Source organism: Acidisoma sp. (genome assembly GCF_965199065.1).
Lineage (GTDB): Bacteria > Pseudomonadota > Alphaproteobacteria > Acetobacterales > Acetobacteraceae > Acidisoma.
Genome location: NZ_CBDAQN010000003.1, coordinates 112,359 through 224,610, shown reverse-complemented (window position 1 = coordinate 224,610; position 112,252 = coordinate 112,359). Strand labels below are relative to the sequence as shown.

100 protein-coding genes, 1 tRNA gene and 2 pseudogenes (2 of these 103 only partly in view) are annotated in these 112,252 nt (G+C 66.3%); 51 read left to right on the top strand and 52 right to left on the bottom strand.

Features of this window, described 5'->3' with window-relative positions; all coding sequences use genetic code 11:
- The 7 genes and pseudogenes from ACOEQ1_RS09250 to ACOEQ1_RS09220 all read right to left on the bottom strand — a co-directional run.
- Positions 1–1,529, bottom strand: the 5' portion of a protein-coding gene (locus ACOEQ1_RS09250; RefSeq protein ID WP_419758961.1) for a HAMP domain-containing methyl-accepting chemotaxis protein. It extends 328 nt beyond the left edge of the window; the window shows 1,529 of its 1,857 coding nt (coding positions 1–1,529); its start codon is at positions 1,527–1,529; its stop codon lies beyond the left edge, outside the window.
- 143 nt (positions 1,530–1,672) lie between these two features.
- Positions 1,673–2,369: pseudogene (gene urtE, locus ACOEQ1_RS09245) on the bottom strand (urea ABC transporter ATP-binding subunit UrtE).
- Between the two features lie 12 nt (positions 2,370–2,381).
- A complete protein-coding gene (urtD, locus tag ACOEQ1_RS09240; RefSeq protein ID WP_419758960.1) occupies positions 2,382–3,143 on the bottom strand; it encodes an urea ABC transporter ATP-binding protein UrtD in 762 nt (253 codons plus the stop codon).
- On the bottom strand, positions 3,140–4,303 hold the full coding sequence (urtC, locus tag ACOEQ1_RS09235) for an urea ABC transporter permease subunit UrtC (protein ID WP_419758959.1): 1,164 nt from the start codon (positions 4,301–4,303) through the stop codon (positions 3,140–3,142). The genes urtD and urtC overlap by 4 nt, the downstream gene beginning before the upstream one ends.
- Complete coding sequence (gene urtB / locus ACOEQ1_RS09230) at positions 4,300–5,952, bottom strand: urea ABC transporter permease subunit UrtB (protein WP_419758958.1); 1,653 nt, start codon at positions 5,950–5,952, stop codon at positions 4,300–4,302. The genes urtC and urtB overlap by 4 nt, the downstream gene beginning before the upstream one ends.
- 72 nt (positions 5,953–6,024) lie before the next feature.
- Positions 6,025–7,350: an urea ABC transporter substrate-binding protein gene (gene urtA / locus ACOEQ1_RS09225; RefSeq protein ID WP_419760670.1), complete on the bottom strand. Its 1,326-nt coding sequence runs from the start codon at positions 7,348–7,350 to the stop codon at positions 6,025–6,027.
- 291 nt (positions 7,351–7,641) lie between these two features.
- On the bottom strand, positions 7,642–7,992 hold the full coding sequence (locus ACOEQ1_RS09220) for a hypothetical protein (protein WP_419758957.1): 351 nt from the start codon (positions 7,990–7,992) through the stop codon (positions 7,642–7,644).
- A gap of 149 nt (positions 7,993–8,141) precedes the next feature.
- Here ACOEQ1_RS09220 and ACOEQ1_RS09215 point away from each other — a divergent pair, with 149 nt between their 5' ends.
- Positions 8,142–11,531 (top strand): ATP-binding protein, encoded by a 3,390-nt coding sequence (locus ACOEQ1_RS09215; protein WP_419758956.1) that lies wholly within the window; start codon positions 8,142–8,144, stop codon positions 11,529–11,531.
- The gene (locus ACOEQ1_RS09210; protein WP_419758955.1) at positions 11,528–12,406 is read left to right on the top strand and encodes a response regulator; all 879 of its coding nucleotides are present in this window, start codon (positions 11,528–11,530) and stop codon (positions 12,404–12,406) included. The genes ACOEQ1_RS09215 and ACOEQ1_RS09210 overlap by 4 nt, the downstream gene beginning before the upstream one ends.
- A 74-nt stretch (positions 12,407–12,480) precedes the next feature.
- On the opposite strand, the gene ACOEQ1_RS09205 is transcribed toward ACOEQ1_RS09210, so the two are convergent.
- On the bottom strand, positions 12,481–12,915 hold the full coding sequence (locus ACOEQ1_RS09205) for an MGMT family protein (RefSeq protein ID WP_419758954.1): 435 nt from the start codon (positions 12,913–12,915) through the stop codon (positions 12,481–12,483).
- 57 nt (positions 12,916–12,972) lie between these two features.
- On the opposite strand from ACOEQ1_RS09205, the gene ACOEQ1_RS09200 reads away from it, so the two are divergent.
- Positions 12,973–14,004, top strand: a complete 1,032-nt coding sequence (locus ACOEQ1_RS09200) for a phosphotransferase (protein WP_419758953.1) — start codon at positions 12,973–12,975, stop codon at positions 14,002–14,004.
- Between the two features lie 5 nt (positions 14,005–14,009).
- Here the strand turns inward: ACOEQ1_RS09200 and ACOEQ1_RS09195 are convergent, their stop codons facing one another.
- The 3 genes from ACOEQ1_RS09195 to ACOEQ1_RS09185 form a co-directional block, all read right to left on the bottom strand.
- Positions 14,010–14,171, bottom strand: coding sequence for a hypothetical protein (locus ACOEQ1_RS09195; RefSeq protein WP_419758952.1), 162 nt, complete (start codon positions 14,169–14,171; stop codon positions 14,010–14,012).
- A gap of 121 nt (positions 14,172–14,292) precedes the next feature.
- The gene (locus tag ACOEQ1_RS09190; RefSeq protein WP_419758951.1) at positions 14,293–14,619 is read right to left on the bottom strand and encodes a hypothetical protein; all 327 of its coding nucleotides are present in this window, start codon (positions 14,617–14,619) and stop codon (positions 14,293–14,295) included.
- Between the two features lie 102 nt (positions 14,620–14,721).
- Positions 14,722–14,928 (bottom strand): cold-shock protein, encoded by a 207-nt coding sequence (locus ACOEQ1_RS09185; protein ID WP_419758950.1) that lies wholly within the window; start codon positions 14,926–14,928, stop codon positions 14,722–14,724.
- Positions 14,929–15,167: 239 nt separating this feature from the next.
- Here ACOEQ1_RS09185 and ACOEQ1_RS09180 point away from each other — a divergent pair, with 239 nt between their 5' ends.
- From ACOEQ1_RS09180 to ACOEQ1_RS09160, 5 genes are all read left to right on the top strand, one after another.
- Positions 15,168–15,536 (top strand): DUF6481 family protein, encoded by a 369-nt coding sequence (locus tag ACOEQ1_RS09180; RefSeq protein ID WP_419758949.1) that lies wholly within the window; start codon positions 15,168–15,170, stop codon positions 15,534–15,536.
- A gap of 92 nt (positions 15,537–15,628) precedes the next feature.
- Positions 15,629–16,960, top strand: a complete 1,332-nt coding sequence (locus ACOEQ1_RS09175) for an O-antigen ligase family protein (RefSeq protein WP_419758948.1) — start codon at positions 15,629–15,631, stop codon at positions 16,958–16,960.
- Between the two features lie 138 nt (positions 16,961–17,098).
- The gene (locus tag ACOEQ1_RS09170) at positions 17,099–18,706 is read left to right on the top strand and encodes a PAS domain-containing methyl-accepting chemotaxis protein (protein ID WP_419758947.1); all 1,608 of its coding nucleotides are present in this window, start codon (positions 17,099–17,101) and stop codon (positions 18,704–18,706) included.
- 120 nt (positions 18,707–18,826) lie between these two features.
- Positions 18,827–19,585, top strand: a complete 759-nt coding sequence (locus tag ACOEQ1_RS09165; protein WP_419758946.1) for a hypothetical protein — start codon at positions 18,827–18,829, stop codon at positions 19,583–19,585.
- Positions 19,582–19,797, top strand: coding sequence for a hypothetical protein (locus ACOEQ1_RS09160; RefSeq protein ID WP_419758945.1), 216 nt, complete (start codon positions 19,582–19,584; stop codon positions 19,795–19,797). Before ACOEQ1_RS09165 ends, ACOEQ1_RS09160 begins: the two co-directional genes overlap by 4 nt.
- Before the next feature lie 11 nt (positions 19,798–19,808).
- Here the strand turns inward: ACOEQ1_RS09160 and gltX are convergent, their stop codons facing one another.
- On the bottom strand, positions 19,809–21,146 hold the full coding sequence (gene gltX / locus ACOEQ1_RS09155) for a glutamate--tRNA ligase (protein ID WP_419758944.1): 1,338 nt from the start codon (positions 21,144–21,146) through the stop codon (positions 19,809–19,811).
- A 286-nt stretch (positions 21,147–21,432) separates the two neighbouring features.
- Between gltX and ACOEQ1_RS09150 the strand changes: the two genes are divergently transcribed.
- Positions 21,433–23,145, top strand: a complete 1,713-nt coding sequence (locus tag ACOEQ1_RS09150; protein ID WP_419758943.1) for a beta strand repeat-containing protein — start codon at positions 21,433–21,435, stop codon at positions 23,143–23,145.
- A gap of 22 nt (positions 23,146–23,167) precedes the next feature.
- On the opposite strand, the gene ACOEQ1_RS09145 is transcribed toward ACOEQ1_RS09150, so the two are convergent.
- The 5 genes from ACOEQ1_RS09145 to ACOEQ1_RS09125 all read right to left on the bottom strand — a co-directional run bounded on the left by ACOEQ1_RS09145 (position 23,168) and on the right by ACOEQ1_RS09125 (position 29,128).
- Positions 23,168–24,343 (bottom strand): nicotinate phosphoribosyltransferase, encoded by a 1,176-nt coding sequence (locus ACOEQ1_RS09145; RefSeq protein WP_419758942.1) that lies wholly within the window; start codon positions 24,341–24,343, stop codon positions 23,168–23,170.
- 13 nt (positions 24,344–24,356) lie between these two features.
- Entirely contained in the window at positions 24,357–25,808 is a 1,452-nt protein-coding gene (locus tag ACOEQ1_RS09140) for a class II 3-deoxy-7-phosphoheptulonate synthase (RefSeq protein WP_419758941.1), read from the bottom strand.
- An 85-nt stretch (positions 25,809–25,893) separates the two neighbouring features.
- Positions 25,894–27,279: a glutathione-disulfide reductase gene (gorA, locus tag ACOEQ1_RS09135; protein ID WP_419758940.1), complete on the bottom strand. Its 1,386-nt coding sequence runs from the start codon at positions 27,277–27,279 to the stop codon at positions 25,894–25,896.
- A gap of 131 nt (positions 27,280–27,410) precedes the next feature.
- Positions 27,411–28,415 carry a glycosyltransferase family 2 protein gene (locus tag ACOEQ1_RS09130; RefSeq protein WP_419758939.1) on the bottom strand — a complete coding sequence of 335 codons (1,005 nt, stop codon included), beginning with the start codon at positions 28,413–28,415 and terminating at the stop codon, positions 27,411–27,413.
- A 2-nt stretch (positions 28,416–28,417) separates the two neighbouring features.
- Positions 28,418–29,128 carry a class I SAM-dependent methyltransferase gene (locus tag ACOEQ1_RS09125; RefSeq protein ID WP_419758938.1) on the bottom strand — a complete coding sequence of 237 codons (711 nt, stop codon included), beginning with the start codon at positions 29,126–29,128 and terminating at the stop codon, positions 28,418–28,420.
- A 248-nt stretch (positions 29,129–29,376) separates the two neighbouring features.
- On the opposite strand from ACOEQ1_RS09125, the gene ACOEQ1_RS09120 reads away from it, so the two are divergent.
- The 7 genes from ACOEQ1_RS09120 to hutI all read left to right on the top strand — a co-directional run bounded on the left by ACOEQ1_RS09120 (position 29,377) and on the right by hutI (position 35,951).
- Positions 29,377–30,078, top strand: a complete 702-nt coding sequence (locus ACOEQ1_RS09120; protein WP_419758937.1) for an ABC transporter permease — start codon at positions 29,377–29,379, stop codon at positions 30,076–30,078.
- Positions 30,075–30,851 (top strand): ABC transporter permease, encoded by a 777-nt coding sequence (locus ACOEQ1_RS09115; RefSeq protein ID WP_419758936.1) that lies wholly within the window; start codon positions 30,075–30,077, stop codon positions 30,849–30,851. Before ACOEQ1_RS09120 ends, ACOEQ1_RS09115 begins: the two co-directional genes overlap by 4 nt.
- Before the next feature lie 26 nt (positions 30,852–30,877).
- Positions 30,878–31,912: an ABC transporter substrate-binding protein gene (locus tag ACOEQ1_RS09110; protein ID WP_419758935.1), complete on the top strand. Its 1,035-nt coding sequence runs from the start codon at positions 30,878–30,880 to the stop codon at positions 31,910–31,912.
- The gene (locus tag ACOEQ1_RS09105; RefSeq protein ID WP_419758934.1) at positions 31,905–32,720 is read left to right on the top strand and encodes an ABC transporter ATP-binding protein; all 816 of its coding nucleotides are present in this window, start codon (positions 31,905–31,907) and stop codon (positions 32,718–32,720) included. Before ACOEQ1_RS09110 ends, ACOEQ1_RS09105 begins: the two co-directional genes overlap by 8 nt.
- A gap of 77 nt (positions 32,721–32,797) precedes the next feature.
- Positions 32,798–34,123 (top strand): aminotransferase class III-fold pyridoxal phosphate-dependent enzyme, encoded by a 1,326-nt coding sequence (locus ACOEQ1_RS09100; protein ID WP_419758933.1) that lies wholly within the window; start codon positions 32,798–32,800, stop codon positions 34,121–34,123.
- Between the two features lie 270 nt (positions 34,124–34,393).
- Positions 34,394–34,663 carry an HU family DNA-binding protein gene (locus tag ACOEQ1_RS09095; protein WP_419758932.1) on the top strand — a complete coding sequence of 90 codons (270 nt, stop codon included), beginning with the start codon at positions 34,394–34,396 and terminating at the stop codon, positions 34,661–34,663.
- A gap of 82 nt (positions 34,664–34,745) precedes the next feature.
- Positions 34,746–35,951 carry an imidazolonepropionase gene (hutI, locus tag ACOEQ1_RS09090; RefSeq protein WP_419758931.1) on the top strand — a complete coding sequence of 402 codons (1,206 nt, stop codon included), beginning with the start codon at positions 34,746–34,748 and terminating at the stop codon, positions 35,949–35,951.
- Here hutI and ACOEQ1_RS09085 read toward each other — a convergent pair.
- Positions 35,941–36,129: a hypothetical protein gene (locus tag ACOEQ1_RS09085; RefSeq protein WP_419758930.1), complete on the bottom strand. Its 189-nt coding sequence runs from the start codon at positions 36,127–36,129 to the stop codon at positions 35,941–35,943. The genes hutI and ACOEQ1_RS09085 overlap by 11 nt on opposite strands.
- Positions 36,130–36,211: 82 nt before the next feature.
- On the opposite strand from ACOEQ1_RS09085, the gene ACOEQ1_RS09080 reads away from it, so the two are divergent.
- From ACOEQ1_RS09080 to ACOEQ1_RS09070, 3 genes are read left to right on the top strand one after another with little or no spacing between them, the layout of a single operon-like run.
- Complete coding sequence (locus ACOEQ1_RS09080) at positions 36,212–37,222, top strand: phospholipase D-like domain-containing protein (protein ID WP_419758929.1); 1,011 nt, start codon at positions 36,212–36,214, stop codon at positions 37,220–37,222.
- Positions 37,223–37,241: 19 nt separating this feature from the next.
- Positions 37,242–37,865: a chromate transporter gene (locus ACOEQ1_RS09075; RefSeq protein WP_419758928.1), complete on the top strand. Its 624-nt coding sequence runs from the start codon at positions 37,242–37,244 to the stop codon at positions 37,863–37,865.
- Complete coding sequence (locus ACOEQ1_RS09070) at positions 37,862–38,392, top strand: chromate transporter (protein WP_419758927.1); 531 nt, start codon at positions 37,862–37,864, stop codon at positions 38,390–38,392. The genes ACOEQ1_RS09075 and ACOEQ1_RS09070 overlap by 4 nt, the downstream gene beginning before the upstream one ends.
- A gap of 45 nt (positions 38,393–38,437) precedes the next feature.
- On the opposite strand, the gene ACOEQ1_RS09065 is transcribed toward ACOEQ1_RS09070, so the two are convergent.
- The 5 genes from ACOEQ1_RS09065 to mgrA all read right to left on the bottom strand — a co-directional run bounded on the left by ACOEQ1_RS09065 (position 38,438) and on the right by mgrA (position 45,008).
- Positions 38,438–38,938 carry a Spy/CpxP family protein refolding chaperone gene (locus tag ACOEQ1_RS09065; RefSeq protein ID WP_419758926.1) on the bottom strand — a complete coding sequence of 167 codons (501 nt, stop codon included), beginning with the start codon at positions 38,936–38,938 and terminating at the stop codon, positions 38,438–38,440.
- A gap of 43 nt (positions 38,939–38,981) precedes the next feature.
- Entirely contained in the window at positions 38,982–39,299 is a 318-nt protein-coding gene (locus ACOEQ1_RS09060; protein WP_419758925.1) for a hypothetical protein, read from the bottom strand.
- 208 nt (positions 39,300–39,507) lie between these two features.
- Positions 39,508–41,289 carry a tetratricopeptide repeat protein gene (locus tag ACOEQ1_RS09055; protein ID WP_419758924.1) on the bottom strand — a complete coding sequence of 594 codons (1,782 nt, stop codon included), beginning with the start codon at positions 41,287–41,289 and terminating at the stop codon, positions 39,508–39,510.
- Positions 41,290–41,701: 412 nt separating this feature from the next.
- Complete coding sequence (locus tag ACOEQ1_RS09050; RefSeq protein WP_419758923.1) at positions 41,702–43,912, bottom strand: glycogen debranching N-terminal domain-containing protein; 2,211 nt, start codon at positions 43,910–43,912, stop codon at positions 41,702–41,704.
- A 64-nt stretch (positions 43,913–43,976) separates the two neighbouring features.
- Positions 43,977–45,008: an L-glyceraldehyde 3-phosphate reductase gene (gene mgrA / locus ACOEQ1_RS09045; protein WP_419758922.1), complete on the bottom strand. Its 1,032-nt coding sequence runs from the start codon at positions 45,006–45,008 to the stop codon at positions 43,977–43,979.
- A 169-nt stretch (positions 45,009–45,177) separates the two neighbouring features.
- Here mgrA and ACOEQ1_RS09040 point away from each other — a divergent pair, with 169 nt between their 5' ends.
- Complete coding sequence (locus ACOEQ1_RS09040; protein WP_419758921.1) at positions 45,178–45,426, top strand: AbrB/MazE/SpoVT family DNA-binding domain-containing protein; 249 nt, start codon at positions 45,178–45,180, stop codon at positions 45,424–45,426.
- A complete protein-coding gene (locus tag ACOEQ1_RS09035) occupies positions 45,423–45,824 on the top strand; it encodes a putative toxin-antitoxin system toxin component, PIN family (RefSeq protein ID WP_419758920.1) in 402 nt (133 codons plus the stop codon). The genes ACOEQ1_RS09040 and ACOEQ1_RS09035 overlap by 4 nt, the downstream gene beginning before the upstream one ends.
- Here ACOEQ1_RS09035 and ACOEQ1_RS09030 read toward each other — a convergent pair.
- The 5 genes from ACOEQ1_RS09030 to ACOEQ1_RS09010 form a co-directional block, all read right to left on the bottom strand.
- Entirely contained in the window at positions 45,787–46,338 is a 552-nt protein-coding gene (locus ACOEQ1_RS09030; protein ID WP_419758919.1) for a GNAT family N-acetyltransferase, read from the bottom strand. The genes ACOEQ1_RS09035 and ACOEQ1_RS09030 overlap by 38 nt on opposite strands.
- Complete coding sequence (locus tag ACOEQ1_RS09025; protein WP_419758918.1) at positions 46,335–48,095, bottom strand: MFS transporter; 1,761 nt, start codon at positions 48,093–48,095, stop codon at positions 46,335–46,337. The genes ACOEQ1_RS09030 and ACOEQ1_RS09025 overlap by 4 nt, the downstream gene beginning before the upstream one ends.
- A gap of 158 nt (positions 48,096–48,253) precedes the next feature.
- Complete coding sequence (locus ACOEQ1_RS09020; RefSeq protein WP_419758917.1) at positions 48,254–50,251, bottom strand: putative bifunctional diguanylate cyclase/phosphodiesterase; 1,998 nt, start codon at positions 50,249–50,251, stop codon at positions 48,254–48,256.
- Positions 50,252–50,401: 150 nt separating this feature from the next.
- Positions 50,402–51,931 carry an MFS transporter gene (locus tag ACOEQ1_RS09015; protein ID WP_419758916.1) on the bottom strand — a complete coding sequence of 510 codons (1,530 nt, stop codon included), beginning with the start codon at positions 51,929–51,931 and terminating at the stop codon, positions 50,402–50,404.
- Positions 51,906–54,767 (bottom strand): ATP-dependent DNA helicase, encoded by a 2,862-nt coding sequence (locus tag ACOEQ1_RS09010; RefSeq protein ID WP_419758915.1) that lies wholly within the window; start codon positions 54,765–54,767, stop codon positions 51,906–51,908. Before ACOEQ1_RS09010 ends, ACOEQ1_RS09015 begins: the two co-directional genes overlap by 26 nt.
- Positions 54,768–54,817: 50 nt before the next feature.
- Here ACOEQ1_RS09010 and ACOEQ1_RS09005 point away from each other — a divergent pair, with 50 nt between their 5' ends.
- The 5 genes from ACOEQ1_RS09005 (at position 54,818) to ydiK (ending at position 64,376) form a co-directional block, all read left to right on the top strand.
- The gene (locus tag ACOEQ1_RS09005; RefSeq protein WP_419758914.1) at positions 54,818–56,380 is read left to right on the top strand and encodes a lysine--tRNA ligase; all 1,563 of its coding nucleotides are present in this window, start codon (positions 54,818–54,820) and stop codon (positions 56,378–56,380) included.
- 211 nt (positions 56,381–56,591) lie between these two features.
- Positions 56,592–58,040 (top strand): NAD(P)-dependent oxidoreductase, encoded by a 1,449-nt coding sequence (locus tag ACOEQ1_RS09000; RefSeq protein ID WP_419758913.1) that lies wholly within the window; start codon positions 56,592–56,594, stop codon positions 58,038–58,040.
- On the top strand, positions 58,037–58,582 hold the full coding sequence (locus ACOEQ1_RS08995) for a DUF2059 domain-containing protein (protein ID WP_419758912.1): 546 nt from the start codon (positions 58,037–58,039) through the stop codon (positions 58,580–58,582). Before ACOEQ1_RS09000 ends, ACOEQ1_RS08995 begins: the two co-directional genes overlap by 4 nt.
- Before the next feature lie 57 nt (positions 58,583–58,639).
- Positions 58,640–63,199 carry a glutamate synthase large subunit gene (gltB, locus tag ACOEQ1_RS08990; protein ID WP_419758911.1) on the top strand — a complete coding sequence of 1,520 codons (4,560 nt, stop codon included), beginning with the start codon at positions 58,640–58,642 and terminating at the stop codon, positions 63,197–63,199.
- Between the two features lie 22 nt (positions 63,200–63,221).
- A complete protein-coding gene (gene ydiK / locus ACOEQ1_RS08985) occupies positions 63,222–64,376 on the top strand; it encodes an AI-2E family transporter YdiK (protein WP_419760669.1) in 1,155 nt (384 codons plus the stop codon).
- Here ydiK and ACOEQ1_RS08980 read toward each other — a convergent pair.
- The 4 genes from ACOEQ1_RS08980 to ACOEQ1_RS08965 form a co-directional block, all read right to left on the bottom strand.
- Positions 64,373–66,238 (bottom strand): monovalent cation:proton antiporter-2 (CPA2) family protein, encoded by a 1,866-nt coding sequence (locus ACOEQ1_RS08980; protein ID WP_419758910.1) that lies wholly within the window; start codon positions 66,236–66,238, stop codon positions 64,373–64,375. The two genes, ydiK and ACOEQ1_RS08980, sit on opposite strands and share 4 nt — an antisense overlap.
- Entirely contained in the window at positions 66,235–66,873 is a 639-nt protein-coding gene (locus tag ACOEQ1_RS08975; protein ID WP_419758909.1) for an NAD(P)H-dependent oxidoreductase, read from the bottom strand. The genes ACOEQ1_RS08980 and ACOEQ1_RS08975 overlap by 4 nt, the downstream gene beginning before the upstream one ends.
- 130 nt (positions 66,874–67,003) lie before the next feature.
- Complete coding sequence (gene blh / locus ACOEQ1_RS08970; protein WP_419758908.1) at positions 67,004–68,329, bottom strand: bifunctional sulfur transferase/dioxygenase Blh; 1,326 nt, start codon at positions 68,327–68,329, stop codon at positions 67,004–67,006.
- Between the two features lie 121 nt (positions 68,330–68,450).
- Positions 68,451–69,197 (bottom strand): SDR family oxidoreductase, encoded by a 747-nt coding sequence (locus ACOEQ1_RS08965; protein ID WP_419758907.1) that lies wholly within the window; start codon positions 69,195–69,197, stop codon positions 68,451–68,453.
- Between the two features lie 266 nt (positions 69,198–69,463).
- Between ACOEQ1_RS08965 and ACOEQ1_RS08960 the strand changes: the two genes are divergently transcribed.
- Both ACOEQ1_RS08960 and ACOEQ1_RS08955 read left to right on the top strand, forming a co-directional pair.
- Positions 69,464–70,096, top strand: a complete 633-nt coding sequence (locus tag ACOEQ1_RS08960) for a TetR/AcrR family transcriptional regulator (RefSeq protein WP_419758906.1) — start codon at positions 69,464–69,466, stop codon at positions 70,094–70,096.
- A gap of 82 nt (positions 70,097–70,178) precedes the next feature.
- Positions 70,179–70,319: pseudogene (locus ACOEQ1_RS08955) on the top strand (SDR family NAD(P)-dependent oxidoreductase); the annotation flags it as partial.
- Between the two features lie 59 nt (positions 70,320–70,378).
- On the opposite strand, the gene ACOEQ1_RS08950 reads toward ACOEQ1_RS08955, so the two are convergent.
- Positions 70,379–70,957, bottom strand: a complete 579-nt coding sequence (locus tag ACOEQ1_RS08950; protein WP_419760668.1) for a YqaA family protein — start codon at positions 70,955–70,957, stop codon at positions 70,379–70,381.
- A gap of 137 nt (positions 70,958–71,094) precedes the next feature.
- Here ACOEQ1_RS08950 and ACOEQ1_RS08945 point away from each other — a divergent pair, with 137 nt between their 5' ends.
- Both ACOEQ1_RS08945 and ACOEQ1_RS08940 read left to right on the top strand, forming a co-directional pair.
- On the top strand, positions 71,095–71,595 hold the full coding sequence (locus ACOEQ1_RS08945; RefSeq protein ID WP_419758905.1) for a hypothetical protein: 501 nt from the start codon (positions 71,095–71,097) through the stop codon (positions 71,593–71,595).
- A gap of 10 nt (positions 71,596–71,605) precedes the next feature.
- A complete protein-coding gene (locus ACOEQ1_RS08940; RefSeq protein ID WP_419758904.1) occupies positions 71,606–72,559 on the top strand; it encodes an SDR family oxidoreductase in 954 nt (317 codons plus the stop codon).
- Here the strand turns inward: ACOEQ1_RS08940 and ACOEQ1_RS08935 are convergent.
- The 3 genes from ACOEQ1_RS08935 to ACOEQ1_RS08925 are packed head-to-tail and all read right to left on the bottom strand — an operon-like array spanning position 72,552 to position 75,565.
- Positions 72,552–73,382, bottom strand: a complete 831-nt coding sequence (locus ACOEQ1_RS08935; protein ID WP_419758903.1) for an SDR family NAD(P)-dependent oxidoreductase — start codon at positions 73,380–73,382, stop codon at positions 72,552–72,554. The genes ACOEQ1_RS08940 and ACOEQ1_RS08935 overlap by 8 nt on opposite strands.
- A 24-nt stretch (positions 73,383–73,406) precedes the next feature.
- Positions 73,407–74,378, bottom strand: a complete 972-nt coding sequence (gene argF, locus ACOEQ1_RS08930; protein WP_419758902.1) for an ornithine carbamoyltransferase — start codon at positions 74,376–74,378, stop codon at positions 73,407–73,409.
- Entirely contained in the window at positions 74,375–75,565 is a 1,191-nt protein-coding gene (locus tag ACOEQ1_RS08925; protein WP_419758901.1) for an aspartate aminotransferase family protein, read from the bottom strand. Before ACOEQ1_RS08925 ends, argF begins: the two co-directional genes overlap by 4 nt.
- Before the next feature lie 83 nt (positions 75,566–75,648).
- Between ACOEQ1_RS08925 and ACOEQ1_RS08920 the strand changes: the two genes are divergently transcribed.
- Positions 75,649–76,242, top strand: a complete 594-nt coding sequence (locus ACOEQ1_RS08920; RefSeq protein ID WP_419758900.1) for a RecX family transcriptional regulator — start codon at positions 75,649–75,651, stop codon at positions 76,240–76,242.
- Positions 76,243–76,305: 63 nt separating this feature from the next.
- The gene (locus ACOEQ1_RS08915; protein WP_419758899.1) at positions 76,306–77,112 is read left to right on the top strand and encodes an FkbM family methyltransferase; all 807 of its coding nucleotides are present in this window, start codon (positions 76,306–76,308) and stop codon (positions 77,110–77,112) included.
- 91 nt (positions 77,113–77,203) lie between these two features.
- On the opposite strand, the gene ACOEQ1_RS08910 is transcribed toward ACOEQ1_RS08915, so the two are convergent.
- From ACOEQ1_RS08910 to ACOEQ1_RS08900, 3 genes are all read right to left on the bottom strand, one after another.
- Positions 77,204–78,019 carry an SDR family NAD(P)-dependent oxidoreductase gene (locus ACOEQ1_RS08910; RefSeq protein WP_419758898.1) on the bottom strand — a complete coding sequence of 272 codons (816 nt, stop codon included), beginning with the start codon at positions 78,017–78,019 and terminating at the stop codon, positions 77,204–77,206.
- 10 nt (positions 78,020–78,029) lie between these two features.
- Positions 78,030–79,109 (bottom strand): sensor histidine kinase, encoded by a 1,080-nt coding sequence (locus tag ACOEQ1_RS08905; protein ID WP_419758897.1) that lies wholly within the window; start codon positions 79,107–79,109, stop codon positions 78,030–78,032.
- A gap of 84 nt (positions 79,110–79,193) precedes the next feature.
- Positions 79,194–79,421: a hypothetical protein gene (locus ACOEQ1_RS08900; protein ID WP_419758896.1), complete on the bottom strand. Its 228-nt coding sequence runs from the start codon at positions 79,419–79,421 to the stop codon at positions 79,194–79,196.
- Positions 79,422–79,539: 118 nt separating this feature from the next.
- Between ACOEQ1_RS08900 and ACOEQ1_RS08895 the strand changes: the two genes are divergently transcribed.
- Genes ACOEQ1_RS08895 through mobA form a run of 3 tightly spaced genes read left to right on the top strand, consistent with a single transcriptional unit; the run spans position 79,540 to position 83,001 of the window.
- Positions 79,540–81,831: an FdhF/YdeP family oxidoreductase gene (locus ACOEQ1_RS08895; protein WP_419758895.1), complete on the top strand. Its 2,292-nt coding sequence runs from the start codon at positions 79,540–79,542 to the stop codon at positions 81,829–81,831.
- An 8-nt stretch (positions 81,832–81,839) separates the two neighbouring features.
- The gene (mobB, locus tag ACOEQ1_RS08890) at positions 81,840–82,334 is read left to right on the top strand and encodes a molybdopterin-guanine dinucleotide biosynthesis protein B (protein ID WP_419760667.1); all 495 of its coding nucleotides are present in this window, start codon (positions 81,840–81,842) and stop codon (positions 82,332–82,334) included.
- Positions 82,318–83,001: a molybdenum cofactor guanylyltransferase MobA gene (gene mobA / locus ACOEQ1_RS08885; RefSeq protein ID WP_419758894.1), complete on the top strand. Its 684-nt coding sequence runs from the start codon at positions 82,318–82,320 to the stop codon at positions 82,999–83,001. The genes mobB and mobA overlap by 17 nt, the downstream gene beginning before the upstream one ends.
- Here the strand turns inward: mobA and fdhD are convergent.
- Complete coding sequence (gene fdhD, locus ACOEQ1_RS08880; protein WP_419758893.1) at positions 82,891–83,760, bottom strand: formate dehydrogenase accessory sulfurtransferase FdhD; 870 nt, start codon at positions 83,758–83,760, stop codon at positions 82,891–82,893. The genes mobA and fdhD overlap by 111 nt on opposite strands.
- Here fdhD and ACOEQ1_RS08875 point away from each other — a divergent pair.
- The 4 genes from ACOEQ1_RS08875 (at position 83,759) to ACOEQ1_RS08860 (ending at position 86,507) form a co-directional block, all read left to right on the top strand.
- Entirely contained in the window at positions 83,759–84,427 is a 669-nt protein-coding gene (locus ACOEQ1_RS08875; RefSeq protein ID WP_419758892.1) for a glutathione S-transferase family protein, read from the top strand. The two genes, fdhD and ACOEQ1_RS08875, sit on opposite strands and share 2 nt — an antisense overlap.
- Positions 84,427–85,296 (top strand): NAD-dependent epimerase/dehydratase family protein, encoded by an 870-nt coding sequence (locus ACOEQ1_RS08870; RefSeq protein WP_419758891.1) that lies wholly within the window; start codon positions 84,427–84,429, stop codon positions 85,294–85,296. The genes ACOEQ1_RS08875 and ACOEQ1_RS08870 overlap by 1 nt, the downstream gene beginning before the upstream one ends.
- 207 nt (positions 85,297–85,503) lie before the next feature.
- Positions 85,504–85,737, top strand: coding sequence for a hypothetical protein (locus ACOEQ1_RS08865; protein ID WP_419758890.1), 234 nt, complete (start codon positions 85,504–85,506; stop codon positions 85,735–85,737).
- Between the two features lie 188 nt (positions 85,738–85,925).
- Positions 85,926–86,507: a fasciclin domain-containing protein gene (locus tag ACOEQ1_RS08860; RefSeq protein WP_419758889.1), complete on the top strand. Its 582-nt coding sequence runs from the start codon at positions 85,926–85,928 to the stop codon at positions 86,505–86,507.
- Positions 86,508–86,636: 129 nt separating this feature from the next.
- On the opposite strand, the gene ACOEQ1_RS08855 is transcribed toward ACOEQ1_RS08860, so the two are convergent.
- The 4 genes from ACOEQ1_RS08855 to htpG form a co-directional block, all read right to left on the bottom strand.
- Positions 86,637–86,712: transfer RNA gene (locus ACOEQ1_RS08855), tRNA-Lys, on the bottom strand.
- 122 nt (positions 86,713–86,834) lie between these two features.
- On the bottom strand, positions 86,835–87,218 hold the full coding sequence (locus ACOEQ1_RS08850; protein ID WP_419758888.1) for a MarR family transcriptional regulator: 384 nt from the start codon (positions 87,216–87,218) through the stop codon (positions 86,835–86,837).
- A 242-nt stretch (positions 87,219–87,460) separates the two neighbouring features.
- The gene (locus tag ACOEQ1_RS08845) at positions 87,461–88,909 is read right to left on the bottom strand and encodes a leucyl aminopeptidase family protein (protein WP_419758887.1); all 1,449 of its coding nucleotides are present in this window, start codon (positions 88,907–88,909) and stop codon (positions 87,461–87,463) included.
- Entirely contained in the window at positions 88,909–90,873 is a 1,965-nt protein-coding gene (gene htpG, locus ACOEQ1_RS08840; RefSeq protein ID WP_419758886.1) for a molecular chaperone HtpG, read from the bottom strand. Before htpG ends, ACOEQ1_RS08845 begins: the two co-directional genes overlap by 1 nt.
- A gap of 164 nt (positions 90,874–91,037) precedes the next feature.
- Here htpG and ACOEQ1_RS08835 point away from each other — a divergent pair, with 164 nt between their 5' ends.
- The 5 genes from ACOEQ1_RS08835 (at position 91,038) to ACOEQ1_RS08815 (ending at position 96,098) form a co-directional block, all read left to right on the top strand.
- Complete coding sequence (locus ACOEQ1_RS08835) at positions 91,038–93,566, top strand: helicase-related protein (protein WP_419758885.1); 2,529 nt, start codon at positions 91,038–91,040, stop codon at positions 93,564–93,566.
- Entirely contained in the window at positions 93,563–94,015 is a 453-nt protein-coding gene (locus ACOEQ1_RS08830) for an RNA-binding S4 domain-containing protein (protein WP_419758884.1), read from the top strand. The genes ACOEQ1_RS08835 and ACOEQ1_RS08830 overlap by 4 nt, the downstream gene beginning before the upstream one ends.
- Complete coding sequence (gene fdxA / locus ACOEQ1_RS08825; protein WP_419758883.1) at positions 94,012–94,347, top strand: ferredoxin FdxA; 336 nt, start codon at positions 94,012–94,014, stop codon at positions 94,345–94,347. The genes ACOEQ1_RS08830 and fdxA overlap by 4 nt, the downstream gene beginning before the upstream one ends.
- Positions 94,344–94,826 carry a RidA family protein gene (locus ACOEQ1_RS08820; RefSeq protein ID WP_419758882.1) on the top strand — a complete coding sequence of 161 codons (483 nt, stop codon included), beginning with the start codon at positions 94,344–94,346 and terminating at the stop codon, positions 94,824–94,826. The genes fdxA and ACOEQ1_RS08820 overlap by 4 nt, the downstream gene beginning before the upstream one ends.
- Positions 94,827–94,934: 108 nt before the next feature.
- Positions 94,935–96,098: a GNAT family N-acetyltransferase gene (locus ACOEQ1_RS08815; RefSeq protein ID WP_419758881.1), complete on the top strand. Its 1,164-nt coding sequence runs from the start codon at positions 94,935–94,937 to the stop codon at positions 96,096–96,098.
- A 55-nt stretch (positions 96,099–96,153) separates the two neighbouring features.
- Here ACOEQ1_RS08815 and ACOEQ1_RS08810 read toward each other — a convergent pair whose 3' ends face one another.
- The 7 genes from ACOEQ1_RS08810 to ACOEQ1_RS08780 all read right to left on the bottom strand — a co-directional run bounded on the left by ACOEQ1_RS08810 (position 96,154) and on the right by ACOEQ1_RS08780 (position 103,611).
- Positions 96,154–96,885: a hypothetical protein gene (locus ACOEQ1_RS08810; protein ID WP_419758880.1), complete on the bottom strand. Its 732-nt coding sequence runs from the start codon at positions 96,883–96,885 to the stop codon at positions 96,154–96,156.
- A gap of 702 nt (positions 96,886–97,587) precedes the next feature.
- A complete protein-coding gene (locus ACOEQ1_RS08805; RefSeq protein WP_419758879.1) occupies positions 97,588–98,019 on the bottom strand; it encodes a VOC family protein in 432 nt (143 codons plus the stop codon).
- Between the two features lie 233 nt (positions 98,020–98,252).
- Positions 98,253–99,479 (bottom strand): pyridoxal phosphate-dependent aminotransferase, encoded by a 1,227-nt coding sequence (locus ACOEQ1_RS08800; protein WP_419758878.1) that lies wholly within the window; start codon positions 99,477–99,479, stop codon positions 98,253–98,255.
- Positions 99,480–99,488: 9 nt separating this feature from the next.
- Positions 99,489–99,719, bottom strand: coding sequence for a hypothetical protein (locus tag ACOEQ1_RS08795; RefSeq protein ID WP_419758877.1), 231 nt, complete (start codon positions 99,717–99,719; stop codon positions 99,489–99,491).
- A gap of 37 nt (positions 99,720–99,756) precedes the next feature.
- On the bottom strand, positions 99,757–100,959 hold the full coding sequence (locus tag ACOEQ1_RS08790; RefSeq protein WP_419758876.1) for a pyridoxal phosphate-dependent aminotransferase: 1,203 nt from the start codon (positions 100,957–100,959) through the stop codon (positions 99,757–99,759).
- Positions 100,960–101,091: 132 nt separating this feature from the next.
- A complete protein-coding gene (locus ACOEQ1_RS08785) occupies positions 101,092–102,264 on the bottom strand; it encodes an acetyl-CoA C-acetyltransferase (protein WP_419758875.1) in 1,173 nt (390 codons plus the stop codon).
- 84 nt (positions 102,265–102,348) lie between these two features.
- Complete coding sequence (locus ACOEQ1_RS08780) at positions 102,349–103,611, bottom strand: alpha/beta fold hydrolase (RefSeq protein ID WP_419758874.1); 1,263 nt, start codon at positions 103,609–103,611, stop codon at positions 102,349–102,351.
- A 468-nt stretch (positions 103,612–104,079) separates the two neighbouring features.
- Here ACOEQ1_RS08780 and phaR point away from each other — a divergent pair, with 468 nt between their 5' ends.
- On the top strand, positions 104,080–104,793 hold the full coding sequence (gene phaR, locus ACOEQ1_RS08775; protein ID WP_419760666.1) for a polyhydroxyalkanoate synthesis repressor PhaR: 714 nt from the start codon (positions 104,080–104,082) through the stop codon (positions 104,791–104,793).
- The gene (locus ACOEQ1_RS08770) at positions 104,790–105,491 is read left to right on the top strand and encodes an SDR family oxidoreductase (protein WP_419758873.1); all 702 of its coding nucleotides are present in this window, start codon (positions 104,790–104,792) and stop codon (positions 105,489–105,491) included. The genes phaR and ACOEQ1_RS08770 overlap by 4 nt, the downstream gene beginning before the upstream one ends.
- A gap of 20 nt (positions 105,492–105,511) precedes the next feature.
- Here ACOEQ1_RS08770 and ACOEQ1_RS08765 read toward each other — a convergent pair whose 3' ends face one another.
- Positions 105,512–106,108: a TlpA disulfide reductase family protein gene (locus tag ACOEQ1_RS08765; RefSeq protein ID WP_419758872.1), complete on the bottom strand. Its 597-nt coding sequence runs from the start codon at positions 106,106–106,108 to the stop codon at positions 105,512–105,514.
- Between the two features lie 67 nt (positions 106,109–106,175).
- On the opposite strand from ACOEQ1_RS08765, the gene argH reads away from it, so the two are divergent.
- The 5 genes in view from argH to ACOEQ1_RS08740 are tightly spaced (at most 38 nt apart) and all read left to right on the top strand, a layout consistent with a single transcriptional unit that may run on beyond the window.
- Positions 106,176–107,615, top strand: coding sequence for an argininosuccinate lyase (gene argH, locus ACOEQ1_RS08760; RefSeq protein ID WP_419758871.1), 1,440 nt, complete (start codon positions 106,176–106,178; stop codon positions 107,613–107,615).
- Positions 107,612–107,752, top strand: a complete 141-nt coding sequence (locus ACOEQ1_RS08755; RefSeq protein WP_419758870.1) for a hypothetical protein — start codon at positions 107,612–107,614, stop codon at positions 107,750–107,752. Before argH ends, ACOEQ1_RS08755 begins: the two co-directional genes overlap by 4 nt.
- Positions 107,753–107,755: 3 nt before the next feature.
- Positions 107,756–109,114 carry a diaminopimelate decarboxylase gene (lysA, locus tag ACOEQ1_RS08750; protein WP_419758869.1) on the top strand — a complete coding sequence of 453 codons (1,359 nt, stop codon included), beginning with the start codon at positions 107,756–107,758 and terminating at the stop codon, positions 109,112–109,114.
- Positions 109,081–111,561, top strand: coding sequence for a DUF4175 domain-containing protein (locus tag ACOEQ1_RS08745; protein ID WP_419758868.1), 2,481 nt, complete (start codon positions 109,081–109,083; stop codon positions 111,559–111,561). Before lysA ends, ACOEQ1_RS08745 begins: the two co-directional genes overlap by 34 nt.
- Before the next feature lie 38 nt (positions 111,562–111,599).
- On the top strand, positions 111,600–112,252 hold the 5' portion of the coding sequence (locus ACOEQ1_RS08740; RefSeq protein ID WP_419758867.1) for an NAD(P)/FAD-dependent oxidoreductase. The gene runs 961 nt beyond the window's last position; only the first 653 of its 1,614 coding nucleotides appear in the window; the start codon lies at positions 111,600–111,602; its stop codon lies off the right edge, out of view.

The following is a 112,252-nucleotide window of genomic DNA, read 5'->3' as shown; positions in this document are numbered from 1 at the left end:
TGGACCCCGGTCTCCACCTGCTGGCCAGACTCCGAGATGAGCGACTTGATTTCCTTCGCGGCGCTGGCGGACCGCTGGGCCAGCGCCCGCACCTCGGTCGCGACAACGGCGAAGCCTCGCCCGGCGTCACCGGCGCGTGCTGCCTCCACGCCCGCATTCAGCGCCAGAAGATTGGTCTGAAAGGCTATTTCGTCGATCACGCCGATGATGTTGCCGATCTTCTTGGACGATGCCTCGATACCGGTCATCGCGGCCACCGTCTTATGCACGATCTTGCCGGATTGGTCCGCATCTTCCCGCGCGGCAGCGACAAGCGCGCGGGCATCCTGTGCGCCTGCCGCCGATTTCCGCACCGTCGCCGTGAGCTCGTCGAGCGCCGCCGCAGTCTGCTCCAGGCTCGCCGCCTGCTGCTCGGTCCGGCGCGCCAGATCGTCGGACGCGCCGGTGATCTCGGCCGCGCTCGCGTGGACGCCCTGCGTGGTCGATGCGACCGACCGCATCGTGCTCGCCAACGTCTCCATCGCCATGTTGAAGTCGCGCTTCAGCGCCTGGTAGCTGGCAGCGACCTCCGCCGTGAATCGCACGGTCAGATCGCCCGCCGCAAGCTTCGCAAGCGAAGCGGTGATGCCCTGAACGGCGGCCTGCTGGTCGTGGCCGGACGCCTCGAAAGCCTGCTCCGTCTCGCGCAGCCGGCGGTCGAGCGTGGATCGGGACGCCGCGGCGTCGGCTTCCAATTGGAGGCGCTCGATGGCGTTCTCCTTGAACACCTGAACGGCGGCCGCCATCGCGCCGATTTCGTCCCGGCGGCCAACGCCCACCACCGCGACATCCGTCTCCTGCCGGGCGAGCCGGCGCATGACCCCGGTCATGTCGGCGACGGGTCTGGCGACCGCCGAAACCATGATCAGGACGATCCCGAGGATCAACAGAACCATGACGCCGAGTGCCGAGATGATCGCGATGAAGCTCATCCGCTCGATCTGCGCCGCCCCGGCCCGGAGACCCTCCGCCTCCGTGTTCTGGTAGTTGATGTCGTCCGTCATCGCTCTGACGAAATCCACGCTGACGGCGGGCAGGTTGTGGATGACCAACTCGTTCGCGGCGAAGGTATGGCCGTTGACGACGTCGCGCGTCACCAGGCCGGTCAGGCGACTGATCTGGTCGAAGGCGGCTTTCAGGCGTGTGCCGTCCAGGGTTTCCGCCCCCGGGTCCATCTGCGGACCGTACTCCGCCCAGCGCGCCAGGAACTGCCGCCGGTCGGCGTCTTCCGTCGCCACAAACCCATTCTGCTGTGCCTGATCGTCGCTCAGAACATCGGCGCCCGCCAAAGCGCGCATGTCGGCCGCGTCATGCCGCATGTCGCTGAGCTGCGACGTGGCGCTGACCGCGTCGAGAACGTTCTCGGTCGAGGCCGCGAGGCGCTGCACGCGCGTCAACGAAAACGCCGCGAGCGCGATGGAACCCAGAAGCACGACGGCAAAAGCCAGGATCAGCTTGTTACGGATGACCATGTTGTCAAATAGCCGCATCAGCCTCACTGCCCCTCGACCCGTCAAAGCCTGACGGCGGAGACTACGAGAGATGCGCTTAATCGCGCCTTAACGAAATCATCATCCCGGGGCACGCGAGGCTTTCGCCAGGACTTGGTGGACCATGCTGAACAGCGCCGGTCTCACACCGAGAGGTGACGCCGCACCTCGGTCTCGTCCAGCGTGTCGCGCTCACCGGACACCACGATCGATCCGCGATCCATCACCGCCAGCGTCTGTGCCAGCTCATGCGCGAAATCGTAGTACTGCTCGACCAACAGGATGGCCATCGTGCCCCGGCTACGCAGCAGCGCGATGACCCGGCCGATGTCCTTGATGATGGAGGGCTGGATGCCTTCGGTCGGCTCGTCCAGCACCAGCAGGCGCGGACGCATCACCAATGCGCGCCCGATCGACAACTGCTGCTGCTGCCCGCCCGAGAGATCGCCGCCGCGCCGCCCCAGCATGGTCTTGAGGATCGGAAACAGATCGAAGATTTCCTCGGGGACGCGCCGCTCCTTCCGTGGCAGCACGGCAAAACCGGTTTCCAGATTCTCCCGCACCGTCAGCAGCGGGAAGATGTCACGCCCCTGCGGCACCCAGGCGATGCCGCGCTTCGCCCGCTCGTAGGACGGCATCTTGATGATGCTCTGCCCCTCCCAGCGGATGTCGCCACGGCTCACCGGATGCGCGCCCGGTGATCGCCCGCAGCAGGCTTGTCTTGCCAACGCCGTTGCGGCCCAGGATCGAGGTCACGGTGCCGAGTTCCGCCTTGATCGACACGCCGCGCAGCGCGATCGCCGCGCCGTAATGCAGGCTGATGTCATTGACCTCGAGCATCGCGCGTTCCTCTCAGCGTCCCAGATAAACGTCGATGACCTTCGGATCGGCGCTGACCTGATCGAGCGATCCTTCCGACAACACCGACCCCTCGTGCAGCACCGTCACCTTCACGCCGAGCGCGCGGACGAAGGTCATGTCGTGCTCGACCACCACCACGGAGCGCGTGCGGTTGATGTCGCGCAGCAGATGCGCCGTCTGCTCGGTCTCGGCATCCGTCATGCCGGCCACGGGCTCATCGACCAGCAGCAGCTGCGGGTCTTGCGCGAGCAACATGCCGATCTCCAGCCACTGCTTCTGCCCGTGCGAGAGGTTGGCGGCCAGCCGGTCCCGGTGTTCCGTCAACCGGATGGTGGCGAGCAACGCCTCGATCTTGTCGGCCTCGGCGCGCGTCTTCCGGGCTCCAAGCGTAAACCACGGACTGCGGTTTCCGGCGAGCGCCAGCAGCAGGTTGTTCCAGACCGTATGACTCTCGAAGGTCGTCGGCTTCTGGAATTTCCGCCCGATCCCGAGTTGCGCGATGGAGGGCTCGTCCATGCGGGTGAGGTCGGTGTCGGTGCCGAACAGCACGCGGCCAGTATCCGGCTTGGTCTTGCCGGTGATGATGTCCATCATCGTGCTCTTGCCGGCGCCGTTGGGACCGATCACCGCGCGCATCTCGCCCTTCGCGAGCGAAATGGAGAGGTTGTTGATCGCCTTGAAGCCGTCGAAGGTCTTGTTGACGCCTGAGAGGAACAGCAGATCGCTGTCGGCGCCGCGAACTGCTTCGCTCATGCCGTCGTCTCCACATCGACGCCCGCCTCGTGCAGATCAGCCGCCTCCGTGTCGATGGCGTCCAGGCCTTGGGGTTCGCGGGCGGTCGGCAGCGCGGGGCCGATGGTGCGGCGAACAAAGGTGCCCATGATGCCGCGCGGCAGGAACAGCGTGACGAGGATGAACAGTCCTCCGAGCGCATAGAGCCAGGCGCCGGGCATCGCGCCCGTGAGGATGGTCTTGCCGAGGTTCACGAGCACGGCTCCGAGGATAGCGCCGGTCAGCGTGCCGCGCCCACCGACGGCGACCCAGATCACCGCCTCGATGGAGTTGGCGGGGGCGAATTCGCTCGGGTTGATGATGCCGACCTGCGGCACATAGAGCGCGCCGCCGATGCCGGCGATCATGGCCGAGAGTGTCCACACCACGAGCTTGTAGTATTCGGGCCGGTAGCCGAGGAAGCGTGTGCGGCTCTCGGCGTCGCGCACGGCCACGAGCACCTGCCCGTAGCGGCTGCCGACCAGCCAGCGCGCGAACAGGAATGCGGCGGCGGTGAACAGCGCCGAGAGCACCATGAGCGCCGTGGTTGTCGTGCTGCGGTCGAGCGGAAAGCCGGCGATGTCCTTGAAGTCGGTCATGCCGTTATTGCCGCCGAAGCCCATGTCGTTGCGGAAGAAAGCCAGCAGCAACGCGTAGGTCAGCGCCTGGGTGATGATGGAGAGATAGACGCCGCCGACCCGGCTGCGGAAGGCGAGGAAGCCGAAAACCGCCGCCAGCACCGCCGGCACGATGAGCGCCATGACAACGGCGAAGGGGAACCACTCGAAGCCGTGCCAGTACCAGGGCAGCTGCTTCCAGCCGATGAAGATCATGAAGTCGGGCAGGTTTGCGTTGGCATAGACACCGCGCGCGCCGATCTCGCGCGTCAGATACATGCCCATGCAGTAGCCGCCGAGGGCGAAGAAGGCGGCGTGTCCCAATGTGAGGATGCCGGCGAAACCCCAGACCAGATCGACGGCGAGCGCCAGCATTGCGTAGCAGAGGTATTTGCCCGCGAGACCCACGACGAAGTCCGAGACGTGCAGCGCGCTCGCGGGCGGGGTCGCGAGGTTGAGGAATGCGAGGACAAACGCGACGCCGATGATGATGATTGGCGTGAGGGTGAGGGAGAGCCGGGTCATGCTTCTGCCGCCCGTCCCTTGACCGGGAACAAACCGCGCGGGCGCCTCTGGATGAACAGGATGATGAGGACGAGGACGACGATCTTGCCGAGCACGGCGCCGGCGACCGGCTCCAACCCCTTGTTGACGATGCCGAGCGTGAGCGCCGCGAGCACCGTGCCCCAGAGGTTGCCGACGCCACCGAAGACCACGACCATGAAGCTGTCGATGATGTAGTTCTGCCCGAGGTTTGGGGAGACGTTGTCGATCTGGCTGAGCGCGACACCGGCGACGCCCGCGATGCCCGAGCCGAGGCCGAAGGTCATGGCGTCGATCCAGGGCGTGCGGATGCCCATGCTGGCCGCCATGCGGCGGTTCTGCGTGACCGCGCGCATACGGAGGCCGAGCGGCGTGTACCGCATCACCGCCATCAACCCGCCCACGACGGCGAAGGCAAAGACGATGATGCAGAGCCGGTTCACCGTGATGGTGAGGCCACCGACCATGAAGTAGCCGCTCATCCAGTTTGGAGATCCGACATCCTGGTTCTCCGCGCCGAACAGGGAGCGGATCGCCTGTTGGAGGATCAAGCTGAGGCCCCAGGTCGCGAGCAGCGTTTCCAGCGGACGGCCATAGAGGAAGCGGATCATGGTCCGCTCGATGAGGATGCCGATTGCGCCCGCCACGATGAAGGCGGCGGGGATGGCGACGATGACGCTGGTGCCGAAGAAGTCCGGCGCATAGGCGCGGAACACCTGCTGCACGCAGAAGGTGGTGTAGGCACCGATCATGACCATTTCTCCGTGCGCCATGTTGATGACGCCCATGACGCCGAAGGTGATGGCGAGGCCGGCGGCGGCGAGCAGCAACACGGAGCCCAGGCTGAGGCCGTAATAGACGGTCTCCAGCCAGTTCCAGAGTTTCAGCACGAAGTCGATGTGGCCGATGGCGGCGGTGGCGGCGGCAGCGACGGGTGCGGGCTCACCCGACAAGGAAGCGAGTTCGTTGCGCGCCGTCAGGTCGCCGCGCGCCGCGATGACCTTGATCGCCGCAAGCTGAGTCGGAACGGGCGTGGCGGGCGTTGCCAATTCATCGGCGGCCTGCGCCTGCATGAGCGTGGTGCGGACACCGGCATCCGTCTCCTCCGCGAGCGCATGGCGGACGACGGGCAGAGTGGCGGGCGAAGGGCTTTCGAAGATGGCCTCGGCGGCGGCGCGGCGGGTGCCGGCGTTGGGCGAGGCGAGGTCGAGCACACCGATGGCCGTGGCGATAGCGCCGGTCACCATGTCGTTGGCGATGACCTTACGGATGGTCATGAAGGGAGGGGCGGGCATCGCGGCGCCCGTGCGGGCGTTGGTCCAGGTGCCGGTATTCGGATCGTCGATGAAGAGCCCGTGGTCGGAGCGGGGATACTTCCAGGTGTACAGGTCGTTGTTGCCAAGGGCGCTCAGGATGGTTCGCGCCCGCGCGCCGCCGGAAAGTGCAATGGTGCCGACGGCGCTCACGATCGTATCGAAGTCTGTGCTGGTGAGGCCTGCATAGGGGTCGGAGGTTGTCGCCACCGTCTGGGCACGCGCGACCGGTGCGGCCACAAGCGGAACGACCGCCAGCATGGCCAGGAGCACGCCGAGACAGGCTCGTCGCCATACGGATTTGCGGAATTGGGTCAACGGCTGGCCTCCTCTTCCGTCGCCCGCGGCGCAGATCACCGCGGGCGGGGAAACTCTCAGGTCGTCAGCGCATCAAGCAGATTTCGTGCCGAGGCATTTGCCGCGGACCACGTCGTAGTTGCCGCAGGACATCGGCGGCAGCCAGTCGCCGATGAGGTCCTTGGACTCTGGCAGATACGGCGACCAGGGCTGGGCGACGACCGTGCCCGGCGTCTCGAAGACGACGTTGAACTGGCCGTTGCCCTGGATCTCGCCGATCAGCACCGGCTTGGTGATGTGGTGGTTCGGCATCAGGGCGGCGTAGTCGCCGGTCAGGTTCGGCGCCACGATGCCCGGCAGGGCGGCGATCACCGCATCCGTATCGGTCGTGTTCGCCTTTTCGACCGCTTTCACCCACATGTTGAAGCCGATGTAGGCTGCCTCCATCGGGTCGTTGGTCACGGCCTTCGGGTTGTTCGTGAACTTCTTGAAGTCGGCGATGAACTGGGTGTTCGCCGGGTCCTGCACGCTCTCGAAGTAGTTCCAGGCCGCGAGGTGGCCGATGAGCGGCTTGGTGTCGATGCCGGCCAGCTCCTGCTCGCCGACCGAGAAGGCGACGACGGGGATGTCGGTCGCCTTGATGCCCTGGTTGCCGAGCTCCTTGTAGAAGGGCACGTTGGCGTCGCCGTTGATGGTCGAGACGACGGCGGTCTTCTGGCCCGAGGACCCGAAGCTCTTGATCTGGGAGACGATGCCCTGCCAGTCGGAATAGCCGAAAGGCGTGTAGTTGATCATGATGTCGGAAGCCGCGACGCCCTTCGACTTCAAATAGGCCTCAAGGATCTTGTTGGTCGTGCGGGGATAGACGTAGTCGGTGCCGGCGAGGACCCAGCGCTTCACATGCACCGTGTTCATCAGGTAGTCGACCGCCGGGATCGCCTGCTGGTTCGGCGCCGCGCCGGTGTAGAAGATGTTGCGGCTGCACTCCTGGCCCTCGTACTGGACCGGGTAGAAAAGGATGCCGTTGAGCTGCTCGAACACCGGCAACACCGACTTGCGGGACACCGAGGTCCAGCAGCCGAAGACCGCGGCGCATTTGTCGACGCTGAGAAGCTGCTTGGCCTTCTCGGCGAACAGCGGCCAGTTCGACGCCGGATCGACCACGACCGCCTCGAGCTGCTGGCCGAGCAGGCCGCCATTGGCGTTCTGCTGCTGGATGAGCATGAGCATGACCTCTTTCAGCGGCGTCTCGCTGATGGCCATGGTGCCGGAGAGGGAGTGCAACACGCCGACCTTGATGGTGCCGGCCGATTGGGCGCGCGCCGGGCGGGTGGTCGCAATGGTGCCGACGGCGGCGGTGCCGATGGTGGCCGCGGCGGCGGCGGCGAGGCTGAGCCCGCCGAGACTGCGGCGGCCCATCTCGATCTTTGGTTCCGTCTGGGGCTCAGTCGGCGCGTTGATCTCGTCCGTCATCGTTTCGGCTCCTGTTTCTCGGGTTTCGTTGCGCTGCGGTGGCTGCAAGCTGGAACGAGACTAGAGGGCGAGCCTGCCGCGCGGGCCATACGTCAAAGCGCGTATGACGTGCGGCTCCAGACGTGGGATGCTGGAAACGCCATGACCTTTCAGCCGGATGAGAACGGAATGGTTTCGCGAAACGATATTGTGGCGATGAGGAGCGCCCAGTGTCTGCGTGGGGCGCTCGTGGATCGGCTAGTCCGGCCAGAAACCCGCGAAGACCTGCCGCTGCCCGTCGACGACGATGGCTTCGAGCCGCGGATCCTCCAGCAAGCCACGGCGGTTTGCCGTTCGCACGGTCAACATGGTCATGACCGTCTGCAGCCGCGCGTGGGTCAACGTCATCCTGCCGGAAGCGATATGCCTGATGCCGGCCCGCATCGTGCCGGTTTCGTTAGAGGAAAGACGAGCCTCCGGAACAGGTGGCGAGGGGACGATGTGCAGAGCCGCGCGTGCCGCCTGCTGGCGCCGTTTGAGCGCCTTCAGCCGGTAGGGCAGAATGCTCACAATGCGCGAGCTGTCGACTTCGGCGGCCACGTCCTGCATCTCTTCCTGTCCAATTCTGTTCGCCGCGAGAGCCAATCCGCCTTTGTTCATCGATCGTTGAGGAATTCGGGGCAATACACTGTTCGAACGTCAATCGTTTTGACATCAGTACGTCGCCCTGAATGGGTCTTTGCGCGGTTCGCGAACCGATGAGGATCGGCACACCGCCGGGATCCGCCCGGCTGGCGCGGCAGCGGATCACGCGCACCCGGCGCGAGTACAACCGCTGGGTCGCGAACCAGACTCTCGAGGATTACGCGCTCCGCTTCACGGCCAAGAGCGCGCGGAAGTGGTCGGCGCTGAGGGTCGCGAACACCGCGCTCGGCGCGGTCTCCTTCCTGGCGCTGGAGGCGATCGGCGGGACCATCACGCTCGCCTACGGCTTCACCGACAGCATCGCCGCCATCGCCTTCGTCAGCGTGATGATCTTCATCATCAGCATCCCGATCTGCGTTCATGCCGCGCGGGCTGGCGTGGATGTGGATCTGCTCACGCGCGGCGCGGGCTTCGGCTATATCGGCTCGACGATCACGTCGCTGATCTACGCCTCCTTCACCTTCATCTTTTTCGGCATCGAGGCGGTCATTCTGGCGTCGATGCTGCAAACCTTCTTCGGCGTGCCGGAGTGGCTCGGCTATATCCTCTGCGCGGTCGTCGTCGTGCCGCTGGTGACGCACGGCATCACCTTCATCAGCCGGTTGCAGCTTTGGACGCAGCCGGTGTGGTTCGTGCTCAACCTCGTGCCGATCCTCGCGGTGCTCATCAAGCATCCGGAATGGCTCCATGGCTGGGTGAGCTTCGGCGGCCGGCACCGGGTTTCAGGATTTGACTTGGCGGGCTTCGGAGCGGCGGCCTCGATCCTGTTCGCGATGATTACGCAGACCGCCGAGCAGGTCGACTTCATCCGCTTCCTGCCGCCGCGCGAGACGATCGGGGCGCGCCGGTGGTGGACGGCGCTGCTGCTCGGCGGCCCCGGCTGGATCGTGATCGATGTCGTCAAGCTGCTGGCGGGCAGCCTGCTCGCCTATGTCGCGCTGCATTCCGGGCTGGTCCCCGATCAGGCGGTGCAGCCGGCGCAGATGTACCGGCTTGCCTTCGCGACCTTCACCTCGCCGGGTGTGGCGATTGCGCTCACCTGCGCGCTGGTGGTCGTGTCGCAGATCAAGATCAACGTGACCAACGCCTATGCCGGGTCGCTCGCCTGGTCGAACTTCTTCTCGCGCCTCACCCATAGCCATCCGGGGCGCGTCGTGTGGCTCATCTTCAACATCGTCATCGCGCTGCTGCTGATGGAGACCGGCGTGACCAAAACCATCCAGCATACGCTGGTGGTCTATTCGGATGTCGCGGCCGGATGGATGGGCGCGCTGGTCGCCGACCTCGTCGTCAACAAGCGGCTCGGCCTCAGCCCTAAGGGGATCGAGTTCAAGCGGGCGCATCTCTTCGACATCAACCCGGTCGGCGTGGGGGCCATGTTACTGGCGGCGGCGGTGTCGCTCGGCGCCTATGCAGGGCTGCTCGGGCCGATGGCCGCAGACCTCTCGACCTTCCTCGCCTTCGGCACGGCCTTCGTCGCGGCACCGCTCATCGCCTGGGCGACGGGTGGCCGCACCTACCTTGCCCGGCGAGGCCGCGCCGCCTGGGCAAACCGCGGCGTCATCGGCTGCAGCATCTGCGAACTCGCCTTCGAGCCCGAGGACATGGCCTATTGCCCGGTCTATACGGGGCCGATCTGCTCGCTCTGCTGCTCGCTGGATGCGCGCTGCCACGACGCCTGCAAGCCGCATGGCCGCGTCGCCGAGCAGTTCGCCAAGCCGTTCCGCACGATCCTTCCGGCCTCGGTCGTGGCGCTCATGCGGGCGCGGCTGGCGCGGTTCGTGGGTGTGCTGTTCCTGTTCTCGGCGGGCACCGGGCTGCTGCTCATCGCGATCGACGCGCAGACCGTCGGCAGCGGGCCGATCAGCCATGCCGCCGCCATCGGCGCGTTCTGGAAGACGTTCCTGGTCATGCTGGTGATCGGCGGCGTCGTCTCCTGGCTCGCCGTGCTGGCGCAGGAAAGCCGGCGCGCGGCGGAGGAGGAGACAAGGCGCCAGACCGTGCTGCTGCTCGACGAAATCAGCGCCCATCAGAAGACCGACGCGGCGCTACAGCAGGCGAAGGAGACCGCCGAGGCCGCCAGCCGCGCCAAAAGCCGCTACGTCGTCGGCATCAGCCATGAACTGCGTAGCCCGCTCAACGCTATCCTCGGCTACGCGCAGCTGCTGGAGAAGGACGCCGACATCCCCGTCCGCAAGCGCGAGGGCCTGCGCATCATCCGCCGGTCGGGCGAGCATCTCACGGCGCTGATCGGCGGGTTGCTCGACATCTCCAAGATCGAGGCCGGGCATATCGAGCTGTACCGGGACGAGATCCGGCTGCCGGAGTTCCTCGACCATCTCGTGCAGATGATGCGGCTGCAGGCGGAAACCAAAGGCATCGCGCTGCACTACCGGGCCGAGGCGCTGCCGCGTCTCGTCTACGCCGACGAGCACCGGATGCGGCAGGTGCTCATCAACCTGCTGTCGAACGCGATCAAGTTTACCTCGCAGGGCAGCGTGACCTTCACCGTGCGCTATCGCAGCCAGGTGGCGGATTTCGAGATCATCGACACGGGGCGCGGCATCGCCGAGCCCGACCTCGTCCGCATCTTCGAGCCGTTCCAGCGCGCGGGCGACCAGTCGGTGCCCGGCACCGGGCTCGGGCTCACCATCGTGCGGCTGCTCACCGAGGTGATGGGCGGCGAGGTGACGGCGACGAGCGTGCTCGGCGAGGGCAGCCGGTTCCGGTTGCGCCTGCTGCTGTCGGAGGCAGCGGAGACGCTGCGGCCAAGCCCGCCGGCGCTGGAGATCACCGGCTATCGCGGCCGGCGGCTGACCGTGCTGGTGGCGGACGACGACCCGACGCACCGGTCGCTCATGCTCGACCTGCTGACGCCGCTGGGCTTCACGGTGATGGGGGCGGGCGGCGGCGCCGAGTGCCTCGCGATGGCCGCGCAATGGCGGCCGGATCTATTCCTGCTCGACCTCGCGATGCCCGACATGACGGGCTGGAACCTGGCCGCGCGGCTGCGCACGGACACCGGCACCACAGCGCCCATCGTCATTGTCTCGGCCAATGCGCGAGAGCTGGAAGCGGCACCGCGCGAGGGCCAGCCGCATGACGACGTGATGGCCAAGCCCGTGCGGCTCGACCTGCTGCTGGAGACGATCGGCCGCCTGCTGGAACTGGAGTGGACGCGGCTGGCGAGCGAGCCGGTTGTGGGGCTCCGGGATGTCGGGGTGGCTCTGACCGCGCAACAGCTCGACGAGCTGCGGGAGCTGGCGGCGATCGGTTATGTGCGCGGCATCCGGCTGCGGCTCGATGCGCTCGGCGAGGAGGTCCCTGCGTTGGAGCCGGCCCTCGCACCGCTGCGGTCGATGATCGCCGATTACCGGCTGGACGCCTTTGTCGCCGCGCTCGACGCGATGGCCCGGCCCAGGGACAAGGTTGGAGCCGCATGAACCGGCGGGATGTCGTGCTGGTGGTCGACGACACGCCAGGAACTTTGGGCGTTCTAAACGAGGTGCTGGAGGATGCCGGCTACACGGTGCTGATGGCGCAATCGGCGGCGGCGGCCATGGTGGTGGTGGAGCGGGTGTTGCCCGACATCATCCTGATCGACGCGGTGATGCCGGGGATGGATGGCTTCGAGGCCTGCCGGCGGATGAAGCGCAACCCGGCGCTGGCGGCGGTGCCGATCGTGTTCATGACGGGCCTTACCGAGAGCGAGGACGTGGTGCGGGGTCTGGAGGCCGGCGGCGTCGACTACGTCACCAAGCCGCTCGCCTTGGCCGAGGTGGTGGCGCGCATCCGCGTTCATCTGACGGGCGCGCGGCGGACCCGGAGCGCGCAGGCGGCGCTGGATACGGCGGGGCGATACCTGCTGGCGACCGACACCGAGGGCGCGCTGGTCTGGGCGACGCCCCAGGCGGCGGCACTTCTGGCCGGATGTGGCGAGATCGCCTGTCCCTGGGTGCCGGAGTGGCTGGCCGAGCCGGCTGAAGCCGTGCCGGGGCAGATCGCGGCGGCGGTCGGCGAGGCGAGGGTGCTGCAATTCATCTATGTCGGACGGATGGCGCCGGACGAGGTGCTGTTCCGGATCATGGAGACGCGGAGTTCGACCGAGGAGGCGCGGCTGCGGGAACGGCTGGGCCTGACGGTGCGGGAGGCGGAAGTGTTGCTGTGGATCGGGCACGGCAAGGGGACGCGAGACATTGCCGAGATTCTCGGCATGAGTCCGCGGACGGTGCAGAAGCATCTGGAGCAGATTTACAGCAAGCTCGGCGTCGAGAACCGCGCAGCGGCGGCGGCGATCGCGATTCGCTCGTCTGCCTGAGGGGTGAGGCTTTCGCCGCCCGGGGCCGTAGAGACGGCCTATTCATTTAGGTCGAAACAATTGCGCTGGATAGGTTAATCGCGCCAGCGGAAGCGCTCCACATCGAAGCGATTCCTGTCATCAAACTCGATGCCTTCCTTCTCGAGCAGGCGCTGCTGGACAGCGTCGCTGCCATTGCGGGACAGGGCGTAGGACACCTCGCCCTTAGCGTTGACGACACGATGCCAGGGCACATCGCTTGTCGCCTCGAGGTGTTGGAGAACGTGGCCAACAAGGCGGGCGCGCCTCGGCAGGCCGGCCATAGCGGCGATCTGGCCATAGGTGGCAACCCAACCCTTCGGGATGCGGCGGACCACATCACAGATTGCGGCGACAGCCTCATCGCCACGAGATGGGAGAAGCAGGGACGGCTTGCGCTTCGGTGGCATCAGGCGTTTTTTGTCGATCCCGTTGTTGGTCTGGGTGCGAGCGGCGTTATGACTGACAGAGCGAGCCGCGGAACCGGTCATCCTCCGAGAGCGGTCGGTCGCGATAGAGCAATGGCTCTCACACTCAGGAACCGGCTCATGCTGAAACCTGCAATTCAACTCTCGTCGGGGCAGCTTAGCGGTCTGCCGGTGTCTCAGGCCCATCGCGAGGCGGTTCATGCCGCGGTCGCCGTGGCGTTCGGTACTGCGGCGATCGACGCGATCGTGCCCGTGAGCGGGGGCGCCTCGGGTGCTTTTCCGTTTCGTGTTGATGTCGGGGGGCGGCGCTATCTCGTCCGCGTTGAAGGGGAGGCGAGCCCGCTCCGCAATCCGCACCAATACTCTTCCATGCGGATCGCGGCGGAGGCGGGGATTGCGCCGCGCCTGCATCATATCGACGAGGCGGCGCGTGTCGCCGTGATGGATTTCATCGAGGAGCAGCCGATCAGTGCCTATCCAGGCGGCCCTGAGGCGCTCGCGCAGGCGATTGGTGACCTTCTGGCGCGCGTTCGAGCAACGCCGCCGTTCCCGCGCTTCGTCGACTATCCCGACATCGTCGGCCGCCTTTGGGCATGGGTCTGCGGGACAGGCCTGTTTGCGCCGGGCGTGCTCGATCCCCACACCGACCATCTGCAGCATGTCCGGGCGCGATATTCTTGGGATGCGGGGGCCTCCGTCTCCAGCCACAACGACCCGGTGCCACGGAACTTCCTGTTCGATGGCCGGCGTCTATGGCTGATCGACTGGGAATCTGCCTACCGGAGCGATCCGCTCGTGGACGTGGCGATCGTGCTCGACAGCTTTGCCATGTCTCCTGCTTCGGAGCCGGTGTTGCTGCAATCCTGGCGAGGCTCGGCCACGGATGACGACGTCGACGCACGGCTGCCTTTGGTCCGTGCCCTTACGCGATTATACTACGCAGGTGTCTTTCTGAGCGCGGCGGCGGCGGCCTTGGGCCCACGCGAGGAGACTGAAACGGCCTGCCTTACTTTCTCCGCACTCAGGCGCGCCATCGGCGGAGGCGATCCGGCCATTGATGCACCGGAAACGAAGCTCGTCCTCGGCAAGATGTATCTCACCGCATTTCTGACGGGCGAGCAGGCTCCAGGTCTCGCGCTCCTGAAAGCGTGACCGGATCAGCGGGGCCGCGTTGGACCAGGCTGCTCGACGGTTCCTTGAGGACGGACAACGCCACGTCCCGACGGCTCCCGGATGACCTGCTCCACCAACTCCGGCCTGACGAGCGACACCAGAACGATGATGAACGGCACAGCGACGATGACGAGGAAGAAGAGCATGTTTGGTCCTTTCGTGCCGCAACCTTCCCAATCGTTTCAGACTGGACCATCGGCTGGAGCGGCGCAAGTAACCTCAAATGATGATTGCGCTTACGGAAGAGCCAGGACGCGCACCAGCGTCCTACCGCGCGTCCTTCATGACGAAGACACCGACCCAACTCTGCAGCTTGCCGTCATAGATGCGGAATTTGTAGCCGATGGGGCGGTGGGACCCGTTCGAAAGCGTGGCAATCGCCAGGCAAGCGATCTCGGTTGAGGTCTGCCGGTCGGTTGTGATCCCGGCGACGCTCGAAATCGTATAGGGGGTGTTCAGCTTCTGCCAGGCAATATTCACGCCGGTGCGAGCTTCAGGGCTGTCGCAAGCGGGCAAAGCCGGCTGAGCGGAGGCCGCGGCCGACCACAACATAATTCCGCCGGCAGCAGCTGCCAGCGCGTACTTGTAACTCATTCCGTCTCTCCGTCGTCGGAAAGGGCGGACGATCCGGCCGCCCTGAGGTTGGCCGGCACAAGAATAAACCGCCCCAGGCAGGACCCGGGGCGGACTATCAGACTAGCCGAGCTTCTTGAGGTTGGAGGCGGCCTGCTTGCCGCGCTCGGTCACTACATCGTAGCTGACCTTCTGTCCGTCGTTCACGCTGTTCAGGCCCGCCGCCTGAACCGCCGTGATGTGCAGGAACACATCCTTACCGCCGTCCTGCGGCGTGATGAACCCATACCCCTTGTCAAGGTTGAACCACTTAACTGTACCAGTCGCCATAACAATCACTCTCAGAATTGCAGAGAAGCACAGATAGCTCTGTCACGCTCGCACCGCTACCCCGCGCATGCAAGATAGTTGCGGGGCAGGCGATCATCAGGCGCGGACCTGCCCGCCTGCAAAAGGGCGCTTCCCTCGCTGGACAGGCGGTGTATGAAGCGCACGCACCAAAACCATCGACGAAAAGGTTTCCCTGCGCCCTGCGCCCGGGCCCGCGCCGTCGCGAGAGAGAAGAGAGTATGCCTGGCTTCAAGGACAATAACTTCGTTGAGCGCCGGGACGCGGCGCTCAAGGCCAAACAGGATCTCCTGGAGAAATTCAAGTCGCGCGCGGCACCGGATGATCCCCGGCTGCTGAAGCTTGCCGAGGAACGGCGGCTGGTAGCCGAGGCTCGCGCGGTGCGTGCTGCGGAGCGCGAACGGTTGCGCCAGGAGGATCTGGTGCGCCAGGCCGCCGAGGCGGTGCGCCGCAAGCAGGAGGAAGAGGAACGCATCGCCGCCGAGAAAGCCGCGGCGCTTGCGGCTCTGGCCGCCGAGCAGGAGCTCAAGGCGCAGCAGAAGGCCGCGCGCGATGCTCGGTATGCCGCGCGCAAGCTTCGCCGCAGATAGAGCAGCTGAACCCCGAGGGCAGCGTTAGAGCGCCCCGGTCGCCGGCCTAGCTCAGACTACCGGACCTGCACGCGACATGATACGATACCGGAATGGAGTGGCCCGAGGTTCCGGTCTGGCCTCTGGCTTTCGGGGGTATGTTGCTGGTTGGCTTGGCGCTCGCCTGGTTCATGCCGGACGCGTTGTGGCCTGCGATCACCCTCTTCCCCGTGGCGGCCATCGCCGCTCTCGCTGCGGCCCGCCCCGCCGCGGCGACCGCTCTCTGGCTGGCGGCCCTCGCCACCTGCCCCGAGATGTGGCTGGGCGATCTGATCGGTCATGCCTCTGAGATCATCGGCATCGACAAGGGTGTCGGGCTCGCGCTGCTGATCGTCTGCCTGCTGCGCTACGGAGCCAGGTTCGACCCCTGCAATCCGGGTCTGGCCTTCCTGTTCATGTTCGGCGCCGGCTTCATGCATGGCGTCTGGCCGGGGCTCGTGATGGCGGACAGCATCCGCAGCCTCATCGGCTCCGCCGCCCCCTTTGCCTTCTCCTGGTCGCGTCTGTCGGCGGCTTGGTCCCGCCGCGTCATCGGCACCGTCATTGCCTCGCCCTTCCTCATCATCGGCTTCGGCGCCTGCCTTGCGGCGGCGCGGCTGCGCCCGCTTTATGGTGTCGAGGATGGCGCGCTGCGGCTGGGAGCCTCGACCCATCCGGCGTTCCTCGCGGGCTTCACGCTCATCAGCGTCTACGCCCTGCTGCTGGAGCAGGTGCGGGGGGCGCGCGGCTGGCGGCTGCTGGCACTCGGCGGCGACATCATGGTTCTGCTGGCGACCGGCGCCCGAGCGCCCTTGGGCCTTGCTTTGCTGCTGATCCTGCTCGTCGCCGGCGCGGTGCCCACGCAGCGTTGGCCCTGGCGCGCCCGTGTGCCGGTGCTGCTGGCGGTTGCAGCGGCGCCCGCGGCGGCGGTGCTCGCCGCGCCATTCCTCGGCTTCGTGCGGCTGCTGAGCCTCGCCTCCCAGGGGAACGTGACCGACCTCAGCAACCGCACCCTCATCTGGCCCATCTACGAGGCGGCGTTCTGGCGCTCGCCCTGGTTCGGCTGGGGCACGGGATCGGGCAAGGTGCTGGTGCCGGTCGGCACGCTGCTGTGGAAACTGCTCGGCACCAATGCCGCCCACGACGAGTATCTCCGCATCGCGGTGGAAGGCGGCGGCGTGGGCCTCGGCCTGCTGCTGCTGCTCATGATCCTGTGGCTGCGCGGCGCCGCCCGCGGCATGCGCGGGGCGGAGCGATCAGTGATGATCTTGGTCTTCCTCGCCTTCGCGGTGCATTCCGCCACCGACAACACGCTGATCGCCACCACGGCGAGCCTGATGTTCGCCTGGGTTTCGGCGGTCTTCGCCCGCGCGGAGCATGAGGCCGCTTTGCCAGCGGCGGTCTGATCCGGGGTGCCGACCGGTTGTTCGGCATAGGTTGTCCCGCTGGCAACCAAATTTTCAGTTTTTGCCGCTAAGGAGAGAGCAATCGAGCTGGACGGTGTGGGGGTGGCTTTGGTTTTCTTCGGAACTGCAAAGAAAAAGATGGCTCTCCTCGAAGCCCGGCTGCGTGCGGTCGCGGACCGGTCGAACCTCCTCGACGAGGCCTGTGGCATCGGCTTGTGGGAGGCGATCATGCCGAACGCCGACCCTGCTCACCCCGAGGCCAAGTGGACGTGGTCCGCAGAGTTCCGGCGCCTTTGCGGCTACCGCACGGAGGCGGAATACCCGAACGTCATGCAATCGTGGTCGGACCGGCTCCACCCGGACGATGCGCCGCGTGTGTTCGCCGCCTTCGGCGGTCATTTACAGGACAAAACGGGTGCCACGCGCTACGACGTGAGCTACCGGCTGAAGATGCCGGATGGCGGCTACCGCTGGTTCCGCGCGACGGGTGGCTGCCGCTATTCGGCGGATGGGTCGATGGCGCAAGCCTGCGGCTCTCTCAGTGACATCCACGCCCAGATGATTGCCGAGGCAGCGGTCAAGGACGAAACGGCTCGCACGGCCGCGGTGATCGACGGCCTGAGCGACGCCCTCAAGGCGCTTGCCAACGGCAACCTCACCGCCCGCATAACGGACAAGTTCTCGGGCAAGTTCGATGTCCTGACCGACAACTTCAACACGTCGATGATCCGTCTCCAGGAAACGATGGCGTCAATCGCGGCAAACGCCGCGGGCGTGCATTCGACCGCGGCGGAGGTGACGCAGGCGTCCGACAACCTCTCTCAGCGCACCGAGCAGCAGGCCGCGACGCTGGAGGAGACCGCCGCCGCCCTGGACGAGATCACCGCGACGGTCCGCAAGACCGCCGAGGGCGCCACCGAGGCGCGGGCGCTTGTCGCCAATGCGAAACAGGATGCAGAAGGCTCGACCGCCGTGGTTCATGAGACGGTGACCGCCATGAACGGCATCGAGCAGTCGTCGAAGCAGATCAGCAACATCATCGGCGTGATCGACGAGATCGCATTCCAGACCAATCTGCTGGCGCTGAATGCCGGGGTCGAGGCGGCACGTGCCGGCGATGCCGGCCGTGGATTTGCGGTGGTGGCGACGGAGGTCCGTGCCCTGGCGCAACGCTCCGCCGATGCCGCCAAGGAGATCAAGGCTCTCATCTCGAGTTCGGGGCAGCAGGTTCAGTCCGGCGTGAAGCTGGTTGCGGATACCGGCAAGGCGCTTGGCCGCATCGTCGAGCAGGTGGCGAAGCTGAACGACCTCATCGCGGAGATTGCGGCGTCGGCGCGCGAGCAGGCGACGGGTCTCGACCAGGTCAACAATGCCGTGAACCAGATGGACCAGGTGACGCAGCAGAACGCGGCCATGGTGGAGCAGACGACGGCCGCCAGCCATAGTCTGGCGCATGAGGCGGATGCTTTGTCGCAGCTGGTGGGTCAGTTCGATGTCGGCAGGGAGCTTGTGCCGCAGACGGCGCGCCCCGCCTCCGCCCGCGCCGCGACGACGCCGCATCGTCCGGCTGCATCGAAGGGAGCAGTTGCTCGCCCGCTCGCGGCGAAGGCCAAGCCTCAGGCAGCCAAGGTTCCGGCGCGCCGGGCCCCGAGCGGAGCCGCGGGTCATGAACGCGGGGATGATGTCGCCGCCGTGTCGCGCGCGGAACCGGCATCGGCGCATGAAGACAACTGGAGCGAATTCTGACGGCGAGCGCGCATGCCGCTCACTGGTGGTTCTCTCGGCGAACTCCGTCACGGCCGGTTTTGCCGGTGGTCGTCCCGCATTATATGAGCGTCCTTCCACGCCGCCGGTAGGAGACGCTCTGTGCCCATCGATATCATCCACGGCGGACCGTCGGTGCTTGCCGCTTTCCTTGCCTCGCTTGTGGAGTTCGTCGAGGCGCTGACTGTTGTGCTGGCGGTCGGCGCCACGCGCGGATGGCGTAGCGCACTTGGCGGCAGCGGCTTGGGCGTGGTCGTTCTGCTGCTGCTCGTGATCGTGCTCGGACCCATTTTGACAAGGATCCCGCTGGGGGCGGTCCAGCTTGCCCTTGGCGCTCTGCTGCTGCTGTTCGGCATGCGCTGGCTGCGGAAGGCGATCCTCCGGAGTGCCGGCATCATTCCGCTGCATGACGAGGACGCACTCTATGCGCGTCAGCGGCAGGAACTGGGCAAGCTGCACGGGCTTAAGCAGGGTTGGGACAGCACGGCCATCGCCGTCGCGTTCAAGATAACGATGGTTGAGGGGATCGAGGTCGTCTTCATCGTTATTGCCGTGGGGGCCGCCGGCCGGGGCCTGTTGTTGCCGGCCGCGCTGGGCGCCTTGGCGGCCTTCTGCCTCGTCGTGGCGCTCGGAGTGGCGTTGCGCCGCCCGGTGTCCATGATCCCGGAGAACATCCTGAAGTTTGCGGTCGGGGTTCTCTTGTGTGGTTTTGGCACGTTCTGGGTGGGCGAGGGCGCCGGGATCGCCTGGCCGGGCGGCGACCTCTGCCTGCTATGGCTGTGCCTGGGCTTTCTATTGGTGGCGCTGGTGGCTGTTTCTCTATGCGCGCGCCGCCGCTTCGCCAGGGCACTCGCGCGATGAGGGCGCTGGAACTGATCCGCGACGAGCTGTGGGGCTTGTTCGTGGATGACGGCGTCTTCGCCGGCGCGATCGTTGTGTGGCTGGCGGTGGCCTGGCGGGTTTTACCGCACCTCGGGCTCCCGGACTGGATGCCGGCACTGCTGCTTTTCGCCGGCCTCGGAGCGATCTTGGTCTCCGGGGCGCTTCGCGAGACGCGGAAACGCGACGGCTGATCGTTTTCCGGCTAGCCCGTGAGCCGCCGGAGAGCCCTGTCCCGGCCGATGAGCGGCAGCAGATCGCGCAGGTCGGGACCGCTTTCCTCGCCCGTGAGCGCCAGCCGCAGCGGATGGAACAGCGCCTTGCCGCGGCGTCCCGCGGCCGCTCCAAGCGCTTTCGTCCATGCGCCGGCCGTCGCCGCATCCCACGGTTCGGCCGGCAGATGCTCGGCTGCCATACGCAGGAATTCCGCCTCCTCCGGCTGCGCGGGCGGGACGATGTCGCCGGTGACGATGCGCCACCAGTCCCGCGCCTCGGAAAGCAGATCGAGATTGCCGCGCACCGCGAGCCAGAAGCCCTCCGTCGCCTCAGGCGGCAGGCGGCTCGCGACCTCTGCGAAGCTCAGCCGGTGCAGCAGGTGGCGGTTGATGGCCAGCAACTGGCGCGGATCGAAGATGGCGGCGGAATGGGACATGCGGCCGAGATCGAAGCTGTCCGCCAGCTCCGCCCGGGTGAGCGGCGCCATGTCGTCCGCCGAGCCGAGGCGCGCGAGGTAGGCGATGATGGCGTCCGGCTCCAGCCCATCCTTCCGCAGGCTGCGGACCGAGAGGCTGTCGAACCGCTTGGAGAGTTTGCCGCCTTCGGCATCCGTCAGCAGGGGGAGGTGGGCGAAAGCAATGTCGCCGGGCTTGCCGCCGAGCGCCGCCATGAGGTCGATCTGGATGCCGGTGTTGGTGACGTGGTCCTCGCCCCGGATGATGTGGGTGACGCCGAACTCCAGGTCATCCACGACCGAGGTGAAGGTGTAGAGCGGCGTGCCGTCGGCGCGGATGAGCACGGGGTCCGACACGCTGGGCAGCTTCACCCGCCGCTCGCCGAAGACAAGATCGTTCCAGGTGATGGTGTCGCCGGAGAGCTTGAAGCGCCAATAGGGGCGCTTGCCATTGGCTTCGGCGGCGGCGCGTTGCTCGGGCGTCAGGGCCAGCATGGCGCGGTCATAGACCGGGGGCAGGCGGCGCTTGAGGCGCATGGCGCGCTTGGCGGCCAGTTCCTCCTCGCTTTCGAAGCAGGGGTAGAGGTGGCCGGAGGCTTTGAGGCGCTCGGCGGCCGCCTCGTAGCGGTCCATACGTTCGGACTGGCGGGCGAACTGAGCCCAGGGGATGCCGAGCCAGTGGAGGTCCTCCTGGATGGCGGCCTCATACTCCGGGCGGGAGCGGGCGAGGTCGGTGTCGTCCATGCGGAGCATGAGTTCGCCGCCATGCCGAGCCGCGAACAGGTAGTTGGCGACGGCCGTTCGCAGGTTGCCGACATGCAGGTAGCCGGTGGGGCTGGGCGCGAAGCGCAGGCGGGGGGTGCGGGTGTTCATGGTGGGCGAGCCATGCCTGAGCCGGCCCTGCGCGTCAAAGCCAAAGCCCCGTGCAGTAGGTATTCCGCCTCGGCTGCGCGGCCTTCAGCCCAGCTGACGCCGGTTCCCACGAAGCGAATGGATCATGACTAGGGCGTTACCAAGTCCCGCCTGAACGATGAACCGGGACGCAGCGGATCCTGAAGAACCCCTTAGCAAAGAGTCGACTCCAAAATGAATTGGTGACTCCCGATTAATCTTTTCTCGCTAAAGGCTGCACCGTCATGGACGTGGTGGGAACTAAACAGTGGCAACGATCGTGTACAGCAGCGGCGGGATTGGCGGCAACTGGGGAGACCCCAGGAATTGGAACGGCGGCAGGGTTCCCGGAATGAACGACAACGTTCAGATCCTCAATGGCGCGAGCATGACCGTCGGCGGACCGGTCGCCGTCAATGCGATCATGATCGTCAGGGGTGGCACCGACACATTCACGGGCTCGGTGACGACCGCAGGCGTTGGAAACTGCCAAGGGTTGATGATTTGCGTCGGTTCGACAGTGGTCTTTGCTCCCGGCGCCTCCTTGCATGATGGTGGCGATGCTGCCTCCCTCAACGGAGGCGGCGTCATTCAGGTCGGCGTAGGCGGTGTGGGTAACCTGATCGCGAATGGAAGCAATACGCTTGCAACGACGATCACCAGCAACAACGGGACCATCGGCGTGCGGTCGGCAGGAATCGGCACCGCCACGATCGACAACGCGACCTGGACGATGAATCAGGTTCTGACGGTCGGTCTCGCTGGCCAAGGCACGCTCAACCTCGAGCAGCAGGGACAGGTCAACGTCGGCAGCGGTCTGTTGATAGGCGCGGACAGCGGCAGCGTCGGCACGATCAGCGTCTCGGCCGGGGGAAAGCTCAACGTGAATGGTAGTGCTTTGGTCGGCGGGAATACCGGGAGCGTCGGTATCCTCAACGTGGCCTCTGGAAGCGAGGTCACGATCGGCGCGAGCCTCTATCTGGCCAAAAACACGGGCGCCAGCGGAGCGATGACTATATCCTCCGGCTCGGCGGTGACGGTCGCCAGCGACGCCGGCATCGGTAGCGGAACCGTCACTTCGCCACTAGGCACGGGAAACCTCACGATCAACGCCGGATCGACGTTCGCGGTGGGCAACCGCATCAGCGCAGACGGCGGCGGCACGATACATGTGGCGGGCGGCGCGGTGTCGGCCGGATCCATCTACGTGGGGATGACGGGCGCCGGCACGCTCAACGTCGACGCGGGGAGCCATATCAACCTCGGCCAGTTCTTCACGATGGGTTTCGACACCGGAGCGTCCGGTACGGCCACCCTGTTCTCCGGCAGCACGATGACGGTGAACGGCAGCGCCCTGATCGGTGGGGGGAACACGGCCTCGTCGTTGGGCACGGGCAATCTGACCGTCGAGGGCACAGCGACCTTTTCGGCACAGGGCGCTCTCTCGGTGTCGAACGGCAGCTTCGTCGATCTGGCGGGTGGCACCGTCTCGGCCGCCATCGCGAGCGGTAACGTAACCGTAGCGGCCGGGGGTCAGATTGCCGGGTACGGGACGCTCGCGACGCGGGCTGGCGGCTTCTTCATCGATAACGGCAAGGTCGTGGCGAATGGAGGGACGCTCCAGCTCGACGGCAAGGTGAGCGGGACCGGCTCCGTCATCATCAATCCAGACAGCACGGTTGCCATCACCGGCACCTCACTGCTCATGCCGACCCTCACCTTCATGAGCGGCACTAACGAGACCCTGTCGCTCGCCACGGCGGCCACCGTGCAGAGCACCATCGGCGGGTTTGCCATCGGCGATCAGATCGAAATGGCCGGGATCGACAAAGCCGTCTGGAGCAGCGCCGCCGATACGCTCACCCTGAGCGCCGCCGGCAGGACGATCAGCACGCTACACCTCGCGGGGAACTACACCCGCGACGTGTTCTCATTGACGCACACTGGTAGCTTAGGGGTGATCACCCTGCACACCGCCTGACCAGCCTCGCGGGCCGGGCACATCAGGTGCCCGGCTCTCTCTCGGCTTTCGACCCATTCTGCCGCCGCTGGAGGAGGAACTCGCGCCCGAGCTTCACCCGCGCCTCGCCGTCATAGGCGATGATGTCGGCCGTCGCGTAGGTCTCGTGCCAATGGTCCGGGATGAAGCTGCCCGTGCCCACCACGTCGATCGGCGCCCGGGCATCGGCCATCACGCGGCACTTGTCGACGCCGAAGCCCGACGACGCGACGATCCGCACCTTCGGAAAACCGGCCTCGTCGAGCGCCTCGCGCATTCGCCAGATTGCCGCCGCCGAGACGCCAGTGCCGACCAGATGCCGCAACTCCGCATCGCTGCGGTAGCGCCGGATGGCACCGGGATCGTGGCGCTCCAGCACCGCGTAGCTCGCCGCCGGGTCAAGGCTTTCAAGGAAGCGCCCGCCATGGGTATCGAGCCGCACCGAGAGGTTGCCAGCCGCCGCGAGATGCGGGAAGCGCCGGCAGACCTCCAACGCGTCGGTGATCTCGCGCCCGAAGTAATCCACGAGCACGGTCAGGCTGTCATTGGGGAAGGTCTCGTGGAACATCTCGGCCGCCCGCACGGTCGAGCCGGCGTAGCCGATGAGGGCATGAGGCATCGTGCCCAACCCCCGGGCCGCGCCGAAGAAATGCGCCGTCGCGTCGTTGGCGTTGCCGATGAAGCCCCGGGCGCCCTCGCGCTGGGCCGCGCGGCTGCCGACGGACGCGCCGTAGGCCATCATCGCCTGCATCTCGGTGCCGGCGCAGTGCCGCGCCTCCATGGCCAGGAACGTCACGTTCGGCAGCGCGATGCACATCTGGTAGGCGTGGTGGGCGGCCACGCAGACCGAACCGACCTTCTGCAGGATCAGCGTCTCCAGATCCGTGAGGTGGATGTAGCTGCCGGTGATGTAGAGCAGCGGCTCGCCGGCGCCGACCCATTCGCCCTCGGCATGCAGCACCTCGATGTCGAACACCGTGCCGCGCGCCGTCGCGACCTCGTTGATCCAGTCCAGCATGAGCTTCGGCGCGGAGATCACCGGGCGACGGAGGAAGACCGCATAGGTCACCGTCTTGTCGCCGAAGCGGCTGACGATCTGCTTGGTCTTGTTGAAGTAGGTGTCGGTGTAGGCCGCGATCGTCTCCGGCCGCACGAGGTCTTCCGCCGAGAGCGTGTCCATCCGCGCGGTCCCCTTACTCTGCCGCTGCCACGGTGGCCGCGACCGCGGCGGGCGTCGGCAGCCGTCGCGCCTTCAACTCCTCCGCGACCAGGAAGGCGAGTTCCAGCGACTGCTCGGCGTTGAGGCGCGGATCGCAGAAGGACTCGTAGCGCCGGCCGAGATCGGCCTCGGTCAGCCGGTGCGCGCCGCCGACGCATTCGGTCACGTCCTGGCCGGTCATCTCCACATGGATGCCGCCGGGCCAGGTGCCTTCCGCCGCATGCGCCTCGAAGAAGCCGCGCACCTCGCCCAGGATCGCGTCGAACCGGCGCGTCTTGCGGCCATGGGTGGTGGAGATCGTGTTGCCGTGCATCGGGTCGGTCAGCCAGACCACCGAGGCGCCCGCCTGCCGCACGGCGCGCAGCAGGCGCGGCAGCTTGGTCTCCAGCTTGTCGGCGCCCATGCGGCTGATGAGCGTGAGCCGGCCCGGCTCGTTCGCGGGGTTCAGCGCATCGATGAGGCGCAGCAGATCCTCGGGTTCGGTCGAGGGACCGACCTTGAGGCCGATGGGGTTGCGGATGCCCCGCATGAATTCGACATGCGCGCCGTCGAGCTGGCGGGTGCGGTCGCCGATCCAGAGGAAGTGCGCCGAACAGGCATAGGTATCGCCGGTCGTGGAATCGACGCGGGCTAGCGCCTCCTCGTAGGGCAGCAGCAGCGCCTCGTGGCTGGTGTAGAAATCCGTCTCGCGGATTTGCGGGGCGGTTTCGGCGGTCATGCCGCAGGCGCTCATGAAGTTGAGCGTCTCGTCGATCCGGGTCGCGAGATCCTGGTAGCGGGCGGCCAGCGGGCTGCGCTCCACGAAGCCGAGGTTCCAGCGATGGACGCTGTGCAGGTCGGCATAGCCGCCGGTCGCGAAGGCGCGCAGCAGGTTGAGCGTGCCGGCCGACTGGAAGTAGCCGGTCTCCATGCGGGCCGGGTCAGGCACCCGGGCCTCAGGGGTGAAGGCCGGGCCATTGATGATGTCGCCGCGGTAGCTCGGCAGCGTTTCCTCGCCGACGGTCTCCATATCGGCGCTGCGCGGCTTGGCGAACTGGCCGGCCATGCGGCCCATCTTCACCACCGGCACGCTGCTGCCGAAGGTCAGCACGACCGCCATCTGCAGCAGAACGCGGAAGGTGTCGCGGATGATGTTGGCGGTGAAATCGTCGAAGCTCTCGGCGCAGTCGCCGCCCTGAAGCACGAAGGCGCGGCCTTCGGCGACGCGGGCGAGGGAGGCTTTCAGCCGGCGTGCTTCGCCCGCGAACACGAGCGGCGGGTAGCGGCGCAGCCGCGCCTCGACCGCGGAAAGCTTCGCGGGGTCCGGATAGATCGGCATCTGCCGCACCGGCTTGCCGCGCCAGCTGTCGATCGTCCAAGCGTCGGCGCTCCGCGTTTCGGTGGCGCGGTTGTCGAGAGGACGGTTGGGGCTCCCCGTCAGGCTCATCGGTCTCTTCCTCGCAATCTGACGCCTCGAATGGTATCTATTCGTTGGCGCGGCCGGCGGTTATCCGCCGAAACAAGGCGAAAAGCTACTCGGCCGCTTCTGCGACGCCCGCAACACGGGTCCGCGTGCGCATCGTCACGAATTCTTCCGCGGCCGTCGGGTGGATGCCGATTGTGCGGTCGAAATCCTGCTTCGTCGCGCCCATGCGCACGGCGATGCCCAGGCCCTGCATGATCTCGGCCGCATCCTCGCCCAGCATATGCGCGCCGAGCACCCGCTGGCTGCGCTGGTCGACCACGAGCTTCATCAACGCGCGCCTGCTTTTGCGGCCCGTCAGCGTATGGCGCATCGGGGTGAACCGGGTGACGTAGATGTCGACCGGCCCAAGCTGGGCGGCATCCTCCTCGGACAGGCCGACGGTCGCCAGCGGCGGCACGGAGAAAACGGCGGTCGGCACGTTCTCGGGCGAAACCTCGCGCGGGTTGTTGCCGAACAGGGTGTCGGCCAGGGCATGACCCTCGGCGGTCGCCCAGGGCGTGAGGTTGAGCCGGTCCGTCACGTCGCCGATGGCGTAGATATGCGGCACGTTGGTGCGGCTGCCGCGATCGACCTGGACGGCGCCGCCGGCGTTCAGCGCCACGCCCGACGCCTCGAGGTCGAGGCCCGTCACGTTGGGCACGCGGCCGGTGGTGAGGACCACGAAGTCGGCGAGGATGTCGGTGGTGTCCGAGAGGTGGACGCGACGCTCGTCCCCTGTCGGGCCCTCGGCCATGATATGCGTCGGCACCAGCCCGTGATGCAGGTGGATGCCTTCCGCCGCCATGGCCTCGGCCAGCGCCTCGCGGAGGTCGCCGTCGAAGCCCCGGAGGGGCAAGGGCTGCCGGTAGACGAGATGCACCTCCGAGCCCAGACCCCTGAAGATGCTGGCGAACTCGACCGCGCTGTAGCCGCCGCCGATGATCACGATGCGGTCCGGGCGCCTGGGCAGGTAGAACAGGTCGTCGGTGATGCCGGCAAGATCGGCGCCCGGGATGTCGGCTTTGTTGGGCGTGCTGCCGGTGGCGATGACGATGCGCTCGGCGGTGACCCTCTGGCCGCCCACGTCGAGCGTATGGGGGTCGATGAAGCGGACGTGCGCCTCGAACTCCCGCGCGCCGGCCTTCTGGAGCATCGACTTGTAGATTGCCTGGAGGCGGGTGATTTCGTGGTCCTTGGATGCGATGAACCCGGCCCAGTCATGGCCTCCACGAGCGATGTCCCAGCCGAAGCCGCGGGCATCCTCGGCCCAGGAGGCGTATTCGGCGGCCTGCACCATGAGCTTCTTGGGGACGCAGCCGACATTGACGCAGGTGCCGCCCCAGAAGCGTTCCTCGGCGATGCCGACGCGCGCGCCGTAGCTCGCGGCGATACGGGCGCAGCGCGTGCCGCCGGAGCCGCCGCCGATGACGAAGAGGTCGAAGTCATAGGGCATTGAAGCGATCCCGTCCACGAATGGTGCGCTGCAAGACATAAGCCCGGACATGTCCGCGATCAAAGCGTGTCGAAGGGGGCTTGCTATGCCAGGGGCGCTGCCGGCCGGGCCAGAGCGGCAAGCGCCAGTCGTCAGGCTGTTTGTGGACGACGCTTTCGGAAGCGCGGATCGCGCCGGAGCAGATAGAAGAGAAACCTGAAAAGCTTTGGCTGCTTCATCAGCCGGAAGATGATGCCTTGCCGCAGACGGCGGCGCAGCCCCGGCCGGGACAGAGCCGAATAGCGCTGCGCCACGTCAAGCGCGAGGGCGCAAAGGTCGGGCCGCCCGCGGTCCATGTGACGGATGTATTCGGCCAAACCCGCCCTGAAAAAGCGCGGCGCGATGAGGTCTCGCACCCAGAAACGCGACAGCTCCCGGTCGTCCGGAAAAGCCGCCATGAGCTTGGCCGCGTAAATCTCCCGGCTCCGCCACATGCGCTCGCTGAACGCGCTGCTCGATGTGTGGCGGCGATAGCGCACCAGACTTTCCGGGATGAACACATTCCTCCAGCCGCTTCGGAACAGCCGGAGGAACAGGTCATCATCTTCATAACCCGCCAGCCGTTCGTCGAAACCACCCACCGCCGCGAAGGCGGAGGCGCGCACGACCGCGGCGCTGGGAAAGATGTACATGTCCGAGGCGAGAAGATTATACAGGCTCCGCTTCGGGTGCTCGACCTCGGGGTTGAGGACATGCAGCAGCTGCAGATGAACGACCTTCGCATCGTGGTCCATCTCGTCGATGTCGCAATAGGACCATCCAAGGTCGGGGTCGATTGCAAAGGGCGCGGCCAGAAGCTCGAGATGGCGGCGATGCCAGATGTCGTCGTGATCGAGGAAGGCGAGAAGCTCGCCCGTTGCCTGAGCGGCCGCGATGTTGCGCGCGCGCGATTGCCCCCCGTTCTCAACACGCAGCACATGTTTTGTGAATGGCGTCTGCAGCGATTCCGCGAAATCGGCGGAACCATCGGATGACCCGTCGTCGATCACGATGATCTCGACAGGCTGGGTGGTCTGCGCGGCGGCACTCCGAATGGAGGCTTCCAGATATGACCTGCCGTTATAGACCGGCATGATGACGGTGATGGTCGGACCCACGCCTACCTCCAACCCACCAGAGCACAGCAACCGGGCACACCGTAGAGTGCCAACGCCGGATGATCCCGCAACATCTTCGCCACCGCCGCGTAGACGCCGTATTCACCGGTCTCGTTCAGCCGGTCGTTAAAGTCATGGAACAGCATGAGGCCGCCGGGCGCCAGCAATTGCGGCAACAGAGAGCACGCCTGCAGCGAGGCTTCCAGCCGATGATCGTGGTCGATGAATATGGCGGAGAAACTTTCCTGTCGTGCGGCGGCCTGCCGCAACAAGCCAAAACCATCGCCGCCCCTCATCTCGTGCCACCGGCCGAGCCGGAGCTTGCGCACCGCCGCCATCGTCAGGCGCTGGAACTCCGGATCGATTTCCATCGAGACGACTTTGCCGCCACCACGCGCTTTCATGGCCCGGCACAGGATCGTGGCGGACAGCCCCCAGGCGCTGCCGATCTCCAGGGCGTCGCCCGAGGTGTAGCGGGCGATGTCGTAGAGGGTCAGCGCATCGGCAGGGCGCAGAAAGCCGCGTGGCTCGGTGGCGACCAGTCCGCCGGAGACAGGCCAACTGGCAATGAGCCGATGCCCGGCATCGGGCTCGGTGCGGAAAACCGGCTGATACGCCTCGATGGCTTCGAGCAAGGCCGGTAAATCCGGAATGGCACGCGGAGGAGGCGCCAGCGGGGCGGCGACAGGTGCGCGCATGAAAAGCCGGTTCAACACGGACTTTGCTTTCAGATCAGGACTGCAACTGTCAGCCAAGCCTCAGCCGGAGGCAACATTCCAATCCGGCAAATCCCGGCTTCTGAATTGACGACGGACAGTGCCTATTTGACACTGTCTCAGCCATATTTTACGTGAGCGCAGTGTTTAAACTCGCATCCTCGAACCAACTCGGCGAGCCGCCCTGGCGGAGACTCAGCCTCGGCTGCGTCTCCGTCTGTGTGGCGCTGCTTGGATGGCAGGCGATGAACACACTTCACATCGTGCCATCCGGACTGCTCGCGAGTCCTGCCCAGGTCGTTGCCGCCCTCATCGACATCTCCCGCCACGGCTACCGCGGCACCAGCCTCGGCGAGGACATCGGCGCGACACTCCTCCGCGCCCTCGGTGGATTTGCCGTCGGCACGATCGTGGGCGTGCCGCTCGGCCTCTGGATGGGCATGAACCGCATTGCCGCCGCCGGGGCCGATTGGTTCGTGCAATTCCTCCGTCCGTTGCCGCCGCTCTCGTTCCTCGTGCTGCTCATGCTGTGGCTCGGCACGGGCGATGTCGCCAAGGTCGGGCTCCTGGCGATCACCGCCTTCCCGATCATCGCGAGCGCCAGCTACGCCGCCGTGGCGGACGTGCCGGTGCAGAAACTCCAAGCCGCCGCCTCGCTCGGGGCCAGCCGTGGCCAGATTTTCCGGCATGTCGTGCTGCCCGCCGCCCTGCCCACCATCTCGACCGGGCTCAGGATCGCGCTGGCGGCGGCGTTTTCCACCGTCGTCGCCGCCGAACTCATGGCCGGCAGCGACGGGCTCGGCTGGATGATCTTCTCGGCCAGCCAATTCCTGCGCAACGACGTGATCCTGCTCGGCATCATCATCCTCGGCATCCTCGGCATGATGCTGAACAGCATCCTGCTCGGCCTCGATCGCGGCATCATCCACTGGCGGGGACGCGAATGAGACGCCTCGTCACGGGCCGGCCATGGATCGTGACGCTGCTCGCCATCGCGGTCGTGCTCGCTGCCTGGGCGACGGCGACCTGGACCGGCGCCGTCAGCGACCTGCTGCTGCCCACGCCCGACGAGCTTTGGAGCGGCGGCGCCGATCTCGTCGTCAACGGCTACAAGGGCTACAGCCTCGGCGCGCATATCGGCCTCAGCCTGATGCGCGTGGCGGTAGGGTTCGGCATCGGCACCATCCTCGGCACGATTTTGGGGCTGACCATGGGCATGTCGCCGACGGTCGATGCGCTGGCGGCCCCCTTCATCGAGTTCCTGAGGCCGCTGCCGCAACTGGCCTACCTCGTGCTGCTCATCGTCTGGTTCGGCATCGGCGAGACGCCCAAGATCGTGCTGCTGTTCCTGGCGGCGTTGCCGGTTTCCGCCGTCGCCGCGCGGGATGGCGTGCGGCAGGTCTCGCCCCAGCGGGTGCAGGCGGCGCAGTCCCTCGGCGCCAGCCCGTTTCAAATCTTCCTGCATGTCGTGCTGCCCTCGGCGCTGGGCGACATCTTCATCGGTGCCCGGCTCTCCATTGGCATTGTTTATGCAACGCTCATAGCCGCCGAGATGATCGCGGGCAGCAGCGGCATCGGCTGGCTCATTCTCGATGCCGGCCGCTTCCTCCGCAGCGACTACGTCATCGCCGGCATTCTCATGATCGCGGCCATGGGCGTCGGCCTCGACCGCGGATTGCTCCTGGCCCAGCGCCGCATCGTGCACTGGGCCGGCAAATGACAGTAATGCAACAACAGGAGAGACGCATGACCAACACGATACTTGGGCCAGGACGGCGGCAGGTGCTCGCAGGCGCGGCGGGCCTCGGGCTCACCGCTGCTTTGACGAGGCGACCGGCCCGTGCAGCCACGCCCACCATCAACATCGGCTACTTCGTCGAGACCAAGCCCACCATGATCGCCAAGTCGCAGGGCTGGTTCGAGGATGCGGCCAAGGCTCATATCAACTGGGTGGAGGTCGGCAGCGGCGCGCAGATCAACGCGGGCGTCGTCGCGGGCAGCCTCGACATCGGCATCGGCATCGGCTCGTCGCCCTCCGCCGCCGGGATCAGCCAGGGCATCCCCTACAAGGTCGTCGCCATGCTCGACAATATCGGGCCCGCCGAGGAGATGACGGTGCGGGCCTCCGACAACATCAAAAGCCCTGCCGACTTCAAAGGCAAAAAGATCGCGACGCCGTTCGGCTCGACCTCGCATTTCCGCCTGATCGGCTTCCTCAAGACCAACAACCTGTCGCTGAGCGAGGTGACCGTCCTCGACCTGCCGCCCGAGCAGATCGTCGCCGCCTGGAAGAGGGGCGACATCGACGCCGCCTATGTGTGGAGCCCGGCCAAGGCCGAATTGCTGGCCGATGGCGGCGTCGTCTACAAGACCTATGATGTGCTCGATGCGAAGGGCTATGTCATCGCCGACCTCATCGTCGCCCGCAATGGTTTCGCCCACGCAAACCCGGCGGCGGTGACCGGCATTCTCGCGGCCTATGGAAAGGCGCTGAACCTCTATCAGACGCAGCCGGATCAGGCGGCGGCCATCGTCGGACCGGCGGCGGGCGTGACCGCGGCCGTCGCCGCCGCAAACCTGCGCGAATACGATTTCGTGCCGCTGAAGACGCAGCTGACCGCGCAATGGCTCGGCACGCCCGGCCACCCCGGCGCGTTCGCGGCCGAGTTGCAGCATACGGCGCAATTCCTCGTGGGGCAGAAGAGCATCCGCCGCTCGCTCGGGCTTGCCGCCTACCAGAAGGGCATCGACACCAGCTACCTGGAAAAAGCGGTTGCCTGATCAAGGCGCGGTGACGGCCCATGCCTTGACGAAAGCGTCGTTCGTTCGTTTCGAAGGCGTCTCCGTCACCTACAACGCCGGCACGGCGCAGGCGACGGCGGCGCTCAGCCCGACCGATCTCGGCTTCGCCCAGGGCGACTTCGTCTGCATCGTGGGGCCGTCGGGCTGCGGCAAGACGACGCTCATGCAGACGCTCGCCGGGTTCCTGAAGCCGACCGCCGGCACCGTCAGCGTCGGCGGCGTGGCGGTGACCGGTCCGGGGCCGGATCGCGGCGTCGTATTTCAGCAGGCGGCGCTGTTCCCCTGGAAGACGGTTGCCGCCAATGCCGGCTTCGGGCCCACCATGCGCGGCCTGCCGCGCGCGGAGCGACAGGCGCGCGTCGAATACTGGCTGCGCTCGGTGGGCCTGTGGGATTTTCGCGACCGCTACCCGTACCAGCTTTCCGGCGGCATGCAGCAGCGGCTTGCCATCGCGCGGGCGCTCGCGAACGAGCCGGAGCTGCTGCTGATGGACGAGCCCTTCGGCGCGCTCGACGCTCTGACGCGGGAGAAGATGCAGGAGGAACTGCACACCGTCTGGAAGCGCCGCGGCATGACGGTGCTGTTCATTACCCATAGCGTCGACGAGGCGGTGTTTCTCGGCACCGAGGTGGTGGTGATGTCGCAGCGCCCCGGCCGGGTGCTGGCGCGCATTCCGTCGCCCTTCGCGCGTCTGGCAGGCGAGCGTGATATCCGCCGGATCAAGGCGGGCGCCGATTTCGTGGCGCTCAGGGAGCAGGTGCTGAGCCTGATCTGGGGCGAGGGCTGACGTTCCTTCCAGACTGGCGCGACCCTATGGGAGGTTTATAACAGTCGGACCGCACCGCCCGATGAGGTCTCATAGCCATGGATACCGCGCCCGCCCTTTTTAACGAGCCGCTCGACAACCATTGGATGCCCTATACGTCCAACCGGCAGTTCCGCGAGGCGCCGCGCATCATCGTGCGCGCGGAGGGGATTCATTACTGGAACCCTCAGGGTGACCGGCTGATCGACAGCATCTCGGGGCTCTACACGACGCCCGCCGGCCACGGGCGCGCCGAGATCCGCGAGGCCGTCACCAAGCAGATGGCCGAACTCGATTACGCGCCCGCTTTCCAGTTCGGCACGCCCGGCTCCTTCCGGCTGGCAACCGAACTCGCCGCGATGACGCCTGGCGACCTCAACCGCATATTCTTCACCAGCGGCGGGTCGGAGGCGGTGGAGACGGCGCTCAAGATCGCCATCAACTACCATCGGGCGCGAGGCGAGGGGCAGCGGCTGCGATTGGTCGGACGCGAGAAGGGCTACCACGGCACGAACTTTGGCGGCTGGTCGGTCGGCGGCATGGTCAAGAACCGCCAGATGTTCGGCTTGGGCCTGCCCGGCGTTTCCCATATCCGCCACACCATGATCCCCGAGAACCGCTTCACGATGGGGCAGGGCGAGCATGGCGGCGAAGCGCTCGCCGATGACCTGCAGCGCCAGATCGACCTCTACGGCGCCGACACGATCGCCGCCTGCATCGTCGAGCCGATTTCGGGCTCGGTCGGCATTCTGGTGCCGCCGCGCGGCTATCTCGAGCGGCTCCGCGCGATCTGCGACAGGCACGGCATCCTGCTGATCTTCGACGAGGTCATCTGCGGATTTGGCCGGCTCGGCCATCCCTTCGGGGCTCAGGCGTTTGGCGTCACGCCCGACATCATGACGATGGCGAAGGCCATCAACAACGGCAGCATCCCGATGGGTGCGGTCGCCGTGCGGGAAGGCGTCTGCCAGACCATCATGGACGTGGCCGCACCCGACGCCATCGAGTTCTTCCACGGCTATACCTACTCTGCTCATCCGGTCGCCTGTGCCGCGGCCATCGCCACGCTCCGCATCTACCAGGACGAGGACCTGTTCGCCCGCGCCCAGGCCCTGTCGCCCTATTTCCTCGACCTCGTCGCGGGCATGCGCGACCTCGGGATCGTCACGGACACACGCGGCTACGGAATGCTGGGAGCGTTCGACCTTGCGCCGTCCGGCAATCCTGGCGCCCGTGGCTTCGCAATGATGAAGGCCTGCTTCGCCGCCGGATTGGTCATCCGGGTCGCGGGCGATACGATCATCATCGCGCCCGCGTTCGTTGCGGAACGGTCGGACCTCGACCAGATCTTCACGATCCTTCGGCGAATACTTGCAACCGTATGACCGTTGCTGAAGCCTGTCGCGGTTCAGGCACGGCTTCAGCTACAGCTTTGTCCCTTTTGGGCAACGGCCTCTCGCGCTAGCTGCATTATAACAAGACCTGGAGGATCGCGCAGCGTGCGCCGAGACGTGCGCTACTTTCATGTCAGGAGAAAATCGTTGACGCGTCCAGATAGATGAGGAAGAAGCTTGGGCAAATGACCCATGCTCGCGATTCGTGCTGTTAGGCGTGTCATGTTCCTGGGTAGAGCATTTCTAAGTTAAGAGGTTTCGATGTCGAAAGCGTTTCTTGCCCAGGTCATCCAGGAGTCGGCCGACACGACAGGTGTTGCCGCGAACCGTGCAGCGAGCGACGTGATGGACGCGATCGTCCGGGAGTTGAAGAAGAACGGCCGCTTTACCTTGCCGAGCTTCGGAACCTTTATCGTTCGCAAGACGAAAGCGCGAAAAGGCCTCAACCCTCGCACCGGCGAATCGATCAAGGTGAAGGCCGGCAAGACTGTGCGCTTCAAGGCGTCACCGTCGCTCAAGAAAACGGTCTGAACCGCGGCCTTGTCATCCTGTTCCACCAATGGCTGAGCGGCAGCCATTCGATCGTCTATGGCTTGGGGGCAATCTCGCCACCATGACCCAAGCGGGGGCCCAACCGGGGGCGGATCCGGCGGCCTGCGCAGGATTAGGCGTTATCCGCGATGGCGCCATCGGCTCTATCGACGGGCGCATCGCCTTCGCCGGTCGACGGGCCGACCTCCCGGCGGGGACTGCAGCGCGAGACACGATCCGGCTCGATGGCCAGTGGATCACGCCTGGGTTCATCGATTGTCATACCCACATCGTCTATGCCGGCAACCGGGCCGCTGAGTGGGAGATGCGGCTGGGCGGCGCCAGCTACCAGGACATCGCCCGCGCGGGCGGCGGCATCCTCTCCTCGGTCCAGGCCGTCCGCGCCGCCAGCGAGGAGTCGCTCCGCGAGCAGGCGCTGGTGCGGCTCGACCGGTTGATGGCGGAGGGCGTCACCACGCTCGAGGCCAAATCCGGCTACGGTCTCGATACCGCCAATGAACTCAAACTGCTCCGGGTGGCGCGCAGCCTGGGAGACGAGCGCGCCGTCAGGCTCGTCACCAGCTTTCTTGGCGCTCACGCCCTGCCGCCAGAAGCCGCCGGCGACCGCGATGCCTTCATCGCCCGGATCTGCACCGAGATGTTGCCGGCCGTTGCGGCGGCTGGACTAGCGGATGCGGTCGATGGCTTCTGCGAAGGGATTGCCTTCTCGCCCGAGCAGATCGAACGCGTGTTCAACGCGGCCCGGGCCCTGGGCCTGCCGGTGAAGCTCCATGCCGACCAGCTGACAAACGGCGGCGGCGCTGCTCTGGCCGCCCGGCATGGCGCGCTCTCCGCAGATCACGTGGAATACACCGACGAGGCCGGAGCCGCCGCGATGGGAGCTGCGGGCACGGTGGCGGTGCTGCTGCCGGGCGCCTTCTATATGTTGCGGGAACGGCAGGCGCCGCCGGTGGAGACCTTCCGCCGCTACGGGGTCGGCATGGCCGTTTCGACTGACTGCAACCCCGGCACCGCGCCGCTCGTTTCTTTGTTGCTCGCCATGCACATGGCGGCGACCCTGTTCGGCCTGACCGTTGACGAGGTGTTGAAAGGCGTGACCTTCGAGGCCGCGCGCGCTCTGGGACTCTCCGATACGATCGGCTCACTCGAGGTTGGAAGGGCCTGCGATCTCGCTATATGGTCCGTCGGCCGGCCGGCCGAGATTTTCCATATCCTGGGGCATAACCCGTTGTTCGCCCGGGTTTTCGCAGGGAACGTTACGGCTTAGCCCGGTCGCGACGTTGCTGCTGTTCGATCGGCAGCTCGTCCGGCTGCGCCGAGCCGCCACGCACTTCCGCCTCCGCGCCTACGCCGGTTGCGCCTTCTTTTCGGATCAAGGGCTTGGTCCCTGACGACTTGGTGCTATCTTCCTGCGCTTGATCGATCGGCAGATCGTCGGGTGGCATCGCATACTCCTTTTCGGTCAGGTCAGGCTGATCGGGAGATAGGGTGCGACGACAGAATCCTAAGGGGCGTGGGCGGAACGGCATGGAACTCACTCGCGATATCACCCTGGTTGAAGCGGCCCGCGCCATCATCGAGCCCAAGCAGGGCAGCCAGCCCGTGCTTGACCTCATCAACGGCGCCGAGAAAACGATCCGCCTGAAGATGTTCACCTTCACGTCGGATGATATCGCCCTGGCGCTGATCGCGGCCCAGGCGCGGGGCGTCGCGGTGCGGGTGATGCTGAACCCCGCCCGCTCCTCCGGCAGCCGCGCCAACGACGACATGAAGGCGCGCCTAACGGCAGGCGGCTGCACGGTCATCTGGAGCAGCCCGGCCTTCGCCGTCACCCATGAAAAATCGATGGTGGTGGACAGCCGGAGCGCGCTGATCGCGACCTTCAACTTCGGGGTGAAGTATTTCACGGCCACGCGCGATTACGGGATCGTCACTGAAAATCCGGAGGTGGTCGCCGAGATCGAGACGTGTTTCGAGGCGGACTGGAACCGGCGGGAGTTCACGCGCCCGGACAAAAGCGCGCTGGTCTGGAGCAACCGCGGGTCGCGCACGCTGATGTGCCACTACATCGACACCGCGAAGCATACGCTCGACGTGCAGCACCCTAAGTTCGTCGACGCGGTCGTGCTCGACCGGCTCATCCAGGCGCATGAGCGCGGCGTCCGCGTGCGCGTGCTCTGCGGCGGCAAGCACGGCATCAGCACCTGGGATATCCTGGATACATTCGCCTCGCTGCGGATGATGAAACTAAACGGCATCAAAATCCGTAAGCAGAAGCACCTCCGTCTACATGCGAAGCTGCTCCTGGCCGACCACCAGACCGCCATGGTCGGCTCGATGAACATCGATCGGAGCGCCTTCGATCTGCGGCGCGAGCTTGGCTGCTTCGTCAACGATCCGGCGGCGATCGAGGCCCTGGCCGACACTTTCCTTGAGGACTGGCACGACGCGAGCCATTACGACCCGCCGGACCCATTGACTGTTGAACTCATCACCGAGGACGACCAACCGCATGACTCCGAACTCATCCACGAGTGAGGTAGCGGCCGGAACGGGTATGTTGGATGCGCCTAAGCCGGCCGCCTCGACCTGGGAGATCGCGACGACCTTCAACGAGATTTCGCTGTCGAGCTTCGGCGGCGGCCTGTCCGCGTGGTCGCGGGAGATGGTGGTCGCCCGCCGCAAATGGATGGACGATCCGGAATTCCTGAGCGCGATGACGATCTGCCGCATCCTGCCAGGGGCCAACCAGGTCAATCTGGCCGTCTTCGTGGGCACCAAGCTGAACGGGATGCGCGGCGCGGCGGCGGCACTGGCCGGGCTCATCTTCATGCCAACGGTGCTGCTGATGGCCATCGCGGCCCTCTACGCCGTGTTCCAGCACTCCCATGCCGTGCAGCATGTGCTGGCGGGGTTCGCCGCCGCAGCGGTTGCCATGACGTTGCAGATGGTTTGGAAGACCGGACGGACGACGCTCACCTCGGTGGTGCCGGTCCTGCTGTTCGCGCTGACCTTCGTATTGAACGGAGTTTTACGCTGGCCGCTGTGGTGGACGCTGCTGATCACGGCGCCTCTCGGCATCGGCTGGGCCTGGCGGCGCGCGCATAGGCGGATCAAGGCCCAGGCTACTCTGGAGCCACATGCCGTTCCGAAAGCGGGCGCGACCGGAGCGGCGCCATGACGCTCGCTCTTGCTCTGCAAATCTGCTCCGTCTTCGGCCTCACCTCGCTGCTCGCCTTCGGCGGCGGGAACGCGGTGATCCCGGCGTTCGAGCGGATGACGGTGCATGTCCATCACTGGCTGACGCCGCAGCAATTCACCGACAATTTCGCGATCGCGCAGGCCGCGCCCGGACCGAGCACACTCATTGTCAGTCTGCTCGGCTATCGCGCCGGGGGCATCTGGGGCGCGTTGATAGCGACCGCGGCCATGGTGGTGCCGACGGGACTCATCGTCTACGGCATCGCACGGGTGTGGGATAAGGGGCATGGGGAGAAGGCGTTTCGCCACGCCTTCCAGGATGGACTGGCGCCGATCACGATCGGTCTGATCCTCGCGGGCGGCATGATCGTCGCCCGGCACGCAGAGGGCAACTGGGTGCAGGTGGTGATGACGCTGGTGGCAACCGTTGTTCTCTGCGCAACCAAGGTAAACCCGCTCATCATCGCGGTGTCATGCGGGGTGGTCGGCTATGTTGTGGGGGCCTAGTCCGGGGCCGTCTCGCCTCCGGACTGTGCGACACAGCCCGCCACGTCATTTAGAGTTGGCGCTGGAGGGGCCTGTGGCTCTCATGCGGAAGACAGTGTCGGCGATCTGCTTCTGAGACGACGGGAACGCACTGTAGAGCGCCTGGAACGTGCTCGCCAGCTTCTGCATATTCGTCGCATGCAGTTGAGCGAGTTGTGCGTATGATTGCATCGTTTCCGTGGCGTTCATCCCGGCAAGATTTCTGCCGCGCTGGGTCAGGGCCTGCTCCATCTGGGCTGCGTTGTCGCGCATGACCTGGGCGAACTGAGCCCATGAAGGCTCTTCCGCAGCCGTGATGTGAAGCTGATCATGAAGCTCCTTGATGTGCTGCTCGACCCTTTCGGAACCCGTTTTCGATAGCTCGGGAATCTTCGCGGACGATGACGCGCCCTGAGAAGCAGGCGCCGGCGAAGCGTTTTGCGCGAAGGCGGTTGCCGGCAACGTCAGGGCAGGAATAGCGATGGCCCCGAGAAGTGCGGCCAGACGCGGCACCAAGGTGCGTTTCATTGAAATCACTCCGTTGCAGAGACGCCAAGTGCGGTGTCGTCAATCAGGGATAATAGGCTCCGGGAGGCGGTCCATACCCCGGACCTGGCGGTGGCGGCGGGTAGTAGGCTCCCGGCGGCGGCGCATAGCCTTGTTGCGCGATCGCCCCGCCAACCAGCGCACCGATCCCCAACCCAAGGATGGCGCCCCCGATGAGGGCGCCCGTATTGTTGCCGCCGCGATGGTAGTCGCCGCGGCCATGCCGGTCATAGTGTCGGTCCATGTGACGAGGCGGGCCGGCATCGGCCGCGAGCGGCGCCGCGATCATCGCCGTCGCAAGCAGAACCGCCCCAGCCGAACGTGCGATGGATAAAGCACACATGGACAGTTCCCTTGCCGTTGAACTTCCGGATTCGCCGAAATATAACGCGATCAGACTATTGCAAAAGTCATAATCAGATCTTGTCACGTGAACGTGCTGGCTTCTGCCCCTCCCGTCATTGCGGCGTAACTCTACGAGGAACCGACCTGATTTGCGCGCAAGCCTGTTTCTTGTGCTTTGTCTTGAAGTCTAGTTGCGAATGTTGCAATCAGCAATAACAGGAAGCCAAGGCTGCGCCCACTCTTTGCATGACGCCTCTCCAATCGCCCGGTCTCGTCTGCCGGAACAGACGCAGGCTCGGGTACCAAGGGCTGTCCTCGCGGTCCTCCAGCCAGCGCCAGCATGAATCGAACCGGTTGAGCAGCCACACCGGCTTGCCCATGGCCGCCGCGAGATGTGCCGTCGATGTATCAACGCTGATGACCAGATCCAGATTCTCGATCAGGCCGGCCGTATCCTGAAAATCGCCGATGGCGGGCGCCGCGTTGTAGACGTTGCCCTCAGGCCAGAGCACGTCCCTCATGGCGATCAACTCGCCTTCCGCGGGTTCCCCCTTTTGAAGACTGATGAAATCTATACCGGGATGGTTCAGCTGGCCGATAAGCGGCAACGGTATGTTCCGGCGCCGGTTGACAGCGTCGAGCTCAGGCTGATCAGGCCGAAAGCCGCCGCTCCAGACGAGGCCGACGCGCCGCCTCGATTTCGGGCCCAGACGCGTGCGCCATGACGAAACGGTATCCGCCTTGGCCGCAAGGTAGGACATGTGTTGAGGGATCGTGTCGATCGCGGTCTCGAAAGCGAGCGGCAAACTCATCAGCGAGCACTGAACATCGAAGGCCGGGATCGGATCGCCAGCCGCGATCAGCCGCGTAACGCCGGGAAGCCCGGATAGAAGCCGCACCAGGGGCCTCGGCACTTCCAGCGTGACCACTCCGCCGCGGGCGGCGACCAACGGCACGTAGCGGCAAAATTGGATGGTGTCCCCCAGCCCCTGCTCGGCATGGAGCAGGATCCGCTGGCCGTTGAGGTTTTCTCCGCGCCACTGCGGCTTGGAGAAGGTTCTCGGCTGGAGAAGCGGGGACGCTTGGCGCAGGCGCCAGTCGTACTCCGCCCAGCCGCGAGGCAGGTTGCCGGCCAGTAACAGCTCCATCCCGAGATTGACGTGGGCCTCGGCGAAACCCGGGCTCGCGCGGATCGCATGATTGTAGGCGTCGATGGCCTCATCCGAGCGTCCCAGCGCCTTCAGCGTGTTGCCAAGGTTGTAGTGCGGCTCGGCAAAGTCGGGCTTCAGCCGAATGGCCTCGCCATGCGCGTCGGCGGCGTCGGCAAGCCGGCCCAGCATCCTCAGAACGTTGCCTCGGTTGGCATGGGCCTCGGCAAGATCGGGCTTGATGCGGATGGCGGCGTCGTAGGCTGCCAGAGCCTCCGCCGGCAGGCCGAGCTCATGCAACGTCTTGCCCAAGTTGCCGTAAGCCTCGGCATAGTCCGGTTTGGAGCGGATGGCGTGGCGGTAGGCGGCGGCCGCACGCTCCAGCTGGCCCAGCTGCAACAGGATCATGCCGAGGTTGTAGTGCGCCTCGGCGAAATCGGGCTTGAGCCTGATCGCGGCGCCATAGGCCGCGGCTGCATCATGAACGCATCCCAACACGGCGAGGACAGTGCCGAGATTGTAATGAGCCTCGGCGAAATCGGGCGTCAGACGGATGGCCCCGGCATAGGCATCCTTCGCCTCGCCGAAGCGCCCCAGCCCCTTCAGCGCGTTGCCAAGGCTGCAGCGGTAGAGAGCGATCCGCGGTTCGATTTCGATTGCGCGGCCAATCGTTTCGACCGCGATCGCATCCTGCCCGACCTGATGGGCGATCAGGCCAAGCAGATGCAAAGCGTCCGCTTGGCCAGGATTGACTTTCAGCACCTGGATATAGACCGCCTTGGCCTGCGCCAGTTGCCCGGCCCGCTGATGCCGAAGCCCGGTCTCCAAGATGCCGCTCATGCTCGATGACGAAGAAGGCTGCTGTACGAACAGGATCTTGGCTTGCGCCCGTCTCTGACTTCGGTTCAGTCCCATGGTCTTTCAACTTCCGCTTCAGCAGATTGACAGGAAAACGCAATGGAGCCGGTTCATGCTCCGGGATGTCCCCATTCCCGGCAGGCTGCTTATGCGCGATCATTCCTGAATGGCGACCTCACCAACCGATAATAAGATGTGCGGCATGGTCGTCAGCATGCTTGATGCGCCAGACACGCGCCAATTGCCTTGGCAATGGTTTATTCGCATATTGATGCCAAGGCTTCTAAAGGCAGACCGCCCGATGAATTTCCGGTCTTCCAGCAGTCACGAAGTCGCAAACCGGGTCTTTACAATGACGCAATAGCATTCCGTCAAATGCGCGGAAGCCCGGCTGCTAGCTGCGGACGAGGACGTGCACGTCGCCATGCCGTTCGATCACGTTGACCGCCACTTCGCGTCCTGTACGCCGGATAAAGACGCTGATGCGGCCGGAGTTCAGGCTGATGTTGTGCAGGGTGATCTCGTCCATGAAGGAGGGCAGCGTAGGCCTGTTGAAGACGACGCTGTTGCTCGGGGGGTCGATGCTGAGCCCGAGCGAGGCTTGCAGCAATGCCGGCAGGGCCGTGGCCGCCCAGGCCTGGGGCGAACAGGCGACGGGGTAGAAGGTCGGACCTTGCGCCCGCCGCCGCGCGAAGCCGCAGAACAGCTCCGGCAACCGCCGCATGTCGATATAAAGCGCGGCGTCGAAAAGACCGTTGAAGATCTTCGAAACGGCCTCCGTATGCCCGTAACGGGCAAGCCCAAGGGCAATCATGGTATTGTCGTGCGGCCAGACCGAGCCGTTGTGATAGCCCATCGGGTTGAAGCGAGCCTCGCCGCTGGCAATGGTGCGGATGCCCCAGCCGGTGAAGAAAGCGTTCGACATGAAGCCGTCCGCCAGCCGCTGCGCGCGCTCGGGCGACACGATGCCGGCCAGCAGACAATGGCCCGCGTTGGAGGAACGCACCCGGCAGGGCTGCTTCCGCCCATCGAGCGCCAGCGCATAGGTGCTGATCTCCTCGCACCAGAAGGCGGCCTCGAACGCCACCCGGAGGGCCTCGGCCTTCTTCTCCTGGGCCATGGCGATCTGGTCGTGGCCGAGGCGGCGGCCGATATCGGCCATCGCCAGCCGGGCGGCATAGACGTAGCCCTGCACCTCGCAGAGTGCGATCGGACCCTCGGCAAGGCTGCCGTCGGCATGAAAGACGCTGTCCCAGCTGTCCTTCCAGCCCTGATTCTGCAGACCCTGCCCGGTCGCGCGGAAATACTCGACGAAGCCGTCGCCGTCGCGGTCGCCGTAGCGCTCGATCCACTCCATCGCCGCTTCGAGATGCGGCCAGAGCCTGTAGGCGGTCGTCTCGTCATGCGTGCGCTCGACATAGGCCCCGGCCAGCATGATGAAGAGCGGCGTGCTGTCGACGCTGCCGTAATAGCGGCGGAAAGGGACCTCCCCGAGCGCCGCCATCTCTCCGTTGCGGACCTCGTGCAGGATCTTGCCCGGCTCCGCGTCGGAGGCGGCGTCGACCGTTGTCGCCTGGTTCTCGGCGAGGAAGTTGAGCACCCCGCGAGCGATGGAGGGATCGACCCACAGCGCCTGGAGCGCGGTGATGAGGGCATCACGCCCGAAGGCGGCGGAGAACCAGGGGATGCCGGCATAGGGATAGAGCCCGGTCGGCTTCTCGGTGATGAGCATGTAGAGGTCGGAAATCGCGCGGCGGATGGCCTCGTTGAACAGCTCGTTGGAGCTCGCCATCGCCGCCGCCTTGGCGGATCGCGTGCGCATCCACCGGCGAGTTTCCACCATGGAGAGCAGATAGGTCTCGCGTACGTCCCGCGTCGGCAGTTCGCCGTCCGAGCAGGCGATCTCGATGTAGAGCAACGCCTGCTCGCCGGGTTGCAGCGTCACGTCGAACATGGCCTGCCCGCCGTCGAGCGCCGAGGGCGTCGGGCTGAAGCGCAGGCGCGTCTGCCGACGTTTGTCGTCGAGCCCGGTATAGGCGAGCGTCACGCTGCTCTCGCTGATCTCGGCGGGCTCGATGCGGCCGTGCTTCGCGCGCGGCGTGCCGCGGACCTCGAAAAGGTCTTTGAAGTCGGCGTCGAAGGCGAGTTCGAGGCGGATGAAATGGGCTTCGCTCGAGAAGCTGCGCAGCTGGATCCGCTCGAAGACGGTGGCGTTGATCATGAAGCGCGTGCGCCGCATGTGGATGACGCTGTGCTCGACCATGACCTCATCGCCGCGCAGGAGATCGGGGTTGGCGAGGTCGCAGATCAGCGCGCCGTTATCGTCCCGCAGCGTCGAGCTGAGCAGGACCGGGCGGCCGCCACCTATCGTCAGGTCGTAGACGGAGAGGTGGCGGGTGTCGCGGTTGTAGAGCCCCTCGGTGCCGCCCGAGTAAGGCTGGATATTGCCGCAGAGATCGAAGACGCCGAACATGTCGGCGTTCTTCAGCGTGCGGTACTGCCGCTCCTGCAAGGACAGCGACGCGCCCACGGCATAGGGGGGCTCGCCTGAGGCATCCGGCCCCGCAGGGCCAGAGGAGGGATGGGGTTCGGCGGCAGCGTTCACTATCGCTCTCCTTCGATTGGCCCGTCCTCATAGGCCGATCGATGGAAAAGCGTAACCCGGCCGGTCAGGCCGCGGCAGAAACCTTCCGCCAAAGATCGATACCGCCTTCCTGGGCGTGCCGGTCGATATCCGCCAGCTCGTCTTTTGAGAAGGCAATGTTCTTTGAGGCGTCAAGCGCGTCATCGAGCTGCTGAACATTGCGCGCGCCGATGAGCGCCGAGGTCACGGCGGGTCCGCGCAGCACCCAGGCAATCGCCATCTGCGCCAACGTCTGGCCGCGCTTCTTGGCGATGTCGTTGAGTGCGCGCACGCGGGTGAGGTTCTCCTCGGTGATCAGCCCCTGGTCGAAGGAACTGCCTTTGGAGGCGCGGGTGCCCTCGGGCACGCCGTTCAGATACTTGCTTGTGAGCAGGCCCTGGGCGAGCGGCGAGAAGGCGATGCAGCCAGTGCCGATGTCCGTGAGGGTGTCGAGCAGCCCGTCCTCGACCCAGCGGTTGAGCATGGAATAGGACGGCTGGTGGATGAGCAGCGGCACGCCGAGGTCCTCGAGGATGGCAGCCGCCTTGCGGGTCAGCTCCGGGCCGTAGGAGGAGATGCCGACATAGAGCGCCTTGCCCTGGCCGACGAGCGTGGCGAGCGCGCCCATCGTCTCCTCCAGCGGCGTGCTGGGGTCGGGGCGGTGGGAGTAGAAGATGTCGACATAGTCGAGGCCCATGCGCTGGAGGCTCTGGTCGCAGCTGGCGATCAGGTATTTGCGGCTGCCGCCGAAGCCGTAGGGTCCGGGCCACATGTCCCAGCCGGCCTTGCTGGAGATGACCAGCTCGTCGCGATAGGCCTGAAAATCCTTCTGAAGGATGAGGCCGAAGTTCTCCTCGGCCGAGCCGTATGGCGGTCCGTAGTTGTTCGCAAGGTCGAAGTGGGTGACGCCGCGGTCGAAGGCGCGGCGGATGACGGCGCGTCCGGTCTCGAAGACATCCTTGCCGCCGAAGTTGTGCCATAGGCCAAGCGAGATGGCCGGCAGATCGAGGCCCGAGCGGCCGCAGCGACGATAGGGCATGGCATTGTCATAGCGGCCGGAAGCGGGTTCGTAGCTCATGCAATATTCCTTGTGGTGACGTTCCTGACCGGCGAAACCTAGACGGTGGAGCACCGATGCGACAGGGGGGGCGGGGCTGCCGGCCGATCACGCTCCTGCAGGCTGTAACCGAAGATTGGGTTGTTGTAAGGTGGTCCATGCCTTACATCGGGTTTGTGAGGAGATGGTCATGGCGATTGAATTGACGGTGACGGCAAAGGGGCAGGTCACGCTGCGGCAAGCGGTGCTCGAGCATCTCGGCACGAAGCCCGGGGAGAAGGTGGAGGTCGATCTGCTCCCCGATGGACGCGTCGAGTTGCGGGCAGCGGGTGCCGGCGCGCCGCTCAGCCGCCTACGCGGCATACTCCGTCGAGAAGTTACACGGCCGATAACGCTGGAGGAGATGCAGGAAGCGATCGAGAGCGTCGAGTATCCTTGAGGATCGCGATCGACACCAACATTCTGGTCCGCTTTCTAACAGAGGACGACGAGCCTCAGACGGCACTCGCCACAGCAGCAATAGAGGCTGCCGAGGCAGTGATCGTCTCGACCACCGTGCTCTGCGAGACGGTCTGGGTTCTTTCACGTGCGCACAAACTGTCCAGGCAGAGGGTCGCCGATGTGCTGCGCGCCTTCATTACCTCAGACCGGGTCGAGGTGAATCGCTTGGAGGCCGAGGCTGGACTGTCTTATCTCCAAAGCGGGCGTGACTTCGCCGACGGCGTCATCCTGCTGCATGCGGAGCAGTCGCGCGCCGACCGGCTCGTGACCTTCGACCGCGATTTCGCCAAGGCGCCCGTCACGTCGAAGGTGCCGCTCGTCCTGCTGGAGCGGTGATCTCGTAGGCGACGTGCGCCCGTAGAGGATCGCCCTCCGCCACATTGGGATGGTCGAATTCGCCGATCCGCCGCATCCCCAGCCGCTCCATCAAGCCCCAGGATGCGGTGTTGGCGGGGACCGTGAAGGCCACGACCCGATCCAGTCCGAGCGTGCCGAACGCGAAATCCAGTGAGGCTTCGGCGGCTTCCCGGGCCAGCCCGCGCCGCTGCCAGTCGGTCGACAGCCGCCAGCCGATCTCGACCGCCGGGGTGAAGAAAGCCTCCCAAGGGATGTGCGCCAGCCCGCACAGACCGATGAGCGTCTCCGTGGCGCGGTCCTCGACCGCCCAGAAGCCCCAGCTATGCCCGGCGAAGTGCTGGTCGATCCGGTCGAGCAAGGCGTCCGACAGCGCTCGCGATGTGGGCGAGAGATGCCGCGCGACCGCCGGCTCCGCATTGATCGCCGCGAACGGCGCGCGATCCTCGGCGCGCCAGGGCCGCAGGCGAAGTCGTGGGGTCAGAAGCCCGGTCATAGGCCCGGCCTCGCCGGCTGCATTTCCTGGCGAGATGGCTCCGGCGCGACGCCCGGCGGAACCTCGACCTCCTGAGCGATGCGCATGCCTCCGCGCCAGGAGGCGACGCCTGCCAGCACATACAGCAGTGCCGAGAAGCTGAACGCGAAGGCCAGCCCATGCTTGAACGGCCCGGACATGAGGGCGGGAAAGAACAGCTTGCCGGTGAGCGTCGCGGCGTTGCCCGGCGGGAGCGCGTGCAATACCGCGGGCGGGATCAACTGGCTCATCGGGTTATAGCCGAGGAAGGCCGCGAAGAGGCTGGAGACCGGCGGCGTCATCGCGACCGCGTGGGCGACGGCGGGCGGCACGTTCTGGGCGAGCAGCCCGGCTTCCATCGATGGCCGCAGGCTCTCCGCCAGCCCCGCCAGCATCAGGCTGAAGAAGACGCCGATCGACATCACCGTGCCGACGTTGGTGGTCGTCGCGCGCAGGCCCGAGGCTTGCCCTCGCTCGTGCGCGGGCACGGAGTTCATGATCTGCGTCATGTTGGGCGCCGCGAACAGCCCGGAGCCGAGCCCGTTCGCGAAGAGCAGGGCGGCGAACAGCGTGTAGGAGAAATCGGCCGGCAGCAGCATCAGCGCGATGAAGCTCGCCGCGCCCAGGCCCATGCCGCCGAGGGCGAACGGCAACCCGCCCAGCCGGTCCGAGAAGTAGCCGGAGGCAGGCCCCGCCAGCAGGAAGCCGATCGTGAGCGGCAGCATGAAGACCGCCGACCACAGCGGCGTCTGCTCGAAGGAATAGCCGTGCAGCGGCAGCCAGATTCCCTGCAGCCAGATGATGAGCATGAACTGCAACCCGCCGCGCCCGATGGAGGAGGTGAGGTTGGCGATGTTGCCGAAGGCGAGGGGCGCGATCCGCAACAGCCGGAAATCGAGCATTGGACGGCTGACGATGCGCTCGATGACCAGGAAGGCGATGAGGGAGAGCAGCCCCAGGCCGAACAGAGTGAGCACGCGCGGGCTTGTCCAGGCCATGACGTCATGGCCGTAGGGCTGGATGCCGTAGGTGATGGCGCTGAGGATGAACACGAGGCCGAGCCCGAAGGTCAGGTTGCCGCCCCAGTCGATCCCGGCGCGCGACGCACGCACCGGCCCGTCGCGCAGCTTGAAGTAGGCCCAGACGGTGCCGACGAGGCCGATCGGGACATTGACCCAGAAGACGAGCCGCCAACTGGTGTCTGCGAGCAGGCCGCCGATCACGAGGCCGAGGAACTGACCGCCGATGGCCGCGACCACGTTGATGCCGAGAGCGAAGCCACGCTCCTTGGCCGGGAAGGCGTCGGTGAGGATGGCGGTGGAATTCGCCATGATCAGCGCGCCGCCGATGCCCTGGATGACGCGGACGGCGATGAGGTAGGTGGCGGCAAAATCGCCCCGTCCGGGCAGCAGGCCGAGTGCCAGGGCCGCAACCGTGAAGATCGCGAAGCCCAGGCTGTACATGCGCGCCCGGCCATACTGGTCGCCGAGCCGCCCGAACGACACGACGAGCACTGCGGTTGCGATCATATAGCCGATGATGGCCCAGAGCAGGTAGTTGATGTTGCCGGGGTCGAGCGCCCGCAACCCGATGCCGCGGAACACCGCCGGCAGGCTGATCAGCAGGATGGAGCTATTGATGGTCGCCGCCAGCATGCCGAGCGTCGTGTTGCTCAGCGCAACCCATTTGTAGCTGCCGGAGGTGTCCGTCTCGGCCTGAGGCCGCCCTGCTGCATGCATCTTCGCGCGTCTCTTCGGCTGGCGACCTGTCGACATGCACAGTCGACGATCTCGGCAGAGCCGGCAACCCCGCTTGTCATACTAACTTTATGGCGACTCTCCGACCGCAACGCGGCCATTCGCGGACAAGGAAACGAACATCGATCGCACAACGATTTCTATGTCAGCGCGAGCGGAACCCGGGGCCTGACCTGGGCCGCACGATCGTCCTCCGACAGGAGCGATTTCAGGCTGCGCGCCGAGATGGGCTTGCTGAACAGAAAGCCCTGCATCCAACGGCAACCCAAGCCCTCCAGGATGGCGCGCTGAAACTCCGTCTCGACGCCTTCGACGACGCAATCGATCCCGAGATCCGCGCAAAGGTTGACGACGGAACGGATGATGCTCGGCGCCATCCGGCTGTGGCCGATCTCGCTCACGAAGCTCTTGTCGATCTTGATCTTGTCGACCTTGAGGAGAATCAGTCGGCCGAGACTCGAAAAGCCGGAGCCGAAATCGTCGAGCGCGATGCGCGCGCCGAGATCGCGCAGCAGGCCGATCGACTCGACCACCTGCGCGAAATCCTCCATCGCCGCAGTCTCGGTGATTTCGAACTCCACCCGGCTGGGCTCGATGCCGCTCTTCAGAACGATGCGCTGCACGGCGGCGATCGTCGCCGGGTTCATCACATCGCAGGCCGACAGGTTGAAGCACAACGTCACATGCCGCGGCCACAGCCGCGCCACCTCCAGTGCCTTCGCAAGCAAGGTTTCCGTGATCTTGCCCATCAGCTGCCGCCGTTCCGCGATCGGCAGGAAAATCTGCGGACTGATCGGTCCGATGTCCGGGCTGTTCCAACGCGCCAGGGCCTCGAAGGCCACGACGCTGTTGGTCATGGTGTCGATGATGGGCTGGTAGACGATCTCCAGTTCACGCTCGAGATCCGCGCGCCGCAACGCCTGCTCGATGCGCCCGTTCCGACGCACGATGCCCTCGTGGCTCTCGGAGAAGATGACGACCTGCCCCTTCTGGGTCTGCTTGACGTAGTAGAGGGCATAATCCGCGTGCTCGAAAAGGTCTTCGGCGGTGCGTCCCCCCTCTGGAAAGATGGCGACGCCGATGGAGCCCGCGATCGCCACCATCGCATCCTTCACCCGGCAGGGCGCGCGCAGAAGATCCAGCACCTCCTCGCCGAAGGCCATGATCTCGCCGTCCGACCCGAACCTCGTGAGGATCATGCCGAACTCGTCGCCGCCGAGGCGGGCAAGAAAAACGTCCGGCGTGGCCAGCCCCTCCAGCCGCCGCCCGATCTGAGCGAGAAGTTCGTCCCCCGCCGCATGACCATGGACGTCGTTGACGCTCTTGAAACCGTCGAGATCCAGAAGCGCCACAGCAAAGCATACCGGCTGCTGCGCCGCCGTGAGTATTGTCTCGTCGAGCCTCGCGAGAAAGCTGCGGCGATTGGGCAACCGTGTCAGAGCGTCGAGGTAGGCGAGCCGATGGTTCTCGTCGCTGAGGATCTGCATGTCCCGCTGCCGATCGAGAAGGGTTCCGCGCGACCGGATGAGGCCCGCGAAGTCATCGTAGTTCCGGAGCATGATGGCGATCAGCCCGCCGGTGACCAGGACGAGGTCCACCGCCATGGCGATCAGGACAAGGTTGCCCGTGCACAAGAAGAAGATAGTGAACGGCAGAACCACGATCGCGGTCAGCAGCAGGGCGGCGCCGCGCAGATGCATCAGGCACAGGATGCAGCTGATGAGCGTGATCGACATGTAGAAGGCGACATGGCATTTCGCATAGGCGTCGCCGTACGGGTAGAGGCTGAGCGACCAGGCCGTGAACACCAGGGAAAGGATGGTCACGAAGCGCATCGTCATGCGCAGCATGTGGACGGCCTGATCGCAGGTGAGCGCCGTCACGTCGAGCCGCCACCAATATCGGCCGCGCACGTAGCACATCACGCAGAGAACGACCGGGATGACGATGGTCAGCGCCGGCGGAGCCGTTCGCGCATGCGTCGCCGCCAACCCCAGCGCGTTGACCGTGAGAATCGCGTAGAGAAGGGGAATTTGTTTCGAGAACGCGGCAATCTGGGAGCGCGCCAGTTCCGGGTCGTCGACCGGAAGGGCGAACACCTTCAGAAAGGCGCCGATCCCTGTCTTTGCCAAACCCAACGAAGCCTCCATGCGGCACTTGGAACAGCAGGCGCTCCAAGCCGGCGAGCGATGCGAGCGCGGCCTATCGCAGGAGGCGAGGATGCTTGCCCCGCTTCGTGAGAAACTAACCGCTCGCCATGAGATAGCGAACGGACCGTTTCGAAATCATTAATGCGCTCCCGATGGCTCGCTCACGACTTGGGCATGAGTGGACGTGTCCCGCCGGCCGCGCGGGACCAGGACGGCGACGATCATCACGCCCACCGACAGGATGACGCCGAGGACGAAGACGCCGTGCAACGCGTCGCTGAGCAAGCCTGTCAGCCGCTGCAGATCGCCCGGGGACATGGTCGCCCGGATGTGCGGGTTGACGAGGTCACGCAGCACGTCATGGACGCCAGCATGTGTAAGTCCGGCATTCAGGACGCCGCCGAAGGCCGCGGCACCGAGCGCCTGCCCCATCAGCCGGCAGAAGAAGAACAGGGCGGTCGCGCGGCCCCGGTCGGTATGGGCGACGCCCGACTGAACGGCGAGGGTGAAGACGATGCTGGTCAGACCCATGCCGGCGCCGATCGGAATGGAGACGATGTCCACCCAGAGCAGGCTGTGCCCGCTGGCGACCATGACCAGGGCGACGGTCCCCACGAGGAGAGCCACCGCCGCCCCGAGTGCCATCGGCCGGTTGCCGAGGCGCCCGATGGCGCGGCCGAGCGTCATGCTCGTTATCGTCCAGGCGACGGTCATGATGCCGAGGTTGATGCCCGCATCCAAGGCGCCGCCGCCGGCCACGCCCTGCACCCAGGTGGGCAGGAAGGCGGTCATGCCGATGAGCAGGCCGCCGCCGAGCAGCGCCGATGCGAAGGCGGCCAGGAGCAGCGGCCGGCGGAGCAGGTGCAGCGGCAACAGGGGATGCCGCAGTTGCCGCTCCCGCAGGCCGAAACCCGCGAGAGCCACCGCCGCGATGGCCAGGAGGCCGGCCAGACGCGGCGTGCCGAGGCGGTCGAAGTCCACCAGCGCCGCCATCATGATGCCGAGGCCGGCGATCAGCAGCGCGCAGCCCGGCAGGTCTATGGGCGTATGCGTCTTGTTATGGTGGGATTCGTGGAGATAGCGCGCGACCATCGCCATGGTGACGACGCCGATGGGCAGGTTGACCCAGAAGACGAAGGGCCAGCCGAGGGTGTGGACGAAGAAGGCGCCGAGCAGCGGACCGACGATGGCGGCGATCCCCCAGATGCCGCTGACATAGCCCATGATGCGGGCGCGGTCGGTGGGCTTGCAGATGTCGCCGATGATCGTGGTCGCCATCGGCGCGAGGCCGCCGCCGCCAATCCCCTGGATGGCGCGGAAGACGATGAGCGAGACCATGCTCCAGGCGCAGCCGCACAGCAGCGAGCCGACCAGGAACAGGGCCGTGCTGCCGAGGTAGACGGCGCGGCGGCCGAAGCTGTCGGCAAGCCGTCCATACAGCGGCGTCATGACGGCCTGCGTCAGCAGGTAGATGCCGAAGGTCCAGGAGAACAGCCGGAACCCGCCAAGCTTTGCGACGATGGTCGGCATGGCGGTGCTGATGACGGTGACCTCGACCGCCGCCATGAAGGTGGAGATGAGCATCGCCGCGATGATGATCCGAGGGTGCGAGACTGCCGCCGCCCCCGTCGCCTGGTTGATGCTAGAGGCCTCTGTCGGCTGGGGCATTGGCGAGAAAGTCCTGGGTCGTCGTTGCAGCCTCGGCGAGGCCAACCCGCCGCACCTCGACCCCAGGTGGGAAGGCCGAGAGCAACCGGCTAGGCGTCCGACGGTCGAGCAGCACGAAGACGCCACGATCATCTACCCGTCGAATGAGCCGCCCGAAAGCCTGTCGCAGCCGCAGACGAGCAATGCGGTCATCGTATTCCTTGGGCGCGCCGCCCGAGAGGTGGATGCGGCGCTCGCGATGCAGGATATCGGGCCTCGGCCAGGGCACGCGCTCGAACACCACAAGCCGCAACGCACGGCCGGGCACATCGACGCCGTCACGCATCGCGTCGGTGCCGAGCAGGCAGCTGTCCTCCTCGGCCCGGAAAATGTCGACTAGCGTGCCGTTGTTCATGGCGTCGATATGCTGGGCGTACAGGGGCATGCCGGCCTGCTCCAGCGCCGGCGCGATGCGGCGATGGACGGAGCGCAGGCGGCCGATGGCGGTGAACAACCCAAGCCCGCCCCCGCCCGAGGCCAGGAACAGCGTGCGGTAGGCGGCGGCGAGGGCGGCCGGGTCGCCGGTGTCCACGTCGGTGACGACGAAGGCGCGGGTGCGCGCGGCGTAGTCGAAGGGGCTCGGCAGGCTGGCGCGGATCGCGGGCAGGGGAAGGTGGTTCGTGCCGATGCGGGCCTCGGCCACCGCCCAGGCGAGTTCCGGATCGTCCTCGCCGCCGTCGCGCAGCGTCGCCGATGTCACCAGCAGCCCATGCGCGGGCGCTGCGAGCACGGTCGAGAACGGCACCGTCGGGTCGAGCCAGTGGCGCAGCAGGGCCACGTTACGCACGCCCGCCTCGCCACGGTCGAGCCGCAGGAACTGCACATGGCCGAGGAACTTGCCGGCCTCGGGCCGGGGCTCGGCCAGTTCCGTCAGCATCGTCTGCCACGCCCGCAGCGGCTCCACCGCGCGGCGCCTGAGTGTGCGGCCCATGCCTTCGATGCGGGCTCGCGTCGAGGGGTCCAGTTCCTCGGCCTCGTCGTCCAGCCGTGCGAGCAGCCGCTGCATGAGCGTCGTCAGCGGCTCGCCGATCCGGGTAAGGGCGCGTTTGAGCACATCGGCGGCGGCGGTCACTGCCTCGGCCACCGGGTAGAGGTCGCATTCGGCGGCGAAGCCGGTGCGGGCTTCGTCCTCGGTGCCGCTACTGGAGAGACGCGCGAGCACCTGCGCCCGCAACGCCAGGAAAAACGCCTCGGCCGGATTTGTGGTGGCGGGCTCGACGATCGTGCCTTCCGGTGGCGGCGCGGCGTCCGTCGCGATGCGGCTGGCCCAGCCGGGGGCGGGCAGGGCGCGGGCGGCGGTCAGTGCGGCCTCCAGCGGCGTGAGCAGATCGGGCTTGTCGGCCACGAGGTCGCCGATGCGGGCCGAGAGGCCGCGCCCGCGCGAGCGCATCCCCTCGGCGCCGAGCATCCAGCGGCGCAATTCCGACGCCTCGCGGCCCGAGAGTTCGGCCGAGAACGCGGCGTCGGCGGCGTCGAACAGATGGTGCCCCTCGTCGAAGACGTAGCGGGTGGGAACGTAGGCGTCGTCGAGCCCGCCCCAGGCCGCCTGGGTCAGCACGAGCGCGTGGTTGGCGACGACGAGATCGGCCTCGCGGGCGCGCCGGATGCCGTGCTCGACGAAGCAGCGCTTCCAGTGGTTGCAGGCGGCATAGAGGCACTCGCCGCGCCGGTCGGCGAGGCTGCCGAGCAGCGGCGCGCCGAAGATCTCGATGAACCAGCCGGGCAGGTCGCCGCCGAGGATATCGCCATCCGTCGTCAACGCCGCCCACCGCGCGATCAGCCCCAGCGGCGTGGTGAGCGCCGGGCTCATCCCGCTCAGAGCCGAGGTCACGGCGTCCTCCAGGTTGAGCAGGCACAGGTAGTTCTCGCGCCCCTTGCGGAGCACGACGCGGCGACGGCGCTCGACGGGGTCCGGGAACAGCCGCTCCAACTCGCTCTCCACCTGCCGTTGCAGATGGCGGGTAAAGGTGCTGATCCAGACCGGCGCGTGGTTGCGCTCGGCCCAGAGGCTGGCGGGGGCGACATAGCCGAGCGTCTTCCCGGTGCCCGTGCCGGCCTCGGCCAGCACCATATGCGGCGCGCCCTCGGCGCGGCGCGGCTCGAACGCGGCGGCGGCGGCTGAGGCGTAGTCGGCCTGCCCCTGGCGCTGCTCGGCATCCGGGCCGACCAACTGGGCCAGCCGCGCGCGCGCCTCGAGCGAGGACACCGGCAGCGACGACGGCGGCGACGGCGGCGCCTGTTCCTCCCATTCGGGCAGGCGGCGCCAGACGCGGAAGGCGTTGTTGTCCTTCGACGGCGTGGCCGCGGCACCGGCGAGCGCCAGGGCCTCCGCCGCGAGCGGACCCCACACCCAGCCGGCACGGCCCATGCGGATGGCGAGCTGTGCCGCGTCCTTGTTCGCGGGCAGATGCGCCTCCGCCTGCAATCGTCGCAGCAGGGCGACGGCCAACGCGGGCAGCGCGGCGGCGGCGTTCTCCAGTCCTTTGCCCGGCAGCGGCACGCCCAGCGCCTGCGCGAGGCCGCGCGCCGTCGGCACGGCGGGTTGCGCCGGCATGACGAACGCGAAGAGTTCGAGCAGGTCGTAGGCCGGCACCGGCGCGATGCCGAGCCGCCGCCACGTCGCCGGGGCATGGATGAGCAGCGGCGGCCCGAGCGCGCCCAGCTGCTGCGTCACCTCGCCGGCGGACAGGGACAGCATCTCGCCGTCCGCCGTGAGGAGGCCAGCGATGCCGGTGCCCGCCACCAAGGCAGGCCACTCCGGCAGGGCAACTCGCCCGGCGCCATGGGACGCACTCATACCGCAACCTTCATTGACCGGAGTATAGGCCCTTCTTAGTGGTTTTGTTTATGAACCAGCCCGCACGAAACGCGCCCAAGTCCTGGCCCTTCGAGGAGGCGGCGAAGCTTGTCGCCCGCATGGAGGCGACCGGCAAACAGGTGGCGCTGTTCGAGACCGGCTACGGCCCCTCCGGCCTGCCGCATATTGGCACCTTCGGCGAGGTCGCCCGTACCACCTGGGTGCGGCAAGCCTTTACCGCGCTGACCGGCCTGCCGTCCCGCCTCATCGCCTTCTCGGACGATATGGATGGCATGCGCAAGGTGCCCGACAACGTGCCGAACCGCGAGATGCTGCGGGACTTCCTCGGCAAGCCGCTCACCGACGTGCCCGACCCCTTCGGCACCCACGAGAGTTTCGGCGCCCACAACAACGCGCGCCTCCGTGCCTTCCTCGACGGCTTCGGCTTCGACTACGAGTTCATCTCGGCGACGGACGTGTATCGCTCGGGCGGCTTCGACGATGCGTTGCGTCAGGCGCTGCGCCGCCACGACGAGATCGTGGCCGTCGTCCTGCCGACGCTGGGGCCGGAGCGGCGCGCGACCTACTCGCCCATCCTGCCGATCCATCCGCGAACGGGGATCGTCATGCAGGTGCTGATCGAAAAGATCGATCCGGAGGCGGGCACCGTTGGCTGGCGCGACCCGGAGGACGGCACCTGGTACGAGACGCCGGTCACCGGCGGCGGCGCCAAGATGCAATGGAAGGCCGATTGGGCCATGCGCTGGGCGGGCCTGGGCGTCGACTACGAGATGGCCGGCAAGGACCATATCGAGGGCATGAAGCTCTCGGGGGCGATCTGCCGCATTCTCGGCGCCGAGCCGCCGGCCGGGTTCAACTACGAGCTGTTCCTGGATGATCGCGGCCAGAAGATCAGCAAGTCGAAAGGCAACGGGCTTTCGATCGACGAGTGGCTCAAATACGCCCCGGCCGAGAGCCTCTCGCTTTTCATGTTCAACCAGCCGCAGCGGGCCAAGCGGCTGTTCTTCGACGTGATCCCGCGCGCGGTGGACGACTACCTCGCGCACGTCGCGAAGGCGCAACGGGACGAGACGGTCGACGAGAGCAATCCGGCGTGGTTCATCCATGGCGGGCCGGTGCCGCCCGATGCTGGCAGCCCGATCGGTTTCGGAATGCTGCTGAACCTCGCCAGCGTGGTGAATGCCGAGACGCCGGACATGCTGTGGGGCTTCATCCGCCAGTATTCGCCGGACCTCACGCCGGAGACGGCGCCGTTCCTGGCCAAGCTCGTCGGCTACGCGATCGCCTACTACCAGGACTTCGTGCGGCCGAAGAAGCAGTTCCGCCAGCCCACGGAGGTGGAGCGCGCGGCGCTCATCGATCTGGCGGAGACGTTGCGCCAGCTGCCCCCCGGCACTTCGGGCGAGGCGATCCAGACGGCTGTCTACGAGGTCGGCAAGCGGCATCCGTTCCCGGAGCTGAAGGCGTGGTTCGGCTGCCTCTATCAGGTTCTGCTCGGGCAGACGGAGGGCCCGCGGTTCGGCGGGTTCGTGGCACTCTATGGGATCGGTGAGACGGTCGCGCTCATCGAGGGCGCTTTGGCTGCAGCCTAGCAAACGGCCTCAATACAGAAACAGACCAGATCGGACCTAATTTTCGGCGTCACTCGATCAAGTAGGTCACGAAAGCGTGATATGCGCTGGAGATAGGTCAGCATAACTGTTCGGGGATCGTATTCGCCTTCGCAAAGGCCGGGTTTCGCTATAAGGGTGGCATCGTTCCGCGAGCGCCCCAGCGTCCGCCCTTCAGGAGGAGCCACTCCCCATGACCGAGCGCATGTTGAAGTTCGTCCATACGCCGCAGAAGATCCCGCAGAAGCGGGTTGCCGAGTTGCGCCGCCAGGACTTCGACGAGATCTACAACCGCTTCGACCCTGCGCGCGCTTCGGAACAGGCGAGCCGTTGCAGCCAATGCGGCGTTCCGTTTTGTTCGGTGCATTGCCCTCTGGGGAACCACATCCCCGACTGGCTGCGCCTGACCGCCGAAGGCAGGCTCGAGGAGGCTTACGAAATCTCCTCCATGACCAACAGCTTCCCTGAGGTTTGTGGCCGCATCTGCCCGCAGGACCGGCTCTGCGAAGGGAACTGCGTTATCGAGAAGGGCTTCGAAAGCGTCACCATCGGTGCTGTGGAACGCTACATCACGGATACCGCCTTCGAGCGCGGCTGGGTCAAGCCGGTCCGGCCGACCCATGAGCGGCCGGAATCCGTCGCCATTGTCGGTGCCGGCCCCGGCGGGCTCGCGGCGGCGGAACGGCTGCGCCGCCAGGGCTATCAGGTGCACGTCTATGACCGCTACGACAGGCCCGGCGGCCTGATGATCTACGGCATCCCCGGCTTCAAGCTGGAGAAGGAAGTCGTTATCCGCCGCTGGCGCTACCTGGAGGATTGCGGCGTCCAGTTCCACCTCAACACGGCGATCGGCAACGGAAGCAGCGCCGGCATCTCCTTCGCGGAACTGCGGCAGAAGCACGCGGCCGTCATCATCGCAACCGGCGTCTACAAGTCGCGTGACATCGGCGGGCCCGGCGCGGGCCTCAACGGAATCGTGCCCGCGCTCGACTTCCTCACCGCCTCGAACCGCCGCGGCCTCAACGAGGTGGTCCCCGACTTCGAGAGCGGATTGCTCAACGCCGAGGGCAAGCAGGTCGTCGTCATCGGCGGCGGAGACACGGCGATGGATTGTGTACGCACCGCTGTCCGCCAGGGCGCGACCTCGGTGCAGTGTCTGTATCGGCGCGACCGCGCGAATATGCCGGGTTCTCTGCGCGAGGTGAAGAATGCCGAGGAGGAGGGCGTCGAGTTCCTCTGGCTGTCGGCGCCCGAGGCTTTCCTGGGCGATGACCATGTCACTGGCGTCCGCGCGGTGCGGATGCATCTCGGCCTGCCCGACACCTCCGGCCGGCAATCGGTGGAGCCGGTGGCCGGCAGTCATTTCACCGTTGAGGCGGACCTCGTCATCAAGGCGTTGGGCTTCGACCCCGAGGACGTGCCGCGCATGTTCGGCGAGAAGGGGCTGGAGGTCAGCCGCTGGGGCACGCTCAAGGTGAATTATCGCAGCTTCATGACATCGGTTCCTGGCGTATTCGCGGCGGGGGACATCGTGCGCGGTGCAAGCCTCGTCGTTTGGGCGATCAAGGACGGGCAGGATGTTGCCGCCCAGGTGCATGCCTATCTGCAGCAGCCGGCGACCGTTGCGGTGGCAGCGGAATGAGCATTCGCTATCCGATGAAGAGTTTTCGCTTCTTCCTTCAAAAAGAAGCGCTTGCTTGTCTGATCGCGGCGTTGCTCGCCGTGGCCCCGGATGTGGCCCATGCTGACGACGCGGCGTTGAGTGCCGACCAGATGGCGTTGGCGACCCAGGTGGTTCAGGCTTTCGGCATCCAGCAGGTGGCCGACGCGGCGATGGACGGCTTGCGGATGGTGCTGGTGCAGAGCCTTGCCGCGCGCAACAACCAGCCGCAGGATAAGGTGTCGGGCATCGTCGACGCAGTTCTGGTGCCCGATCTGCGCGCGTTGGAGCCGCAGTTCGTGTCCACCGTCGCCGTCAGCTATGGCCACGCCTTCACGACGGATGAATTGCAGCAGATCCTTGCCTTCTACCAGACGCCGGCTGGCGCGAAGCTCGCGGCGCTCATTCCAAGCCTGACGCGGCAGATGGTGGTCGCTGGTCATGCCTGGATTCAGCAGGCGGCGACGCAGGTGCTGCAGGCGGATGCCGCCAAGTTGAGTGCCCAAGGGCTCAGCACGCAGTGAGATGAATGCCGCCTTCGGGCGGGCCGCGGCAGCCTGCCGCGCGATAGGGAGAACGCCATGGCTGACATGATCCTGACAGAAAGCGAGATGCTGGAGACGGGTGTCGAGTTCCTGGCCGATTGGGCGCGCAACACGACGGCGTTGGCGGGCACTTACGATCCCTCTCAGGAACATGATGCCTGCGGCGTCGGCATGATCGCGGCGCTCGATGGCAAGCGTCGACGTGATGTCGTGCAGGCGGGCATCGATGCGCTGAAGGCGGTGTGGCATCGCGGCGCCGTCGATGCCGATGGCAAGACCGGTGATGGCGCCGGCATCCATATCGAAATTCCGCAGGATTTTTTCGCTGCCGCCGTCGAGCGGAGCGGCGCCGTGCTGCGCCCCGGCCCGATCGCGGTCGGGCAGGTGTTCATGCCGAAGACCGATCTCAGCGCGCAGGAACGCTGCCGGCAGATCGTCGAGACCGAGATCCTCGCCCTCGGCTACCAGATCTATGGCTGGCGGCAGGTGCCGATCAACGTTGCCTGCATCGGCGAGAAGGCCAATGCAACCCGCCCCGAGATCGAGCAGATCATGCTCTGGAACGCGCGCGGCGTGTCGGAGGTGGAGTTCGAGCGCGACCTTTACGTGATCCGCCGCCGGATCGAGCGCGAGACGATCGCGGCGCAGATTCCGGACCTCTACTTCTGTTCCCTCTCGTGCCGGTCCATCGTCTACAAGGGCATGTTCCTGGCCGAGAGCCTGACGGAGTTTTACCCGGACCTGCTCGACGAGCGTTTCGTGTCGCGGTTCGCGATCTATCACCAGCGCTATTCGACGAACACCTTCCCGACCTGGAAGCTCGCGCAACCGTTTCGCGCGCTCGCCCATAATGGCGAGATCAACACGGTTCAGGGCAACGTCAACTGGATGAAGAGCCACGAGACGCGGCTCTCGTCCGAACTGCTCGATGCCTTCATGGACGACGTGAAGCCGGTCGTGCAGGCGGGCGGCTCGGATACCGCTTCGCTCGACAATGTGTTCGAGCTGCTGGTGCGGTCCGGCCGTGACGCGCCGATGGTCAAGGCGATGATGATCCCGCCGTCGATCGGCGCCACCTCGTCGATGCCGCAGGCGCATCGCGACATGATCGAATACTGCAACGCGGTGATGGAGCCGTGGGACGGGCCGGCCGCGATCACCGCGACCGATGGTCGCTGGGTCATCGCGGGCCTCGACCGCAACGGGCTGCGGCCGCTGCGCTACACGGTGACCAGTCATGGGATGCTGGTCGTCGGCTCCGAGACGGGCATGGTAAAGTTCGATGAGGCCTCGATCGTCGAGAAGGGGCGTGTCGGCCCTGGCCAGATGATCGCGGTCGATCTCGATACGCCGCGTTTCTACGACAATTCTGCGGTGATGGATCTGCTGGCGGCGCGCAACCCATTCGGCGAATGGGCCAAGCGCATCGTCGTCATCGACGATCTGGTGAAGACCGACACGGTCGAGCCCGTGCTGCTCGGCACCGAGGCGTTGCGCCGCCGCCAGCTCACCATCGGCGCGACGCTCGAGGAGATGGAGGCGATCCTCCAGCCGATGGTGGACGACGCCAGCGAGGCGACCGGCAGCATGGGTGACGACACACCCGTCGCCGTGCTCTCCGAGCGGTATCGCGGCCTGCACCATTACTTCCGGCAGAACTTCAGCCAAGTCACGAACCCGCCCATCGACAGCCTGCGCGAGACGCGGGTGATGTCGCTCAAGACGCGCCTCGGCAACCTCGGCAACGTGCTGGAGGAGGGCGAGCACCAGTTCGACATTCTCCAGCTTGCGAGCCCCATCCTATCGACCGGCGAGTTCATCGCCCTGCGGGAAACCCTGGGTCTCTCCGTGGTCGAGATCGACGCCACCTTCGCGCTCGCCGATGGCGAAGCCGGGCTGCGGCGGGGGCTCGACCGCATCCGGCAGGAGGCCGAGGACGCCGTGCGCGCCGGCGCGACGCATCTCATCGTCACCGACGAGCATGTCGGGCCGGACCGCGTGCCGATCCCGATGATCCTCGCGACCGGCGCGGTTCATACGCATCTCGTACGAACCAGTCTGCGCACCTTCACCAGCGTCAATGTGCGGTCGGCGGAATGCCTCGATGTGCATTACGTCGCCGTGCTCATCGGTGTGGGTGCCACGACGGTAAACCCATACCTTGCACAGGAGTCGATCGCCGATCGTCAGCGCCGCGGGCTGTTCGGCGAGATGAGCGTCAAGGGCGCCATCGGCCGCTACAAGAAGGCGCTCGACAAGGGCCTGCTCAAGATCATGGCGAAGATGGGGATCAGCGTCATCTCCTCCTATCGCGGCGGCTACACCTTCGAGGCGATCGGATTGTCGCGTGCCCTGGTCGGCGAGTTCTTCCCCGGCATGCAGTCGCGCATTTCCGGCATCGGCCTCTCGGGCATCGCGCGCAAGGTCCTCGAACTGCACAAGATCGCCTGGGCGGAGGGCGTGCTGACGCTGCCCGTCGGTGGCGTCTACAAGATCCGTCGCGGCGGCGAGGCGCATGCCTTCGACGGCAGCCTTATCCACGTGTTGCAGACGGCGGTCGCGACGGACAGCTACGCCACGTTCCGCAAATATTCGGAGGCGGTCCGGCGGCTGCCCCCCGTAGCGTTGCGCGATCTGCTCGATTTCCGCATGGACGGACTGACGCCCATTCCTGTCGACGATGTCGAGAGCATCACGGAGATCCGCAAGCGGCTGATCGCACCGGGCATTTCTTTGGGCGCGCTGGGGCCGGAGGCGCACGAGACGCTGTCGATCGCGATGAACCGCATCGGCGCGCGTTCCGACAGCGGCGAGGGCGGCGAGGACCCCGAGCGCTCCAAGCCGCGCGCCAACGGAGACAACGCTTCCTCGGCGATCAAGCAGATCGCGTCGGGCCGTTTCGGCGTGACGGCGGATTACCTCAACAACTGCCGCGAGATCGAGATCAAGGTCGCGCAGGGTGCGAAGCCGGGCGAGGGCGGCCAGCTGCCGGGCTTCAAGGTCTCGGAACTGATCGCAAAGCTGCGGCATTCGACGCCGGGCGTCATGCTCATCAGCCCGCCGCCGCATCACGACATCTACTCGATCGAGGATCTCGCCCAGCTCATCTACGACCTCAAGCAGATCAACCCGGATGCGAGCGTCTGCGTGAAGCTCGTTTCACGCTCCGGCATCGGCACGATTGCGGCGGGCGTTGCCAAGGCAAAGGCCGATGCGATCCTGATCTCGGGCCATTCCGGCGGCACCGGCGCCAGCGCGCTCACCAGCGTCAAGTATGCCGGGCTGCCGTGGGAGATGGGTCTCTCCGAGGCGCATCAGGTGCTCATGCTCAACCGGCTGCGCCATCGGGTGAAGCTCCGCACGGACGGTGGGTTGAAGACGGGGCGGGATGTCATCATCGCCGCCATGCTGGGCGCCGAGGAATTCGGCATCGGCACCGCGAGCCTCGTCGCCATGGGCTGCATCATGGTGCGGCAGTGCCACAGCAACACCTGCCCGGTCGGCGTCTGCACGCAGGACGAGACGTTGCGCGCAAAGTTCGAGGGCACGCCCGAGAAGGTCATCAACCTCTTCTCATTCATCGCCGAGGAGGTGCGCGAAACGCTGGCGAAGCTCGGCTTCCGCAAGCTGACCGACATCATCGGCCGGACCGATCTGTTGCAGCAGGTCAGCCGGGGCAGCGATCTGCTCGACGACCTCGACCTCAACCCGATCCTCGCCCAGGCCGATCCCGGACCCTATCCGCGCTACTGCACGCTGGAGGAACGCAACCCGGTGCCGGAGACGCTCGACGCGCAGATGATCGCCGATGCCGCGCCCTTCTTCGAGCGGCGCGAGAAGATGCAGTTGCAGTACAACATCCGCAACACCCACCGGGCGATCGGCACGAAGTTCTCCTCGCTCATCGTGCGGCGCTTCGGCATGAGCACGCTGCCGGCGGGACACGCGAACGTCCGGCTGCGCGGATCGGCCGGGCAGTCGCTGGGCGCCTTTGCGGTGCAGGGCCTCAAGCTCGAGGTCATCGGCGACGCCAACGACTATGTCGGCAAGGGCCTCTCCGGCGCGACCATCGTCGTGCGCACAGCGCCATCCTCCAAGATGCGCAGCAACGCCAACACGATCATCGGCAACACCTGCCTGTACGGCGCGACGGCGGGCCAGCTGTTCGCCGCCGGACAAGCGGGCGAGCGCTTCGCCGTCCGCAACTCCGGTGCTACGGCAGTCGTCGAGGGCTGCGGCTCCAACGGTTGCGAATACATGACCGGCGGCACGGTCGCGATCCTCGGCCGTTTCGGCGACAACTTCGGCGCGGGCTTCACCGGCGGCATGGCGTTTCTCTACGATGTCGACGGGGTGCTGGAGAGCCGGATCAATCCCGACACGCTGACCTGGCAACGGATCGGCGCGGCCTATTGGGAGAGCAAGCTGCGCGGGTTGATCGAGCGGCATGTGCAGGAGACGAACAGCCGTTACGCCGCGATGCTGCTCCACAACTGGGACCAGACGCTCGGCGACTTCTGGCAGGTGGTGCCGAAGGACTACGTCAAATACCTGCCGCATGCGCTGAGCGACGAGCAGGAGCAGGCGCGCGCCTGAGGCAGCCTCCGCCGTGGCGGATATGGGACTATCCGGGTCGGACGTAAGCACCGGCGGGCCATCCGGTCCCGCCCGCCCCGAGCCTGGGCATCATCGCCAGGACCCGACCCGCATCATCCTGCTGTTGATCTTCGTGGGTGGGCTGTCGCTGTGCTCGCTCTGGGTCATGCGCCCCTTTCTCCCGGCGACGATCTGGGCGGCGACCATTGTCGTCGCCATCTGGCCGTTGCTGTTGCGGCTGCAAAAGTTCGTGGGCGGAAGCCGGGGACTGGCTGTCGCATTGATGACGCTCATCGTCCTGATACTGTTCGTCGTTCCTTTTTGGCTCGCGGTGACGACCATCCTCGGCCACATCGATAGCCTGACCGGGTTGGCGCGCGCGGTTGTCGCGTTTCGCATCCCGCCTGTGCCGCATTGGGTTCCCGAGATGCCGCTCGTCGGCGCCAAGGCGGCTGAGTTCTGGGCGAAGTTCCAGAACCAGGGCATCGGCACGATGCTGCCGCGGACGACGCCCTATGTCGGCTCCGTGGCGCAATGGTTTCTCGGCTCCATCGGCAGTTTCGGGCGGTTGCTGCTGCAATTCCTGCTGACGACCGCGATCGTCGCCGTGATGAGCACCCATGGCGAGGCGGGCGCGCGCATCGCGAGCCAGTTCGGCCATCGGCTCGCGGGCGACCGCGGCCAGCAGATGGTCGTGCTGGCGGGCCGCGCCATCCGCGCGGTGGCGCTCGGGGTGATGCTCACCTCGCTTGCGGATGCGGTCGTCGGCGGCATCGGGCTGATGATCGCGGGCGTGCCCCTGGCGCCGGTGCTGACGGCGGTGATGTTCATCTTCTGCGTCGCGCAGGCGGGTCCGGGGGTCGTGCTGATCCCCGCCGTCATCTGGATGTACGTGTCGGGCCGCTACCTGATGGGCACCGTGCTGCTGGTGGTGACGATCATCGCAATCGCCATCGACAACCTCCTGCGGCCGATGCTCATCAAGAAGGAGGCGAACCTGCCGATGCTTCTGGTGTTGGTGGGCGTGCTCGGCGGGCTGGCGGCGTTCGGCCTTGTCGGGCTCTTCATCGGGCCGGCCGTGCTTGCGGTGAGCTATACGCTGCTGCGCGCCTGGATCGCCGAAGACGAAACGCCGGTCCCGCCCGCCACGGTCATGATGAAGGAGCGCGGGCGCTAGTCCCCGTCCTGCGCCTCCATCTCCTTTTTCAGCGATGCGGTGTCCCAGCCGCCCTCCGCGCCGCCCATCTGCTCCCCGAGCCTCTCGGCCGCCAGCAGCGTCTCCAGCGTCATGACGCTTTGCCGGCTGGCGAGAATGAACCCCTCCTCATCACCCCAGAGCGGCCTGAGCTTCTCGAACAGCCGCTTGTCGTGACGGCGGAAGATCGCCGCGGCTCGGTGTGCCTGGTGCGCCCGCACCCCCAGCCGCTCCAACGCGAGCCGGCCCAGCGCCAGCGAGCCCTCGAACGTCTCGCGCTCGACAGCGTCCGCGCCATGGTCCAGCAGATCGTAGGCCGCCCGCCGATCCCACGCGCGCGCCAGGATCACCAGCTGCGGAAAGGCATGGCGCGCCGTCTCCACCAGTTCCAGGGCGCGCTCGCGGTCGTCGATCGCCACCACCAGCAGTTTCGCCTGAGCCGCGCCCGCCGCCTGGAGCAGATCCAGGCGTGAGGCGTCGCCGTAATGCACCCGCCGCCCGAACCGCCGCAGCAGGTCGATCTGGCTCGTGCTGATGTCGAGCACCGAGGTGCGGAACCCGTTGGCCTCGATGAGCCGCCCGGCGATCTGCCCGAAGCGGCCGTAGCCGGCGACGATCACGTCGGGCGCCGCCTCGAAGCCGGGTTCCTCTGGCACCGGGCCGTCCGACCGCACGGGCACGGTCATGACCCGCTCATGGATCAGGAAGACGAGAGGCGTCAGCACCATCGAGACGGCGACGACCGCGTTCAGCAGGTGCCCGAGCGGCGCCGGCAGCACATGGGCGGTGATGACGAAGCCCGTGAGAACGAAGGCGAACTCCCCGCCCTGGCAGAGCGAGACGCCGACCATGCGGGCATCGGCGCGCGTCAGGTGGAACAGGCGGCCGAGCCGGGTCATCGCCTCGGCCTTGATCGCCATCAGCCCGACCGTCAGGCCGAGCACGAGGAACGGATGACGGGCGACGAGGCCGAAATCGAGGCTTGCGCCGACGGTGATGAAGAACAGCCCGAGCAGAAGGCCGCGGAAGGGCTCGATATCGGCTTCGAGTTCGCGGCGGAACTCGTTCTCCGCCAGCATGACGCCTGCCAGGAAGGCGCCGAGGGCTGGAGATACGCCCACGAGCGTCATCAGCGCGGTCACGGCGATGACCAGCAGAAGGGCCGTCGCGGTGAAGATTTCCCGCAGCCGGGCGGCGGCGATGAAGCGGAAGACGGGCCCGGTGAGGTAGCGGCCGACGGCCACGATAGCTGCGACCGCCGCGAGCACGGCAACGGCATGCAGCCAGCCATGCAGCCCGCCGGAGCCGGCAGTCTCGACGACTGGCGCGACCGCCAGCAGGGGCAGCAGAACCAGCAGCGGGATGACCGCGAGATCCTGGAACAGCAGGACCCCGAAGGCGGCGGTACCCACCGCGCCGCGCCTCAGGCCCTTCTCCTCCAGCGTCTGCAGGACGATTGCGGTCGAAGACATGGCCAGGATGGCGCCACAGGCGAGCGCCTGCTGCCAGGGCAGGCGGAGCAGGACGGCGGCGAGCGCGAGCACCAACCCGATCGCGCCAAGCTGCGCCGCGCCCAAGCCGAAGATGGCCGCCCGCATCGTCCAGAGCAGAGCGGGCCGCACCTCCAGCCCGATGAGGAACAGCAGGATGACGACGCCGAACTCGGCGAAGCCCATGACGTCGGCCTGGTTGCCGACGAGGTGCAGCGCGAAGGGTCCGATCGCGGCGCCGGCGATGAGGTAGCCGAGAACGGAGCCGAGGCCCGCGCGCTTGGCGATCGGCACGGCGATGACGCTGGCGGCGAGGTAGACGAGGGCCTGGATGAGAACCTTGTCGGTGTTCATGGGCGCGAGGCCGCGATGGCTTCGTTCAGCCGGGCGCTATAGGCCCGGGTCGCATCGCGGCGGCTGGCCTCGGTCAGCTGGATGGAGTCGTGCACGATGAAGGGCTCCGCCCAGGTGAGGCCGCAGAGGTGTGCGGTCGCTTCAAGCGGCCGCAGGAACTCGGCCATCGAGAAGCGGTTTATGCCGCCTGGGCGGTAGGCGCCGGCGTCGCCGCCCGCCGTCACCGCGGCCAACATCGTTTTGCCCCGCAACCGGGTTCCCTGCTGTCCGTGGGCGAAGCCGTGCAGCCAGACCATGTCGAGCCATTCCTTCAGCAGGGCAGGCGCCGAGTACCAATACATCGGAAACTGCAGGATTATGAGACGATGGTCGATCAGACGCTGCTGTTCCGCCTCCACATCGATGAGGAAGTCGGCATAATTCTGGTAGAGGTCATGGATGGTGATGTCCGGCCGGGCCTCGGCCGCTTCCAGCAGTGCGGTATTGGCGCGCGACCGGTGCAAGGCGGGATGGGCAATTACCAGAAGGGCGCAGCGGGACGGATCGCGCGCCGCGTTGGGCGGCGGCGCCGGTGGCGCTGGTTGCCGGCGTCTGGCGCGGCGGCGTCGCCATTTCCTGATGAAGCCGAGAGACATGGTGGGAGCCTTGGAATGGATCGCGCCAGTTCCACCATGCCGCCGCCGGCAGGTCCACAGGGAAGCGGCTTTGCGCTCCGGATGAAGCCCACGATCGGTTGCTCGGTGGACGCGGCCGGCAGTTTCTCGATCAATGCCCCCAGGCGACATCCCCCAGGGCGTCGATCGGTATCTTGAGATAGCGCCGGCCATTGCTCTCGGGCTCTGGCAGTCGGCCGCCCATGATGTTGACCTGCAGGGCGTGCAGGATGAGCTTCGGCATCGGCAGGCTGCGGTCGCGTGCCTCCCGGTTCGCGATGAACGCAGCCTTGCTCACCCCGGCGATTTGGTCGTTGTGCGTTTTCTGCTCGCCGACTGTGCTCTCCCACCGCGGCGCCCGGCCCGAGGGCTGATAATCATGGCCCGTGAACAATCGTGTGTCGTCCGGCAGTGCCAGGATCCCCTGCAGCGAGTTCCACAGCTGCTCGGCGCTGCCGCCGGGGAAATCGGTGCGGGCGGTGCCGGAATCCGGCATGAAGATCGTGTCATGCACGAAGGCTGCGTCGCCGATCAGATAGGTGATCGATCCCAGCGTATGACCGGGCGAATACAGAATTCGCGCGTCGATCGTGCCGATGGTGAAGTCCTCGCCATCCTCGAAAAGGTGGTCCCACTGCGAGCCGTCGGTTTTCAACTCCGGCCAGTTATAGATGGACTGCCACAGCTTCTGGACCTCGACCACATGCGCCCCGGTCGCGGTCGGCGCGCCGGTTTTCCCATGCAGGTAGTGGGCGGCTGAAAGGTGGTCGGCATGCGGATGCGTGTCGAGGATCCACTGGACCGTCAGCTTCTCCTCCGCAACGTAGCGCAGAATGGCATCGGCGCTCGTCGTGGCGACCGACCCCGACTTCTCATCGAAATCCAGCACGGGATCGATGATGGCGCACTGGCGGGTGGCAGGGTCGGATGCGACATATTGTACGCTGAAGGTGTGCGGGTCGAAGAAGCCCCGGACGCGTGGCCGGCGCTCCGCATTCCGGGCCAGCCACTTGGTGGCGATTGAAAGATCGACCCCCCACCTGCTGCTGAGGTCTGGCAACTCCTGCGGCGCCAAGCGCCCGTCCAGCACCTCGCCGATGGCATAGAGACTTGCGGCGCGAGCGCCGCTTTTGCAATGCGCGAAGACTGGGCCGGCGATCTCGGACACTGCATTCTGAAACGCTCGCACATCGGCCTCGGTGATGGTCGATGCGGTCACAGGTATGAAGTGGAAGGACATGCCGCTGGCCGCGGCGCCTTGCTGCTCGTCTGCCGGGCTCGGCTGACCGGCTTGTTCGTTCGCCGGGCGATTGCTGATGACGCCCTTGAACCCAGCCGCGGCGAGATTGGCGAAATCCGTGAGGCTCGGTTGCGGTGCGATAAAGAGCTTGTCCGATATCTGCGTCGCAGACGGATGAATGGAAGCGGGGTCGGACACTGTGGTCTCCTGATCAATGAGCGGGATCGTTTCCAGATCCGCAAGACGTTCGTGACTGTCAAAGTTAGCGGCCTCGGCTGCTACCAGGCCGAGGCCGCTGAGGTGGTGCGGCGGCTGACCCTCAGAGTTGCGACCAACCTCCGTCGACCGGAAGTTCGAGGCCGGTCGTGTAGGTCGCGTCGAAGGCGAGGAAGAGCACGGCCTTGGCCACTTCCTCCGGCGTGCCGAAGCGCTTCATCGGATTGGCTTCGCGCATCTGGGCGGTGAGGTAGTCCGCCGTTGCCTTGTCGGGAAAGGCTTTGCCGATGATCGGCGTCTCGATGGGGCCGGGCGACACCGCGTTGACGCGGATCCCCCGAGGAAGCAGCTCAGCGGCGAACGTCCGGGCGAAGGATCGCAGCGCGGCCTTGGCTCCGCCATAGGCGGCGATCATGGGCATCCCCTTGACGTTTGCGACCGAGGTCGTGAGGACGACGGCGCTCCCCTGGTTCATCAGCGGCGAGAGCTTCTGGACCGCGAAAAACGGTCCCTTGGCGTTCAGGTTGAACATTTCGTCGAAGGTCGCCTCGGTCGTGTTCTCGAGAGGGGCGAAGAGGCTGAACCCTGCGTTGACGAAGAGCAGATCGAACGTCTCGAACTCGGCCTTAACCCGGGAGGCGAGGGCGTCGATGTCCGTCAACGACCGCGCGTCGCTTGATACCGCAATGCCGCCGTTCCCAAGCTCTTTCTGCGTTAGGTCCAGGCCGGCTTGCGAGCGACCAGTCACCAGAACGCGCGCGCCTCCATCGACGAGCATCTTCGCTGTCGCGAGCCCGATGCCGCTCGTGCCGCCAATGATCACTGCCCGCTTCGCTTCATACCGTTGCATGCCTAGTCTCCTTGCGACGCCAGCGGCGCCTGCCTATTTATGAACTGATCTGTCCTATAATGGCGCAAGTGGGCTGTGGTCAAGGAGGTTTTTAACTGTTTAATTCTAAAACACGTCGGGTGCCTCGGAGGCTCAGAGCCTGACGACGGCGGAGGTGCCGGAGGAATCGGGCTTCGAAGGACGCATGCGGCTAACGTCATCTTGTAATTTCGAACATTTGTGTTACATTTTATCTGATGGCTATGGTCGAGGAGTTCTGAACCGAAATGCTTCAAAACACCGCCAAACCGCGCGGCCGGCCGCGCAGCTTCGACGAGAGGCAGGCGTTGCAAAAGGCGACGCAGGTGTTCTGGTCGAAGGGTTATGACGGAGTGACGATCGACGATCTCGTCGCCGGCATGGGCGTGGGACGTCCCAGTCTGTATTCCGTCTTCGGGGACAAGCGGACGATATTCCTGCGCGTCCTCAAGGACTATGCGGACGCGAATGGGGCTCTCGCTGCGAAGGCGCTTTTTTCGCCGCCCACTCTTCATGGCTCGCTCGTCAGCTTCATGCGGCACATTGTGGAGAACGCGACCGAGGGCGGGATGGCGCGCGGATGTATTCTCCAGTGCATCGCGCCGCTCGTGGACGATGCTGAGGTCCAGCAGTTCCTGAAGAACGCGGCTGATGGCGCGCTGGCACTTTTGGAGCGGCGTTTTCGCGACGGGATCAGTGCGGGCGAAATCCCGGATGACTTTCCGGTCACCGTGCGTGCGAGCCAGGTCCTCGACCTCGCCCGCGGTCTGACGATGCGTGCAAGAATGGGTTCGTCGCGCAAGATGCTGCTCAAGGACGCAGAGGAAGCGGCCGACCTGTTGCTCCTGCCGCGGCGTGAAAACAACGTGGCGAGGCCTTGAGGTTGATGGGCGCGACGATCCCGCGCTCGCCAATCCGACGCTCGTTAACGACGCCATCGCACGAACTTCAGGAAGCAACGAAATGCCTGCGTTGAACAACAAGATCGCCGTCGTCACTCGGGGCAGCAGCGGCCTTGGCCTCGCAACCGCCAAGCGATTTGTCGAAGAGGGCGCCTATGTGTTCATCGCCGGTCGTCGCCAGGCCGAACTCGACAAGGCCGTCGCCGGACCGGACTGCCGCCAGTCGCCGCATGAGTTAGTCGACTAGCTCGGCGTTTGACTTCACAGAAACACGATGATCAGAAACCCGCCGATAATGCCCACTGCCACGAGGCTGGTGACGAGCGTCAGCCACCGCTCGATGAAGTCACGGGCAGCCTCGCCGAAGATGCGGAGGATCGTGGCGACCAGAAAGAACCGTGCGCCGCGTGTGACGAGGCTGGCGCCCATGAATTTCCAGAAGTCGAAGTGTGCCGCACCCGCGGCGATCGTCACCAGCTTGTAGGGGATCGGCGTGAGGCCCTTGATGAGGATCAGGTCGACGCCGTAGCGCGCGAACTTTGCCTGGAAGGTCAGGAAGGCGTGCTCCATGTGGTAGAAATGGATCACGGGCTGCGCCAGCTGGTTGAAGATGGCATAGCCGATGTAGTAGCCGAGCGCTCCGCCCGCGACAGAGCCGAGCGTGCAGATGAGGGCATAGAACCAGACACGGCGCGGGCGGGCGAGGCCCATGGCCACCAACAGGGCGTCGGGCGGGATCGGGAAAAAACTCGCCTCGGCGAAGGCGAGCGCCGCCAGGAACCAGGGTGCCTGGGGGTGTCCGGCCAGCGCGATCAGCCGGGCATAGGCGCGTTTCAGCATCACAAGCGATCCATCCTTCGGGGACCAGGGACTTGCCACGCCAGCCGTAGCGCTTCAATGGATCGGACGACGCGGGTTGCCGCGCCTGACGACCGGTTCGCTGACCGCCGCCCTGATGACAGTTCTTGAGGAACGCCATGCCCTATGAGCCCGCGCGCCGGATGGCCGCCTTGCTTCTCGCGCCACTGGTCGCGCCTCTCGTTGTCGGCGTGCTTCTGGCGGCGACGGCTGTGCCGCCACCCGCAGCAGCTCAGGGAGCGCCGCCCCATGCCTGGCTGTTCGGTGCATGGGCGGGAGGCATCCTGCCCGCGCCGCCCGGCATGAGCGCCCGCGAATGCGAGGAGAACGCTACCTTCGTGGTTACCCGCGACGTGGTGATCCACAGCACGCTCACCCACCCGGAAGCGATCGAGAACCTCATCGCGAGCGTGCGGGGAACGCCGAACGGCACGATCTTCGCGCTCGCTCCCACGGAAACCAAGCCTCAGCCCGTTGCCGGCCTTCCGGACGATCTGGGATTTGGATGCCCGCAGCCGGATATCCTGAGGGTCGTGCGTATTGGGCCGAACGAAATACGCTTCCCCGACTGCACCGGGTTCCCGAGCCCGTTGATACGCTGCCCAGCGTCGCCCCAGTAAGCGGCAACAGGTGGGTCAGGTTGTCATCATCACAGGGGGCTCCTCGGGCCTTGGCCGCTGCACGGCGGCCATTTTCGCGGCTCAGGGCTGGCGCGTCGGGCTGATCGCCCGCGGGGCCGGAGGCTTGGCCGCGGCGGCGGCCGATGTGGAGGCGGCGGGTGGCATCGCCGCGGTCGCGGTGGCGGATGTCATGGATAGCGCGGGGCTCGTCGCGGCCGCCGCCGCCATCGAGCGGGCCCTGGGGCCGGCCCAGGTCTGGATCAACGCCGCCGGCAATGGCGTCTATGGCCGCTTCACCGATGTGCCCGAGGCCGAGTTCCGGCAAGTGACCGAGGTGACCTACCTCGGCACGGTGAATGGCACCCGCGTGGCGCTGTCGCTCATGCGGCCGAGGGGACAAGGCACCATCGTCAACGTCTGCTCGGGCGTCGTCTTCCATGGGCTGCCGCTGATGACCTCCTATTCCGGAGCGAAGGCGGCGGTGCGGGCCTTTGGGCAGGCGCTGCGGATCGAGCTGGCCTTCGAGCGCAGCCGGGTGCGGGTCAGCACGGTCTTCCCTCCGGCGGTCAACACGCCTTTCTTCAACCATGCGATCAGCCACATGGGCTGGCCGGCGCGGCCGGTGCCGCCGGTCTATCAACCGGACGTGGTGGCGCGCGGCATCTATATGGCAGCGATGACCGGGCGGCCCGAGATGACGATCAGCGGCACGGTCGCCGCCTTCGCGCTGCTGAGCCGCCTCGCGCCCGTGCTGACCGGGTCGGTGATCCGGCGCCTCGGCGTGGACGGCCACCTGACGCGGGATGCCGCCGCGGACCATGGCGCCTCGCCGACCGTTTTCGCGCCCTCCGACAAGCCCTCCGCTGTGCATGGCGCGTTCGGTGAGCGGGCGCGGCGATGGAGTTCGCAGATGGGGCTTCGCCGGCTTTACGTCCGGCTGGCAGGATCACGCGGCCTCAGCTGAGGAGCTGCTCCGTTGCCGCCATGACGCGCGTCGAGAGCGCCGCATCATTGACCAGAGGGTTCGGCGTCGCAGGTCGGCCACGCTTGAGGTAAAGCCCCGACTTGCTGGTCATCTCCGGCGAGAGACAGGCGTAGAGGGGCGTCGCGGCACCCTGTTCCGGCGTCAGCGAGAAGGGCGCCATGAGCTTCCAGACGACGCCCACGATGCCTCCATGGCGCACGATGTCCGTCGCGACGAGGCCGGGATGGACGACGTTCACCGTCACGCCCGAGCCCTCCAGACGCTTCGCCAGCGTCCGGCTCGTCATCAGCAGTGCGAGCTTGGACTGCGAATAGGCTCGCACCATCGACCAGCGGCGCTCGAGTTCCAGATTGTCCGGGTCGATCCGCGCGCGGTCGGAACTCGACGACCCGACCATGACGATGCGGGACGGTGCGGCCGCCTTCAGGGCAGGGAGCAGGGCTTCGGTCAGCGCCAGGGGCGAGAGCAGGTTGGTCGCGAGTGTCCGCTCATGACCCTCTGCGGTCTGCACCCTTTTGGGCGACACGACGCCGGCGTTGTTCACGAGCAGGTCGAGCCTCGGCGTCCGGCTCAGGATCGCGGCGGCTACAGCCCGGGTCTCGGCGAGGGAGGAGAGGTCGGCGATCTCAACCTCCAGCACGGCATCCGCGGTTCGCGATCTGATCCAGGCGATCGTCGCCGCCGCGCGATCACGGTCCCGCGCGATCAGCGTGAGCGTGTAGCCGGCCTTCGCCAGGCCTGCAGCGACCCACCGACCAAGCCCGCTCGTTCCGCCCGTGATTACCGCCGTCTTGTGGTCCATCACCGACCTGACATAAGCATATGTTTATGTTTGCTCATCGGCCGCGAACGCCCAGGCGAGAATGCCCTTCTGCACATGCAGGCGGTTCTCTGCCTCCTGGAACACGACCGATTGCGGGCCGTCGATCACGCCGGCCTCGACCTCCTCGCCACGATGGGCGGGCAGGCAGTGCATGAAGATCGCGTCGGGCGCGGCCTCGGCCATGAGCCGCTCCGTCACGCGGAACGGCGCCAGCAGATTGTGGCGGCTCTCGTTCGGATCGTCCGACATGCTGACCCAGGTGTCGGTGATGACGCAGCGCGCATCCTTCACCGCAGCCCGGGGGTCGCGGCCGATCTCGATCCGCGCACCCTCTGCCTTCGCCCAGTCCAGCACCTCGGGGGGAGGCGCCAACTCGGGTGGCGTCGCAAGCCGCAAGGTAAAGCCGAAGCGGGCCGAAGCCTCGATCCAGCTGCGGGCGACGTTGTTGCCGTCGCCGCACCAGGCGACGACCTGCTCCGCGATCGGGCCCTGCCGCTCCTCGAAGGTCATGATGTCGGCCATGATCTGGCAAGGGTGCGAGGCCTCGGTCAACCCGTTGATCACCGGCACCGTCGCGTAGCGGGCAAGCTCGTAGAGGTTACGCGCGCGATCCGTACGCAGCATGATCCCGTCGACGTAGCGCGACAATACTCGCGCCGTGTCGGCAATCGTCTCGCCACGGCCAAGCTGCATCTCGTGCCCGAGCAGCACGACCGGATCGCCCCCGAGTTCGCGGATCGCCACCTCGAAGCTGACGCGGGTGCGGGTGCTCGGCTTGCCGAAGATGAGCGCCACCGATTTGCCGGTGAGAGGCCGCGCGTGGTCGCGCCGATGCTCCTTGCAGACCGTGGCGGTGGTCAGGATGTCCCGCAAAGTCTCGGCGTCGATGTCCTTGAGGTCGAGGAAGTGCCGCGGCCCCGCCGGCTCCTCGTGGCGATCCTCGTCATCCGCGTGGACGATTTCCTCCACGCTCACTGGGCGGCGACCTTCGGCTCTGCAAGGGCGGTCACCGCGCGGCGGATCATGGCGACGGCCGCGCTGCAATCCTCCGGCGTCACGATGAGCGGCGGTGCCAGACGCAGCACGTTGTCCCCTGCCGCGACCGTCAGCAGCCCCTCGGCGAGGCAGGCGCCCTGCATGGCGGTGTTCGGCACGGCGAGCTTGAGCCCGAGCAACAGGCCCTGGCCACGGATCTCCTCGACGATGGACGGAAACTCCGCGGCGAGGGCTTCAAGATCATGACGCAGCACCGCGGCACGCTCGACGATGCTGTCGAGGAAGCCGGGCGCGAGCACCACGTCCAGCACCGCATTCCCGGCGGCGCAGGCGAGGGGGTTGCCGCCGAACGTGGTGCCATGGGTGCCGGGACGCATGTTGCGCGCCACCGCTTCGGTCGCGACGATGGCGCCGACGGGGAAGCCGCCACCGAGACCTTTGGCGAGCGACATCACATCCGGCGTGATGCTCGTCCATTGATGGGCGAAAAGCTTGCCGGTGCGGCCCATGCCGGTCTGCACCTCGTCGAGGCCGAGCAGGATGCCGAACTCGTCGCAGGCGGCGCGGAGGCCCGGCAGGAAGTCGGGCGCGGCGGAGCGGATACCGCCTTCACCCTGGATCGGCTCGGCGATGATGCCGGCGGTCTCCGGCCCGATCGCATCGCGCAGCGCGTTCAGGTTGTTGAACGGCACATGGTCGAAGCCGTCCACGGCGGGCCCGAAGCCCTTGATGTAGTTCGGGTTGCCCGTCGCCGAGATCATCGCCAGCGTGCGCCCGTGGAAGGCGCCATCGAAACAGATGATGCGCCACCGCTCGGGGTGGCCGTTCTCCGCCATGGTCTTGCGGATCATCTTGACCATGCCCTCGTTTGCTTCCGCGCCCGAGTTGCAGAAGAAGACGCTGTCGCCGAAGCTGTTGGCGACGAGCCTGGCGGCGAGCGCCTCGGCCTGCGGCACCCGGTAGAGGTTGGACACATGCATGACGCGGGCGGCCTGCTCCGCGATGGCGCGGGTGAGGCCGGGGTGGCCATGGCCAAGCGAGGAGGTCGCGATGCCGGCCCCGAAATCCAGGTATCGTCGCCCGTCCGCCGTGAACAGCCAAGCGCCTTCGCCACGCTCGAAAGCGAGGTCGGCGCGGTTGTAGTTCGGCATCAGGGCAGAAATCATAGTGGCCTTCCGCTTACGGAAAGCAGAGATGTATGGGTTCCGTGGGCAATGCCGTCAATCAATCAGGGTAAAGCATCACACAGATGACGCAGGTAAAATCCGCACATCTCGATGAAGCCGGGCTGCGCGCGCTGGGGCTGGACTACGCAACGCGCTACGGCGGCACGACGGCTTCGATGGCGCGCATCCTCGACCGGCGCATCCAGCGCTGGGAGCGCGCGATGCTGGCGACGGAGGGCGCAGACCCCGAAGCGGTCGCGGGCGAGGCCGCATCGCTGAGGGAGGCGGCGGGTCGCGTCGTCGCCTCGCTGGCGTCGATCGGCGCGGTCGACGACGCGGCCTTCGCCGCGAGCCGGGCGCGGCGGCTGCGCCGTTCGGGGCGCTCGCGGCTGGCGGTGCTCGCGCATCTTGGCGCGAAGGGAGTGGGCGCCTCGCTCGCCGGCGCGACGGTGCCCGAGGATGAGGCGGCGGAGTTCGCGGCGGCGCTCGCCTTCGCGCGGCGGCGGCGCGTGGGGCCTTTCGCGCGCGAGGGCGACGATCAGAGTGAGGCTGGGGACCGCGTCCGCGTGCTGATGGCCTTCGGGCGCGCGGGCTTCAGCGGCGTCATGGCACGCCGTGCGCTGGAATGCTCGCCCGAGGAAGCGGAGCGCATGTTGCGCGCGCAGCCACCCGAATGATGACTTGGCGACGGCGCTGTCTTCGCGTCAGGTGGGTGCTCGGTAGAGCGAGGAACGACTGAGATGGCGTTTCGCCCGGTGACGGAGCCGCTGGAGGCAGGCATTGCGCGGCAACGCGGAGTGTTCGAGGCGCTGTCCCTGCTGACGCCGCATGACCTGCCGGGCGAGCGCAAGATCCGGATCGGCGGGCCGGGAGATGGCGGCTACGTGGTGGTCGATCGCCTGCGCGGCAGTCAGCCGGTGATGAGTTTCGGCATTGGCCCTTCGGTGACGTTCGACCTCGATCTGGCGGAGCGCGGGCATCGGGTTCTGCTGTTCGACCACACCATCGAGGTGCTGCCGGGCGAGCACGACGGGTTCACCTGGTATCGGGAAGGGGTCGCGGGCGCGGCCGACCCGGCCCAGCGGCTGTTCACGCTGGCGGACCACATGGCGAAGCTGCCGCACGGCACGGAGGCGCCGATCCTCAAGCTCGACGTGGAAGGCGCGGAGTGGGATGTGCTGACGGAAACCTCGATGGGCCTGCTGCGGCGCTTCGAGCAGATCGTGGTGGAGTTGCACGAGTTGCCGCGGCTAGAGGAGCGCCGGTTTCGCAGCATGGCCTGGAAGGCGTTGGCGACGATGTCATCGGCCTTCACGCTTTGCCATGTCCACGCCAACAATTTCGGCGCCATCCGGACGGTGTGCGGCTTTCCGATTCCGGAGACGCTGGAGGCGACGTATATCCGCTCGGATCTGGTGCAGGCGGCGGCGTCGACGACGTTCTACCCGACGCCGCTCGACACGGGGAACTGCCTCGACTGGCCCGATTATCCGCTGTGGTTCTACCCGTTCGTTCCGGGATCGGGAAAGGCGGCTTTTCCATGGTGAGGCCAAGCGTTCATGGCAAAAAGCGCCGGACCGCTGAGACGATCGCATAAATCGTTGCGATGGGCAGACGCTGACAGAACAACCGCCTGTGTCAGAGCCTTTCGCCGGCCGCATCCGCCGATGCGTCGTCGTCCGCATCGCCAAGCCAGAGGGCGGCGTTGAAACGCATGCCCGTGATCCCGTCCGAAGCGCCGGAGGCGAGCCAGAGCAGCGGTGGCACGATCACGCCGGGGTCGAGCAATTTCGCCCTCAAAACCGGATCGACATCGCCCGGGATCATTCCGGTGAGCGTCGCCCCGCCGGGCAAAAGCGCGTTGACCGTGACGCCCGACCCAGCCAGATCCTGCGCCCAGATCGCCGTCTCTGCATCCAGCGCCGCCTTCGATGGGCCATAAGGTGAAAAGCCGGCACGCCGCATCGTCTCCCGGTTCATCGAGATATTCACGATCCGGCCCCAGCCCGCCGCGCGCATGACCGGCGCCGCCGCACGCGCCATCAGAAACGGCCCGTTGACGTTGGTGTCGATCACCATGCGCCAGACGGCGGGATCGGTCTCCCAGAACCGTGTCGGCTCGGTGAGGAACCGCTCGCTCACATACTTCATGCCGCGCCCGGCATTGTTGATGAGGATATCGAGCCGCCCCTGACCATGGAGCGCCCTGTCAACGATGCGCTCGCAATCGTCGGCTTGCGTGACATCCGCCTGAACGGGAACGATGCGCCCCGCGACCTCCGTGCCCGCCACGCCGGACAGCGCGGCAAGTTCGGCCGTTTCGCGCGCCGCCGTGGCGATGACCGTCGCCCCCGCGCGCGCCAAACCGAGCGCCATCGCCCGACCAAGCCCGCGACCGCCGCCGGTCACGATCGCGACCCGTCCCGCCAGCCGATGCGCAGGATCGCCGCTCATGCTCGGCTCTTCAAGTCTCGTTCGGTCGCTTGAACACGATCGTCACGCGCAGGCCGCCGCCGGGGGACGCGCCGATCTCGAGCTGCGCCTTGGCGTTCTCCCGCAGCGACTGCACGATCGCCGAGCCCAGCTTGCCGCGCTTCGGCCAGACCACGCCCTCGGGGAGACCCACTCCGTCATCGGCAATGGTGATCCGGCAGCCATCGGCATCCGTCAGGCTATGCAACGTGATCGTGCCCCCGGCGCGGCCCACGAAGGCGTGCTTGAGAGCGTTGGTCAGAAGCTCGTTGACGACAAGACCCGTCGGCATCGCGACGTTCACCGAGACCGGAAAGACGTCGACCTTGAGATCGAGCCGGATGCCCTCCACGGCATGGGCCTGAAGCACGGCCGACGCGACACGGCTCAGATAAACGCCGAGGTCGATCACATCCTCAGCCCCATGGTCCGAGAGGAGGCCGTACAGGATTTGGATCGCCTCGATCCGCCCGGCCAGCCGGTCGAAGGCCGAGGTGTCCATCTTGCCGCGCGCGTTCCGCGCCTCGATCCGCATCAGCGCTGTTATCATCTGCAAGTTGTTCTTGACCCGGTGCTGAACCTCCATCAGCAGCGTGTCCCTCTCACGCAGCTTCTGCACCAGTTCCTCGCGGTCGTCCTCGTTGTGAGCCGTCACATCGACAAGGGCGGCGAGGCGGTACGCGGGGCGGCCGGTTTCATCCTGTATGACGTTGGAGTAGGCATCGACGACGGCCGGAGCCTGCTCGGTACGGCTGATCCGGTAGGTGCCAATGAAGTCGCTGGCGCTCACGATCGCGTTGCCGAGAATGTTGTGCTCGCCGCTGGACTGGGGTGTCGCGTCAAAAACGCCCCAAGGTTTATCGACGAGGTCGGCGGCGGAACGCCCCGATAGCCGTTCAAATTCTGGGTTTGAGTAGACGATACGTTCTTCGCCACTCATGTCCGCGACAGCGATCGCGATCGGAACCTGGTCGAGAAAACGACGGAACTGCTCGCTTTCCAGAGCACCCGCCAGATCAGGTGTGGCGAGAAGCTTATCGACCTTCTCCGCTTTGTCCTCAGCCTTCGGCATATCCGGTCTCGCAGCTGCAAAGAACAGCTATACCGGATCGAAGCGTATTCCCAAAGAGTTGAAGAGACGGTTCGAGCGCTCCGATCAGCTCCGGGAGAGCCGGAATACGAGCGTGCCGGCAACGAGGCCAAGCGCGGCGGCTGCCAGGATGCTTGCCGCCGGCTGAGCGCGAACCTGCTCTCCGAGTTCGTAAACCGCAGATTCGACCGCCGCGGCGATGTCGATCGCGGGCGGAACGACATGCTGATTGACGAAGCTCCTCAGCCCGGCAGGCGCCGGCGGTTTGTCGAGGAGATAACTTACATCCACCATGGGGCCTGCTCCCTCTGTTCAGCTTACGGCGTGCCGTAAACGTGGGTGCTGCCCGCGTTGCCACAAGCGCCGGTTCGCGTCATCTGTGGGGCCGCCGACGCCGTTAGTGGAGATCGCCATGGACCAGAAACCGTCCTTCAAGCCGTATCGGCTGCCTTCCGGCGGCTGGGGTTCAGCCAAATCCGTCCAGGAGATCCTGCGACGCGAGGGCGTGCCCGTGAGCGGAGCGCTCGCCCTCACCCAGCAGAACAAGCCGGACGGCTTCCAGTGCGTGAGCTGCGCCTGGATCAAGCCCGCCAGCCCGCTGCCGCTCGAATTCTGTGAGAACGGGGTGAAGGCCACCGCCTGGGACATCACCACCCGCCGCGCCAAACCGGGCTTCTTCCACAAACACACGGTCACCGAATTGCTCGGCTGGCAGGACTACGACCTGGAGCAGGCCGGCCGGCTGACGCGACCGATGCGCTATGATCCGGCGACGGACCGCTACCGCGAGGTCACCTGGGATGTGGCCTTCGCCGAAATCGGGCGCGAGTTGCGGGCGGTTTCGAACCCGAACCGGACCGTCTTATACAGCTCCGGCCGGACCTCGAACGAGGCGAGCTACCTCTACGGCCTCTTCGCGCGCCTCTATGGCACCAACAACCTGCCCGACAGCTCCAACATGTGCCACGAGACGACGTCGGTCGCCCTGCCGTTGAGCATCGGAGTGCCGGTCGGCACGGTGACGCTGGACGATTTCGCCAAAACCGACTGCATCTTCTTCTTTGGGCAGAACCCCGGCTCGAATGCGCCACGGATGCTGCACCCGTTGCAGGAGGCGAGCGAACGCGGCGCACCCATCATCACCTTCAACCCACTCCGCGAGCGGGGTCTGGAACGCTTCACCAACCCGCAGTCGCCGGTGGAGATGCTGACCATGAAGGAGACCCGGATCAGCTCCAACTACCATCAGGTGAAAACCGGCGGCGACCTCGCGGCCATTGCGGGCATCTGCAAGGCGCTGGTGGAGATGGATGACGAGGACCGCGCCGCGGGCGGTTCGGGCGTGCTGGACCACGCCTTCATCGCCGAGCACACCACGGGGATCGATTCTTTCGTGACCTGGCTTCGCGCGCAGGATTGGGACGAGCTCGAACGGCGCTCGGGCCTGCATCGCGCGGCGTTGGAGGGCACAGCCGCCCAGTATGCCCACGCGAAGGCGGCGATTGCCGTCTACGGCATGGGGGTGACCCAGCATCGCGCCGGCGTCGAAACCGTCCAGATGATCGTGAACCTGTTGCTGCTGCGCGGCAACATCGGCCGCGAGGGCGCCGGCATCAGCCCGATCCGCGGGCATTCGAACGTCCAGGGGCAACGCACTGTCGGCATCACCGAGAAGCCTGAGCTGGTGCCGAACGATATCCTGCGGAAGCAGTTCGGCTTCGAGCCGCCGATGGACGAAGGCTTCACCACGGTCGACGCCTGCGAGGCGATCCTGAAGGGCGATGTCGATGCCTTCGTCATGCTCGGCGGCAACTTCGTGCGCGCGATCCCCGATCGCGAGCGCATGGAGGCCGTGTGGCGCCGGATGCGCCTCACCGTGAGCGTGGCGACCAAGATCAATCGCAGCCATCTGTTCCCCGGCGCGGTGAGCTACGTGTTGCCGGTGCTGAGCAGGATCGAGCGCGACCGCCGTCCGTCCGGCGACCAGCTGCTGTCGATCGAGGACACATCGTCCTGCATCCACGCCTCGCGCGGCGTCCGCGCACCGGCCTCCAAGCACCTGCTCAGCGAGGTGGAGATCGTCTGCCGGATTGCGATGGCGACGCTGGACCCGAACCCGCTGACGCCCTGGCAGGCTTGGATGGACAATTACGACCGCATCCGCGATTCGATCGCCGTGACCTATCCGGCAATCTTCTATGACTACAACACGCGGATGCACGAGCCGGGCGGCTTCCACAAACCGCTGCCGGCGCGAAAGCGCGAGTGGCACACGAAGACCGGCAAGGCGCTCATCATCACGCCGAAGGCGCTGGAAGAGGATCTCGACATGCCCGAGACCGGGCATGACGTCTTGCGGATGATGACCCTGCGTAGCAACGATCAGTTCAACACCACGATCTACGGCTATGACGACCGCTTCCGCGGCATCAAGGGCACGCGCATGGTCGTGCTCATGAATGTGGACGACATCGCGCGGCTCGAACTGCAGGAGGGCGAGACGGTCTCGATCGTCACGGCATCCACCGACGGCCATCATCGCGAGATGGGGGGCTTCCGGGTGACGCCCTACAACATTCCGACCGGGTGCATCGGGACCTACTATCCGGAGGCAAACACGCTGATACCGATGGGACACTACGCCGAGGACAGCAAGACGCCCGCGGCCAAGAACATCCCCGTGCGGATCAGAAAGGCGGCCTGAACTTGAGCGTGGTCTTCGGTTTCGCGGGCTGGAGCGGAGCCGGAAAGACCACCCTCATCCGGCAGGTCATCACGCGTCTGGTCGGGCAGGGCTTGCGCGTGTCGACGCTCAAGCACGCCCACCACGACTTCGATATCGACCAGCCGGGCAAGGATTCGTGGGAGCACCGCAAGGCGGGGGCCGGGGAGGTTCTGGTCGTCTCCGACACCCGCTGGGCTCTCATGCACGAGCTGAACGGCGCAGATGAGCCGAGCTTGCCCGACCTGCTGGCCAAGCTGGCGCCGGCCGATATCGTGCTCATCGAGGGCTTCAAGCGCTCTCCGGTCCCGAAGCTCGAAGTGTTCCGCGCCGCGAACGAGAAGCCCGCGTTGCACCCGGGCGACGCGAGCATCGTCGGTATCGCCGCCGACATCGATTTTCCCGATGCCGGGCGGCCGGTGCTGCCGCTCGATGATGTCGCCGCAATCACCGGGTTCGTTCGCAGCCGTGCCGCCGCCTTCTGACATCGCCGGTGTAATCCTCGCGGGCGGGCGCGGACGGCGGATGGGCGGCGTCGTCAAGGCGCTGCTGCCGCTCGCGGGACTGTCACTGCTCGACCATGCGCTGGAGCGCCTCGGGGGGCAGGTCTCGCTCATCGGCATCAGCGCCAACGATCCCGGAATAGTCTCCGCTCGCCCGATACTGACCGACGCGCATGACGATAGACGAGGGCCGCTCGCTGGGCTGCTCGCAGGCATGGTCTGGGCCACAGCACAAGGCGGCATCAACCGCATCGTCAGCGTGCCGGTGGACTGCCCGTTCCTGCCGCGCGATCTTGTGGCGGCGCTCAGTCATACGGCAACGGCGATGGGCGCACAGGTGGTGGTTGCCGCCTCGGGCAGCGTCGAGCACCCGACCGTCGCGTTATGGGATCTGACGCTCATTGACGCGCTGTGCGCCGTGGTGGAAGCGGGGACGGACCTTTCCGTCCGCCGGTTCTACCAGAGGCACGCGGTCGCAATCTGCGCTTTTGGAGGGCAGGGGATCGATCCGTTCTTCAACATCAACACGCCCGGGGATCTAGCGCGTGCCGAGGATGCGTGCCGGATGGCTAAAGACCTCGAAGCCGTCGTCGCGCGCGATGCCGACGAGGGTCATGCCGATCGCCTCGGCCTCGCGAACGGCAAGTAGGGTCGGCGCCGAGACCGCGGCCAGGATCTGCACGCCCATGACGGCGGCCTTCTGGATGAGCTCGATCGAGATACGGCTCGTCATCACCAACACGCCTTCAGATGCCCGCTGCCCGCCGCTCACGAGGGCACCGGCGAGCTTGTCGAGCGCGTTGTGCCGGCCGACATCCTCCCGCACCGCGACCATCCCATGTTTCAGCGTCCAGTAGCCCGCCGCGTGCACCGCGCGTGTGAGCTGGCTCAACCGCTGCGCCGGCGATAGCGCCGCGCAGGCGGCGCCGATATCCCCGGCATGGAGCGTGAGGCCCGTCGGCACAGGTGGAGGCGGGCGCGTCGCTTCCTCCAGGCTGTCGAGCCCGCAGAGACCGCAGCCCATCGCACCGGTGAGATGCCGGCGCCGGTGGTCCAGCGCCTCCATCCGGTTCTCCGAGATCCAGAGGCGCAACTCCATCGTGCCGCGCGGCGCGGTGACGATCTCGATCTCCTCGATCTCCGATAGGTCAGACACGATGCGCTCGTTCAGCGTGAAGCCAAGCGCAAAATCGTGAAAATCGGCGGGTGTCGCCATCATCACGGCATGGGACACCCGGTTGTAGGTCATCGCGACGGGCGTCTCCTCCGGCAGCACACGCTCGCCGGGCTCGAAGCGCGCGCCGCGCCATGCGAGGCGCGTTCGCCTGGCGGAAGATACCGGAAAATCATGGCCTTCCGGGCGCGGAATGCTGGAACCTGGCAGCGGAATCGGATAATCGGCGTTCATGCGTTTACTCTACCATCTTCCGCACTCGCCGTTCGCCCGCAAGGTCCGCCTGGTTCTCGCCGAGAAGCGGTTGCCGTTCGAACTGCGGCTGGAAAAGACGTGGGAGCGCCGCCCCGAGTTCCTCGAGATCAACCCGACGGGTCAGGTTCCTGTCCTGACCGACGAGAACGGCCTCATCATCGCCGAGTCCACAGCTATCTGCGAGTATCTGGACGAGGCCTACCCCGACATTCCCCTCATCGGCCGCACGCTCGCCGAGCGGGCCGAGGTGCGCCGCCTGGTGGCGTGGTTCGACCTCAAGTTCAACCATGACGTGACGCGGCACCTTCTGGGCGAAAAGATCATGAAGCGCATGGCCGGGCGCGGCCAGCCCGATACCGGCGCGCTGCGGGTCGGCTACGCCAATCTCAAAAACCATATGGAATATCTCGGCTATCTCGCCGAGGCGCGGAAGTGGCTGGGCGGCACCAATCTGTCGCTCGCCGATTTCGCCGCCGCCTCGCATCTCTCCGCGCTCGACTTCGCCGGCGAAGTCGACTGGTCGGTGTCGGCAGCGGCCAAGGACTGGTACGCGCGGATCAAGTCGCGCCCGAGCTTCCGGCCGATCCTCGCCGACCGGATGCCGGGCATCACGCCGCCCGCCCACTACGCCGACCTGGACTTCTGATGGTCGCGGGACGGCTGCTGATCTTCGGGCTCGGATATACCGGCACGGCGATCGGACTGGCTGCGGCGACGGAGGGCTACACGGTGACGGCCACCAGCCGGCAGCGGGCAACGATGGCGCCTCCGGGCGTCGAGGTGATCCCATTCGACGCCGCCGATGCGGCGATTGCGGAAGCGACGCATGTCGTGGCGACCGCCGCGCCGGATGCGGGCGGGGACCCGGTGCTGGCGCGTTATGGCACCGCTGTCGCCCGTGCGCCGGCACTTCGTTGGATCGGTTACCTCTCTTCGACCGGCGTCTATGGCGACCGTGGCGGCGGATGGGTGGATGAGGCGAGTTCGCCGGCGCCTACATCCCGCCGGGCGACGGCCCGCCGGGCGGCGGAAGAAGCCTGGGAGGCGGCCGCCGCCGCTCGCGGCACGCCCGTCGACATCATCCGCCTCGCCGGCATCTACGGCCCGGGCCGCTCGGTCATCGACGATCTGCGCGCCGGGCGCGGGCGCCGGGTCGACAAGCCCGGCCACGCCTTTGGGCGCATTCATCGCGAGGACATCGCAGGCGGGACATTGGCGGCGATGCGGCAGGCGGTTTCGCTCAGCGGCGCGCGGGTGCTCAACTTCAACGACGATCTCCCGGCCGAACCGGCGGCCGTGGTCGAGGAGGCGGCGCGGCTTCTGGGCCTGCCGCCCCCGCCTCTTGTCCCGTTCGCGGAGGCCGAGGCCGGCATGACGGCGATGGGCCGCAGTTTCTGGGCGGAAAGCCGGCGGGTCAGCAGTGCTGGAACTCAGGCAGCCCTCGGCTACGCCTGGCGCTTTCCAACTTTCCGAGAGGGGTTGCGGCAAATACTGGCGCACGAGGCTGGCACATGAGGCTGGCACATGAGGCGCACGACTGACGCCCGGGACGCGACGATGGAACAATCCTTTCTCAACCCATCTGCCTGCTTCAGTGCAGATCAGCAAGCGGGGGTCACCATGGCCAAGACATTCGGCTCGCCGGCCCGCATCGTTCAACGGCGAGCGGTCAGGATCCTTCTTTGGAGTGCGCTCCTGGTAGGGTCGATCGGGAGCCCCGCCTTGGCTCAGACGACGACGACGCCCGGCAGCACGATCAACGGCACCGTGCCCACGTCGGAGGGCAACCGCTGGAACGGGCTCGATCATCAGCCGACGCCGTCTGAAACAGTTCCCATCCAAAACCCGCATCAGCAGGCAAAGGTCAACCACAAGCTCAACAAGCTCGATCAGCAACTGCTCAACTACAAGCTGCCGAAGCTGCCGTCGGGCGCTCCAACAGTTAACGGGAACTGAATTCTACGTCGCGGCTTCCATTCCGGATGCTGCGAGCGCGCGAAAAAACCACTGGATGCTTTAACAAATTACCAGCGGCCAACGGCCTGTCTTGTTGTGTCCATTATTTCGTCTCCGTCTGCATCCGCGCTTCCCGTTCCTCACGATGATGGGTGCGGCCGCCGTGGCCGTTTAGCGGAGAATTAAGAATGAAAAAGCTAACGCGCGTTGCCCTGTTTGCGGCCGCCGCCGGTCTCGTGGCGCCTGCCGTCGTTTCTCAAAGCTGGGCCCAGTCAGCGCCGAACACCGTGGTCGTCGGCGGCATGGCGATGTATCCGAGCAAGAACATCGTTGCCAACGCGGTGAACTCCAGTGATCATACGACCTTGGTCGCGGCCGTGAAGGCAGCGGGGCTTGTCGGTGCGCTATCGGGCCCCGGCCCGTTCACGGTCTTCGCGCCGACCAACGAAGCCTTCAGCGATCTTCCCTCCGGCACCGTCAGCACGCTGCTGAAGCCCGAGAACAAGGCGACGCTGACGAAGATTTTGACCTATCATGTCGTCCCCGGCGATTATAACACTACCAAGCTCCGCGCCATGATCCTGGCCGGCGGCGGTCAGGCTCAGCTGAAGACGCTCGAAGGTGGTAGTCTGACGTTTATGATGAATGGTTCGAGCAACATAATGGTTGTCGATGGCAAGGGCGATAAGGCCGATATCACCGTCGCCGATGTCACTCAGTCGAACGGCGTGATCCAGGTCATCGATAAGGTCCTGCTTCCGGCGAGCTGAACTTTCCGGGCTCGAAAGCGTGAGACTTGACCGTTCACGGGCCGTTCCGGCTCGTTGACGCCGAAACAGGAAGCGCCGGCGCCGCATAACGTGGGCGCCGGTTCGCGCTTCGCAGTGCAGTCTTGGGAGTGGTGGGCGCAGTAGGATTCGAACCTACGACCCGCTGATTAAGAGTCAGCTGCTCTACCAACTGAGCTATGCGCCCCCAAGGGGGCCGCATATACCAACCCTCTCACGGCCTGTGAAGCCCTGCCGCGCTATCCTGGTCTGCAGGAACGGACCTTGGAGGGCGCTGGGCGCTCGATCGCGCTCCTGGGAACGCTCGGGCTAGGCTGAACGCCGACCTGGGGCTTCGTGGACTGCAGCGAGCTTCCCGCCGGCCGCTTCCGCCATCACCGACCGCAGCTCCCGCAAAAAGGACGATCCCTTGAGCGTGCGCTGAACCAGCACGCTGCGACGATCCGCCGGATCGACCTTGCGACGCACGAGCTCAAACTCCGACAGGCGATCGAGCGCGCGTGTGATCGCGGGCTTCGACACTTCGAGGTCAGCGGCCAGACCGCGGACGGTATGAGCCTTGTCCGTCAGATAGCAGGTCAGGAACACGCCAAGCTGACGGGCGGACAGGTCGGGTCCGTCGCGCCGCACGAGAGCCACGATCGTGTCGCGGAGAACACCGACCAACTGGTCGGAAGATGGTGCCGAAGCCATTAGGCTCATCCTTCAAATTGGGCGTCGAGCGCCCGTTAAGGTTGTTGGTCCGAATTTGTAGGCGGGAGACGTTGGGCGAGGAGAAGCGAACCCGAAAACCACGTCGATCTACGGACCGCCCAGCCGACCGATACCGATATGAGAATCGCACAGCCAGCTAATAATCTCTTCTTGCAACTATTCTCGAAGCTTTAGTCTCACATGTCCGTGAGGAGTTGTAACGAGTCCTTCACGAAACGTGATCATCCTTGAGTGGCCGGAACGTTCGCATATTGGCCGCACAACGAGAACATGACCGCACGCATCGCTTGAATTTCTCCTCCCTCGGGCGCAGCAGGGCGATTTTGATCATTCCATGCATAGAGATCAAAATGAATCCAGGCTCTCGCCCCTGACACAAACCGTTGCAAAAAAAGCCCGGCCACGATCGCGCCGGCAAAGGATTTGGTGGACACGTTGTTGAGATCAGCAATGTTGCTGTCCAGCCAGCTGTCATAGCCGGGCCATAGAGGCAGCTCCCACACAGGATCGTGGGTGGCCCTTCCGCCTTCCATCATCCTCGCGGCCCAGATGGAATCGTTACAAAACATTGCTGGCAGATCAGGTCCCAGAGCAGTGCGCGCGGCGCCGGTCAACGTCGCCGCATCGATCAGAAGGTCCGGCGTCTCCGCGGCTGCCTCATGCAGCAGATCGCAGAGCACGAGCCGCCCCTCGGCATCGGTGTTGCCGATCTCGACCGTCAGGCCGCTCCGCGTCCGGACAACATCCATCGGACGCATCGCACGGCCGGAGACGCTGTTTTCGACACAGCCGACCCGGAGCACCAGACGAACAGGAAGGTTCTCCGCCATGATGAGAGAAGCGAGGGCCATCATGGCAGCCGCACCTCCCATATCCTTCTTCATTCGCAACATGCCCGCGGACGGTTTGATATCGTAACCGCCGCTATCGAAGCAGACGCCCTTGCCGCAGAGCGAGATCAGGGGCGAGTGAGCGGTCGCGCTGCTTCCGCGCCAGCGCAGGATCGCGACCTGCGGGGCCCGCTCGGACCCGCGCCCGACGGCGGCGATCGTTGGATAATGGTCCTCGACATGAGCACCCTTTATCACGGTCAGCTCCGATTGAAAATGTTCTCCTAATAAAACAACGGCATCGGCGAGCTCCTCCGGGCCGAGGAGGTTAGCCGGCCGATTGATGAGGTCCCGTCCCATCCAGATCGCCCGGACCGCGGCAAGGCTTGTCTCCACCCCCGGAGGACAGGCGAGACGGGCAGGCTTCGCCGTGGCCGCCTTCAGCTCGCCGAAGCGGTAGGCGCCGAGACCGAAGCCCAGGATAGCGCAACCAAAGTCGACATCCAACGCGGCCAGCCGCCACAGCGTGTCCGGGGGAAGGCCGAAGGGCAGGGCGCCGAAGGGCACATGGCTCCGATCAGAACCCAGACCGAGCACCGCATCCATCACGAGCGCCCCATCGTCCGCGTCACGGGACGGGGGAAGTATCACGATGCTGGCTGCCTTGGCCGTGAAGCCTACAAAGGCGAGATAAGCACGCTGTGCGGGCGACAGCGTCTCCAGGAAGGCCGGGAGCGCTTCCGCCCGGACAGTGTGGAGGCGATGAACGGGACGCGCCAACGTGGCTTGCGCGTCGCCGTCGAAGAAGCAGTCGAGTTCTCGTATCAGGTTGGACGACACTAGCCTTCGCCCTTGCGGGCTGTGATGGCGCTCACCACGCGGCGGATGAAGGCCGCCGGTTCGGTCGGCGCGTCACCCTCCTGCACCCGCGCGAGATCCAACAGCAACTGCGCCTCCTCGTCGACCGACGAGCCTTCCGCCGCGCGAGCCGCTAGCGAGACGATCCAGGGGTGGCGAGGGTTGATCTCCAGGCTCGGAGAGCCTCCCCAGGTCGGACGGCCTGCCCGGCGCAACAGCTTCTGCATGTGGAGGTCGGCTCCTTCCTGGCTCGACACCAGCATGACAGGGCTTTCGCTCAGATGTGCTCCGGCTTTAACCTCGGCAATATTGTCGCCTAAAGCGGCCTTGATCGCCGCCAGGAGCGGGGAGAGCTGCTCGGAGACGGCCTCCGCCTCGCCAAGATCGCCGAGCGCCTGCCGCGCATTGCGGAGCGGCTTGCCCTCGACCTCGCCCATACGCTCCGGCCAGAAAGCGTCGATCGCATCGGTCAGCAGCAGGACCTCGTAGCCTTTGGAAACGTAGCCTTCCAGCACAGGGGCATGCCGCAGCTGGTCGATGTTCTCGCCGGCCAGAACGTAGATGGCGGGCTGGTCCGGCTTCATCCGGGCCACGTAATCGGCGAAGGAGGTCCAGCCTTCCTCGGTCGAGGAGCGGAACCGAAGCAGCGGCGCGATGTCGGCCCGCGCACCGGAATCCTCCCACAGCCCTTCTTTCAGGACAGTGCCGAAATTCTCCCAGAACCGGAGGTAGCCGCTGGCCTCGGCGCCTTCGGCGATGGCATCCGGGGCAGGATTCTCCTCGTCCTCCGCGGCGATCGCACCGGTGTCCGGCGGCGTCTCCTTGGCCTTCGTCTTCAGCTCGGTGAGGACGCGGTTGAGGATGGCGCGCCGCATCCGCGCCATGACCGGCGTCGTCTGCAGCATCTCGCGCGAGACGTTGAGCGGCAGGTCCTCGGTATCGACGACGCCCTGCACGAAGCGGAGCCACGACGGCAGCAGATCGGCCTCGTCGGTGATGAACATCCGCCGCACGTGCAGCCGGACCTTGGAGCGGCGCTCGCCCTCCACCGGCTCGAAGGGTGGCGAATCCGGGATGAACAGCAGCGCGGAATATTCCAGCGCGCCCTCGGCCCGCCAGTGGATGGTCGTCCATGGCTTGTCGAAGAAATGGCCGAGGTGGCGGTAGAACGCTTCATACTCCTCGGGCGTCACGTCCGATTTGGACTTGCGCCACAGCGCGGTGCCCTCGTTCGCGGTCTCGGTCTTGCCGTCGCGCACCAGCCTGATGGGCACGCTGATGTGGTCCGCCCACTTGCGGATGATGGTTTGCAGGCGAAACGGCTCAAGAAACTCGTCGGCATCCGCCTTGATATGCAGGATGACGTCAGTGCCGGTGGTGGCGCGCTCGGCTGGCGCCACGTCGAAGCTGCCGTGGCCGTCCGAACGCCAGGCCCAGGCTTCATCGCTTCCAGCGCGGCGCGAAATCACCTCGACGCGGTCGGAAACCATGAAGGCGGAGTAGAAGCCGACGCCGAACTGGCCGATCAGGGTCGGACGGTCTTCAGGCTTGGCATGCTGGATGGTTTCGCCGAATGCGCGGGTGCCGGAGCGGGCGATGGTGCCGAGGTTGGAGACCAGCTCCTCCCGACCCATACCGAGGCCGTCATCGCTGATGGTGATGAGCCGCGCCGGCTTGTCCGGCGTGATCAACACCCCGGCATCGGCGGGCAGAGCAAGCGCGGGCTCCGTGAGGGCGGAAAAGCGGCGTCTGTCGATGGCGTCGGCCGCATTGGCGACCAGTTCGCGGAGGAAGATCTCACGCTCCGAGTAGAGCGCGTTGACCACGAGGTCGAGCAGGCGGCCGACTTCCGCGCTGAACTCGCGCGTTTCCGCTCCGGTGGACGCCGCGCCTGCCGGTGCGGAGGTCTCTGCGCCGGAGGTCGCTGGGGTCTGGTCTTGTTCCATGGCTGTATTCCCGTCAGTCCTGGTCTCTGCAACACATACGGCGCCGGGGCGGCCGTTGCGATGCCGTATGTGTCCCGGGGATGGTGAAATGCAACAGCCAGGCCAACCTGGCTGCTTGGCACGAACCTCTTGCCAAGCGGTCTGAAAGCACCGAAGCTCTGGCCATGCAGGGATTCGCCCCGCGCGTGAAGGCGGTTTTAGGACCGACGAACACGGGCAAGACGCATCTGGCCATGGAGCGAATGTTAGCCCACGCGTCGGGCATCATCGGCTTTCCGCTACGCCTGCTGGCCCGCGAGAACTATGACCGCATGGTCGCCAGCAAAGGCGTCCGCCACGTCGGCCTGATCACCGGCGAAGAGAAGATCATTCCCCCCGACGCGCGCTGGTTCGCCTGCACGGTGGAAGCCATGCCGCTCGACCGCCATGTCGAGTTCGTGGGCGTCGACGAAATCCAGCTCTGCGCCGATCCCGACCGGGGCCACGTCTTCACCGACCGGCTTCTGCGCGCCCGGGGCATGGTCGAAACCATGTTCATGGGGGCCGAAACCATCCGCCCGCTCATCCAGAGGCTGGTGCCCGAGGCGATCATCGAAACGCGCCCCCGCCTTTCGCAGCTGCGCCACTCGGGACCGTCGAAGCTGACCCGGCTGCCGCCACGCAGCGCCGTCGTCGCCTTCTCGGCGGCCGAGGTCTACGCCATCGCGGAGATGATCCGGCGGCGTCGCGGCGGCTGCGCCGTCGTGATGGGGCGCCTGTCCCCGCGCACGCGGAACGCTCAGGTTGCTCTTTATCAGGAGAAGGAGGTCGACTTCCTGGTGGCGACGGACGCCATCGGCATGGGCCTCAACATGGATGTCGATCATGTCGGCTTTGCCGGCATCTCGAAGTTCGACGGCCACCGGCTGCGGCGGCTCACCGCACCGGAGGCGGCTCAAATTGCGGGACGTGCGGGCCGCGGCATGCGCGACGGCAGTTTCGGCAGCACGGCCGACTGCCCGCCTCTGCCGGAGGAACTGGTCCGCGCCGTCGAGACCCACGACTTCGACGCCATCGAGCAGATCTGCTGGCGGAACAGCGATCTGGATTTCGCCTCCGTCGACGGGCTGCTGGGCAGCCTGCTGGCGCCGCCGCCGCGCCGTGGGCTGGTGCGGGGGAACGACGCGTCCGACCTCGAAACGCTTACGACGCTCGCGAAGGACGCCGATCTCAGGGCGAAGGCGCAGGGGCGGAGGCGCGTGCGGCTGCTGTGGGATGCCTGCCAGATCCCGGATTTCCGCAAAATCGCCGATGACAGCCACGCCGCCCTCTGCGCCCGCATCTTCAATCACGTCGCCGATACAGGACATCTGCCGGTCGATTGGATCGGCGGCCAGATCGACCGCCTCGCCAAGATCGAAGGCGATATCGATACATTAATGCAACGTCTTTCCGGCGTGCGCGTCTGGTCCTATATCGTGGCGCGGGACGACTGGGTGAGGGACGCCGCCCACTGGCAGGCGCGGGCGCGGGCCGTCGAGGACATGATTTCCGACAGCCTGCACGAAAAGCTCATGCATCGCTTCGTCGACCGGCGGGCAGCGCTGCTGATGCGCCGGCTGGAGGAGAAGGAAGGCCAGGATCTGCTGTCCGCCGTCACCGCCCGTGGTGAGGTGGTCGTGGAGGGCCATTCCGTCGGCCATGTGGCCGGGTTCTCCTTCCTGCCCGATCCGGCGGCAGTGGGCGACGAGCGGCGTATGGTTATGCGGGCGGCGCGGCGGGCGCTCGGCGAGGAGATGCCGCGCCGCGTGGGCCGCTTCGAGGCGGCGCCGGACACGGAGATCACCCGCACGCCGCAGCACCGGCTCGTCTGGCAGGGGCAGGAGGTGGCGAAGCTGCGCCCTGGGCACTCCGTGCTGCGGCCGCTGGTGGAGGTCATCGCGAGCGACTTCCTCGACGGGCCGTTGCGCGAGCGCGTGCGGCGGCGGTGTCAGGCCTTCGTCGACGCCGAGATCGCGGTTGTCTTCGCGCCGCTGTTCTCCGCTCTGGAGGTTGGGCGGAACGCGCCGAAGGCCCGCGGTCTGCTCCACCGCCTGGGCGAGGGCATGGGACTGGCGCGCGCCGAGGCTGAGGATATTGCGGCCGGGAGCGCTGTTCGACTGGCCGGCGGCGGGATCGCATGGTTCCTGCCGGCGATGTTGAAGCCCGGGCCGATGGCTTTGCGCGCCGCTTTGCTGGCGCTCGGGGCGGGTGTGGCGGCGCCTGCGCTGCCGCTGCCGAGCCTCACGTCCATTCCCGCCGAACAGCCCTGGCCGCCAGGGTTCGCCGAGGCGCTCGGCTGGATCACCGCGGGCCCCGTTCTGCTGCGACTGGATGTGGCGGAACGTCTCGCCGAGGAGTTGCGGCGCGGGACGCGCGCCTTCGGTGGACGGATGCTGTTGCCGCGTGGCCTTGCCTCGCGGCTCTCGGTAAAGGGCGAGGCGCTGCCGATGGTGCTGCGCAGCCTGGGCTTCCGGCTGATCCCGGCGCCCAGCCTCGATCCGGGCGCATACGGTCCGCCGGTGCCGCCGATGCTGGTGCCGCTCAGCCCCGGACGTGCGCGGCCGCGCGCTGAGGCAGAGAAGCGGCAGACGCCGCCACGGCCCGACAGCCCCTTTGCCACGCTGGCCAATTTCCGTCGCCCGGATGCCAAGCTCGGCTCGGGGAGGCGATGAGCGATAAGGTCGAGTGGCAGCGTCTGGATCTTTGGCTCTGGTGTGCGCGCGTTGCGAAAGCGCGCTCCGACTGCGCCCGGCTGGTGGAGGCTGGCGGCGTGCGGCTCAACCGGCAACCGACCGTCAAGGCGCACGCCAAACTGCGGATCGGGGATGTGCTGACGATGGCGCTGCGGGGCGAGGTCCGCGTGTGGCGGGTCAGGGCTCTGGCATCCCGGCGCGGACCGGCGGCAGAGGCGAGCCTGCTCTATGAAGTCGTGCCGGAAGATGTGGGCGGCGACAGGACCGGCGCGAACTCTTGCGCGAACTCCGGCTCGGCGGCATACGAAGGCGCCCAGGCATTGCCGGAGGACGGCGGTGAGGGGGCTCATGACCAGTCAGGCTTCCATGAGACGTCCGTGGAACCGGCCGGTAATTTCCGCACGACCGCCACCAGGAGCGCCGAATGACCTACGTGGTCACCGATAACTGCATTCGCTGCAAGTATATGGACTGTGTCGAGGTATGCCCTGTCGACTGCTTTTATGTCGGCGAGAACATGCTGGTGATCAATCCGGACGAATGCATCGACTGCGGCGTCTGCGAACCGGAATGCCCCGCCGAGGCGATCCTTCCCGACAGCGATGGGCGGGCGACGCCCTGGGCGGAACGCAACAGGATTTTCTCGACGCAGTGGCCGAACATCACGCGGAAAGGCACGCCGCCGGCCGATGCCGACGAGTGGAAGGACAAGCCGGGCAAGGAGGCGCTGTTCTCGCCGGAACCCGGCAGCCCGAAATGAGCGGGGCCGGTGGACGCGGCCGTGTCGCGGGGCGTCTCGCCGATCTCGGCATCGTGTTGCCGGAGCCACCGTCGCCGGTCGCGACCTACGTGCCGTTCACCGTCCACAACGGGATGGTCACGATCTCCGGCCAGCTGCCGCTGCAGGCGGGCAAGCTCTTCGCCGTCGGTCGTCTTGGCGACAACGTCGACGTGGACACCGGCCGCTTCGCCGCACGCCTGTGCTTCATCAATCTTCTGGCGCAGCTGCAGGTAGCCTGCGATGGCGATCTCGACCGCGTCACGGGCGTGCTGCGACTGGGCGGGTTCATCGCCTCGGCGCCCGACTTCACTCAGCAGGCTGCGGTGATGAACGGCGCGTCGGACCTGGCGGTTGAGGCCTTCGGCGAAGCCGGACGGCATGCGCGTTCGACGATCGGGGTAGCTGCGCTGCCGCTCGGGGCTGCGGTCGAGGTCGAGGGGCTGTTCGCGATCGCTTAGGTGCGCGTAGGCTTGGGGTGACCGTCGGTATCAACCCTGGGTGACCGTGCAATGTTGCGAGGGCTCGGAAGGGTCGTCTTTTCCGCTCTTGGGCGTTATGTTCGCAAGATGCCGGATGGTGCAAGCTTCTCTCTCAGCCTCCACAGCAGTATCCACGAGATCGACGCCCAGGATTGGAACGCCTGCGCGGGCGACGACAACCCATTCGTCAGCTTCGCGTTCCTAAGTGCGGTCGAAGACAGTGGCTCGGCCGGATCGCGCACCGGCTGGCTGCCGCAGCATGCCGTGATGCGCGACGATGCGGGCCAGGTCGTCGGCATCGTGCCGATGTATGCCAAATCCCATTCCTACGGCGAGTATGTCTTCGACCATGGCTGGGCAAACGCGTTCGACCGCGCCGGGGGCAGCTACTACCCAAAGCTGCAGGCGGCCGTGCCGTTCAGCCCCGTGCCCGGGCCGCGACTGCTCCGGCGCGCCGGCAGCGGGGTGCCCGTCGCGGCTTTAGCCCAAGGTCTCGTGCAGGCGTGCCAGCAACTCGAGCTCTCCTCGGTCCACATCACCTTCTGCCTCGATGAGGAGTGGGAGGCGCTGGGCGCCGCCGGATGGCTGCAACGGATCGGCACTCAGTTCCACTGGACCAACGCCGGCTATTCGACCTTCGACGATTTCGTCGGTGCGATGGCTTCCCGCAAGCGCAAGTCGATCCGGCGGGAGCGACGGGACGCCGCCGGCGCGGGCCTCAGCTTCCGGACGTTGCGCGGACATGAGATCACGCGCCCGATGTGGGACGCCTTTTTCGGCTTCTACCAGTCGACCGTCGACCGGAAATGGGGCAGCGCCTACCTGACACGCCGTTTCTTCCCAATGCTATCGGAGCGTCTGGGGGACCGGGTCGTGCTGATGATGGCCTATCATGGACAGACGCCGGTCGCGGCAGCGCTCAACCTGATGGGCCGTGACGCTCTTTATGGGCGCAACTGGGGGTGCAAGGGCGACTGGCCCTTCCTCCATTTCGAACTCTGCTATTATCAGGCGATAGACTTCGCGATCGCGCACCAACTGCCGCGAGTCGAGGCTGGCGCACAAGGCGAGCATAAAATCCAGCGCGGGTATCTTCCGGTGCCGACATACTCGGCTCACTGGATCAATCATCCCGGACTGCGCCGCGCGATCGGCAACTTCCTGGAGGAGGAACGTCCGGCCATCCTTAATCATATGGAGGAGTTGGCGACCCTCTCGCCGTTCAAGGAAGAGGGCGCGCCGCCGATTTGACGTTTTGAAGCTTGGAGGGTCCGCCCCAGGCACCGAGTGCCCCGGGCGGGTCAGATCAGGAGAAGAGCTTGTGGTCGAAGCCGGCGAGGGTGATCGTCGTGCCATCGCTGAGGGTAATCACGTCGCCTGCGGAACCGACGTTCTCGGTCGGCAGGTTGCTGCCCGTGTAGCCATACCCGGCGAAGGCAAGGTTGTCGCTCCCGGTGTATCCGATGATGACTTCAGACCCGCCGGCATGGCCCTTGATGAAGGCGAACACGTCGTTGCCGCTGCCGCCGGTGATGGTGGAGGCGCCGCTTCCGCCCAACACCGTGTCGGCACCGCTGCCGAGAACGGCGACGAGCGTGCCGCTGTTGCCGACCGGGCTCGTGGCAATCGTCTCAGGGCCAGTGCTTGACTGCTCATTGATGCCGGTGACGCCGCCGGAACCTGCGACCGCCAAGCTGTTCGGGCCCGTCACGGTGAAGATGCTGTTGCCCGTGCCGCCGACGAGCGTGCTGTTGGCGCCGGAGGCCGTTCCGACGATGCCGCCGGTCCCGCCGGTGACAGACGAGCCTGAACCCCCGATAGCAAAATGGTTAACCCCGGACCCCGAGGCACCGAAGAGCGTCGTGGCCGCCGCCGAGGTGATCGTGTCGTTCGGCGCTGCGAAGACGGTGGCCGGGTTGGTCGTGGTGATGCTGTTGCTGCCGGATGATGTGTCAGCGACCGCAGAACCCGAAACCGTGTCGGAAGACCCGGGGTTTGCGATTACGACCGAGCCGGTCGCGGTCGAGTAACCGCTCACGACGGTGACGTTCGTCGTTGGAGAAAAGTAAGTAGCAAAGGCGGCTCCAGCTCCGCTTGCTCCCGAAAAGTTGTTTGGAACTGTTCCGCCACTAACCGTTGTGCCGCTCATTGCCGCAAGCTCCCAATTGATAAAACCAGATCCAAGCTACGCCAATGGATGTAGGCTTGGTGACCTTTAGGTTAACCTGGAGAGAGCTTCTAAACTAACAGTTGGATTAAAAACAATCCAAAAGACGGAGGATTACTCAATTATCAGTGTTGTAGTCGCAATTTCATATGCCGCAGATGTAGACCCATTTGGGGCTAAAGGTCAAAAATAGGCCAAATGGGGGGGCAAGTGCAGCTGCAGGATGGCGCTGGAGGAGAGCGAGCCAGAGCGGCCGTGCCTGCCGATGAGGCATCCCCACACACGCCTGAGACACACCATTCGGGTGAAAGGAACCTCGAAATGTGTGGGGAGGGAGCTTAGGTGGCGATGGCCCGAGCGCGGCCCGTCGGCGCGTCGCCATGCGCCAGCCAGCGAGCCACGGGTTTGTTCACCGCGAGCGCGTCATGTTCGCATGGCTGGCGGGGCAAGTCCGGGTGGGTTGAAACGTCTTGCGCCCCCCTGTTTCGGGCGCTCGCATGAGCGAAGGGCAATGTGCCGTTTGTCAGCTCCTCGGTCTTAAAGCCGTCTCCGAGGAGCCGTCCTCGGGTTCGTTCAGGCCGAAAGTAGCTCCTCGGCTTCGCGTTCCGGCTCGGCGTAGAGCTCCCACAGGACGTTGTCAGGGTCAGTGAAGTAGCAGCTGCGCGCGCCCCAAGGGTAGTTGGCCGGAAGCCGCTGGAACGGCACGTCGAGGGCCGACAGCTTCTCGTACCAGCTATCGACATCCCGGCCCGAGGGCAGCCGAACCGAGACACAGGCCCGATGGTCGCTGCGGCTGGGACTGTGTGTCACCTGCCTTGGCTCGTCCGGGACGTAGCTCGACTGCCACACGACAAGGCAGACGCCGCGACTTTCGAAGGAGACGAACCCGTCGGTCCTGCGCTTGATCGCGAAACCGAGCTTCTCGGTATAGAAGGCGATCGATCTGTCCAGATCCTGAACCAACAGGCAAATGTCGCTGATCGCGTGGAGCTGGTCGAAATCCATGCAAAGCCTCCCTCTCTATTGTAGCCGTTCGACGGTGCCGTCTGCGCGGCGGTTGCCCGTCAGCTAAGCGATTTCAGGCGCCAGGAAACGCGCGAAAGCCGGGAGGGTGCCATCCGCCGCGACGCTTAGCCCCAATAATGGCGGAAATTATTGATGCGCAGATATCTGGGCCGGATCAATGCACGACGATGCCCGGTGCCTCTGCGTCCGGCGCGCGCGTGCCGCGAAGCCCGCTACGTCAGGGCCTCGCAGAACTCGATGATGCGGCGGCAAGCGTCTTCCAGCGAGGCGTCGTCCGTCGCGTAGCTGATCCGGAGATAGGGGCTCATGCCGAAGGCCGCTCCGTGAACAACGGCAACATGCTGCTCCTCCAGAAGGGCTGTCGCGAAATCCCGGTCGGTGTCGATCGGCTGACCTCCGGCGCTCAGCCGGCCGATGCAGCCGGCGATCGATGGGAATACGTAGAAGGCCCCTTCCGGAACGGCGCAGGTCATGCCGGGCGCCTGCCGCAACATCCCCACCACCAAATCTCGCCGGCGGTGGTAGGCCGCAACCATCTCGCCCACAACGTCCTGCGGTCCGTCGAGCACCGCCGCCGCCGCCGCCTGCCCCACGGTAGAGATGCCGGCGGTCGCATGGCTCTGCATGACGACCATCGCCCGGATAAGCCCAGCGGGTCCGCCGCAAAAGCCGATGCGCCAGCCCGTCATGGCATAGGTTTTCGAGACGCCGGACATCACCAGGACCCGGTCCGCAAGGTCGGGCGCCACTGCCGCGATGCTGATCGAGCCCAGCCCATCGTAACGCAGATGCTCGTAGATCTCATCCGAGAAGAGCCAGACATGGGGGTGACGGCGCAGCACCTCGGCGAGCGCCGCCAGCTGCTCGGCCGTGTAGGCCGCACCGGTCGGGTTGTTCGGTGCGTTGAGCACCACCCATTTCGTCCGCGCCGTGATGGCGGCGTCCAGATCCTCGGGTCGCAAGCGGAAGCCGTTGTTGGCCGGGCAGGGGACGGTCACCGGCACGCCGCCGAGCACTTGCGCCGTCAGTGCATAGGACGACCAGTAGGGGGAGGGGATGACTATCTCGTCTCCCTCATCCACGGTCGCGGCAAAGGCATTGAAGATCGCCTGCTTGCCGCCGTTGGTGACCATGATCTGGCTCAGCGGAAAATCGAGCCCCTGGTCACGCCGGAACTTACGTTGGACGGCGGCCTTCAGCACCGGCAGCCCGTCCACGGGTGGGTATTTCGTCAATCCGTCGAGCGCCGCCCTATGCGCGGCCTCGATGCCGAGGGCAGGGGTCGGGAAGTCGGGCTCCCCGATCGCCAGCGAGATGACGTTGTGCCCGGCCGCCCGCATCTCCCGCGCGCGGGTCGACATCTGAACAGCGGCAGCGGTCTCGGCCCGTCCCAGCCGGGAGGCGAGCGCGGGCAGCCGGGGGGCTTCCGATCCGATCATGAGCGAACTCTAGAACCTGTGAGAGGACTGCAGCCAACCCGCAATCACGATGAGTGCCGAAACGATGAGAGCGCAACCGCTCGCGGCCCAGAAACCGATGGAGGCGCCCGTCGGGCCCAGACCGGAGAGGCCGGTCGCGAGGCGGTCGGCCCAGTAGATCAAGGCCGTGACCACAGGCCAGGCGACGACGCCGACCACGACATAGGCCGTGGTGACCTGGCCGCGCGGCTTAGCCGGCATTGCATCGATCCGAGGCCGCGGTTTCCGGACGGGAGATCTACTTCAGCCCGTCGCAAAAATGCTTGATGCGCTCGCAGGCCTTGCGAAGGGATTCGGTGTCGGTCGCATAGCTCACGCGGAAATGGCCGGGATACATGAAGGCCGAGCCATGCACCGCCGCCACGCCTTCCTCATCCAGCAGCGCGGTGACGAAGCTTTCGTCATCGGTGATGGCGATGCCGCTCCGGCTGGTCTTGCCGATGCAACCGTGGATGGCGGGGAACACGTAGAACGCACCCTCCGGCTTGTGGCAGTTGATGCCCGGCGCCGTGTTGAGCATGGAGACCACGAGATCCCGGCGCTCCCGGTAGACCGCGGTCATCTCGCGGAGGAACTCCTGCGGCCCGTTGAGCGCCTCGACCGCCGCCGCCTGGCTGATGCTGCTCGTGTTCGATGTCGATTGGCTCTGCAGCTTGTCCATGGCCTTGATCAAGCTGGCGGGACCGCCGCAGAACCCTATGCGCCAGCCGGTCATCGCATAGGCCTTGCTGCAACCGTTCACCGTCAGAGTGCGGGCCTTGAGCCCCGGTTCCACCTGGGCGATCGTTGTAAACTCAAAATCATCGTAAACGAGCTTCTCGTAGATGTCGTCGGTCATCACCCAGACATGGGGATGGCGCAGCAACACCTCGGCCAGCGCGCGGAGTTCTGCGGCCGTGTAGGCCGCGCCCGATGGGTTGCTCGGGCTGTTCAGCATGAGCCACTTGGTCTTCGGCGTAATCGCGGCTTCCAGATCCTCGGGCCGCAGCTTGAAGCCGCTGTTCTGGCTGCAGGGCACGATGACAGGCGCGCCGTCGGCCAGCGCCACGATGTCGGGGTAGCTCACCCAGCACGGTGAGGGGATGATGACCTCGTCGCCCGCGTTCAGCGTCGCCACCATGGCGTTGAAGATGACCTGCTTGCCGCCGGTGGAGATCATCACCTCGGAAGGGGTGTAGTCGAGATTGCTGTCGCGCTTGAATTTCGCCGCGACGGCCTGCCGCAGCGCCAGGGTTCCGGCGACGTCGGTGTATTTCGTCTCGCCCGCCTCGATCGCACGAATGGCGGCGGCCTTTATGTTCACGGGCGTATCGAAATCCGGCTCGCCGGCCGAAAGGCTGATGATGTCCCGGCCCGCCGCCTTCAAGGCACGGGCCTTGGAGGAGATGGCGATGGTCTGGCTCGGACTCACGCGGTCCAGTCGTTCGGCGGTCAGGCTCACGGTTCGATGCACCTTTGTCATAAAAAGTGCTGAACCCTAGTCTTGGCGGGGCGCGCCCCGCAATCGCGAGACGCGCAGATCAGGGCACCCACGGGAGTAACCTCCCGCGGGCATCCGCAGCCGCCTGCCGGCTTACCGTTCGAGGCACATGGCCACGCCCATGCCGCCGCCGATGCAGAGGGTGGCCAGGCCTTTCTTCGCGTCGCGCTTCTGCATCTCGTAGAGCAACGTCGTCAGCACCCGTGCGCCCGAGGCGCCGATGGGATGGCCGATGGCGATCGCTCCGCCGTTGACGTTCACCTTCGCCAGGTCCCAGCCCATCTGCTTGTTCACCGCACAGGCCTGCGCGGCGAAGGCCTCGTTCGCCTCGACGAGGTCGAGCTCGCTCGCGCGCCAGCCGGCACGTTCCAGCGCTTTGGTGGAGGAGGGGATCGGTCCGGTGCCCATCACCTTGGGGTCGACGCCCGCGGTCGCGAAGGCGGCGATGCGAGCCAGCGGCTTGAGACCGCGCTTCGAGGCTTCGGTCGCGGACATGACCACGAGAGCGGCGGCGCCGTCATTCAAGCCGGAGGCGTTGCCGGCGGTCACCGTGCCTTCCTTGCTGAAGGCGGGCCGCAGCTTGGCCATCCCCTCAACGGTGGAGTCGTGCCGGATATATTCGTCGTCGCTCACCACCACGTCGCCTTTGCGCCCTTTGACGGTGACCGGCGCGATCTCGTCCTTGAAGCGGCCGGACTTCTGCGCGGCGGACGCCTTCTGCTGGGAGGAGGCGGCGAATTCGTCCTGTTGCTGGCGGGTGATCTGGAAGGCGGTCGCCACGTTCTCAGCGGTCGTGCCCATGTGATAGCCGTTGAAGGCATCCCACAGACCGTCCTTGATCATGGTGTCGACAAGGCCGAGGTCGCCCATCTTGGTGCCCGCCCGGAGATAGGCGCAGTGGGTCGAGAGGCTCATGCTTTCCTGGCCGCCGGCGAGCACGATATGGCTCTGGCCGGTCTGGATCTGCTGGGCGGCGAGCGCCACGGCGCGCAGCCCCGAGCCGCAGACCTGGTTGATGCCGAAGGCCGTGCGTTCCTCGGGGATGCCGGCGAGGATGGCCGCCTGACGAGCCGGATTTTGGCCCTGACCCGCGGTCAGAACCTGGCCGAGGATGACCTCGTCGATCTCCTCGGCTGAGACGCCGGCGCGTTCGAGTGCGGCTTTTATAGCGACCACACCGAGCTGATGGGCAGGAACGGTGGCGAAGGCGCCGTTGAAGCTGCCGACGGGCGTCCGTGCGGCGGAGACGATGACGATGTCATCCATGGCGATGCTCCCCTTTTTTCATTGCAGGTTGAGTTACCTTAGGACGAGCCGCCTGCATCGGCCATAGAGCGCGAAGCGAGGCAGTCAGCCATCGAGGCTGTGGCACCAATCCCGCAGAGGGCGCCAAAGTTCGGCCTCGGCGCGACGTCCGGCAGCCATGCCCACATGCCCTGCCGCCGGGCGATGGATGGTCGCGCGGGGGATAAGTTCTGCGAGTGCGCTCGCCGATTCCGGCGGCACGATGCGGTCCCGGTTGGGGATCGCGATGAAGGCCGGCTGGACGAGCCGGGTCGGGTCGACCGGTGCGCCTGCAATGGCCCAACGCCCCTCAGCCGTGGCGTTCTCCCCATACCATTCGCCGAGGCAGGCTCGCGCCACCGGCGCGGCCAAGGGAATGCCGTCGTTCAGCCAATCCTCTATGGCGACGACGAGCCGGGCGGCCGCTCCGGACTGATCCAGCCGCCCGAAGTTGCGGTATTTCACTGGCGTCTGGAATGGATCGAGACAGGCGAAAAGCATCTGCAGGAGGTCGGTGGCAAGCGCGCCGCTGGCGCTCATGACCGGTTCCAGAGCCGGCAGAAGGCCTGCAAGCCCGCGTGCCCGGTCGGCGTCCGGCGTGTGAAAATCCCAGGGCGTGGCAAGGAGGGCGAGTCCGCGCACGAGGTCAGGGCGGCGCAGGGCTGCCGCGAGCGTCAGCAACCCTCCCATGCAGTAGCCAACGAGGATGACCGGGCGTCCCACGGCGTTGAGCGCACGTTCGAGGCGGCCGGCAATGTAGTCGGTCAGGGTGAAGCGGCGTTCCAAGGGGCCAGGATAGCCCCAATCCAGCAGCAGGGGCTGCAGACCCTCCGCGGCCAGGTAGCGCATCAGCGATTTGCCCGGCATCAGGTCGAGAATATACGCGCGGTTGATGAGGCTGGGCACGACCATCACCAGTGGCCCGTCGCCGTTGGTAGAGTAGTCAAGCAAGCGGCTGCCGCCTTCCTCCCAAACACTTGGCGGATCCTCCACCAGGCGCTGGTAGGGGTGGCGGCGATAGGCGGCGATGCCTGCCAGGAAGCCGCGGTCCTGGGCCCAGGCCTCGGTCAGCAGCGCGCGGGCGAAGCGGCTCTCAGCTCCTGGGCCGGACCGCGCGACGTGCTCGGCGATTTTCGCCAGCGGTTCCGCGGCGCCGGTCCTGCTCGGCCAGGCTGCGCTCCAGCTCGGCCACGCGCTGCTCAAGACGGCGGATCTCATCATCGCGAGCGACAGGTGCAGCAGCACCGGGCGCGGGCCCCGGCGGAGCATTGGTCCCGGGCTGGACGGTCCCGGGCTGGATGGGCTCGGCTTGGGCTGGGCGGCGCTCATCCGAAGGCGCCGCGGATTTTGGACGTTTCGTACGGGCCGGACCGCCCGGAAAACCAAAGCCCGCCCCGAAACCTGGCGCAAATCCAGACGTCGGCGGCATGCCGCGCATCATCGCCTGCGCGGCCCCGGCCCAGAGTGCTATCATCGCGCCCCAAGCCTGCTGCGTCTCGGGATCGCCCAGATAAGCCGTGATCTCGCTTTGCCATATGGCGATCCAATCCTCGGCCAAGGCCCGGAAATCATCCTCGGGCCAAGGCATGCCATCGGGCTTGTCGTCTGTCTCGGGCCGCGCGGAGCCCGTCCGCGGCGGTTCGTCACCGTCATCCATGCCGTATTCTTACTCCAGCGCCGCTAACAAGTCGTGCCCAGGCGCATTCTCTTAATCTATGATTGTAATCAGAAAGTGGAGCTCTCGCCGCGCCTGCCGCTCCATGCTACCGTTCGGATACAAGATTTTGGGGTCAAATGATGTCGCAAGCTGAGATGCCTGCCGGCGCCGCTGATGCTTCCGCCAAGCCTCCTGTGGTTGTTAAAAAGTATGCGAATCGGCGTCTCTACAACACTGAGAGCTCGAGCTACATCACTCTCGACAACCTGGCCCTGATGGTGCGTGAAGGGCGTGACTTCATCGTTTATGACGCAAAATCGGGCGAGGACATCACGCGGAGCGTCCTCACCCAGATCATTGTCGAGGAAGAAAGCAAGGGTAGCGCACTGCTGCCGACGACGTTCCTGCGGCACCTGATCGGCTTCTACGGCGACAGCATGCAAAACGTTGTGCCGCGCTACCTTGAGCAATCGATGGCGAATTTCACCACCCAGCAGCAGCAGGTGCGCCAGGCGATGCAGCAGACGGTGGGAAATCTGTTTCCGTTCGACATCGAGCAGATGGGCCGCCAGAACATGGCGATGATTGAGCGGGCAATGACCTTGTTCAGCCCGTTTTACCGTGGCACCGAAGGTTCGACCGAAGCGACCGAGCCTGCGGCGGCCACCACGGCCACGGCCAGCACGGCATCAGCCGCCGCCATTCAGCCCGACCTTGCCTATGAAGTGGCCGTGCTGCGCGGCGAACTAGCCCGCTTGCAGAAGGAGTTGCGCGACACGCGCGCGCAGGTCCGCGAGCCGGCGGTCGAGGTCAAGGCGAAGCGCACCCTGGACGGCAAGACGGCAGCCGATTGAACGAGGTCGCTCTCGTCACGGGCGGCGCCCGCGGCATCGGCGCGGGTATTGCCGCCAGGCTGGAGCTCGGTGGCTGGCGCGTTATCGTCGCCGACCGCGACGATCCGTTGGAACCCCCCGACGGCGGCCGGTTCGTGTGTTGCGATGTCTCCGATGAGGACGCGGTCGGCACACTCGTCGAAGGTTTGAACGCGGAGGAAGGGCGGCTCGACGCCCTCATCTGCAATGCCGGCTTCATGATCCGCAAGCCGATCGGCAAGCTCGCCCTTGCCGAATGGAACTCGGTCATCGGCACGAATCTCACCAGCACCTTCCTGCTCGCTCGCGCCGCCGAGACGCTGCTCCGGGCATCTCATGGCGCGATCGTCACCATCGCCTCGACCCGCGCCCACCAGTCGGAGCCGAACACCGAGAGCTACGCAGCCTCCAAGGGCGGCCTGCTGGCGCTTACCCATGCGCTTGCCGTCAGCCTCGGACCTGACGTTCGCGCGAATTGCGTGAGCCCTGGCTGGATCGAGACGCGCGGAATCGAACTCAGCGCCGAGGATCACGAACAACATCCGGCCGGGCGTGTCGGCCACGTCGGCGACGTGGCGAGCCTCGTCGCATGGCTCGTCGGGCGCGAGAGCGGCTTCGTCACCGGCTCCGAATTCATCGTCGACGGCGGCATGACCCGGAAAATGATCTACGCCGAGTAAGGCCGCGAACCCCCTTCCGTTCAGATTTTCACCGCCGGGATCTTCGACAGGTTAGGGCCGCACAAAGCCTTGACCTTGGCCACGGCCGCCGGAGTGCTCCAGTCCGCGCCGCCGATCAGTCGCGCCCGGGGATGGCCGGACCGATCGAAGATCACGGTCACCGGAATGCCCGGAACCTGCCAGGCCTGGGTGACGGCACCACCCGGATCGAGCAGAACCGGCAGGTGATCGATGTCATGGCCGTCATAGAAGGCACGAACGCTGGCGGCCCCGCCCGCATCCGATGAAACCGGCAGAACGACGATGTCGTCCGCCGATACCGCGGCGGCGAGCGTGTCGAGCGTCGGCATCTCGGCCACGCAGGGTCCACACCATGTCGCCCAGAGGTTGAGTACGACGCCGCGCCCGCGGTAATCAGCCAGCGTGCGCGGCTGATTATCCGCCGTGAAGAACTGGAACGCGGGTAGAGTGGCGCCGGGCGGCATCTCCTCCAGGTCGTCGACGCTGCCCATCTCCTGCGCGAGGGCGCGGCGCGGCGCCAAGTTGCCGCCAATCGTGCCTGCGGCTACCGTGGCCGCCGTCACCAGAACGCGGCGGCGCGAAACCTTCAAGCTCATTGGGATACGCTCCTTGAACGACAGCAGTCAGCCGCTTCCGGCGCCGAGGCCTAGCACCGGCACGCTAATGGCGTCTCGCAACGGCGAGCCTACCACTAAGACAAGCCCCGTCACCGCCAATGCGCAATGGGGCGGACGATTCGCCGCCGGTCCGGCTCAGATCATGAGCGATATCAATGCTTCGATCGGGTTCGATAAAAGGATGTGGCAGCAGGACATCGAGGGTTCGCTTGCCCATGCCGCGATGCTGGGTGAAACCGGCGTCATCTCCGCGGAAGACCAGCGCGCCATCGCCGAGGGCCTGGGCGCCATCGGCCGCGAAATTGCCGAGGGCCGGTTTACGTTCGAGACCGCCCTCGAGGACATCCACATGAATATCGAGGCGCGGCTGACCGAGCGCATCGGCGATGCAGGCCGGCGCCTTCATACCGGACGCAGCCGCAACGATCAGGTCGCCTGCGACTTCAAGCTCTGGGTGCGGGATGCGATCGACGGGCTGTCGGCGCAAATGACCGGCGCGATGCTTGCCCTCGTGGAACGAGCGGCGGAGCATGCGGCCGACCCGATGCCGGGGTTCACCCATCTACAGACGGCGCAGCCCGTGACCTTCGGGCACCACTTGATGGCCTATGTCGAGATGCTGGCGCGGGACCGCAGCCGCCTGGCCGACTGCCGACGGCGGCTGAACGAATGCCCGCTCGGCGCGGCGGCGCTCGCCGGCACGTCTTTTCCCATCGACCGGCACCACACGGCGGTGGCGCTCGGTTTCGACCGGCCGACGGCCAACTCGCTGGACTCCGTGTCCGATCGGGATTTCGCGCTCGAGTTCCTGGCCGCCGCCGCCATCTGCGCCACGCACCTGTCGCGCCTCGCCGAGGAGATCGTGATCTGGTGCAGCGCGCCGTTTCGCTTCATCCGGCTGTCGGACGCCTTCACGACCGGCAGCTCGATCATGCCCCAGAAGCGCAACCCGGATGCGGCCGAACTGGTGCGCGCCAAGACCGGACGGATCGCCGGCTCGCTCGTCGCCCTGCTGACGGTGATGAAGGGCCTGCCGCTCGCCTACGGCAAAGACATGCAGGAGGACAAGGAGCCGGTGTTCGAGGCGGCGGACACGCTCGCCCTCTGCCTCGCCGCCACCGAGGGTATGGTCCGCGATCTGATGCCCGAGCTCGGGCGGATGGCGGTGGCGGCAGGTCAGGGCTTTGCAACCGCGACCGACCTCGCCGACTGGCTCGTGCGGACGCTCAAGCTGCCGTTCCGCCAGGCGCATCATGTCACCGGCAGGCTGGTGGCCCTGGCCGAGGCGCGGGAGGTCGATCTCGCCTCGCTCGACCTCGGCGCCATGCAGTCGATCGAACCGGGCATAACGGCGGACGTCTACGGGGTGCTGACGGTGACGGCCTCCGTCGCGTCACGGACGAGCTTCGGCGGCACCGCACCCGCCAATGTGGCGAAGGAAGCGGCACGCTGGCGGGCGCTGCTGGATGCGGAGCAGGCGGCATGATCCGGCTTCTGTTGCTGGCGGCCGTTCTGGCTCCCGCCGTGTTGAGCTTGGCCGCCTGCGGGAAGGTCGGCCCCAATTCGATGCCGGGGCCGCCCGACAAGGAAATCCTCTACCGGCTCCCGTATCCGGCCCAATAGCTCATGGCCGATCACGAGGGCCTTTTTCCGGGTGCTGAACCCGATATAGCGGCGCTGATCGCGGACCGCCCGAACTTAACCATGGATCCGGCGGACGGGCTGATGCTGGAGGGCGTGGCGCTCGCCACCATTGCCCGCGACCTCGGCACGCCCTGCTGGGTCTATGGCGCCGGCACCATCCGCGCACGACTGGCCGCGCTGGGCGATGCACTCCGCGGCGCGAAGCTGGACCACGCCCACATCCACTACGCCGTGAAGGCGAACGACCATCTTGCCATCCTCGCCATCATGGCGGCGGAGGGCGTGGGCGCCGATGTCGTCAGCGCCGGGGAGTTCCAGCGCGCGCTGAAGGCCGGCATCCCGGCGTCGCGCATCGTCTTCTCGGGCGTCGGCAAGACTGTGGCAGACCTGCGCCTCGCCGTCTCGGAAGGGATCGCGCAGATCAATGTGGAGAGCCGCGAGGAACTGGCCATGCTTTCGGCGGTCGCCGAGGCGGCCGGGCGGGTTGTCGACATCGTCATCCGGGTGAACCCCGACGTGGATGCGGAGACGCACGCCAAGATCACGACGGGCCGCGCCGAGAACAAGTTCGGCATCGCCTGGGATGAGGCGGAGGCGGTCTATGGCTACGCGGCGACCCTGCCCGGGCTGCGCGCGCTCGGCCTCGCCGTCCACATCGGCAGTCAGATCCTCTCGATGGCGCCGTTCCGCGCGGCGTTCGGCAGGGTGGGTGAGCTGGTGGAGCGGCTACGCGCTTCCGGGCACATGGTTACCCGCGTCGATTGCGGCGGCGGCATCGGCATTCCCTACGGCGCCGAGGCCGCACCATCGCTTGGCGATTTCGCCGCGGCGCTGGCCGAGACGTTGGGCGGCCTCGGGCTCGATCTCATGCTGGAGCCCGGACGCTGGCTGGTGGCGCCGGCGGGGGTGCTGCTCGCTTCCGTCGTCCTCGCAAAGCAGACGGGAACGCGGCGCTTCATCGTGCTGGATGCGGCCATGAACGACCTCGTGCGGCCGGCGATGTACGATGCGTGGCACGGGATCGTCCCGGTCTCCGCCATGGATTCCGCGGGACCCGTTACGGCGGCCGACGTCGTCGGGCCGGTTTGCGAAACCGGTGACACCTTCGCGAGGGACCGCATGCTGCCTCTGCTTGGCCCCGAAGCTGTTGTGGCGATCTTGGATGCCGGGGCCTACGGTGCGGTGATGAGTTCAACCTACAACGCCCGGCCTTTGGCGGCGGCGGCCCTGGTGGATGGCGACCGCTACGCGGTGATCAGCCCCCGGCAGGATATCGCGGCGCTGTGGTCGCGGGAGACGGTGCCGGAATGGCTTTCGGACGCGGCAGCCCCAAGCTACTGAAAAAGTCCGGCGGGCCAATGCGCGGCCGGCTGCCACGCCGGCTCGCTCGCTGGCGGCGCGCAGCAATGGCGCTGCTCATCTTCGAGGCTATCTGGCCAATCCTATGGCCTCCGGCCGGCATCCTCGGCGCCTATGTTTGCGTGGCGCTGCTGGGACTGCCGCAGCGCCTCGGCCGGCCGCTGAACACAGTTGTGCTGGTGGGCGATATTGCGTTGGCCATCATCTGGCTGAGCGTCGCGGTCTGGCGCGTCCGCTGGCCGAATGATGCCGCGGCCAGGCATCGGTTGCAGACCGCTTCCGGTCTGGCCCATGATCCGATCGCCGCGCTGGAGGATACACCCGCGCAGACAGATGCGGCCTCCCTTGCAGTCTGGCAGGTCCATCGGCAGCGGAGCCTTACCGCCGCCAAGCGGTTGCGGCTGCGTCTGCCCTGGCCCTGGCTGACCCGGCGCGATCGCATCATGTTTCGGGGCGGGCTGATCGCGGCCCTGATCGTCTGCGCCTGGGTCGCCGGCCCCGCTGCGCGTGCGCGGCTCGGCTCCGCCCTGACCTTCGATTTCGCGTTGCTCCTGGGGGGCGCGGGAACGCCACCCTCGGTGACCGCCTGGGTGACGCCGCCCGATTATACGGGCCGAGCCCCGTTGCTGCTCCCAGGACATGACGCGGAGCTCAGCGTGCCGGCCGGTTCGCGCCTGACGGTGACGGTTTCCGGTGTGCATCGCAGGCCCAAGCTCGCCGGGGCTGATGCCGCCTTCCACAGCCTGGACGCGGATAGCTTCCAGCTGAATAGCGTGCTGACCCGTAGCGGTGTGCTCATCTTGCGCGGAGGCGGCGAGAGGCTGGCCCGCTGGAGCCTGACTGTGTCGGCCAATCGGCCGCCGACCATCGCCTTTGCCGGGGAACCCAGGCCGGACCAGGGCAGCGCCAGCCTGCGGCTCGCATGGCATGCGACGGACAACTACGCCGTCGTCGCCGCGCAGATGCGGGCGCAACTCGTGGGCCATCCTGCGGACCCGGCCTTGACCCTGCCGCTCACCCTGCCGGACGGCCCGGCGCCTGCCATCGATGCCGTTCAGGTCGCGGATCTGACCGCCAACCCTTGGGCGGGCCTGCCCGTCACCATGCGGCTCGGCGACCGCGACGCCGGCGGCCTACAGGGCCTATCGCCAGAGATTAGTTTGACGCTGCCGGAGCGGCGCTTCTCCGACCCGCAGGCGAGGGCGGTGATCGCAATCCGCAAGGCGCTGGTGCTCAGCTCCCGGCCGCAGGATCCGGCCGCGCGGGCGGCCGCGGCGCAGGCCATTTTTGAGACCGGAGCCGCGGCAGTGGCGGCGGCCAAACCGTCCGACGCTACGTTGCCGTTGATGGCGACAGGCTGGCGACTGGTGGACGATCCTGCGCCTTCGGCCGTGAGTGACGCCATTGATCAGCTTTGGCAGGTAGCGCTGCACTTCGAACAAGGCGATGCCGCCGACACCGCGCAGGCCTTGGACAAGGCGAATGCGGCGCTGAAGGACGCGCTGTGGTCGCCATCGACGACGCCGGCCGCTCTGGCTCGCCTCATGCAGGCCGTTCAGGCCGCCGTTCTGCAACATCTCTCCACGCTGATGCAGATGGCGCAGCGGCAGGGCGGCGCCATCGGTGCGCCAGCAGGCACTCGGTCGCTCGACCTGTCCCAGCTCGCGCGCGAGATGCGGGCCATGGAGGCGGCGGCCCACGCCGGCGATGTGCAGGCGATGCGGCAGGAACTGGCGGCGCTCGAGCGAAGCCTCCAGGCGCTGGAGCAGGCAAGGGTCGTGAAGCCCGATCCGGCTCAAACGGCGGCGCGCGCTCAGGCGATGAAGGACCTCGCGGCTCTGCAGTCGATGATGCGCAGCCAGGCACAGCTCCTGGATCATTCGGCTCATCGCGCTGGTGCCGATGCGCCCGATCCGGCTGGCGATGCCCGCGACGCGCAGGCTCAGGCGCAGCTGCGTCAGGCGCTCTCGGCTCTGTCTTCACGGTTGGGCTCGTCGATCGATGGCGCCGGGCGGGCGATGGGGCAGGCGGTGCAGCAGTTGCAGGCGAACCAGGATGGCGGGGCGAGCGCGGCGCAGCAGAGGGCGATCGCGGGCCTGCAGCAGGCAGCCAACGCGCTCGGGCAGCGCCTTTCTCAGCAGAATGGGCAGGGTTCCATGCAGATCGGCGGCATGCAACCTGGTGACCAGATGGGCGGGCAGCCGGGCGGGCAGGACGGATTTTCGCAAGGCGACGGGGAAACGGATCCGCTTGGGCGGCCGCTGACCTCCGGGCAGGGAACAAGCCTCGGCGCCGATGTCGCGATCCCGAACGGCACCGGCCAGGCCCGGCTGCGCGCCATCCTTCAGGAACTACGCGACAAGGCGGGCGACCGCAGCCTGACGCCCAGCGAACTCGACTATATCGAGCGTCTGCTGCAGCCATTCTGAGGGGTCAGAGTCCCAGCCGATTCTGCTAAGCGGACGCGATGCTTCGCCTGACGGAAATCAAGCTGCCCCTGGACCACGACGCAGCGGCCCTGCTCGCCGCCATTCGCGATCGGCTTGGCGTGGGCGCGGACGATCTCATCACCCATGAGGTGGTTCGCCGCGGCTACGACGCGCGCCGCCGCTCGGCGATCTCCCTCATCTATACGGTGGACGTGAGCGTCGCCGATGAAGCGGCTGTACTCGCACGCCTCGGCGGCAACCGCCATGTCGGGATAGCTCCCGATATGAGCTATCGCCTCGTGACGCATGCGCCCCCCGGTCTTCAGCTGCGGCCGGTCGTGATCGGAGCGGGACCCTGCGGTCTTATGGCGGCGCTGACGCTCGCCCAGATGGGGTTCCGGCCGATCATCCTCGACCGCGGCCGCGTCGTGCGCGAGCGGACCAAGGACACCTGGGCGCTGTGGCGGCGCGGTGTCCTTACGCCCGAGTCGAACGTGCAGTTCGGCGAGGGCGGCGCTGGGACCTTCTCGGACGGCAAGCTTTGGAGCGGCATCAAGGACCCGCTGCATCTCGGCAGGCGCGTGCTGACGGAGTTCGTCGCCGCCGGCGCGCCCGAGGAGATCCTCTATGTCAGCAAGCCGCATATCGGCACGTTCCGGCTGGTGACCGTGGTGGAGAGCCTGCGCGCGCA

What these genes read in the sequence shown, in the direction of transcription:
- urtD (WP_419758960.1), bottom strand. Translation starts at nt 3,143, where the DNA reads ATGAGCGAAGCAGTTCGCGGCGCCGACAGCGATCTGCTGTTCCTCTCA.
- urtC (WP_419758959.1), bottom strand. Translation starts at nt 4,303, where the DNA reads ATGACCCGGCTCTCCCTCACCCTCACGCCAATCATCATCATCGGCGTC.
- urtA (WP_419760670.1), bottom strand. Translation starts at nt 7,350, where the DNA reads ATGGGCCGCCGCAGTCTCGGCGGGCTCAGCCTCGCCGCCGCCGCCGCG.
- ACOEQ1_RS09220 (WP_419758957.1), bottom strand. Translation starts at nt 7,992, where the DNA reads ATGCAGGACGTGGCCGCCGAAGTCGACAGCTCGCGCATTGTGAGCATT.
- ACOEQ1_RS09215 (WP_419758956.1), top strand. Translation starts at nt 8,142, where the DNA reads ATGAGGATCGGCACACCGCCGGGATCCGCCCGGCTGGCGCGGCAGCGG.
- ACOEQ1_RS09210 (WP_419758955.1), top strand. Translation starts at nt 11,528, where the DNA reads ATGAACCGGCGGGATGTCGTGCTGGTGGTCGACGACACGCCAGGAACT.
- ACOEQ1_RS09205 (WP_419758954.1), bottom strand. Translation starts at nt 12,915, where the DNA reads ATGACCGGTTCCGCGGCTCGCTCTGTCAGTCATAACGCCGCTCGCACC.
- ACOEQ1_RS09200 (WP_419758953.1), top strand. Translation starts at nt 12,973, where the DNA reads ATGCTGAAACCTGCAATTCAACTCTCGTCGGGGCAGCTTAGCGGTCTG.
- ACOEQ1_RS09195 (WP_419758952.1), bottom strand. Translation starts at nt 14,171, where the DNA reads ATGCTCTTCTTCCTCGTCATCGTCGCTGTGCCGTTCATCATCGTTCTG.
- ACOEQ1_RS09190 (WP_419758951.1), bottom strand. Translation starts at nt 14,619, where the DNA reads ATGAGTTACAAGTACGCGCTGGCAGCTGCTGCCGGCGGAATTATGTTG.
- ACOEQ1_RS09185 (WP_419758950.1), bottom strand. Translation starts at nt 14,928, where the DNA reads ATGGCGACTGGTACAGTTAAGTGGTTCAACCTTGACAAGGGGTATGGG.
- ACOEQ1_RS09180 (WP_419758949.1), top strand. Translation starts at nt 15,168, where the DNA reads ATGCCTGGCTTCAAGGACAATAACTTCGTTGAGCGCCGGGACGCGGCG.
- ACOEQ1_RS09175 (WP_419758948.1), top strand. Translation starts at nt 15,629, where the DNA reads ATGGAGTGGCCCGAGGTTCCGGTCTGGCCTCTGGCTTTCGGGGGTATG.
- ACOEQ1_RS09170 (WP_419758947.1), top strand. Translation starts at nt 17,099, where the DNA reads ATGGCTCTCCTCGAAGCCCGGCTGCGTGCGGTCGCGGACCGGTCGAAC.
- ACOEQ1_RS09160 (WP_419758945.1), top strand. Translation starts at nt 19,582, where the DNA reads ATGAGGGCGCTGGAACTGATCCGCGACGAGCTGTGGGGCTTGTTCGTG.
- gltX (WP_419758944.1), bottom strand. Translation starts at nt 21,146, where the DNA reads ATGAACACCCGCACCCCCCGCCTGCGCTTCGCGCCCAGCCCCACCGGC.
- ACOEQ1_RS09145 (WP_419758942.1), bottom strand. Translation starts at nt 24,343, where the DNA reads ATGGACACGCTCTCGGCGGAAGACCTCGTGCGGCCGGAGACGATCGCG.
- ACOEQ1_RS09140 (WP_419758941.1), bottom strand. Translation starts at nt 25,808, where the DNA reads ATGAGCCTGACGGGGAGCCCCAACCGTCCTCTCGACAACCGCGCCACC.
- gorA (WP_419758940.1), bottom strand. Translation starts at nt 27,279, where the DNA reads ATGCCCTATGACTTCGACCTCTTCGTCATCGGCGGCGGCTCCGGCGGC.
- ACOEQ1_RS09120 (WP_419758937.1), top strand. Translation starts at nt 29,377, where the DNA reads ATGAACACACTTCACATCGTGCCATCCGGACTGCTCGCGAGTCCTGCC.
- ACOEQ1_RS09115 (WP_419758936.1), top strand. Translation starts at nt 30,075, where the DNA reads ATGAGACGCCTCGTCACGGGCCGGCCATGGATCGTGACGCTGCTCGCC.
- ACOEQ1_RS09110 (WP_419758935.1), top strand. Translation starts at nt 30,878, where the DNA reads ATGACCAACACGATACTTGGGCCAGGACGGCGGCAGGTGCTCGCAGGC.
- ACOEQ1_RS09100 (WP_419758933.1), top strand. Translation starts at nt 32,798, where the DNA reads ATGGATACCGCGCCCGCCCTTTTTAACGAGCCGCTCGACAACCATTGG.
- ACOEQ1_RS09095 (WP_419758932.1), top strand. Translation starts at nt 34,394, where the DNA reads ATGTCGAAAGCGTTTCTTGCCCAGGTCATCCAGGAGTCGGCCGACACG.
- hutI (WP_419758931.1), top strand. Translation starts at nt 34,746, where the DNA reads ATGACCCAAGCGGGGGCCCAACCGGGGGCGGATCCGGCGGCCTGCGCA.
- ACOEQ1_RS09085 (WP_419758930.1), bottom strand. Translation starts at nt 36,129, where the DNA reads ATGCCACCCGACGATCTGCCGATCGATCAAGCGCAGGAAGATAGCACC.
- ACOEQ1_RS09080 (WP_419758929.1), top strand. Translation starts at nt 36,212, where the DNA reads ATGGAACTCACTCGCGATATCACCCTGGTTGAAGCGGCCCGCGCCATC.
- ACOEQ1_RS09075 (WP_419758928.1), top strand. Translation starts at nt 37,242, where the DNA reads ATGTTGGATGCGCCTAAGCCGGCCGCCTCGACCTGGGAGATCGCGACG.
- ACOEQ1_RS09070 (WP_419758927.1), top strand. Translation starts at nt 37,862, where the DNA reads ATGACGCTCGCTCTTGCTCTGCAAATCTGCTCCGTCTTCGGCCTCACC.
- ACOEQ1_RS09065 (WP_419758926.1), bottom strand. Translation starts at nt 38,938, where the DNA reads ATGAAACGCACCTTGGTGCCGCGTCTGGCCGCACTTCTCGGGGCCATC.
- ACOEQ1_RS09060 (WP_419758925.1), bottom strand. Translation starts at nt 39,299, where the DNA reads ATGTGTGCTTTATCCATCGCACGTTCGGCTGGGGCGGTTCTGCTTGCG.
- ACOEQ1_RS09055 (WP_419758924.1), bottom strand. Translation starts at nt 41,289, where the DNA reads ATGAGCGGCATCTTGGAGACCGGGCTTCGGCATCAGCGGGCCGGGCAA.
- mgrA (WP_419758922.1), bottom strand. Translation starts at nt 45,008, where the DNA reads ATGAGCTACGAACCCGCTTCCGGCCGCTATGACAATGCCATGCCCTAT.
- ACOEQ1_RS09040 (WP_419758921.1), top strand. Translation starts at nt 45,178, where the DNA reads ATGGCGATTGAATTGACGGTGACGGCAAAGGGGCAGGTCACGCTGCGG.
- ACOEQ1_RS09030 (WP_419758919.1), bottom strand. Translation starts at nt 46,338, where the DNA reads ATGACCGGGCTTCTGACCCCACGACTTCGCCTGCGGCCCTGGCGCGCC.
- ACOEQ1_RS09025 (WP_419758918.1), bottom strand. Translation starts at nt 48,095, where the DNA reads ATGCATGCAGCAGGGCGGCCTCAGGCCGAGACGGACACCTCCGGCAGC.
- ACOEQ1_RS09015 (WP_419758916.1), bottom strand. Translation starts at nt 51,931, where the DNA reads ATGCCCCAGCCGACAGAGGCCTCTAGCATCAACCAGGCGACGGGGGCG.
- ACOEQ1_RS09010 (WP_419758915.1), bottom strand. Translation starts at nt 54,767, where the DNA reads ATGAGTGCGTCCCATGGCGCCGGGCGAGTTGCCCTGCCGGAGTGGCCT.
- ACOEQ1_RS09005 (WP_419758914.1), top strand. Translation starts at nt 54,818, where the DNA reads ATGAACCAGCCCGCACGAAACGCGCCCAAGTCCTGGCCCTTCGAGGAG.
- ACOEQ1_RS09000 (WP_419758913.1), top strand. Translation starts at nt 56,592, where the DNA reads ATGACCGAGCGCATGTTGAAGTTCGTCCATACGCCGCAGAAGATCCCG.
- ACOEQ1_RS08995 (WP_419758912.1), top strand. Translation starts at nt 58,037, where the DNA reads ATGAGCATTCGCTATCCGATGAAGAGTTTTCGCTTCTTCCTTCAAAAA.
- gltB (WP_419758911.1), top strand. Translation starts at nt 58,640, where the DNA reads ATGGCTGACATGATCCTGACAGAAAGCGAGATGCTGGAGACGGGTGTC.
- ydiK (WP_419760669.1), top strand. Translation starts at nt 63,222, where the DNA reads ATGGGACTATCCGGGTCGGACGTAAGCACCGGCGGGCCATCCGGTCCC.
- ACOEQ1_RS08980 (WP_419758910.1), bottom strand. Translation starts at nt 66,238, where the DNA reads ATGAACACCGACAAGGTTCTCATCCAGGCCCTCGTCTACCTCGCCGCC.
- ACOEQ1_RS08975 (WP_419758909.1), bottom strand. Translation starts at nt 66,873, where the DNA reads ATGTCTCTCGGCTTCATCAGGAAATGGCGACGCCGCCGCGCCAGACGC.
- ACOEQ1_RS08965 (WP_419758907.1), bottom strand. Translation starts at nt 69,197, where the DNA reads ATGCAACGGTATGAAGCGAAGCGGGCAGTGATCATTGGCGGCACGAGC.
- ACOEQ1_RS08960 (WP_419758906.1), top strand. Translation starts at nt 69,464, where the DNA reads ATGCTTCAAAACACCGCCAAACCGCGCGGCCGGCCGCGCAGCTTCGAC.
- ACOEQ1_RS08950 (WP_419760668.1), bottom strand. Translation starts at nt 70,957, where the DNA reads ATGCTGAAACGCGCCTATGCCCGGCTGATCGCGCTGGCCGGACACCCC.
- ACOEQ1_RS08945 (WP_419758905.1), top strand. Translation starts at nt 71,095, where the DNA reads ATGCCCTATGAGCCCGCGCGCCGGATGGCCGCCTTGCTTCTCGCGCCA.
- ACOEQ1_RS08935 (WP_419758903.1), bottom strand. Translation starts at nt 73,382, where the DNA reads ATGGACCACAAGACGGCGGTAATCACGGGCGGAACGAGCGGGCTTGGT.
- ACOEQ1_RS08925 (WP_419758901.1), bottom strand. Translation starts at nt 75,565, where the DNA reads ATGATTTCTGCCCTGATGCCGAACTACAACCGCGCCGACCTCGCTTTC.
- ACOEQ1_RS08920 (WP_419758900.1), top strand. Translation starts at nt 75,649, where the DNA reads ATGACGCAGGTAAAATCCGCACATCTCGATGAAGCCGGGCTGCGCGCG.
- ACOEQ1_RS08915 (WP_419758899.1), top strand. Translation starts at nt 76,306, where the DNA reads ATGGCGTTTCGCCCGGTGACGGAGCCGCTGGAGGCAGGCATTGCGCGG.
- ACOEQ1_RS08910 (WP_419758898.1), bottom strand. Translation starts at nt 78,019, where the DNA reads ATGAGCGGCGATCCTGCGCATCGGCTGGCGGGACGGGTCGCGATCGTG.
- ACOEQ1_RS08905 (WP_419758897.1), bottom strand. Translation starts at nt 79,109, where the DNA reads ATGCCGAAGGCTGAGGACAAAGCGGAGAAGGTCGATAAGCTTCTCGCC.
- ACOEQ1_RS08900 (WP_419758896.1), bottom strand. Translation starts at nt 79,421, where the DNA reads ATGGTGGATGTAAGTTATCTCCTCGACAAACCGCCGGCGCCTGCCGGG.
- ACOEQ1_RS08895 (WP_419758895.1), top strand. Translation starts at nt 79,540, where the DNA reads ATGGACCAGAAACCGTCCTTCAAGCCGTATCGGCTGCCTTCCGGCGGC.
- ACOEQ1_RS08875 (WP_419758892.1), top strand. Translation starts at nt 83,759, where the DNA reads ATGCGTTTACTCTACCATCTTCCGCACTCGCCGTTCGCCCGCAAGGTC.
- fdhD (WP_419758893.1), bottom strand. Translation starts at nt 83,760, where the DNA reads ATGAACGCCGATTATCCGATTCCGCTGCCAGGTTCCAGCATTCCGCGC.
- ACOEQ1_RS08870 (WP_419758891.1), top strand. Translation starts at nt 84,427, where the DNA reads ATGGTCGCGGGACGGCTGCTGATCTTCGGGCTCGGATATACCGGCACG.
- ACOEQ1_RS08860 (WP_419758889.1), top strand. Translation starts at nt 85,926, where the DNA reads ATGAAAAAGCTAACGCGCGTTGCCCTGTTTGCGGCCGCCGCCGGTCTC.
- ACOEQ1_RS08850 (WP_419758888.1), bottom strand. Translation starts at nt 87,218, where the DNA reads ATGGCTTCGGCACCATCTTCCGACCAGTTGGTCGGTGTTCTCCGCGAC.
- htpG (WP_419758886.1), bottom strand. Translation starts at nt 90,873, where the DNA reads ATGGAACAAGACCAGACCCCAGCGACCTCCGGCGCAGAGACCTCCGCA.
- ACOEQ1_RS08835 (WP_419758885.1), top strand. Translation starts at nt 91,038, where the DNA reads ATGCAGGGATTCGCCCCGCGCGTGAAGGCGGTTTTAGGACCGACGAAC.
- ACOEQ1_RS08830 (WP_419758884.1), top strand. Translation starts at nt 93,563, where the DNA reads ATGAGCGATAAGGTCGAGTGGCAGCGTCTGGATCTTTGGCTCTGGTGT.
- fdxA (WP_419758883.1), top strand. Translation starts at nt 94,012, where the DNA reads ATGACCTACGTGGTCACCGATAACTGCATTCGCTGCAAGTATATGGAC.
- ACOEQ1_RS08820 (WP_419758882.1), top strand. Translation starts at nt 94,344, where the DNA reads ATGAGCGGGGCCGGTGGACGCGGCCGTGTCGCGGGGCGTCTCGCCGAT.
- ACOEQ1_RS08815 (WP_419758881.1), top strand. Translation starts at nt 94,935, where the DNA reads ATGCCGGATGGTGCAAGCTTCTCTCTCAGCCTCCACAGCAGTATCCAC.
- ACOEQ1_RS08805 (WP_419758879.1), bottom strand. Translation starts at nt 98,019, where the DNA reads ATGGATTTCGACCAGCTCCACGCGATCAGCGACATTTGCCTGTTGGTT.
- ACOEQ1_RS08800 (WP_419758878.1), bottom strand. Translation starts at nt 99,479, where the DNA reads ATGATCGGATCGGAAGCCCCCCGGCTGCCCGCGCTCGCCTCCCGGCTG.
- ACOEQ1_RS08795 (WP_419758877.1), bottom strand. Translation starts at nt 99,719, where the DNA reads ATGCCGGCTAAGCCGCGCGGCCAGGTCACCACGGCCTATGTCGTGGTC.
- ACOEQ1_RS08785 (WP_419758875.1), bottom strand. Translation starts at nt 102,264, where the DNA reads ATGGATGACATCGTCATCGTCTCCGCCGCACGGACGCCCGTCGGCAGC.
- ACOEQ1_RS08780 (WP_419758874.1), bottom strand. Translation starts at nt 103,611, where the DNA reads ATGAGCGCCGCCCAGCCCAAGCCGAGCCCATCCAGCCCGGGACCGTCC.
- phaR (WP_419760666.1), top strand. Translation starts at nt 104,080, where the DNA reads ATGTCGCAAGCTGAGATGCCTGCCGGCGCCGCTGATGCTTCCGCCAAG.
- ACOEQ1_RS08765 (WP_419758872.1), bottom strand. Translation starts at nt 106,108, where the DNA reads ATGAGCTTGAAGGTTTCGCGCCGCCGCGTTCTGGTGACGGCGGCCACG.
- argH (WP_419758871.1), top strand. Translation starts at nt 106,176, where the DNA reads ATGGCGTCTCGCAACGGCGAGCCTACCACTAAGACAAGCCCCGTCACC.
- ACOEQ1_RS08755 (WP_419758870.1), top strand. Translation starts at nt 107,612, where the DNA reads ATGATCCGGCTTCTGTTGCTGGCGGCCGTTCTGGCTCCCGCCGTGTTG.
- lysA (WP_419758869.1), top strand. Translation starts at nt 107,756, where the DNA reads ATGGCCGATCACGAGGGCCTTTTTCCGGGTGCTGAACCCGATATAGCG.
- ACOEQ1_RS08745 (WP_419758868.1), top strand. Translation starts at nt 109,081, where the DNA reads ATGGCTTTCGGACGCGGCAGCCCCAAGCTACTGAAAAAGTCCGGCGGG.